The organism is Streptomyces sp. NPDC004031 (genome assembly GCF_053604375.1).
Genome location: NZ_JBSGHL010000019.1, coordinates 1 through 115,343, shown reverse-complemented (window position 1 = coordinate 115,343; position 115,343 = coordinate 1). Strand labels below are relative to the sequence as shown.

General features: G+C 74.2%; 92 protein-coding genes (1 of these 92 running past the window's edge). 35 read left to right on the top strand and 57 right to left on the bottom strand.

Annotation, left to right across the window (positions count from 1 at the left end; translation table 11 throughout):
* On the bottom strand, positions 1-782 hold the 5' portion of the coding sequence (locus ACWERV_RS15095; protein ID WP_452932950.1) for a lactonase family protein. Its footprint begins 370 nt before the window's first position; the window shows 782 of its 1,152 coding nt (coding positions 1-782); the start codon lies at positions 780-782; its stop codon lies beyond the left edge, outside the window.
* 131 nt (positions 783-913) lie between these two features.
* Positions 914-1,498 carry an AAA family ATPase gene (locus ACWERV_RS15090; RefSeq protein WP_452932949.1) on the bottom strand — a complete coding sequence of 195 codons (585 nt, stop codon included), beginning with the start codon at positions 1,496-1,498 and terminating at the stop codon, positions 914-916.
* A 112-nt stretch (positions 1,499-1,610) separates the two neighbouring features.
* On the opposite strand from ACWERV_RS15090, the gene ACWERV_RS15085 reads away from it, so the two are divergent.
* Positions 1,611-2,471 carry a hypothetical protein gene (locus ACWERV_RS15085; protein ID WP_452932947.1) on the top strand — a complete coding sequence of 287 codons (861 nt, stop codon included), beginning with the start codon at positions 1,611-1,613 and terminating at the stop codon, positions 2,469-2,471.
* Between the two features lie 299 nt (positions 2,472-2,770).
* Here ACWERV_RS15085 and ACWERV_RS15080 read toward each other — a convergent pair whose 3' ends face one another.
* On the bottom strand, positions 2,771-3,523 hold the full coding sequence (locus ACWERV_RS15080; RefSeq protein WP_452932945.1) for an SDR family NAD(P)-dependent oxidoreductase: 753 nt from the start codon (positions 3,521-3,523) through the stop codon (positions 2,771-2,773).
* A gap of 102 nt (positions 3,524-3,625) precedes the next feature.
* Here ACWERV_RS15080 and ACWERV_RS15075 point away from each other — a divergent pair, with 102 nt between their 5' ends.
* Positions 3,626-4,051 (top strand): winged helix-turn-helix transcriptional regulator, encoded by a 426-nt coding sequence (locus ACWERV_RS15075; RefSeq protein ID WP_452932943.1) that lies wholly within the window; start codon positions 3,626-3,628, stop codon positions 4,049-4,051.
* Between the two features lie 10 nt (positions 4,052-4,061).
* Here ACWERV_RS15075 and ACWERV_RS15070 read toward each other — a convergent pair whose 3' ends face one another.
* Positions 4,062-5,579, bottom strand: coding sequence for a protein kinase domain-containing protein (locus ACWERV_RS15070; RefSeq protein ID WP_452932941.1), 1,518 nt, complete (start codon positions 5,577-5,579; stop codon positions 4,062-4,064).
* A gap of 147 nt (positions 5,580-5,726) precedes the next feature.
* Positions 5,727-6,674, bottom strand: a complete 948-nt coding sequence (locus ACWERV_RS15065) for an SDR family NAD(P)-dependent oxidoreductase (RefSeq protein ID WP_452932939.1) — start codon at positions 6,672-6,674, stop codon at positions 5,727-5,729.
* Positions 6,675-6,744: 70 nt separating this feature from the next.
* Here ACWERV_RS15065 and ACWERV_RS15060 point away from each other — a divergent pair, with 70 nt between their 5' ends.
* Positions 6,745-7,692: a LysR family transcriptional regulator gene (locus tag ACWERV_RS15060; RefSeq protein WP_452932937.1), complete on the top strand. Its 948-nt coding sequence runs from the start codon at positions 6,745-6,747 to the stop codon at positions 7,690-7,692.
* 62 nt (positions 7,693-7,754) lie between these two features.
* A complete protein-coding gene (locus ACWERV_RS15055; RefSeq protein ID WP_452932935.1) occupies positions 7,755-8,219 on the top strand; it encodes an NUDIX domain-containing protein in 465 nt (154 codons plus the stop codon).
* Between the two features lie 7 nt (positions 8,220-8,226).
* On the opposite strand, the gene ACWERV_RS15050 is transcribed toward ACWERV_RS15055, so the two are convergent.
* Positions 8,227-9,180 carry an alpha/beta hydrolase gene (locus ACWERV_RS15050; RefSeq protein ID WP_452932933.1) on the bottom strand — a complete coding sequence of 318 codons (954 nt, stop codon included), beginning with the start codon at positions 9,178-9,180 and terminating at the stop codon, positions 8,227-8,229.
* A 189-nt stretch (positions 9,181-9,369) separates the two neighbouring features.
* On the opposite strand from ACWERV_RS15050, the gene ACWERV_RS15045 reads away from it, so the two are divergent.
* Positions 9,370-10,026: a TetR/AcrR family transcriptional regulator gene (locus ACWERV_RS15045; protein WP_452932931.1), complete on the top strand. Its 657-nt coding sequence runs from the start codon at positions 9,370-9,372 to the stop codon at positions 10,024-10,026.
* Positions 10,027-10,099: 73 nt separating this feature from the next.
* Here ACWERV_RS15045 and ACWERV_RS15040 read toward each other — a convergent pair whose 3' ends face one another.
* Positions 10,100-14,122: a glycoside hydrolase family 3 C-terminal domain-containing protein gene (locus ACWERV_RS15040; RefSeq protein ID WP_452932929.1), complete on the bottom strand. Its 4,023-nt coding sequence runs from the start codon at positions 14,120-14,122 to the stop codon at positions 10,100-10,102.
* Positions 14,123-14,353: 231 nt separating this feature from the next.
* Positions 14,354-15,295, bottom strand: coding sequence for an NADP-dependent oxidoreductase (locus tag ACWERV_RS15035; RefSeq protein WP_452932984.1), 942 nt, complete (start codon positions 15,293-15,295; stop codon positions 14,354-14,356).
* 125 nt (positions 15,296-15,420) lie between these two features.
* On the opposite strand from ACWERV_RS15035, the gene ACWERV_RS15030 reads away from it, so the two are divergent.
* Positions 15,421-15,834: a winged helix-turn-helix transcriptional regulator gene (locus tag ACWERV_RS15030; protein ID WP_398174141.1), complete on the top strand. Its 414-nt coding sequence runs from the start codon at positions 15,421-15,423 to the stop codon at positions 15,832-15,834.
* A gap of 81 nt (positions 15,835-15,915) precedes the next feature.
* Here the strand turns inward: ACWERV_RS15030 and ACWERV_RS15025 are convergent, their stop codons facing one another.
* The gene (locus ACWERV_RS15025) at positions 15,916-16,398 is read right to left on the bottom strand and encodes a hypothetical protein (RefSeq protein ID WP_452932926.1); all 483 of its coding nucleotides are present in this window, start codon (positions 16,396-16,398) and stop codon (positions 15,916-15,918) included.
* Positions 16,399-16,735: 337 nt separating this feature from the next.
* Here ACWERV_RS15025 and ACWERV_RS15020 point away from each other — a divergent pair, with 337 nt between their 5' ends.
* From ACWERV_RS15020 to ACWERV_RS14995, 6 genes are all read left to right on the top strand, one after another.
* A complete protein-coding gene (locus ACWERV_RS15020) occupies positions 16,736-17,599 on the top strand; it encodes a sterol desaturase family protein (protein WP_452932924.1) in 864 nt (287 codons plus the stop codon).
* Positions 17,600-17,670: 71 nt separating this feature from the next.
* On the top strand, positions 17,671-27,033 hold the full coding sequence (locus ACWERV_RS15015; protein ID WP_452932922.1) for a non-ribosomal peptide synthetase/type I polyketide synthase: 9,363 nt from the start codon (positions 17,671-17,673) through the stop codon (positions 27,031-27,033).
* On the top strand, positions 27,026-28,669 hold the full coding sequence (locus ACWERV_RS15010) for a phytoene desaturase family protein (RefSeq protein WP_452932920.1): 1,644 nt from the start codon (positions 27,026-27,028) through the stop codon (positions 28,667-28,669). The genes ACWERV_RS15015 and ACWERV_RS15010 overlap by 8 nt, the downstream gene beginning before the upstream one ends.
* An 8-nt stretch (positions 28,670-28,677) precedes the next feature.
* Positions 28,678-30,315 carry a phytoene desaturase family protein gene (locus tag ACWERV_RS15005; RefSeq protein ID WP_452932983.1) on the top strand — a complete coding sequence of 546 codons (1,638 nt, stop codon included), beginning with the start codon at positions 28,678-28,680 and terminating at the stop codon, positions 30,313-30,315.
* Between the two features lie 41 nt (positions 30,316-30,356).
* Positions 30,357-31,409, top strand: a complete 1,053-nt coding sequence (locus ACWERV_RS15000; protein ID WP_452932981.1) for an MDR family NADP-dependent oxidoreductase — start codon at positions 30,357-30,359, stop codon at positions 31,407-31,409.
* Positions 31,406-32,479, top strand: coding sequence for a Rieske 2Fe-2S domain-containing protein (locus ACWERV_RS14995; protein ID WP_452932918.1), 1,074 nt, complete (start codon positions 31,406-31,408; stop codon positions 32,477-32,479). Before ACWERV_RS15000 ends, ACWERV_RS14995 begins: the two co-directional genes overlap by 4 nt.
* Before the next feature lie 6 nt (positions 32,480-32,485).
* Here the strand turns inward: ACWERV_RS14995 and ACWERV_RS14990 are convergent, their stop codons facing one another.
* Complete coding sequence (locus ACWERV_RS14990; protein WP_398343138.1) at positions 32,486-33,094, bottom strand: hypothetical protein; 609 nt, start codon at positions 33,092-33,094, stop codon at positions 32,486-32,488.
* Positions 33,095-33,233: 139 nt separating this feature from the next.
* On the bottom strand, positions 33,234-34,037 hold the full coding sequence (locus tag ACWERV_RS14985; protein WP_452932916.1) for a hypothetical protein: 804 nt from the start codon (positions 34,035-34,037) through the stop codon (positions 33,234-33,236).
* A 154-nt stretch (positions 34,038-34,191) separates the two neighbouring features.
* Here ACWERV_RS14985 and ACWERV_RS14980 point away from each other — a divergent pair, with 154 nt between their 5' ends.
* Positions 34,192-34,608 (top strand): hypothetical protein, encoded by a 417-nt coding sequence (locus ACWERV_RS14980; RefSeq protein WP_452932914.1) that lies wholly within the window; start codon positions 34,192-34,194, stop codon positions 34,606-34,608.
* Here ACWERV_RS14980 and ACWERV_RS14975 read toward each other — a convergent pair.
* Positions 34,585-35,247: a class I SAM-dependent methyltransferase gene (locus ACWERV_RS14975; RefSeq protein ID WP_452932912.1), complete on the bottom strand. Its 663-nt coding sequence runs from the start codon at positions 35,245-35,247 to the stop codon at positions 34,585-34,587. The genes ACWERV_RS14980 and ACWERV_RS14975 overlap by 24 nt on opposite strands.
* A gap of 109 nt (positions 35,248-35,356) precedes the next feature.
* On the opposite strand from ACWERV_RS14975, the gene ACWERV_RS14970 reads away from it, so the two are divergent.
* Genes ACWERV_RS14970 through ACWERV_RS14960 form a run of 3 tightly spaced genes read left to right on the top strand, consistent with a single transcriptional unit; the run spans position 35,357 to position 39,416 of the window.
* The gene (locus tag ACWERV_RS14970; RefSeq protein ID WP_452932910.1) at positions 35,357-37,561 is read left to right on the top strand and encodes an MMPL family transporter; all 2,205 of its coding nucleotides are present in this window, start codon (positions 35,357-35,359) and stop codon (positions 37,559-37,561) included.
* 5 nt (positions 37,562-37,566) lie between these two features.
* Complete coding sequence (locus ACWERV_RS14965) at positions 37,567-38,757, top strand: sensor histidine kinase (protein WP_452932908.1); 1,191 nt, start codon at positions 37,567-37,569, stop codon at positions 38,755-38,757.
* A 56-nt stretch (positions 38,758-38,813) separates the two neighbouring features.
* Positions 38,814-39,416 (top strand): response regulator, encoded by a 603-nt coding sequence (locus ACWERV_RS14960; protein WP_452932979.1) that lies wholly within the window; start codon positions 38,814-38,816, stop codon positions 39,414-39,416.
* Positions 39,417-39,501: 85 nt separating this feature from the next.
* Here the strand turns inward: ACWERV_RS14960 and ACWERV_RS14955 are convergent, their stop codons facing one another.
* The 22 genes from ACWERV_RS14955 to ACWERV_RS14850 form a co-directional block, all read right to left on the bottom strand.
* On the bottom strand, positions 39,502-40,098 hold the full coding sequence (locus tag ACWERV_RS14955) for a sugar O-acetyltransferase (protein WP_452932906.1): 597 nt from the start codon (positions 40,096-40,098) through the stop codon (positions 39,502-39,504).
* 36 nt (positions 40,099-40,134) lie between these two features.
* Positions 40,135-41,610: an FAD-dependent oxidoreductase gene (locus tag ACWERV_RS14950; RefSeq protein ID WP_452932904.1), complete on the bottom strand. Its 1,476-nt coding sequence runs from the start codon at positions 41,608-41,610 to the stop codon at positions 40,135-40,137.
* Positions 41,611-41,728: 118 nt separating this feature from the next.
* The gene (gene crcB, locus ACWERV_RS14945) at positions 41,729-42,103 is read right to left on the bottom strand and encodes a fluoride efflux transporter CrcB (RefSeq protein ID WP_398174189.1); all 375 of its coding nucleotides are present in this window, start codon (positions 42,101-42,103) and stop codon (positions 41,729-41,731) included.
* On the bottom strand, positions 42,100-42,666 hold the full coding sequence (gene crcB / locus ACWERV_RS14940; RefSeq protein WP_452932901.1) for a fluoride efflux transporter CrcB: 567 nt from the start codon (positions 42,664-42,666) through the stop codon (positions 42,100-42,102). Before crcB (ACWERV_RS14940) ends, crcB (ACWERV_RS14945) begins: the two co-directional genes overlap by 4 nt.
* Positions 42,667-42,889: 223 nt before the next feature.
* Positions 42,890-43,381: a hypothetical protein gene (locus tag ACWERV_RS14935; protein WP_452932899.1), complete on the bottom strand. Its 492-nt coding sequence runs from the start codon at positions 43,379-43,381 to the stop codon at positions 42,890-42,892.
* The gene (locus tag ACWERV_RS14930; RefSeq protein WP_452932897.1) at positions 43,365-43,871 is read right to left on the bottom strand and encodes an RNA polymerase sigma factor; all 507 of its coding nucleotides are present in this window, start codon (positions 43,869-43,871) and stop codon (positions 43,365-43,367) included. The genes ACWERV_RS14935 and ACWERV_RS14930 overlap by 17 nt, the downstream gene beginning before the upstream one ends.
* A gap of 31 nt (positions 43,872-43,902) precedes the next feature.
* Entirely contained in the window at positions 43,903-44,541 is a 639-nt protein-coding gene (locus ACWERV_RS14925; RefSeq protein ID WP_452932977.1) for a class F sortase, read from the bottom strand.
* Entirely contained in the window at positions 44,538-44,891 is a 354-nt protein-coding gene (locus tag ACWERV_RS14920; protein ID WP_452932895.1) for a sortase-dependent protein, read from the bottom strand. Before ACWERV_RS14920 ends, ACWERV_RS14925 begins: the two co-directional genes overlap by 4 nt.
* A 568-nt stretch (positions 44,892-45,459) precedes the next feature.
* Entirely contained in the window at positions 45,460-46,452 is a 993-nt protein-coding gene (locus ACWERV_RS14915; RefSeq protein WP_452932893.1) for an acyltransferase domain-containing protein, read from the bottom strand.
* A gap of 11 nt (positions 46,453-46,463) precedes the next feature.
* Positions 46,464-47,402: an AfsA-related hotdog domain-containing protein gene (locus ACWERV_RS14910; RefSeq protein WP_452932891.1), complete on the bottom strand. Its 939-nt coding sequence runs from the start codon at positions 47,400-47,402 to the stop codon at positions 46,464-46,466.
* 23 nt (positions 47,403-47,425) lie between these two features.
* A complete protein-coding gene (locus tag ACWERV_RS14905) occupies positions 47,426-49,519 on the bottom strand; it encodes a type I polyketide synthase (protein WP_452932889.1) in 2,094 nt (697 codons plus the stop codon).
* A complete protein-coding gene (locus ACWERV_RS14900) occupies positions 49,501-49,809 on the bottom strand; it encodes a hypothetical protein (protein ID WP_452932887.1) in 309 nt (102 codons plus the stop codon). The genes ACWERV_RS14905 and ACWERV_RS14900 overlap by 19 nt, the downstream gene beginning before the upstream one ends.
* Positions 49,806-63,248, bottom strand: coding sequence for an SDR family NAD(P)-dependent oxidoreductase (locus ACWERV_RS14895; RefSeq protein WP_452932885.1), 13,443 nt, complete (start codon positions 63,246-63,248; stop codon positions 49,806-49,808). Before ACWERV_RS14895 ends, ACWERV_RS14900 begins: the two co-directional genes overlap by 4 nt.
* A 181-nt stretch (positions 63,249-63,429) precedes the next feature.
* Positions 63,430-63,876, bottom strand: a complete 447-nt coding sequence (locus ACWERV_RS14890; RefSeq protein WP_398174210.1) for an ester cyclase — start codon at positions 63,874-63,876, stop codon at positions 63,430-63,432.
* Positions 63,839-64,771 carry an MBL fold metallo-hydrolase gene (locus ACWERV_RS14885; protein ID WP_452932883.1) on the bottom strand — a complete coding sequence of 311 codons (933 nt, stop codon included), beginning with the start codon at positions 64,769-64,771 and terminating at the stop codon, positions 63,839-63,841. The genes ACWERV_RS14890 and ACWERV_RS14885 overlap by 38 nt, the downstream gene beginning before the upstream one ends.
* The gene (locus ACWERV_RS14880) at positions 64,768-65,229 is read right to left on the bottom strand and encodes an ester cyclase (RefSeq protein WP_452932881.1); all 462 of its coding nucleotides are present in this window, start codon (positions 65,227-65,229) and stop codon (positions 64,768-64,770) included. The genes ACWERV_RS14885 and ACWERV_RS14880 overlap by 4 nt, the downstream gene beginning before the upstream one ends.
* Positions 65,226-65,558: an antibiotic biosynthesis monooxygenase family protein gene (locus ACWERV_RS14875; protein ID WP_398174219.1), complete on the bottom strand. Its 333-nt coding sequence runs from the start codon at positions 65,556-65,558 to the stop codon at positions 65,226-65,228. The genes ACWERV_RS14880 and ACWERV_RS14875 overlap by 4 nt, the downstream gene beginning before the upstream one ends.
* On the bottom strand, positions 65,555-66,193 hold the full coding sequence (locus tag ACWERV_RS14870; protein WP_452932880.1) for an antibiotic biosynthesis monooxygenase: 639 nt from the start codon (positions 66,191-66,193) through the stop codon (positions 65,555-65,557). Before ACWERV_RS14870 ends, ACWERV_RS14875 begins: the two co-directional genes overlap by 4 nt.
* A gap of 348 nt (positions 66,194-66,541) precedes the next feature.
* Positions 66,542-67,084, bottom strand: coding sequence for a LuxR C-terminal-related transcriptional regulator (locus tag ACWERV_RS14865; protein WP_452932878.1), 543 nt, complete (start codon positions 67,082-67,084; stop codon positions 66,542-66,544).
* A gap of 328 nt (positions 67,085-67,412) precedes the next feature.
* The gene (locus ACWERV_RS14860; RefSeq protein WP_452932876.1) at positions 67,413-68,669 is read right to left on the bottom strand and encodes a beta-ketoacyl synthase N-terminal-like domain-containing protein; all 1,257 of its coding nucleotides are present in this window, start codon (positions 68,667-68,669) and stop codon (positions 67,413-67,415) included.
* On the bottom strand, positions 68,666-69,982 hold the full coding sequence (locus ACWERV_RS14855) for a beta-ketoacyl-[acyl-carrier-protein] synthase family protein (protein WP_452932874.1): 1,317 nt from the start codon (positions 69,980-69,982) through the stop codon (positions 68,666-68,668). Before ACWERV_RS14855 ends, ACWERV_RS14860 begins: the two co-directional genes overlap by 4 nt.
* The gene (locus ACWERV_RS14850; RefSeq protein WP_159011933.1) at positions 69,979-70,227 is read right to left on the bottom strand and encodes an acyl carrier protein; all 249 of its coding nucleotides are present in this window, start codon (positions 70,225-70,227) and stop codon (positions 69,979-69,981) included. Before ACWERV_RS14850 ends, ACWERV_RS14855 begins: the two co-directional genes overlap by 4 nt.
* A gap of 223 nt (positions 70,228-70,450) precedes the next feature.
* Here ACWERV_RS14850 and ACWERV_RS14845 point away from each other — a divergent pair, with 223 nt between their 5' ends.
* From ACWERV_RS14845 to ACWERV_RS14820, 6 genes are read left to right on the top strand one after another with little or no spacing between them, the layout of a single operon-like run.
* The gene (locus ACWERV_RS14845) at positions 70,451-71,302 is read left to right on the top strand and encodes an SAM-dependent methyltransferase (protein WP_398174235.1); all 852 of its coding nucleotides are present in this window, start codon (positions 70,451-70,453) and stop codon (positions 71,300-71,302) included.
* A 60-nt stretch (positions 71,303-71,362) separates the two neighbouring features.
* On the top strand, positions 71,363-72,064 hold the full coding sequence (locus tag ACWERV_RS14840) for a class I SAM-dependent methyltransferase (RefSeq protein ID WP_452932872.1): 702 nt from the start codon (positions 71,363-71,365) through the stop codon (positions 72,062-72,064).
* Complete coding sequence (locus ACWERV_RS14835) at positions 72,064-72,750, top strand: sensor histidine kinase (RefSeq protein ID WP_452932870.1); 687 nt, start codon at positions 72,064-72,066, stop codon at positions 72,748-72,750. The genes ACWERV_RS14840 and ACWERV_RS14835 overlap by 1 nt, the downstream gene beginning before the upstream one ends.
* The gene (locus ACWERV_RS14830) at positions 72,747-73,394 is read left to right on the top strand and encodes a response regulator (RefSeq protein ID WP_398174244.1); all 648 of its coding nucleotides are present in this window, start codon (positions 72,747-72,749) and stop codon (positions 73,392-73,394) included. Before ACWERV_RS14835 ends, ACWERV_RS14830 begins: the two co-directional genes overlap by 4 nt.
* Positions 73,394-74,242, top strand: a complete 849-nt coding sequence (locus tag ACWERV_RS14825; protein WP_398174247.1) for a class I SAM-dependent methyltransferase — start codon at positions 73,394-73,396, stop codon at positions 74,240-74,242. The genes ACWERV_RS14830 and ACWERV_RS14825 overlap by 1 nt, the downstream gene beginning before the upstream one ends.
* Positions 74,242-75,309, top strand: coding sequence for an FAD-dependent monooxygenase (locus tag ACWERV_RS14820; RefSeq protein WP_452932867.1), 1,068 nt, complete (start codon positions 74,242-74,244; stop codon positions 75,307-75,309). The genes ACWERV_RS14825 and ACWERV_RS14820 overlap by 1 nt, the downstream gene beginning before the upstream one ends.
* A 72-nt stretch (positions 75,310-75,381) precedes the next feature.
* Here ACWERV_RS14820 and ACWERV_RS14815 read toward each other — a convergent pair whose 3' ends face one another.
* The 3 genes from ACWERV_RS14815 to ACWERV_RS14805 all read right to left on the bottom strand — a co-directional run bounded on the left by ACWERV_RS14815 (position 75,382) and on the right by ACWERV_RS14805 (position 79,364).
* Positions 75,382-76,389: a tyrosine-protein phosphatase gene (locus ACWERV_RS14815; RefSeq protein WP_452932865.1), complete on the bottom strand. Its 1,008-nt coding sequence runs from the start codon at positions 76,387-76,389 to the stop codon at positions 75,382-75,384.
* 85 nt (positions 76,390-76,474) lie between these two features.
* Positions 76,475-77,050, bottom strand: a complete 576-nt coding sequence (locus ACWERV_RS14810; protein ID WP_452932863.1) for a PadR family transcriptional regulator — start codon at positions 77,048-77,050, stop codon at positions 76,475-76,477.
* A gap of 292 nt (positions 77,051-77,342) precedes the next feature.
* A complete protein-coding gene (locus tag ACWERV_RS14805; RefSeq protein WP_452932861.1) occupies positions 77,343-79,364 on the bottom strand; it encodes an ATP-binding cassette domain-containing protein in 2,022 nt (673 codons plus the stop codon).
* 356 nt (positions 79,365-79,720) lie between these two features.
* Between ACWERV_RS14805 and ACWERV_RS14800 the strand changes: the two genes are divergently transcribed.
* From ACWERV_RS14800 to ACWERV_RS14785, 4 genes are all read left to right on the top strand, one after another.
* Entirely contained in the window at positions 79,721-80,566 is an 846-nt protein-coding gene (locus ACWERV_RS14800; RefSeq protein ID WP_452932859.1) for a lysozyme, read from the top strand.
* Positions 80,567-80,932: 366 nt separating this feature from the next.
* Positions 80,933-82,219: a phosphatase PAP2 family protein gene (locus ACWERV_RS14795; RefSeq protein ID WP_398176006.1), complete on the top strand. Its 1,287-nt coding sequence runs from the start codon at positions 80,933-80,935 to the stop codon at positions 82,217-82,219.
* 171 nt (positions 82,220-82,390) lie between these two features.
* Positions 82,391-82,915 (top strand): DUF6879 family protein, encoded by a 525-nt coding sequence (locus ACWERV_RS14790; protein WP_452932858.1) that lies wholly within the window; start codon positions 82,391-82,393, stop codon positions 82,913-82,915.
* Positions 82,905-83,309, top strand: coding sequence for a hypothetical protein (locus ACWERV_RS14785; RefSeq protein WP_452932856.1), 405 nt, complete (start codon positions 82,905-82,907; stop codon positions 83,307-83,309). The genes ACWERV_RS14790 and ACWERV_RS14785 overlap by 11 nt, the downstream gene beginning before the upstream one ends.
* Positions 83,310-83,328: 19 nt before the next feature.
* Here ACWERV_RS14785 and ACWERV_RS14780 read toward each other — a convergent pair whose 3' ends face one another.
* Entirely contained in the window at positions 83,329-83,934 is a 606-nt protein-coding gene (locus ACWERV_RS14780; RefSeq protein ID WP_452932854.1) for a TetR/AcrR family transcriptional regulator, read from the bottom strand.
* 64 nt (positions 83,935-83,998) lie between these two features.
* On the opposite strand from ACWERV_RS14780, the gene ACWERV_RS14775 reads away from it, so the two are divergent.
* Positions 83,999-84,193, top strand: a complete 195-nt coding sequence (locus tag ACWERV_RS14775; protein ID WP_452932852.1) for a hypothetical protein — start codon at positions 83,999-84,001, stop codon at positions 84,191-84,193.
* Positions 84,194-84,323: 130 nt separating this feature from the next.
* On the top strand, positions 84,324-85,505 hold the full coding sequence (locus tag ACWERV_RS14770; RefSeq protein WP_452932851.1) for a serine hydrolase domain-containing protein: 1,182 nt from the start codon (positions 84,324-84,326) through the stop codon (positions 85,503-85,505).
* Positions 85,506-85,636: 131 nt separating this feature from the next.
* On the opposite strand, the gene ACWERV_RS14765 is transcribed toward ACWERV_RS14770, so the two are convergent.
* The 4 genes from ACWERV_RS14765 to ACWERV_RS14750 all read right to left on the bottom strand — a co-directional run bounded on the left by ACWERV_RS14765 (position 85,637) and on the right by ACWERV_RS14750 (position 89,758).
* Positions 85,637-85,954, bottom strand: coding sequence for a DUF397 domain-containing protein (locus ACWERV_RS14765; RefSeq protein WP_452932850.1), 318 nt, complete (start codon positions 85,952-85,954; stop codon positions 85,637-85,639).
* The gene (locus ACWERV_RS14760) at positions 85,951-86,676 is read right to left on the bottom strand and encodes a DUF5753 domain-containing protein (RefSeq protein ID WP_452932848.1); all 726 of its coding nucleotides are present in this window, start codon (positions 86,674-86,676) and stop codon (positions 85,951-85,953) included. The genes ACWERV_RS14765 and ACWERV_RS14760 overlap by 4 nt, the downstream gene beginning before the upstream one ends.
* A gap of 301 nt (positions 86,677-86,977) precedes the next feature.
* Positions 86,978-88,318, bottom strand: coding sequence for a cation:proton antiporter domain-containing protein (locus ACWERV_RS14755; RefSeq protein WP_452932846.1), 1,341 nt, complete (start codon positions 88,316-88,318; stop codon positions 86,978-86,980).
* A gap of 429 nt (positions 88,319-88,747) precedes the next feature.
* Positions 88,748-89,758, bottom strand: a complete 1,011-nt coding sequence (locus ACWERV_RS14750) for a tetratricopeptide repeat protein (RefSeq protein WP_452932844.1) — start codon at positions 89,756-89,758, stop codon at positions 88,748-88,750.
* Positions 89,759-90,241: 483 nt separating this feature from the next.
* Between ACWERV_RS14750 and amcB the strand changes: the two genes are divergently transcribed.
* From amcB to ACWERV_RS14730, 4 genes are all read left to right on the top strand, one after another.
* Positions 90,242-91,369: a cyclophane-forming radical SAM peptide maturase AmcB gene (amcB, locus tag ACWERV_RS14745; RefSeq protein WP_452932842.1), complete on the top strand. Its 1,128-nt coding sequence runs from the start codon at positions 90,242-90,244 to the stop codon at positions 91,367-91,369.
* Positions 91,366-91,524 carry a multiple cyclophane-containing RiPP AmcA gene (gene amcA, locus ACWERV_RS14740; RefSeq protein ID WP_452932840.1) on the top strand — a complete coding sequence of 53 codons (159 nt, stop codon included), beginning with the start codon at positions 91,366-91,368 and terminating at the stop codon, positions 91,522-91,524. Before amcB ends, amcA begins: the two co-directional genes overlap by 4 nt.
* A 74-nt stretch (positions 91,525-91,598) precedes the next feature.
* Positions 91,599-92,282, top strand: coding sequence for a pentapeptide repeat-containing protein (locus ACWERV_RS14735; RefSeq protein WP_452932838.1), 684 nt, complete (start codon positions 91,599-91,601; stop codon positions 92,280-92,282).
* Between the two features lie 19 nt (positions 92,283-92,301).
* Positions 92,302-93,012, top strand: coding sequence for a hypothetical protein (locus ACWERV_RS14730; protein ID WP_452932836.1), 711 nt, complete (start codon positions 92,302-92,304; stop codon positions 93,010-93,012).
* Between the two features lie 23 nt (positions 93,013-93,035).
* Here the strand turns inward: ACWERV_RS14730 and ACWERV_RS14725 are convergent, their stop codons facing one another.
* Positions 93,036-93,752: a DUF6215 domain-containing protein gene (locus tag ACWERV_RS14725; protein WP_452932834.1), complete on the bottom strand. Its 717-nt coding sequence runs from the start codon at positions 93,750-93,752 to the stop codon at positions 93,036-93,038.
* 145 nt (positions 93,753-93,897) lie between these two features.
* Between ACWERV_RS14725 and ACWERV_RS14720 the strand changes: the two genes are divergently transcribed.
* Positions 93,898-94,560 carry a phosphotransferase gene (locus tag ACWERV_RS14720; protein WP_452932832.1) on the top strand — a complete coding sequence of 221 codons (663 nt, stop codon included), beginning with the start codon at positions 93,898-93,900 and terminating at the stop codon, positions 94,558-94,560.
* 37 nt (positions 94,561-94,597) lie between these two features.
* Here ACWERV_RS14720 and ACWERV_RS14715 read toward each other — a convergent pair whose 3' ends face one another.
* The gene (locus ACWERV_RS14715; RefSeq protein ID WP_452932830.1) at positions 94,598-95,647 is read right to left on the bottom strand and encodes a hypothetical protein; all 1,050 of its coding nucleotides are present in this window, start codon (positions 95,645-95,647) and stop codon (positions 94,598-94,600) included.
* 228 nt (positions 95,648-95,875) lie between these two features.
* Between ACWERV_RS14715 and ACWERV_RS14710 the strand changes: the two genes are divergently transcribed.
* Positions 95,876-97,555, top strand: coding sequence for an esterase-like activity of phytase family protein (locus ACWERV_RS14710; RefSeq protein WP_452932828.1), 1,680 nt, complete (start codon positions 95,876-95,878; stop codon positions 97,553-97,555).
* A 59-nt stretch (positions 97,556-97,614) separates the two neighbouring features.
* On the opposite strand, the gene ACWERV_RS14705 is transcribed toward ACWERV_RS14710, so the two are convergent.
* The 12 genes from ACWERV_RS14705 to ACWERV_RS14650 form a co-directional block, all read right to left on the bottom strand.
* Entirely contained in the window at positions 97,615-99,822 is a 2,208-nt protein-coding gene (locus tag ACWERV_RS14705; protein WP_452932826.1) for an Ig-like domain repeat protein, read from the bottom strand.
* A gap of 188 nt (positions 99,823-100,010) precedes the next feature.
* Positions 100,011-100,799 (bottom strand): DUF6928 family protein, encoded by a 789-nt coding sequence (locus ACWERV_RS14700; RefSeq protein ID WP_452932824.1) that lies wholly within the window; start codon positions 100,797-100,799, stop codon positions 100,011-100,013.
* A 162-nt stretch (positions 100,800-100,961) separates the two neighbouring features.
* The gene (locus ACWERV_RS14695; RefSeq protein WP_452932822.1) at positions 100,962-102,527 is read right to left on the bottom strand and encodes a Na+/H+ antiporter; all 1,566 of its coding nucleotides are present in this window, start codon (positions 102,525-102,527) and stop codon (positions 100,962-100,964) included.
* A 306-nt stretch (positions 102,528-102,833) separates the two neighbouring features.
* On the bottom strand, positions 102,834-103,796 hold the full coding sequence (locus ACWERV_RS14690) for a bile acid:sodium symporter family protein (protein ID WP_452932975.1): 963 nt from the start codon (positions 103,794-103,796) through the stop codon (positions 102,834-102,836).
* A gap of 316 nt (positions 103,797-104,112) precedes the next feature.
* The gene (locus ACWERV_RS14685; RefSeq protein WP_452932820.1) at positions 104,113-104,565 is read right to left on the bottom strand and encodes a hypothetical protein; all 453 of its coding nucleotides are present in this window, start codon (positions 104,563-104,565) and stop codon (positions 104,113-104,115) included.
* A 14-nt stretch (positions 104,566-104,579) separates the two neighbouring features.
* On the bottom strand, positions 104,580-105,473 hold the full coding sequence (locus ACWERV_RS14680) for an isocitrate lyase/PEP mutase family protein (protein ID WP_452932819.1): 894 nt from the start codon (positions 105,471-105,473) through the stop codon (positions 104,580-104,582).
* Positions 105,474-105,693: 220 nt separating this feature from the next.
* Entirely contained in the window at positions 105,694-106,764 is a 1,071-nt protein-coding gene (locus tag ACWERV_RS14675) for a serine hydrolase domain-containing protein (RefSeq protein WP_452932817.1), read from the bottom strand.
* Positions 106,761-107,690 carry a DUF6895 family protein gene (locus ACWERV_RS14670; protein ID WP_398174352.1) on the bottom strand — a complete coding sequence of 310 codons (930 nt, stop codon included), beginning with the start codon at positions 107,688-107,690 and terminating at the stop codon, positions 106,761-106,763. Before ACWERV_RS14670 ends, ACWERV_RS14675 begins: the two co-directional genes overlap by 4 nt.
* Entirely contained in the window at positions 107,687-108,619 is a 933-nt protein-coding gene (locus tag ACWERV_RS14665; RefSeq protein WP_452932814.1) for a DUF6895 family protein, read from the bottom strand. The genes ACWERV_RS14670 and ACWERV_RS14665 overlap by 4 nt, the downstream gene beginning before the upstream one ends.
* Complete coding sequence (locus tag ACWERV_RS14660) at positions 108,616-109,329, bottom strand: hypothetical protein (RefSeq protein WP_452932812.1); 714 nt, start codon at positions 109,327-109,329, stop codon at positions 108,616-108,618. The genes ACWERV_RS14665 and ACWERV_RS14660 overlap by 4 nt, the downstream gene beginning before the upstream one ends.
* A 16-nt stretch (positions 109,330-109,345) precedes the next feature.
* On the bottom strand, positions 109,346-109,534 hold the full coding sequence (locus tag ACWERV_RS14655) for a hypothetical protein (RefSeq protein ID WP_398174362.1): 189 nt from the start codon (positions 109,532-109,534) through the stop codon (positions 109,346-109,348).
* Positions 109,535-109,685: 151 nt separating this feature from the next.
* Positions 109,686-112,115: an ATP-binding protein gene (locus ACWERV_RS14650; RefSeq protein ID WP_452932810.1), complete on the bottom strand. Its 2,430-nt coding sequence runs from the start codon at positions 112,113-112,115 to the stop codon at positions 109,686-109,688.
* Positions 112,116-112,294: 179 nt separating this feature from the next.
* On the opposite strand from ACWERV_RS14650, the gene ACWERV_RS14645 reads away from it, so the two are divergent.
* Entirely contained in the window at positions 112,295-113,554 is a 1,260-nt protein-coding gene (locus ACWERV_RS14645; protein ID WP_452932808.1) for a methyltransferase, read from the top strand.
* 188 nt (positions 113,555-113,742) lie between these two features.
* Here the strand turns inward: ACWERV_RS14645 and ACWERV_RS14640 are convergent, their stop codons facing one another.
* Complete coding sequence (locus tag ACWERV_RS14640; protein ID WP_452932806.1) at positions 113,743-115,122, bottom strand: MFS transporter; 1,380 nt, start codon at positions 115,120-115,122, stop codon at positions 113,743-113,745.
* Between the last annotated feature and the right edge of the window lie 221 nt (positions 115,123-115,343).

Below are 115,343 nucleotides of genomic sequence, written 5' to 3'. Positions count from 1 at the left end.
TTGCTGCCGGCGTCCGTGACGACCAGCAACCCCCGCTCGTCGAAGGTGAAGCCGAACGGCACCGCCCCGTCCGTCCCGGTGACGGCGGGCCCGCCGACGAGGGCCCCCGAGCCGCGTACCCGGAAGACCTCGATGCTGCTCCCGCCCGCCTTCGTCGTGACGACCAGCCGGGAGCCGTCCGGGGTGAACGCCACCTGCCCGGGGGTGTGCGTGAACTCCGGCGCGGCCGCGGTGTCGAGCCCGAGTTCCCGGTGCCCGCCCACGACGGGCTCCAGCGTCCCGCCGCCGGTGATCCGGTAGCCCTGGACGGAACCGCCGTCACGGGCGTTGAGCACGTAGACCGTGTCCCGGCGGACGGTGACACTGACGGGGAAGTCCCCGCCGGACGGCACGACCTGCTCCCGCTCCAGCCACTCACCGTGCACCGAGAAGACGGTGACGGTGTCGCTTCCGGCGTTCACCGCGAACAGCAGCCGGTGGACACGGTCGTAGGCGAGCGACCCCTGCGAGGCGAGGTGATCGACGACCGAGCCGCCGAGCACGCCGCCCCTGCCGCCGGTGGCGAAGATGCCCCGCCGGTGGAGCGAACCGTCCGGGGCCCGCCGGTAGGCGACCACCGCGTTGGCGTCGGGGGCGTCGGTCTGCACGAAGACGGCGCCGCCGGCACCCCCCGGCCACGGGGCGGGCGTCACCGCGGCGGCAGTGACGGCGGACGGGAGCAGGGCCGCCGCGGCGAGGGCCAGAGCGGCTGCCGCGGTACGGACGGGTGGGCGCAGCTTCATCGTTCTCCTCCGGGCTACGGGCGCCGGGCCCCGCCCGCCACCACCGGCGGCCCCGTCCCGCCACCAGGATCGGTCGCCCCCGCCCCGGCCCCCGCGCCCGACGGGCCCCCTGTCGCCCGTTGGCAGGAGCCCTACTGCCCCGATGGCCCCGTCCGCACGGGCGGATCCGTGTCGCGGGGCGGCCCCGTCAGCCCCGTGTCGCGGAGGATCCGGTCGACCGTCGCGCTCAGCGCGCTGTCGGCGCCGACGACGGTCTCGACACCGGACGGCAGCAGGTCGCGCTCGACGTACCACTCGCGCAGGTGGGCCTCGGTGACATGGGCCAGGTACTCCCGGTCGGGCTTGGACGCGTGCCGGACGAGGGTCTCCTCGAAGGGCACGTCCAGGTAGTAGCAGCGGGTGACCCCGCGATGGTCGTCGACGAGCCGCTGCACCATCACCCCGTAGTGGGGGCCGTACAAGATCCCCTCCACGACCACGTCGAACCCGGCGTCCAGCGCGTGCCGCGCCACGAGCCCGATGAGCCCGACGTTCGCGCCCCCGGCGCGGTCGCGCTCGCGCAGCACGACCCGCCGCAGGTTGTCCTGCCCGACCACGGCAAGCCCGCGCCCCCGCCGCGCCCGTATCCCCGCGGCCACGGAGGACTTCCCCGAGGCGGAATTCCCCCGTACGACGATCAGCCGCGTCGCCGCGCTCCCGGTCTCCACGCCCGGCACGCTACGGTCGCAGGCGCCGTTTCGCCATGCGATTCATCCGTCCCGACTGCCGTCTGTCAACCGTCTGTCAACGGCCGGTCGACGGGTCGGACAGGGTGCTACGGTCACGCCCATGGCGCTTTCCGTGTCCCCGGCCGCCGTGGTCGACCTGCGGCGGGAACCGGCCGACGACGTTCTCGACCATGTCGAGCGTGCTCTCCAGGTCCGCCTGGACCGGGAAACCGTGGTGCGCAAGCGCCGCACCATCGGCGCTCGGACGGACCGCGCCACGTGGGTGCGCATCGAGCGTCGCCCCGTCAGCCGGATCCGCGAGCAGGGATGGAACGGCGCCGAGAGCGCCGCGCTCCTCGAAGGCGTCGTCCAGCCGGCATGGCGCGCGGCGGTGTCGTGGCGCGGCGAGGGCGACGCCGCGATGTGGCGGGCGGACGAGAGCGATCTCCTGCCCTCCGCCCCGGTGAAGCCGGGCGGCGTCCTCACCGAGGAGCCGGTGCTGACGGACGAGTGGTGGGCGGGGCTGAACGGCACGCTGGACGCCCTGGCTGCCCACCGCACAACCAGGATCGCCACGCCGGACACGGTGACGATCACCGAAGCTCACATCGCCGAGCTCGTCCAGACCGCCTTTCCCGGTTCGCCGAACACGACGGTCGAGCGCTGGGCTCCCGCGCACGCGGACCTGAACTGGCACAACGTCACGGCCCCGCGATTCTGCCTGTTCGACTGGGAGGACTGGGGCATGGCGCCGCGGGGCTTGGACTCAGCGGCCTTGTGGGCACAGTCCCTCGGCGTCCCGACTCTCGCGGACCGGGTGCGACAGGAGCGTGCCGCCGATCTGAGCAGCCGGGACGGCAAGGTGATGATGCTGTTCGCGTGCGCCAAGATCGCCGGACCGTACGCACACCCGCAGGACCCGCGCCTTGCGCCCGCTCGGGCGGCCGTGGAGCGTCTTGTGGACGAGCTTCAGGCGGACTGACGGCTGTTGCGGCCGCGCAGCCGCGGATCCCCTTCCTGATGGCATGGAAGTGCCCCTCTCTCGGTGGAGTCGCTCAGGGACACCGTCACGGAAGCCGACGGTTCACTCGGGCCGAGGGAGAACGTCCCATACGGCGCCGGCGCAACCCCAAGGAGCATGCCGCTTGCTGTCCGTCGTGAGCAACAACTTCACGGGGGCGGTCTCTGCGGCCGGGGACCCCGGTGGCGGGGACGGCGCATCGCGGGTTCGAGTCCCGTCACTCGTCGATCCCCCGGCCTCACTGCCCTGCGCGGGAGCGGTCAGCGCAGGCCGCCCGAGGCGAGGATGACGTCGCCGGTGATCCAGCGGGCGTCGTCGGAGGTCAGGAAGGTGACGAGGGGGGCGTAGTCGGCGGGGAGGCCGGTGCGGCCGAGGGGGGTGGCGGCGATGGAGGCGGTTTCCTGGGCGGAGCCGGGGAAGCCGAGGGCGCGGGCGCCCTCGGTGTCGGTCGGGCCGGGGGCTATCGCGTTGACGCGGATGCCGCGCGGGCCCAGTTCCTTGGCGGTGGTGACGGTGAAGGCGTTCACGGCGGCCTTGGAGGCGATGTAGAGGGCGCCGTAGGGCGGCAGGGTGAGGGTTCCGGCGGTCGAGATGTTGACGACGGAGGCGCCGTCGAGGTCGTCCTGCGCGGCCAGGGCCTGGGTGGTGAGGACGGTGCCCAGCAGGTTGGTGTCGAGTTCGCGGCGGAACTGCTCCTCGGTGACGTCCGCGAGGGGGCCGAACGTCGCCACGCCCGCGTTGTTGACCAGGATGCCGACGGGCCGCCCGTAGGCCTCGCGCGCCCGCGCGAACAGCCGCCGTACGTCGGGCCCCGAGGCGACGTCCGCCTGGACGGCGAGGGCCTGGCCGCCCCCGGCGGTGATGTCGGCGGCGACGCGCTCGGCGCCTTCCGCGTCCTCCCGGTAGTTGACGACGACCGACGCGCCGCTCCCGGCCAGCGCCCGCGCCATCGCGGCGCCCAGGCCCTTCGACGCGCCCGTGACGATCGCCGTACGTCCGTTGTTGCTGCTCACCGTGGCTCCTCCGACGGGAAGTGCGGGGGCGTTCCCCGCACCACTCACCGTAGGAAACCCACTCACCCGAGGGAAGTACGTACCTTTTTGTAAGCTGCTCCCATGACCGAAACGTCTGCCGCCACGCTCCAGGACGACGCCACCGCGACGGCCGCCCGGCTGCTCGCCCATGACACCTTCGACGCCAAGTGCCTGCTCCGGCCGGTCATGGACCAGACCACCAGCCGCTGGGCGACGCTCATCATCTCGGCGCTCATCACCGGGCCGCACCGCTTCGCGCAGCTGCACACCCGGGTCGGCGGCATCAGCCAGAAGATGCTCGCCCAGAACCTCAAGGCGCTGGTCCGCACCGGGCTGGTGCACCGCGAGGTCGCCCCGACCACGCCGCCCCAGGTGACGTACAGCCTCACCGCGCTGGGGACGAGCCTGGCCGGGCCGCTCACCGAGCTGATCGGCTGGTACGGGCGGCACGGCGACGAACTCCTCGCCGCCCAGGCGGACTACGACCGGGGGCAGCGGGGCGCCTGAACCGCCGCCGTCAGGACGCGCTGTCCTTGCAGGCGGTGCTCAGGTCGTCCATGTCCGAGGCCATCTCGTTCTTGGCGGCGTCGAAGCTGCCGTTGCCCGAGTCGCGCAGGCTGGCGCCCATCGTCGTGGCGTCGGCGGCGAGGGCGCTGATGGCGGTCTCCACGTCCGGGTCGTCCGCGTCGGAGGCGGCGCTGTCCAGGTGGGTCGCCAGGTCGTCGTAGGTGGCCACGGCCGAGTCGACGTTGTCGTCGGTGACGGGGTTGGGGATCAGGTCGAGGTGGGCCTGGAGCGTGTCGATCGCCGTGTGGCAGGCGGGGTCCGGGGTCGGGTCGGGCTCCTCGGTGTCGGTGTCCTCCACGACCGGGTCGTCCGTGGCCGGGTCGTCCGTGGTGGGGTCCGAGCCGCCCGACACGTCGCCGCCCAGCGGGTCGTAGGTGGTGGAGGAGGACGTCGAGGGCGTGTCGTCGCCCGACGCGTGGTCCTTCTTGGCGGCGTCGACGAGCTTGGGCCCGAAGACGAGCGCGAGGACCACCAGGAGGGCCAGGCCCACCCAGATCCCGCTGCGGTCGGCGGCCTTCTGCCGGGACGGCCCGGGACCGGACGACGACCCGGGACCGGACGACGACCCGGCGCCCCCGCCGGAGGTCCCCGAAGCCCCGCTCCCGCCCGCCATCACCTTCGTCCGGGCCGTCCCGCCCGCTGCCTTCGGCGGGGCGTCGAGGAGTGCGAGCGCCTGCTCGGCGGTGGGCCGCGCGTCGGGGTCCTTCTCCAGCAGCGCGGTGATGAGGGGTTCCAGCGCGCCCGCGCGCCGGGGCGGTTCCGGCTGCTCGATCAGGACGGCGGTGAGCGTTGCGGTCTGGCTGTCCCGGCGGAAGGGGGAGACGCCCTCGACGGCCTGGTAGAGCGTGGCGCCCAGCGAGAACAGGTCGCTGACGGGGCGGTCGTCGATGCCGTTGGCGCGTTCGGGGGCGACGTATTCGAGGGAGCCGACGAAGCCGCCGGTGGTGGTGAGCGAGGTGTCACTGGCGTGGATCGCGATGCCGAAGTCGGTGAGGAGGTAGTCGCCGTTCTCGGCCACCATCACGTTGGCGGGCTTCACGTCCCGGTGGATGACCTCCTCGCGGTGTGCGGCCAGCAGGGCCGCAAGCAGGTTGCGGGCGGCGCGGGTGGCCTCGGCCTCGGAGAGCGGGCCGTGCTCCGCCAGGTGTTCCAGCAGCGAGTGCCCGCTGACCAGGCGCATGATCATCCAGGGCTTGTCGTCGTCGAAGACGACGTCGTGCACGGCGACGATGTTGGGGTGGTCGCGCAGCCTGGCGGCGTTGCGCGGCTCGCGCTCGGCGCGGGCGAGGCGGTCGGCGTGCTCCTTGGGCGAGGTCGCCGGGGGCAGGTACAGCTCCTTGACGGCGACGTCGAGGCCGAGGTGCAGGTCGCGCGCCCGCCACACGATCCCGAACCCGCCCCGGGCGAGCGCCTCGTCGAGCCGGAAGCGGCCCCCGACCACCGTGCCGGGCTGCGTCTCCTGTGCCATGACCCGCCCCACCCCACCCGTCCCGTACGACGCCTGACGCTGCGTCATCACCGTACTGAACGGCGTCGGTGGCCGCCCGGCCCGCGGGGCGGGCTGTGACGGGACTGTTTCCGCACCGGAACACCCGTCACGTACCGGCGGGGGCGGTCACGGGCGGACGATCGCGTCCTGCTCCACCAGCGGGGCGCCCGCGTGCCAGTCCAGCGGCTTGCCGAAGCGGACCAGTTCGCCGTAGTGCGCCGGGTCGACGCCCTCGGCGAGGACGAGGGCGAGGACGGCCTCGGCGGCGGCCGCCGGGGTCTGGGCGTGGCTGTAGTCGGTGAACCACGGGCGCGAGGTCGCGGTGTCGACCATGCCGGGGCACACCGAGGCGACCAGCGTGCCGGTGGCGAGGTCGCGTTCGCGCCGCTCGGCGGCGACCGCCCGGACGGCGGCGACCTGGGCGACCTTCGAGGGGACGTTCAGCCAGACGGGCCAGCCGGCCTCGCGCGCGGTGCCGTCGTGGATCGCGGTGCGCCAGGACTCCACGGCGTATTCGACCTGCTCCAGGGTCGCGCCGTCGAAGAGGTGGTGCAGCCGCGGGTCGAGGTGGCCGAGGGTGCCCAGGCTGCTGGCGACCACGAGCAGCCGGCCGCCGGGGCGCAGGACGGCGCCGAAGGAGCGCAGGACCGCGTGCGTGGCGGTGTTGGAGACGTCGATGACCTCGTCCGCGCGCTCGGCCTGCGAGTCCTCGGGCAGCATGCGGGTGACCGCGTTGGAGAGGACGACGTCCACGCCGCCGTGCTCGGCCCGCAGTTCCTCGGCGAGGCGGGCGATGGCGTCGGCGTCGCTGACGTCCAGGACCCGGCCCTCGACGCGGGCACGGCTGGCGGGCAGCGCGCCGACCTCGCGGGCCGCGGTCTCGACACGGGTGCGGTCGCGGCCGGTGAGGAAGACGAGGTCGCCGGGTGCCCATCCGGCCGCGAGCCCTTCGGCGAGGGCGCGGCCGAGTCCCTGGTTGGCGCCCGTGACGAGGGCGACGCGCGAGGTGCTGGGTGACGTGCTGTCTGAGGTGCCGTGCGAGGTGCCGTGTGAGGTGTTCTCAGGAGTGCTCATGCCTCCACGCTAGGAACCCTGTCGCCATGCGTCCAACGAGACTTCGGCACGGCTAGTATGCGTGATCGTCATGGACTTCAGGGATGTCTCACTCACCGCGCTGCGCGTCCTGCGGGCCGTCGCCGAGCAGGGCACCTTCACCGCGGCCGCGGCCTCGCTCGGCTACACCCAGTCGGCGGTCTCCCGGCAGATCGCCGCGATCGAACGGGCCGCGGGCACCGAGCTGCTGGAGCGGCGGCGCGACGGCGTACGGCTCACCGCCGCCGGGCGGGTCGTGCTGCGCCGCGCCACGACCGTCCTGGACGAGATCGACGCGGCGGCCCGCGAGCTGTCCGGGCTGGACGAACGGGCCGGGACCGTACGGCTGGGCTGGTACCCGAGCGCGGGCGCCGTGCTCGTGCCGCGCGCGCTCGCCGCGCTGCGCCGCACCGATCCCGGGCTGCGCGTCGTCGGCCGGGAGGGCGCCAGCACCCCCGCGCTGGTCCGCGCGCTGCGGGCGGGCAGCCTCGACCTCGCGGTGCTCGCCTCGGCCCCGCCCTTCCGGCCGCCGGACGCGGAATCGCCGCCGCTGGTGCTGCGCACGCTCGCCGAGCGGGCGCTGTGCCTGGCCGTGCCCGCCGTGCACCCGCTGGCCCGTGGCGACTTCGTCGACGTCGCCGATCTGCGCGGGCAGCGCTGGATCGCCGGGTCGTCCGCGGGCGAGGACCACCTGATGGGCGTGTGGCCCGGCCTGGACGAGCGGCCCGACATCGCCCATGTGGCGCGCGACTGGCTCGCCAAGCTGCACCTCGTCGCCGCGGGCTGCGGCCTGACCACGGCGCCGGCCGCGTTCGCCGCCGCCGCGCCCCCCGGTGTGCGGATCCTGCCCGTCCGCGGCGGCCCGCAGGAGCAGCGCCGGGTGCTGCTGGCCCGCCTGCCGCACCCGCCGCCGAGCGCCGCGGTCGCCCGGGTGGGCGCCGCGCTGCGGGCCGCGGCCGTCGAGGACGCGGACCGCCCGCCGCCGGGCACCGCGGGCTGACGGCGGGGCGGCCCCGCCCCGTACACCGCCCGTACACCGCCCCGGGCGGTCACACTGGCCCCATGGCCGACATCAGACGCAGCGCCGGGCTGCTCCTCTTCCGCCGCGCCCCCGCCGGGGTGGAAGTGCTGCTCGGGCACATGGGCGGACCGTTCTGGGCGCGCAGGGACGCCGGGGCGTGGAGCGTGCCGAAGGGCGAGTACGACGGGGGCGAGCAGCCCTGGGACGCCGCCCGGCGCGAGTTCCGGGAGGAGTTGGGGCTGCCCGCCCCGGAGGGGGAGCCGCTGCCGCTGGGCGAGGTGGTGCAGTCGGGCGGCAAGCACGTGACGGTGTGGGCGGTGGAGGGCGACCTCGACCCGGCGGACGTGGTGCCCGGCACCTTCACGATGGAGTGGCCGCGCGGCTCGGGCCGTACCGCGGAATTCCCCGAGCTGGACCGGGTCGCGTGGTTCGCGCTGGACGCGGCCCGGGAGCTGGTCGTCACGGCCCAGGCGGCCTTCCTGGACCGGCTGGCGGAGCGGATCTGAGGGGCGTTCAGGCCGCGAGCGCGGTGCGGAGGTAGCCGGTGATCTCGGCGCGGGCGGTGTACGCCTGGGGGAAGGTGGCGGGGAGCGTCAGGAAGGCGTGGAGTGCGCCGGGGTGTTCGTTGAGGCGGGCGGGGGTGCCGGCGGCGCGCAGGCGGGTGGCGTAGGCGCGGCCGTGGTCGGCGAGCGGGTCGTCGGTGGGGATGACCAGGAGCGCCGGGGGGAGGCCGCCGAGGTCGGCGGTGTGGAGCGGGGAGAGGGTGCGCGGGTCCGCGCCCCGCGGGGTGGCGAGGCGGCGGACGAGGCGCAGCAGGTCGGTGGTCAGGGTCGGGGTGCGGGCGTGCTCGGTGGCCGAGGGGTGGTCGAGCATCGTCGCGCTGACGTCCAGGGCGGGGTTGACCAGCACCTGGGCGGCGAGCGGCAGTCCGGCGTCGCGGGCGCGCAGCGCCACCAGGGCGCTGACGAGGCCGCCGTAGCTCTCGCCGAAGACGGCGGTGCGGGCGGGATCGACGCCCCACCAGGACGCGTCGCCGAGGATGTGCCGCAGGACGTCCCAGGCGTCGTCGACGGCGTGCGCGAGCGGGGTGTCGGACGCGAGCAGGCGGTGTTCGACGGAGACGACGAGCGCGGGCAGCCGGGCCGCCAGGTGGCTGCCGGTCCAGTCGCACTGGACGGCGGTGCCGACGAACCCGCCGCCGTGGACGTGCAGGATCAGCGGCAGCGGGCCGGGCGCCGGGGCGGCCGGGCGGTGGACGCGTACGGGCAGGCTGCGGCCGGGCAGCGCGACGTCCTGCCAGCCGGTCAGCGCGCCGGGGTCCGGCTCGCCGGTCATCGCGCGTGCGGCGGGCGCGGCGCGGAAGCGGTTCTCGGCGGCGGCGTAGTCGCGCAGTTCGGCGTCGGTGACCGTGGTCCAGTCCGGCTCGGCCGGGCGTGACAGGGCGGTGCCGGTGGTGGTCTCGCTCATGGTCGGGTCCCTCTCCCTCGTCCGGAGCGCCGGGCGGCACGCGGGATCGCGGACTCGCAGTCTCACGGCCTCGCCGCAGCCTGGCGCAACAGCAGTGCCCTCATTATGCACGCACCGCGTGCAACGCAAAGTGCAATGGCGGGTGCAACGGCGGACGCACGCTCGCGCGCATGCGTTACGCTGGCCGTCATGACGACAGGCAGACGGCGCTGGTCCACCGACGAGATCCTGGACGCGGCCGCCGAGCTGCTGCGCAGCGGCGACGCCGAGTCGTTCAGCGTCCGCAAGCTCGCCGCGACGCTCGGCACCGACTCCTCCAGCCTCTACCGGCACTTCCGCAGCAAGACCGAGCTGCTGCGGGCGGTCGCCGACCGGGTCCTGCTCGCCGCGATGGACGGCTACCGGCCCGAGGGCGACTGGCGCGCGCGGATCACCGCCGTGGCGCTGCGGCTGCGGGCGGCGTTCGGCGGCCAGGTGCAGCTCGCGGCGGTCTGGGGGCGCTACGCCTCCAGCGGCGAGGGCGCCCGGCTGGTGATGGAGGAGGTGCTGTCCGCGCTGGACGAGGCGGGCCTGCCCGAGGCCGCGGTGCCGGGGCACTACCACCGGCTGGTGGTGCTGGTGGCCGCGCTCGTCTCGTCCGAGGCGGGGATCGGCGGCCTCACCCAGGTCGAGTACGACCAGGGCGTGGAGCTGTTCCGGGTCGCCGTGCTGGGCGCCGACCCGGCCCGCTTCCCGGCGCTGTCCCGGTACGCCCGCGACCTCAGCCCGCTGGGGGCGGACCGCGAGGCCGCGTTCGAGGACATCCTCGCCGCGCATCTGGCGAGCGTCGCCGCCGACCTCCCCTGACAGCGAAGGCCCGAGGCCACCCGGTACGGAACCAGGTGGCCTCGGGTCGTGCGCGAACCGCCTCGCGGTCAGGTCACGCGGTCGCGGGCATCAGCTGCGCCATGTTGAACCCGGCGACGTCCTTGCTCGATCCGATGCCGTCGCCCCACTGCATGTAGCCCTTGCGGACGCCGTTGTCCTTGTCGTTGACGTCCAGCACGAAGGAGAAGACGGTGTTCGCGGCCGGGGTGACGGACGCGAGGTCGCTCCACGGGACGGCGATCCGGTAGAGGGTGGTGTGCGCGGTGTCGTCCCGCGTGATGTGGACGCTCGCGTCCGTGACCTGGCCGCTGCCCTCGGTCGGGGCGATCCAGCGGTAGAGCTGCTCGCCCGCCGACGTGAGCGCGGCGCCGTACTCGTAGTGGCCGTTGACGGACGCGGTGCTCGGGGCGGACGCGCCGCCCGGGGCGCCGGAGGTGGCCGCGAACTGGAGGCTGTCGCCCTGCCAGATGTCGGGGCCGGTGGCGGGCTGGGAGAGGACGTCGTCGGTGAGGTTCGCCGTGAGGTAGAGGTTGGCGTCGTCCCAGTTCAGGTACACCTTGCCGGACAGGTCGGAGGCGCCCCCGTACGGCTGCGAGCCGTCCAGGCTGGACCACGCGGCGGTCTTGCCGAGGTCCACGGCGGGACCGTCCTGCACGTCGGCGAGGGTCCAGTCCTTGCCGAGGCTCTTGCGGACGACCGGCAGGAAGGAGACGTGGCCGGAGAAGTTCTCCGAGGACAGGTCGCCGGAGATCGCCGCGGTCACCGTGAAGGGGTAGGTGGTGCCGAGGTCGATGCCCGTGACGGGCACCTCCACGGTCGCCGACTCCCCGGGCGCGATCGTGGCGCTGACCGCCTGCGTGCCGGTCGTGCCGCCGAGCTTCCAGTGGACGCCGGTCACGGCGGTCGCGGTGTCGGACGGGTTGTGCAGGACGACCTGGAGCTTCCCGGCCGCCGGGTCCGTCCCCGTCACGACCGGGGTGACCTGCTCGGGTGTGGCGCCCGAGGTCACCGTCAGCGGGCTGACGGCGGCCTGGCTGTACGCGCCCGCGCCGCCGCGGAAGGAGGCGCTGGCGGCCAGTTCCGCCTTGGTGCCGGGGCTCGCGGACGCCGGGACGGTCACGCTCCAGGTGGCGGTGACCTTCTGGCCCGGGGCGACCTGCCGCACCGTGACGGGCGAGGTGGCCTTCGCCGTCCAGCCGTCGGGCGCGGTCAGGGCCAGCGTGAGGTCGCGTACGGCCTTGCCGCTGGTGTTGGTGTAGGAGGCGGTGGCGGTCACGGCGGTGTCGGGCTTGACGATGTCCGCCGCCTGGAGGGTGAACGGGTTCTGGACCACGATCGGGGCGGTGCCCGTCACGCCGTCCACCGTCACCTCGACGGAGGCGGCGCCGGGCGCGTGCATGGTGACGACGCCGTCCCGGCTGACGGTGGCGACCTGCGGGTCGGTGGTGCGGTAGGTGACGTGCGCGCGGCCGAGGTCGGCGAACGACTGGTCGTTGTTCGCGGCCTCGACGATGTGGTCCGCGGCGGCGTGCCGCTGCTCCAGCGCGGGGTCGGTGTCGGGGGCGATCCACGGGTTGGTCCTGGTGAGGTCCAGGGTGTCGCCGGCGGAGAAGACGACCTGGCCGGGCTGGACGGTGACCGACCGCACCCGCGGGGTGACGGCGCCGCGCACCGTGACGGTGCCCGAGCCCGCGACGGTCGCGGAGTCGGGGCCGACGCGGAAGGCCCAGGTGCCGTTGTCCACGACCTGCTTGAGCGAGTCCTGGTCCCAGCGGCTGAGGTCGGCGACCTTGACCGAGAGGCTCACGTGCTCGGTCTTCCCGGGCGCGAGGACCTTGGTCTTCTTGAAGCCCGCGAGCTGCTGCTTCGGCAACTCCGTGCCGGCGACGGCGAACTGGCGGGCGGCGTACAGCTGCGCGACCGTGGCGCCCGCGGCCGTACCGGTGTTGGTGACGTCGAAGGTGACCTTCACCGTGCCGTCGGCGGTGGCGGCGGAGGGGCCGACCTTGACATGGGAGTAGCGGAAGTCGGCGTAGGACAGGCCGTATCCGAAGGGGTAGGTCGGCTTGCCGGTGAAGTACATGTAGGTGCGGCCGAGTCCGCCGGTCTCGGACGGGGTGAGGCCGTAGCTGTCCATCGACGGGAGCTGGTCGTCGCCGGAGAACCAGGTGAAGTCCAGGTGGCCGGACGGGTTCTGCTGCCCGAGGAGGACCTGCGCGAGCGCGGTGCCCTGGCTCTCGCCGTTGTAGCCGGAGAAGAGGACCGCCGGGAAGTCCTTCCGCGCGGCGCTGATGTCGTACGGGCCGTCGGCCTGCATCACCACCGCGGTGCGGGGGTTGCCGAGCGCCGCGGTCTGGTCGATCAGGCTGTTCTGGTTGCCGGGCAGGGCGAGCGCGGCGCGGTCGGTGCCCTCGTCGGCGACGCCCATGTCGGAGCCGACCATGACGACGACCAGGTCCGCCGTTTTCGCCGCTGCCTGGGTGGCGGCCGAGCACGCGGCGGGCGTGGTGGCGCCGGTGGAGACGCCGCACGCGTCGTAGGTCACCGTGGCACCGGGGTTGGCGGCCTTGACCGCGTCCGTGATGCCCTGCGCGGGGCTGACGGTGTGCGAGGGGCGGCCCGAGTAGCCGCCCAGCGTGGTGGTGCCGGCGAGGCCGCCGAGGATCACGACGCTGTTCAGCTTCTTCGCGTCCACCGGCAGCAGGGCCTTCGAGGTGCCCTTGACCTTGTCGTTCTGCAGCAGCACCAGGTCCTGCGCGGCGACCTTCGCGGCGAGCGCGTGGTGCGCGGGCGACTCGATCTGGTCCTTGGTGATCTTCGTGTACGCGACCTTGTTCGCCGGGTCGAACTCGCCGGTCTGCATGCGGACGGTGAAGAGCTGGGTCAGCGCGCCGTCGATGACGCCGGTCGAGAGCAGGCCCAGGTCGAGGGACGCGTCGATGTTGGCGGTGGTCAGCTCGCCGCCCGCGCAGTTGAGCTGGGTGCCCGCGCGCAGCGCGAACGCCTGGCCGCCCGCGGCCGCCGGTATCTCCTTGCCGGTCGCGGTCTCGGTCCACGTGGTGCCGTTGGTCGTCCAGCCCGGGGGCGCCCAGTTGTGCGCGCCCGACGAGTAGACGTCGCCGATCGCGCCGCAGTCGGAGGTGGTGTAGCCGCCGAACCCGTAGGTGGCCTGGAGGAGTTCGTTGACGGTGTACGTGCTCGCGGGCGCGGGCGTGCCGTTGATCGCGTTGTACGCCGTCATGACGCCCGAGACATGCGCCTTCTGGACCAGGCTCGCGAACTGCTTGGTGTAGTAGTCGCGGATGTTGGCGTCGGTGGTGTTCGCGCTCTGGGTGTGCCGGTTGTTCTCGTCGTTGTTGAGCGCGTAGTGCTTGGCGGTGGCGGCGACCTTCAGGTACGGGGTCATCTGCTTGCCGTCGATCGTCTGGCCCTGGTAGCCGTTGACGAACGCGCCCGCCATGGTGGAGGCGAGGTAGGTGTCCTCGCCGAAGGACTCGTTGGTGCGTCCCCAGCGCGGGTCGCGGTCCATGTTGACCGTGGGCGCCCAGAAGGTCAGGTCGCCGTAGTCGTCGATGTCCGGGCCGATGTTGTTCTGGCCCTTGCCGAACAGGGACTTGTCGAGGGTGCCGCGCACCTCGTCGGAGATCGCCGTCGTCTCCTGGTAGGTCAGCTCCGGGTCCCAGGACATGGTGGCCGCGAAGTTCACCGGGAAGCTGGTCGCCGTGACGTCCAGCTCGCCCTGGCTGCCGGCCTCGGTGTCGGCGCCGAGCCGGTTGATGCCGTGCTGGCCCTCGCTCCAGTACGTGTACTGCTGGACCCCCAGCCGCGGGATGGCGGGCGCGTTGTTGGTCTGGAGCTGCTTGACCTTCTCCGGCAGCGTCATCCGCGAGACCAGGTCGGCCGCGCGCTGGGCGAAGGTGTAGTGGGTGTCCAGATAGACCGGGGTCGTCGCGGCCGCCCGCGCCGCCCCCTGGGGGCTCGCCTGCGCCACGGCCGGCAGGCCCGCCACGACGGTCGCCGCGAGCGCGGCGGCCACCGTACGGCCGGCCCGTCCTCTGAGTTTTCGGGAGCGCACTGTTGTCTCCTTCACGTCACGCGCCCCACCGGGCGCAGGTCACGCCCAGACACATTCGGCTTGCAATGAGCAGAAGTCAAGGCTTCGTTCAGGGTGCGCGAAGATCCCATGAACTGTCAGATAAGTGCCCTGACAAGGGGATTAGCTCTCCTCGCGGCGCCACCGTGACGCCCCGGTCCGCCGCCGCGGGCGCAGTCTTTTGCCTAATACCGGCGAAAGTCGCCGCCGCGGTCACACGCTGATCGCGAGCTTTCCCCGCACGCCGCCCGCCGCCAGCAGGGCGTGCGCCTCGGAGAGCCTTTCCAGTGGGAAGGCCTGCTGCACATGCACCGCCAGCCGCCCCGCGTCCACCAGCGCCGCCAGCTCCTCCAGCCCCGCCGCGTCCGGCTCCACCCCGACGGCCGCGAACCGCACCCCGGCCTCCGCCGCCAGCCGCGGCAGCGTCGTGCTGAGCCGCTCCACCGCGCTGACCAGGATCCCGCCCGGCCGCAGCACCCCGAACGAGCGCTCGGCGTTGCCCCCGCCCAGCGTCTCCAGCACCACGTCCACCGGCTCGTCCCGCAGCACCCGCGCGTAGTCCTCGGAGCGGTAGTCGATCAGCCGGTCGGCGCCCAGACCGCGCAGGAAGGCGTGCTTGCCCGCACTCGCGGTGCCGACGACCTGCGCGCCGAGGTGCTTGGCGATCTGCACGGCGACATGCCCGAGCCCGCCGCCCGCACCGTGCACCAGCACCCGCTGCCCGGCCCCGACCCGCGCGATCTCGGTCAGCGCGTGCCACGCCGTGAGTCCCACCAGGGGCAGCGCCGCGGCCTCCTCGTGGCTGATCCGCGCGGGCTTGCGGGCGAGCTGGCGCGCGGGCGCCACGACGTACTCGGCGTTGGCACCCGCGGCGGCCGGGAAGTACGGCATCCCGAAGACCTCGTCGCCGACGGCGAAGCGGTGCACCCCCGGATCGGCCTCCTCGACGACCCCGGAGACGTCCCAGCCGAGCACGAACGGCGGCTCGCCGAGCAGCGGGAAGGCCCCGGAGCGGACGAACAGCTCCACCGGGTTGACGCTCGTCGCCCTGACCCTGACCAGCACCTGCGTGGGTCCGGGCACGGGCCGCGGGGCGTTCTCGGTGAGCTCCAGCACCTCGGGGCCGCCGAAGGACTTCTGGGTGATCGCACGCATCGTCATGCACTCCTGCCGGGAGGTCTCGTGGACGTCCCTGCGGGGGCTCCCCGGGGACGCCACCCATCCTCGGGAGAGCCGGTACCCGTTGAACAGAAGGCACTTGAAAGGTATATAGGTACCTCATGGGTACTACCGACGGCCTGCGCTTCCACGGCGGCGCGGACGCCTACCTCGCCGCCTGCCCCTCCCGGCAGATCCTCGACGTCCTCGCCAACAAGTGGACGATGCTGGTCATGGGCGCCCTGTCCGGCGGCCCGCTGCGCTTCGGCGAGCTGCGCCGCAGACTGGACGGCATCACACAGAAGATGCTCACCCAGACCCTGCGCACCCTGGAGCGCGACGGCCTGGTCACCCGCACCGTCTTCCCGACGATCCCGCCGCGCGTCGACTACGCGGCGACCCCGCTCGGCGAGAGCGTCACCGCGCTGCTGCACGCGATCCGCGCCTGGTCCGAGGACAACATCGACGCCGTCCTGGACGCGCGCGACACGTACGACGCCCGCGCCGCCGAGGAGGTCCGGCCGCTCCCGGCCTGACCGGGCGCGTGGACGTGCTCACGCGGAAGCCGCCGTCCCCCCGGGGGAGGCGGCGGCTTCGCGGAACGGGGTGGGGCGGGGTCAGCCGGCGGCCGGGACGAACTGGGCCGTGTAGACGCCGTCGCGGACGGTGGTGATGTGCACGGCGCCGGTGAGGCCGTCGTACTCGCCGGTGCCGCCGGTGACGATGCCGTCGACCGAGGCCGGGGCCTGGCCGTCGCTGACCAGGCCGCCGACCTGGAAGCCGATCGCGCCGCTGCCGGAGATGCTGACCATGCCGGTGCAGTAGATGACGTCGCCGTCCTCACCCGTGACGTCGTTGCAGCTGAGCACCGCGCCGCCGATCGTGTTGCCGTCGGCGTCGAGCACGGCGCCGTGCTCGCCGAAGGACCCGTTGGCGGTGTTGCCGGCGGGCATGTCCTGGCTGAAGTCGAGGGTGACCGTCTGGGCGGCCTCCGCCGGGGTCACCGCAGAAGCGGCGGTCGCCAGGCAGGGGGCGGCGGCGAGGGCGAGAGCTGCCGCGGAGCCGGCGACGGCCCGCTTGAGCAGGACACTACGAAGCATACGTTCCTCCTTGGGGTGTTCCGGGCGGATTCGCCCGGTGCGCGCATAGCTGACCACACCGCCGGGAAGCGGCCCCGCCGCCGGTCGCGGCGCGGGACGAATTCCCCGGTTCGGCGGGCAAACCCGGCGCCGTTCAGTCGAATTCGCCGCACATCCGCAGTCATCCGATTACGCCGGACGTGCCACGGCGATTTCGCATGTACCCCTGGCACATGCTTATGCTCGATTTATCTTCGGCCCGGCCCCGCCACACGGCCGCGTTTCCCCTGGAGGATCGGCATTGAGTCCTGCGCGCCCATTGCATCGTCCCGGAGAATTCGGCGGTCGGGTTTTCGGATTGTCGGCCGCACTGCGGTGGGCCGCCTATCCGCTGCTCCTGCTCGCGGTGGTCTCGGCCGCCGCCGGATCCCTGGCCGAGCACTGGAACGACGGTGACGTCCTGGCGTTCGCGCAGGTCGTCGCCATCGGCTACCTGTGGACGCTGGAACGGCTCATCCCGTACCGGACCGACTGGCACCCCGGCGGGCGGGAAATCCGCTGCTACGGACTCTATTTCGTCCTGACGATGACCGGCGGCGCACTCGGCCAACTGCTGGCGGCCGCGATGGTGGCACGGCTGGCGACACCACGGCCGGTGCTGCCGCTGGGCGTCGAAATCCCGCTCGCGCTGCTCACCGGGTCGCTGGCGAAATACCTTTTCCACCGCTGGTCGCACCGCAACCGGTGGCTGTGGCGGCTGCACGGCGTCCACCACGCGCTGGACAAGGTGAACGTCACGAACAACGGCGTCAACCACCTGCTCGACGTTCTGCTGGGGCAGGTCGCCGTGCAACTGGCGCTCACCGCGGTCGGGTTCTCCCGGCAGTCCGTGCTGTGCGCGACGCTGTTCGTCCTCGCCCAGGGGTATTTCGTGCACGCCAACATCGACGTCCGCCTCGGCTGGCTGAACCATCTGTTCGCGAGCCCCGAACAGCACCGGCTGCACCACAGCACCGTGCTGGACGAGGCCGGGCACTTCGGTGCGGACCTCGCGATCTGGGACCACGCGTTCGGCAGCTTCACCTGGCGGCCCGGACGCGTCCCCACCGGGGTCGGCCTCCAGGACCCGGCCTCCTTCCCGCCCCCCGGCGACGTCCTCGCCAGCCTGCTGCACCCCTGGCGCCCGGCCGCCGCCAGGACCGGCCCCGGTCCCACCGCCTGACCGGGCCCCGCGCAGGCCCCTTCCCCCCGCCCCGCACCGCGCCGGGGCGCCATGACCGCACGGACAGGACCATGACGGACTCGCCCCACTCCCGCAGCCTTCCGCAGGACCGCGACGCCCACGGCACCCCGGAGCGCATCGCGATCATCGGCATCGGCTGCCGCTTCCCCGGCGGCGTCCGCGACCACCGCGGGTTCTGGCGTGCCCTCGTCGAGGGCCGGGACTGCGTCACACCGACCCCCGCCGACCGCTACGACACCGCCACCCTGGGCAGCCGCGACCCGGCCAAGCCCGGACGGCTGACCGGCGGGCGCGGCGGCTACATCGACGGGGTGGCCGAGTTCGACCCGGAGTTCTTCGGCATCAGCCCGCGCGAGGCCGCACACATGGACCCGCAGCAGCGCAAGCTGCTGGAGGTGGCGTGGGAGGCGCTGGAGGACGGCGGGCAGCGCCCCGCCCTGCTGGCGGGGCGCGAGGTCGGCGTCTACGTGGGGGCGTTCACGCTGGACTACAAGATCCTGCAGTTCGCCGACCTCGGCTTCGAGAGCCTGTCCGCGCACACCGCGACCGGCACGATGATGACGATGGTGTCGAACCGCGTCTCGCACTGCTTCGACTTCCGCGGCCCCAGCGTCTCCGTCGACACCGCGTGCAGTTCCTCGCTCGTCGCGCTGCACCTGGCCCGGCAGAGCCTGCTGCGCGGCGAGACCGACCTCGCGCTCGCGGGCGGCACGCTGCTGCACCTGGCGCCGCAGTACACGATCGCCGAGACCAAGGGCGGTTTCCTTTCCCCCGGCGGCCGTTCGCGCGCCTTCGACGCCGCGGCGGACGGCTATGTGCGCGCCGAGGGTGTCGGCGTCGTGGCGCTCAAGCGGCTCTCGGACGCGCTGCGCGACGGCGACCCGGTGCACGCCGTGGTCATCGGCAGCGGGGTGAACCAGGACGGCCGCACCGACGGCATCACCGTGCCCAACCCCGACGCCCAGACCACGCTCATCCGCCGGGTGTGCGCGGAGGCGGGCATCGCCCCGGGCGACCTGCAGTACGTGGAGGCGCACGGCACGTCCACGCCCGTCGGCGACCCGATCGAGGCCGCGGCGCTCGGGCGGGTGCTGGGCGAAGGGCGGGCGCCGGGCGCGCGGGCGTACGTCGGCTCGGTCAAGACCAACATCGGGCACACGGAGGCGGCCGCGGGCGTCGCCGGGCTCGTCAAGACCGTGCTGGCGCTCAAGCACCGCCGCATCCCGCCGCACATCAACCTGGAGCGGCCCACGCCCGCCGTCAACTGGGACGCGCTGCCCTTCGAGGTGCCGACCCGCGCCGTGGACTGGCCGGAGCACGAAGGCCCGGCGCGGGCGGGCGTCAACTCCTTCGGCTTCGGCGGCACGAACGCGCACGTGCTGCTGGAGGAGGCCCCGCAGCCCGCCCCGGCCGCGGCCCCCGCGCGCCTGCCCGCGTACACCGTGCTGCCGCTGAGCGCGCGCTCCCCCGAGCTGCTGGCGGAGCGGGCCGCGGCGATCCGCGCGGAGCTGAACGGGCCCTCCGGCGTGGCGCTTTGCGACCTCGGGCACACCCTCGCGGTGCGCCGCGAGCACCACGAGCACCGGCTCGCGGTCGTCCACGACCCGGCCTCGCGCGCGTCGCTGGACGAGGCGCTGGCGGCGTACGAGCACGGCGAACCGCACCCGCGGGCGGTCAGCGGGCGACGGCTCCCGCCCGGCGGGCGGCGGCTGGCGTGGGTCTTCACCGGGATGGGCCCGCAGTGGTGGGGCATGGGGCGCGGCCTGCTGGCCGCCGAGCCCGTCTACCGCGCGGCCGTCGAGGAGTGCGACGCCGAGATCCGCCGCCAGGCCGGGTGGTCGCTGCTGGAGGAGCTGGGGCGCGGCGAGGACACCTCGCGGATGGCGCAGACCTGGCTCGCGCAGGCCGCCAACTTCGCGGTGCAGGTGGGTCTTTCGGCGCTGTGGCGCAGCCGCGGGATCCGCCCGGACGCGGTCGTCGGGCACTCGACGGGCGAGATCGCCGCCTTCCACGAGGCCGGGGTGTACGACCTGGCGGACGCCGTCACGGTGGTGCTGCACCGCGGGCGGCTCCAGCAGCGCCTCGCGGACACGGGCACGATGCTCGCGGCGGGCCTGACCGAGGCGGAGGCGGCGCGCCGGGCCGGGCGGACCGGCGGACTGGTGTCGCTGGCCGCCGTCAACGGGCCCGGGGACGTCACCTTCTCCGGGGAGCGCGAGGCGCTCGGCCGCCTCGCGGCGGAGCTGGAGCGCGAGCAGGTCTTCGCGCGCTTCCTGCCCGTCGAAGTGCCCTACCACAGCGCGCAGATGGAGCCGATCCGCGACGAGCTGCTGGCGGCGCTGGCGGGCCTGGAGCCGCGTACGGCCCGGCTGCCGCTCTACCCGACCGCCACCGGGGGGCGCGCGGAGGGGCCGGAGCTGGACGCCTCCTACTGGTGGCGCAACGTCCGCGAACCCGTGCGTTTCCGCGCCGCCGTCGATCTGCTCGCGGACGACGGCCACGGGATCTTCCTGGAGGTCGGCCCGCACCCCGTGCTGGGCCACGCGATCCGCGAGTGCCTGGGCGACCGCGGGGCCGAGGGCCGGGTGCTGCCGTCGATCCGGCGGCGGGAGGACGAGCCGGAGGTGCTCACCCGCTCGCTCGCCGCCCTGCACACGCTGGGCGTCGAGCCGGACTGGGCGGCGCTGCACCCGGGCGGGCGGCCGGTGCCGCTGCCGGGCTACCCGTGGAAGCGGGACGTGTACTGGACCGAGCCCGCACCCGTGGCGCAGGTGCGGCTCGGCCGGGTGGACCACCCGCTGCTGGGCCGCCGCACGGCGAGCGCGCAGCCCGCGTGGGAGGCCCGCCTCGACGTCGAGCACCTGCCCTACCTCGCCGACCACCGCATCCAGGAGGCGGCGGTCTTCCCCGCCGCCGGGTATCTGGAGATGGCGACGCAGGCGGTACGGGCGCTGACCGGCTCGCCGCGCGCGGTGCTGGCCGACGTCGAACTGCCCCGGGCGCTGTTCCTGTCCGACGACCGGCCCTCCCTCGTCCAGCTGCACTTCGACCCGGAGACGGCCGCCTTCACGATCGCCTCGGCCGCGACCTCCGCCGAGCGCACGGTCCACGCGACCGGCACCGTCCGCGCGGCCCGCCCCCGTACCGCCGTGCCCGCCCCCGACGTGGAGGCGATCCGCGCGCGGGCCGGGCGGCGGCTGGACCGGGCGGCCTGCTACCGGGAGCTGGCCGCTCTCGGGTACGGCTACGGGCCCGCCTTCCAGCGGGTCGCGGAGGTGTGGATCGGGCCCGGCGAGGCGCTGGCCAGGATCGTGCCGGACGAGCGGCCCCCGGCGGACGCGGCCGCGAGCCACGCCCACCCCACGCTGCTGGACGCCTGCTTCCACGCGCTGCTCGCCCCGCAGCTCCTCGACGGCCCCCCGGCGGGCCCGGCCGCGAGCGGCATCCGGCTGCCGCTGTCGCTGCGCGAGGTGAGCCTCGACGCGCTCGGCGGCGCCCCGTTCTGGGCGCACGCGACCGTGACGGGCGAGGACGGCGGCGAACTCACCGGCGATCTGGTCCTCTTCGCCGACGACGGCGCCCCGCTCGGCCATGTCACCGGCTTCCGCGCCGCGGGCACGGAGCAGGCCGCGACCTCGGTGGGCCTGTCCTCCATCGACGGCTGGCTCGCCGAACCCGTCTGGCACGAGGCCCCGTTGACCGACGAGCCGTCCCCGGCGCACACCGGTCCCGTACCGCTGCCGCGCACCGCGGAGTCCCCCGCGCCGGGCAGCGCCGAACTGCCCGACCGGCTCGTGGTCTTCGCCGACGCGACCGGCCTCGGCGTCGAGATCGCCGACCGGGTACGGGAGAACGGCGGGCGCTGCCACCTCGTCCACCCGGGCGAGCGCTACCGGCACGGCACCGGCGGCTCCACCCTGCGGCCGGACTCCGCCGACGACCTCCGCCAGCTCTTCGCCGACCTCGACGACTCCTACCGCACCGTCGTGCACCTGTGGAATCTGGACCGGCCCGCCCTCGACACCGTCGCCCGCGCGGAGCTCGCGGTGTGCGCGACGCTCGGCGGCTACTCGCTCGTCGCCCTCGCCCAGGTGCTGCCCGAGGCGCGGCCCGCCGGGCGGCTGCACATCGTGACCCGCGGCGCCCAGGCCGTCCTGCCCGGCGAGGAGGTCGAGCCGCTGGGCGCCCCCGCGTGGGGCATCGGCCGAGTGCTGTGGCAGCAGGAACTCGTCGCCCAGCGCGGCACACTGCTCGACCTCGACCGCACCGTGGACCACCCGGCGGAGGCCACCGCGGTACTGCGGGAGATCACCGCGGGCGGCGCCGAGGAGATCGCGCTGCGCGGCGGCCGGCGGCTCGCCTGCGTGCTGGCCCGGCCCGCCGCGCTCACCCGGCCGCTGCCGCTGCGGCTGCGCGCGGACGGCAGCTACCTGGTCACGGGCGCGTTCGGGGCCCTCGGCATGCTGCTGTGCCGCACGCTGGTCCGGCGCGGCGCCCGCCGCCTGGTCCTCGCGGGCCGCACCCCCGTGCCCGCCCGCGAGGAGTGGGCCGGGCTCGACCCGAGCAGCCCCGCGGGCCGCCGGGCCGCCTTCCTGCGCGAGCTGGAGGCGCTGGGCGCGCACGCCGAGACGGCGCCCCTGGACGTCACGGACGAGGCGGCGCTCACCGCGTGGCTCGACGACCGGCGGCGCCGCCAACTGCCGCCCGTACGCGGGGTCTTCCACCTCGCCGGACAGGTGCGGGACGCGCTCGTCGGCGAGCTGGACCGGGACGTCTTCGACACCGCCTACGAACCGAAGGTCGCGGGCGCGTTCCTGCTGCACCGGCTGCTGCGCGACGAACCGCTCGACCACTTCGTCCTCTTCGCCTCCATCGCCTCGCTGCTCACCACCGCGGGCCAGGCCAACTACGCGGCGGGCAACGCCTTCCTGGACGCGCTGGCCCACCACCGGCACGCCCGGGGGCTGCCCGCGCTCAGCATCGACTGGGGCCCGTGGGCGACGGGCATGATCGAGGAGTTGGGCCTGGTCGAGCACTACCGCGCCGCGCGCGGCATGAGTTCGCTGCCGCCCGCCGCGGGGATGGCCGTGCTGGAGCGCGTCATCGGCCAGGACCGGCCACAGCTGCTGGTCGCCACCGTCGTCGACTGGCAGGTCTTCCAGTCCTGGTACGACGTGCCGCCCGCGCTGGTCGCGGGCCTGGTCGCCGCCGCGGCCGAGGAGGCGCCCGCCGCCGACCCGGGCGGCTTCCCCGCGGCCTTCCGGGCGGCCGGGGCGCGCGAGCGGCGCGAGCTGGTGGCCGCGCGCTTCACCGAGATCGTCGCCGGTGTGCTGCGCGTGAAGCCCGAACGCGTGGACCTCGCGGCCGGGCTGAACGCGCTCGGCCTGGACTCGCTGCTCGCGATGGAGCTGCGGGCCCGCTTCCAGGCCGAGCTGGGCGTCGCGCTCCCGGTGGTGGCGCTGCTCAGCGGCGACCCGGCGGGCGAGCTGGCCGAGCGGCTGCACGCGGGCCTGCGGGAGCTGGCCTGCGACGACGGGGCCGCGGCCGGGGCGGCGGTGGAGGTGCACACGGACCCCGCGCGCTACCCGCTCACGTACAACCAGAAGGCGCTGTGGTTCCTCAAGCACCTCGACCCGGACGCCTTCGCCTACAACATCGGCGGCGCGGTGGAGGTCACCGCGGCGCTGGACCCCGCGCTGATGTTCGCGGCCTTCGGGGTGCTGCTGGAGCGGCACCCGTGCCTGCGGGCCAACGTCACGCTCGACGGCGGCACCCCGGTGCAGGTGGTCTCGCCCGACGTCCGCGCCGACACCGCGCTGTTCGACGTCGAGGGCCGGTCGTGGGAGGACGTCCGGCAGCTCATCGTCGCCGAGTACCGCAAGCCGTACGACCTGGAGCGCGACCCGCTGGTGCGCTTCCGGCTCTTCCGCCGGGGGCCCGACCGCTGGGTGCTCATGAAGGCCGTGCACCACATCGTCTCCGACGCGATCTCCACCTTCACCTTCATCGAGGAGCTGTTCACGGCGTACGAGGCGCTGCGGCACGGGCGCCCGGTCCAGCTGCCCGCCCCCACGGGGCAGTACCTGGATTTCGTCAACCACCAGAACCGCTTCCTGGCCGGGCCCGAGGCCCGCGGGATGCTGGACTACTGGCGCGGCGCCCTGCCGTCCGCGATCCCGGTCCTGGCGCTGCCCACCGACCGGCCCCGGCCGCCGGTCATGACGCACAACGGCGCCTCCGAGTTCTTCCGGCTGGACGCCGGGCTGACCGCGGGCGTGCACGCGCTGGCCCGCGCGCACAACGCGACCCCGTTCATGGTGCTGCTGAGCGCCTACTACCTGCTGCTGCACCGCTGGTCGGGCCAGGACGACCTGATCGTGGGCAGCCCGGTGTCCGGGCGCACCCGCGAGGAGGACGCCTCGGTCTACGGCTACTTCGTCAACCCGCTGCCGCTGCACGTGAGCCTCGACGGCGACCCCACGGTGGCCGAACTGCTCGGCCGGGTGCGGGAGACGGTGCTCGGCGGCCTGGACAACCAGGAATACCCGTTCGTGCTGCTGGTGGAGGAACTGGGCCTCCAGCACGACCCGAGCCGCTCCGCGGTCTTCCAGGCGATGTTCATCCTGCTGACCCACAAGGTCGCCGCCGAGCGCTACGGCTACCGCCTGGAGTACATCGAACTCCCGGAGGAAGAAGGCCAGTTCGACGTCACGCTGTCGGCGTACGAGGACCGCACGGACGGCTGCTTCCACTGCGTGTTCAAGTACAACACCGACCTGTTCGACGCGGACACCGTGCGCCGCCTCGCCGACCACTACCGGGCGCTGCTCGCCGGGCTCACCGCCTCGGCCGCCGACCGGCCGGTGAGCGGTATCCCGATGCTGGGCGAGGACGAGAGCACGCGGATCCTCGACCGGTGGAGCGGCGCGGACCGCCCGGCGGGCGACGCGCCGCCGGTCACCGAGCTGTTCGCGAAGGCCGCCGCCGCGCACCCGCGTTCCGTCGCGGTCACCGCCCCCACCGGGTACGGTCCGGCGCGGCGGCTGACCTACCGCGAACTCGACCTGATGTCGGCCCGGATGGCCGGGCGGCTGGCCGAACTGGGCGTGGGGCCGGGCGCGGTGGTGGCGGTGTGCCTGGACAAGTCGCACGAGCTGGTCGCGAGCCTGCTCGCGGTGCTGCGGGCGGGCGCCGCCTACCTGCCGCTCGACCCGGACCACCCGGCCGAACGCCTCGCCGGCCTCGCCGCCGACGTCGGCGCCGCGCTGGTCGTCGCCGACAAGCCGGGGCGGTTCGCCGCCCGGGTCGTGACGCCCGAGGACCTGGCGTCGGGCACGGCTCCCGCGGCCGAAGCGGCGGTGGACCCGGCCGATACGGCCTACGTCATCCACACCTCGGGCTCCACCGGCCGCCCCAAGGCGGTACGGGTGAGCCACCGCAGCCTCGCCGCCGCGTACGCCGGGTGGCGCGACGCCTACCGGCTCACCGGCGGGGAGGTGCACCTGCAGATGGCCGGGGTGCCCTTCGACGTCTTCACCGGGGACCTGGTGCGGGCGCTGTGCTCGGGCGGCACACTCGTGCTCGCCGGGCGCGAACTGGTCCTCGACACCGCACGGCTGCACCGCACGATGCGCGAGGAGGGCGTGGACTGCGCCGAGTTCGTGCCCGCGGTGGCCCGCGGCCTGGTCGCCTACTGCGAACACGAGGGGCTGCGGCTGGACTTCATGCGGCTGCTGGTCGTCGGCTCGGACACCTGGAAGGCGGGCGAGCACCGGCGGCTGCGCGCGCTGTGCGGCCCGGACACCCGGCTGGTCAACTCCTACGGCCTGACCGAGACCACGATCGACAGCACCTATTTCGACGGCCCCGGCGACGGCCTGGAGCCCGGCCGCACCCTGCCGGTCGGGCGGCCCTTCCCCGGCAGCGAGGTCTACATCCTCGACCGGCACGGCCAGCCCGTCCCGCCCGGAGTCCCCGGCGAGCTGTGGATCGGCGGCAGCGGCGTCGCCGACGGCTACGTGGGCGACCCCGCGCGTACCGCCGAGCGCTTCACCACCCGTACGGTCGGCGGCGCCGCGCGGCGCCTGTACCGCACCGGCGACCTCGGCCGCTGGGACGCCTCCGGGGTGATCCACCTGCTGGGGCGGGCCGACAAGCAGGTCAAGCTGCGCGGCCACCGCATCGAGCCCGGCGAGATCGAGGCGCACCTGGTGGCCGTGCCCGAGGTCGCCCAGGCCTGCGCGGTGGTGCGCCCCGGCCCGGCGGGCGAGGACGTGCTGTGCGCCTACTGCGTCCCGGCGCAGGGTGCGGAGCCGGACCCGCGGGCGCTGCGCCGCCGCCTCGCCGAGCGGCTGCCGACCTACCTGGTGCCCGCGCACGTCACGCTGCTGCCCGCGCTGCCGCTCACCGCGAACGGCAAGGTCGACACCGCCGCCCTTCCCGCGCCCGCCCCGCATCCGGAGGCAGACCGGCACGACCCGCCGGTCACCCCGTACGAGGTGCGCACCGCCGAGCGCTGGAAGAGCGTGCTGGGCCTGGAACGGGTGGGCCTGGAGGACGACTTCTTCGAGCGGGGCGGCAGCTCGATCAAGCTCATCGAGCTGATCCACCACCTGCGGACCGACTTCGCGGTGAGCGTGCCCGTCGGGCTGCTCTTCCGCAGCAGCACGCTGCACGGCATGGCGCGTACCGTCGAGGACGTCGCCACCGGGCGGATCGCGGGCACCCTGCCGTACCTGGCCTTCAACGAGGGCGCGGACCCCACCGTCTTCTGCTTCCCGCCCGCGGGCGGCCACGGCCTGGTCTACCGGCACTTCGCCGAGCAACTGCCGCAGCACCGGGTCGTCGCCTTCAACCACATCCCCGGCGACGACAAACCCGCCCGCTACGCCGACCTCGTCCAGCAGCACGCGGACGGACGCCCGTTCACCCTCCTCGGCTACTCCCTCGGCGGCAACCTCGCCTTCGAGACGGCCAAGGAGCTGGAGCGGCGCGGCCTGCGCGTCGGCGCCGTCGTCATCCTCGACTCCTACCGCATCCCCGAGCCCTACACCGTCGGCCCCGAGCACCTGGCCTCCTTCGAGACGGAGCTGGCCGAGCACCTGCACCGGCACACCGGCTCGGCGATCGTGGCCCGCGAGACGATGGAACAGGCCCGGGACTACCTGGAGTTCTGCGCCCGCACCGCCAACCCGGGCACGGTCGCGGCGCCGCTGACCGTCATCGGCAGCCAGGACGCGCTGCCCGGTCACGCCCCCGGCCGCCCCCGCTCCTGGCACGGCGCCTCCACCGCCCGCACCGACGTCCTCCAGGGCTCCGGGCGGCACGCCGAGATGCTGGACGGCGAGCACCTGCGGCGCAACGCCGAACTCGCCCTCGCCGCCCTCGTACGGGGCGGTGACGGCCGTGGCTGAGCGCCCCCCGAAGGTCATCGTCGTCGGCGCCGGCATGGCCGGGCTCGCGGCGGGCTGCTACGCGCAGATGAGCGGCATGGACAGCCGCATCTTCGAAAAGCACGTGCTGCCCGGCGGCTGCTGCACCTCCTGGGCGCGGCAGGGCTACCTCTTCGACTACTGCATCGACTGGCTCATCGGCACCGCCCCGGGCAACGACGCCCACCAGGTGTGGCGCGAACTCGGCGCCCTGGACGGCAAGTCGGTCACCGACTTCGAGATCTTCAACCGGGTCGTCGACGAGAGCGGCCGCGAGGTCCGCTTCTACAACGACCCGGACCGGCTGGAAGCCCATCTGCTGGAGCTGTCCCCCGCCGACGCCAAGCACATCCGGCGCTTCTGCGCCGACCTGCGGCGCTTCACCACGATCGACCTCTACCCCTTCCTGACCCCGCCGCCGCTGCGCAGCGCGCGCGAGAAGCTGGAGCTGCTGCGGAAGGTGCTGCCCGCCTTCCGGCTGTTCTGGCGTACGGGCGCGACGCAGATGGACGCCTTCTGCGCCCGCCTCCAGGACCCGCTGCTGCGGCGGGCCTTCCCGTACGTCTTCTTCCAGGACCACGAGGTCTTCCCGCTGCTGCCGTACCTGTTCAACATGGCCGCCGCGCACCGCGGCAACTGCGGCTTCCCGCAGGGCGGTTCGCTGGGCCTGGCGCGGTCGGTGGAGAAGCGCTACCTGGGGCTCGGCGGGCGCGTCGACTACCGCTCGGCGGTGACACGCGTGCTGGTCGAGGGCGACCGGGCGGTGGGCGTGGAGCTCAAGAACGGCAGGCGGGAGTTCGCCGACCACGTCATCGCCGCGTGCGACGGCCGGACGGTGCTGCGCACCCTGCTGGAGGGGCGCTGGTCCAGCCCCGTCACCCGGGCCCTGTTCGACGAGGCCCTGCACCGCCCGGACACCCTCTACCCGGGCGTCGTCTCCGCCTTCGTCGGCCTCACCGGCGACCTGCCGCCCGGCACCCCGCACAGCACCACGTACCTGCTGTCGCCCGAGGACAGCGCGCGGCTGCCCGCCGTACGCCAGAACAGCCTGGTGGTGCAGGCCCGTTCGCAGTACGCCGACGGCTTCGCGCCGCCGGGCCGCTCGGTCGTGCACTGCACCTACTTCAGCGACTTCGGGTACTGGCAGGAGCTGCGTACCGCCGACCGCAAGCTCTACCGGGCGCGCAAGCGCGAAGTGGCGAACTTCCTGCGGGACTTCCTGGAGCGCACCCACCCGGGCACGGCCGGGCGCACCGAGATCGTCGATGTCGCCACGCCCGTGACGCTGCGCCGCTACACCGGCAACCACGAGGGCAGCATCCTGGCCTGGAAGTCCTTCACCGACACCGAGAAGCTCACCGACCGGCTCGTCGGCCGGGACCGGATGCGGCTGCCGGGCCTCGCGGGCTTCTCCATGACCGGCCAGTGGGTCGCGGGCGGCGGCCTCATCCGCGCCGCCTCCGCGGGCCGCTTCGCGATCCGCTACCTGTGCGACGAGCTGAAGCTGCCCTTCCACGCCTGGCCCAGCGACGACACCACACCCTGGCACCCGTCGCAGTGGGGCGAACTGCCCCAGCTCGACACGGAAGCCACCTACTCGGGAGCGGCCCGCGCATGAGGCAGACGATGATCGTGGTCGGCGGCGGCCTCGGCGGCCTGTCCACCGGCTGCTACGCCCAGATGAACGGCTACCGCAGCACGATCCTGGAGATGCACGAGATCCCCGGCGGCTGCTGCACCGCCTGGGACCGCGGCGCCTTCACCTTCGACCCCACCGCGAGCTGGCTGCTCGGCTCCGGTCCCGGCAACGAGATGCACCGCATCTGGCTCGAACTCGGCGCGCTCCAGGGCAAGTCGATGCGCACCTTCGAGACCTTCAACACCGTGCGGGCGCGCGACGGGCGCGCGGTGCGCTTCTACTCCGACCCCGACCGCCTCCAGGCCCACCTGCTGGAGATCTCCCCGCAGGACGCCCGCCTGATCAAGCGCTTCTGCGCAGGGGTGCGGGCCTTCCGCACCGCCCTGGTCAAGTACCCGTTCCTGACGCCCGTGCCGCTCATGGGCCGCGCCGAACGGCTGCGCATGCTCGCGGGCTTCCTGCCGTACGTCAACGTGATGCGGCGCGCGATGGGCACGCCCATGACGGACTTCGCCGACCGCTTCCGCTCCCCGCTGCTGCGCGACGCCTTCAACCACATCCTCTACGAGAAGCACCCGAGCTTCCCGCTGCTGCCCTTCTGGTTCCAGCTCGCCAGCCACGCCAACGGCTCGGCCGGGGTGCCGGAGGGCGGCTCGCTGGGCCTGGCCCGCTCCGTCGAACGGCGCTACCTGGGGCTCGGCGGCACGATCGCGTACAACGCCAAGGTCACCGAGATCCTGGTGGAGGACGACCGGGCCGTGGGCGTGCGGCTCAGCGACGGCAGTGAGCGCTACGCGGACATCGTCGTCGCCGCGTGCGACGGCCGCACCGCGCTGCTCGACCTGCTCAAGGGCCGCTACCTGGACGAGGGTTACCGGCGCCTGTACACCCGCACGATCGACGAGCCCGGCATGATCTTCCCCGGCTACGTCACCGTCTTCCTGGGCCTGCGCCGCCCGTTCCCCGACGGCGACCCCTGCACCACGTACCTGCTCGGCGAGGAGCAGGCCGCGCGGCTGACCGGCATCCGGCACCCGAGCATCAACGTGCAGTTCCGCAGCCGCCACTACCCCGAGCTGTCGCCGCCCGGCACCGCGGTCGTCTACGCCAGCTACTTCTGCGACATCGCGCCCTGGCGGGAGCTGAGCACCGGCCCCGAGCAGGCGAGCCGGGTGCGCCGCGGAGTGGAGACGCACACCCTCGCGGTCGGCCGCGGCCGCGCCTACCAGCAGGCCAAGCGGCGGGCGCGGGACACGGTCCTGGAGGTGCTGGAGGCGCACTACCCCGGGATCGGGGAGGCCGTCGCCGTCAAGGACGTCTCCACACCCCTCACCCAGGTCCGCTACACCGGCAACTACGACGGCACGGTGCTGGGCTGGCAGCCCTTCCTGCCCAGCGGCGACGCCGTCGAAGCGCAGGTCCGCCGGCACGGGCCGGGGCTGCCGGGCCTGGCGAACTTCTACCTCTCCGGCGTCTGGGCCACCACCGGCGGCCTCATCCGCGCGGCCGCCGCCGGACGGCACGTCCTGCACTACGTCTGCCGCGACGACGGCAGAACCTTCCGCGCCGAGGTCGACGGCAGCGCGCCGCCGCCCACCCACATCCTCGAAGGAGTCACCCTGTGAGCACCGCCCCCGCCGTGGACCCCGGGCAGGCCGTCCGGACCGTGACGGTCGACAAGTGGATCGTCGCCGAGCACGTCGAGGGCGTGCCGGACGTGGACCGCGTGTACCGCAAGGTGACGGAGCAGGTCGACGTCCGCCTCGCCGACGACGAGATGCTGCTGCGCACCCGCTACGTCTCCGTCGACCCCTACCTGCACGGCATCGCCCTGGACACCCCGATCGGCGACCACATGGGCGCCGACTCCGTCATGGAGGTCGTCGCGGCCGGTCCGCGCGCCCGCTTCGCCCCCGGCGAGCTGGTGCAGGGCTTCGGCGGCTGGCGCACCCACCTGGTGAGCGACGGCGCCGCCTGGCAGTGGGGCGGCACCTTCCCGATGGTCTTCCCCGACTTCCGCCGCCTCGACCCCGCCGACTACGACGAGGCGCTGCCGCTGTCCGCCGCGCTCGGCGTGCTCGGCGGCTCCGGCATGACCGCGTGGGGCACGATGACCAAGTTCTTCGACGTCCGCCCCGGCGACACCGTCGTCGTCAGCGGCGCCTCCGGCCAGGTCGGCTCGCTCGTCGGCCAGTTGGCCAAACGCGCCGGGGCCCGCGTCGTCGGCTCGACCGGCACCCCGGAGAAGGCCGCGTACCTCGCCGGGCTCGGCTTCGACGAGGTGATCGGCTACCGGCACGGCGACGACCCGCAAGCGCTCGCCGCCGCCCTCGCGCAGGCCGCCCCCGACGGCGTCGACAAGTACTTCGACAACCTCGGCGGGGACTTCACCGACACCGTCTTCGGCATGCTCAACGTCGGCGCCCAGGTGGCCGTGAGCTGGCAGTGGTCCAGCCAGGTCGGCCAGGAGTGGACGGGCCCGCGGCTGCTCAACCAGATCATGTTCCCGCGCGCCACCGTCCGCGGCATCTTCGCGCCCGAATGGTTCACACCCGACAACTGGACCGCACTGCACGCCGAGTTGGGCGGCGCGATCCGCCGCGGCGAGATCGCCTACCGGCAGACCGTGCACCGCGGCTTCGACGCGATCCCCGCCGCCTACCGCAGCCTGTACGCCGACCGGGCCGCCTCCCGCGGGAAGGTCCTGGTGGAACTGTGACCCCCGTCTCCGGGCACTTCACCCAGGGCCCCTCCCCCGCCTCCTCCCTGGCACCGCAACTGCCCTACCCCGACGGCTGGTTCGGCGTCGCCTTCAGCGCCGAACTGACCCCCGGCACCGTCCTGACCCGGCCGCTCCAGGGCGAGGACGTGGTCCTCTACCGGCTGCGCGACGGACGCCTGCGGGCCGTCCGCCCGCACTGCCCGCACCTGGGTGCGCACCTGGGCCGCGGCACCGTCGAGGGCGACGACCTGGTCTGCCCCTTCCACCGCTTCGCGTTCGGCCCCGACGGCACGTGCGTGCGCACCTCGTACGGCACCCCGCCGCCCGCGGCCACCGTCACGCACTACCCCGTGCGCGAGGTCAACGACACCGTCTTCGTCTGGCGGCACCACGACGGCCGGCCCCCCTTCTGGGACCTCCCCGACTGGCACATGCTCGGCGACCTCCCCTCGCACTGCGACACCTGGGAGATGCCCGGCCACGCCCAGGACGCCATCGAGAACGCGGTGGACTTCGGCCACTTCACCGCACTGCACCGGTGGAGCGCCTCCGAGCAGGCCGTCCCCGTCGTCTTCGACGAGCGCACCTTCCGCCTCACCCTGCGCACCCGCGAACGCGTCCCGCTCTTCGGCGAGGTCACCCTGGAGGTGGACGTCGAGGCGTGCGGCCTCAGCCGCCTGCACGTGTGCACCCGGATGCCCCGGCTGGGCCTGCGCACCTGCGCCATGATCGCCCCCACGATGATCGCGCCCAGCCGCTTCCAGCTCCGCCAGACCATCCGCATCGCCGCCGCCGAACCCGCCCGCCTGCCCGCACCCCTCGCCCGCTGGGTCAGCCGCACCGCGGCCCGGGTGCTGCGCGGCCCCGCGATCCGCACGAACGCGGCCTTCGTCGCCGAGGACTTCCCGATCTGGGACTCCAAGCGCTACGTCTCCCCGCCGCGCCTCGCCCAGGGCGACGGCCCGATCGGCCCCTTCCGCCGCTGGACCCGCCAGTTCTACCCCCCGGACACGGCAGCCGTCCCCGCTCCCGCGCCCGTTCCCGCCGAGAGCGAGGTGACGGCGTAGGTCCCGTCAGGCGGCGGCGGGGGTCCGGCGGCGCTGCTTCTTCGCCGCCACCTCCGCGTCGGTGCGGCGCCGCAGCCCGGCGTACAGCATCAGCGCGCCGGTGGCCACGAAGAGCCCGGCGGTGGTCGCCAGGCCCGTGGTGTCGAGGTCACGGGTGTCGGTGGCCTCGATCCACGGCTTGAGGTTGCCGATCGGGTCCTTGAACAGCACGACGTGCTGGCCGCGGGTGAACTGCGCGTAGCAGTTCTCGGTGTTCCCCAGGTCCCGGACCTTCCCGGCGGTGTCCAGGACCCGGCACACGTCCCGCCCGTGCCCGTCGTGCTCCTTCGCGGTGTCGACCACGACGGCGTCGGCCTTCGTCCCGTACTGCTTGAGGTACGTGTCGTGCGCGACGGGCCCCGCGAACAGCCCCAGCGCGAAGACGCCGATGAACACGAACGTCCCCGCCCCCGCGCGATTCCACCCCGCCCCCGCACAGACCCCCGCCACCGTCCCGGTGAGCAGCAGCCCGACCACGGCGAACCACACCGTGAGATACAGCCCGCCCAGCGCGAACACGACGGCGACGACGGGCACGGCCACGGCCCACAGCACGGAACTGACTCCGACGGGCATCCCCCGCGAAATGGTCGTCCTGTCACCTTTGACCGCTTGCTCGGTCGCCACGTCGGTCCCTCCCCAGCCAGTCACCCGTCCGACCACTGTACGGGGACGCCTCACGGCGGGATGACGGGCCGGCGCCCGGGGGTCCCGCTCAGACGTGGCAGTGGACGTTGACCAGCAGGGCGTCCGGGGGCAGGTTCAGGAGGTAGGCGTCGGCGTGGGCCTGGCCCGGCGGGACGGTCGGGGTGTGGGGGCAGGTGGTGGGGGTGGGGCAGGGGCCGTGGACGCCGGGGGCGCCGTCCTCGTGCCACCAGCCGTCGAGGGTGAGGACGTTGCGGGTGTTCAGGGCGTCGGAGAGGGCGCGGGCGAGGAATTTCTCCAGGGGCAGCGGGCCGATGTCGGCGACCGGGTCGCTGGTGCGGAGGAAGTCCCACCGGTAGCGCTCGGTGGGGAGCGTCTCCAGGTATTCCTCGAAGGTCCGCAGGAGGGGCTGGGCGTGGTAGTCGGCGGCGGCCTGTTCGCGGGAGTAGCCGGGCTCGGTGCGGCGGCGGGTGCGGAAGGCTTCGAGCGGCTGGGGCTCGGGGAGTTCGCGGGCCAGGTCCTGCCAGTGCTGCCATGCCGCCTCGGCCAGTTTCTCCGCCTCCTCGCGGGACGCGGAGAAGTCGAGGAGGCCGCGGGGGCCGCCCGCGCACCAGCCGGGTTCGTTGGGGGTCGGTTCGGCGCCGGGCCGCCACCAGCGGCCGGGTATCTCGTGGATCAGCCGGGGGTCCTGTTCGTGGCCGGGGAGGACGTTGAAGCCGCCGCCGTGGACGGTGCCGCCGCTGATGTACCAGGAGTCCCAGATGTCCCGGTCGTCGCCGGTGGTGTCGTCGATCTCGAAAGGCGCCATTGCCCGCGCCACGGCCTCCTCCACGTCGTCGGCGGCGCTCGCGGGCAGACTTACGGTGATGCTCATCCCGGCCATGAGGGCATCACACCATTCCGCGAGCCGTTCCCGCTGGCGGATGCGCAGAACCGTCCGCCCCCGCCGGAAGCGGAACGGTATCCGCCGGGTCAAGACCTGGGCCGTCCGGGTTGACGGGCACGCGCGGGTCCCTACATTGGGCGTCATGGGGGCCAATACGGACGTATCGCGTCGGCTGAACGCCGTCGGTGTGCTGGTCGCGGTCTACGCCGCGGGGACGGTCGGGACGCTCGTGGCGCTGGGGATCCTCGCCGCGGCCGCGCCCGGACAGGCGACGCAGGAGGCGTGGGGGCACGCGGTGATCGTCACCGTGCTGGCGTTCCTGCTCCTGCTGCGGCTGCGGTCGGCGCGGGCGGGGAGCGTGCGGGCGGTACGGGCGCTCGGGGTCGTCGCCGGGGTGCTGCTGGTCGCCAACGTGGTGGAGGCCTCGCTGCCGGGGACCTTCCCGGGGTGGATGCGGGTGGAGATGGTCGCCGTCGCGCTGCTGATGGCCGCGCTGCTGGGCGTCATGTGGCGGCAGGGCGTCCTCGGCGCGGGATCAGAAGTCGCCGCCGACGTCTGAGCCGCCGGACGGCTGATCCGTCTCCGGGCGGCGCAGCGTCAGGGCCTGGAAGCGGCGGCTGCCGCCGACGTCGCGGGAGCGGAAGTCCACGACCTCGAAGCCCGCGGTGGCGAAGCCGAGCAACTGGCCGTCCGTGCGGAGGGAGAAGAAGCGCGGCGGCACGTGCTCGTCACCGTCGAGCGGGCCCTCGGCGCTCCGGGTGCCGCCGTAGACCCCGAGGAAGAACAGGCCGCCGGGGCGCAGCGCCTCCCGGATGCCGGCGAGGGCGGCGGGCAGGTCGCGGTTGGGGACGTGCAGCAGGCAGTTCATCGTGTACACCGCGTCGAACGAGGCGGCCGGGACGTCCAGGTGCAGCAGGTCGGTGACGCGGGCCTCCACGCCCTTGGCGCGGCAGAGGCCGACCATGGCGGGCGAGAGGTCGGCGGCGAGGACGGCGAAGCCCTCGTCCCGGAACCAGGCGCTGTCCTGCCCGGACCCCGCGCCGATCTCCAGCACGCGGGCGCCCGGCGCGAGCCGGTCCCGGAAGGCCTGCCGCTCGTCGAGTTTCCAGGGTTCCTTGGTGAGCCCGTCGCGCCAGGCCGCGCGCGCGTCGTAGGCCTCCCGCAGCGGGCCGGTCACGTCGTCGTATCGCACGCTCATGCGCCCATTATCGGCGGGCGGGGGCGGCCCGGGGTCCACCGGTCGGTGGACGGGAAGTTCCACCGGGCGATGCTGATGTCCACCGGGGCCCCGCGACCAGCATCGGGGTATGCGAAATCTTCCGGTACACATGGCTCGTTGGAGCGCCCGCCACCCGTGGCGGGCCGTCGTCGGCTGGTTCGTCTTCGTCGTCCTGTGCGTGGGCGGGGGTGCGGCGCTGGGCGGTCACGCGGCCACCGCCGACGACTTCCGGGTGGGCGAGGCGGGACGGGCGGAGGCCATGGCGGCCTCGGGCGGGCTGGAGCAGAAGGCCGTCGAGAAGGTGCTGATCACCGCGCGGGGCGGGACGCTGGACGGTGGCGCCGCCGACGCCGCCGCGCGGGACGTCGTCACGAGGATGCGGGGCCTGGCTGAAGTCGCCGACGTGGCGGACCCGTTGTACAACGCGGGCCGTACGGCGGTCCGGGTGGACGTCACGCTCAAGGGCGCGGAGCTGGACGGCAAGAACCACGTCGATCCGCTGCTCGCGCAGACCGCGCAGGTCGCGAAGGCCTACCCGGCGCTGCGGGTGGAGGAGAGCGGCGGGCCGTCCATCAGCAAGGACGTGCAGGGGCAGCGCGGCGACGACCTCTCGCGCACCGAACTGATCGCGCTGCCGGTCACGTTGCTGACGCTGCTGCTGGTCTTCCGGTCGGTGGCGATGGCGACCGTGCCGCTGCTGATCGCGCTGACCTCGATCGCGGCGGCCGTGGGGCTGTCGATGGGGGCCTCGCACGTCTTCCCCGACGCGGGTGTCGGCACCAACGTCATCCTGCTCATCGGGCTCGCGGTCGGCGTCGACTACACGCTGTTCTATCTGAAGCGCGAACGTGAGGAACGGGCCCGGTCCGGTGGGCGGTTGGGGTCGCGGGAGCTGGTGGAGCTGGCGGCGGCCACGTCCGGGCGGGCCGTGGTGGTCTCCGGGCTCGCCGTGGCCGCGTCCAGCGCGACGCTCTACCTCGCGGACGACGTGATCTTCTCCTCGCTCGCGACCGGGGCGATCGTCGTCGCCGTCGCCGCCGTCGTCAGCTCGATGACGGTGCTGCCCGCGGTGCTGGTCAAGCTGGGCGTACGGGCCGAGCGGCGGGCCGAGCGCCGGGCGGCCAAGGGGCGTCGGGCCAAGGCCCCCGCACGGCAGGGCGGCGGCAGGCTCGTGGGCGCCCTCCTGCGCGGCACCGCGCGGCGCCCCGCGGCCACCCTCGCGGTCGGTGTGCTGGCCCTCCTGGCGCTCGCCGCGCCGCTCGGCGGACTGAAGCTCACCGACATCGGCCGGGAGACGTACAGCCGGGGCCTGCCCGCGATGCAGGCGTGGGACCGCACCAACCAGGCCTTCCCGGAGCAGACGTCCATGAACCAGGTGCTGGTGAAGGCCGCCCCGGACCGGGCGGACGCGGTCGCGGCGGCGCTGCGGGACGTCGCGGCCCGTGCGAAGGCCGACCCCGTCTTCGCCGGCACGTACCGGCTGCGCACCTCCGCCGACCACCGGATCAGCATGCTGGAGCTGGGCGTGCCGGCGTACGTCAGCTCGGACCGGGCGCACACCTCGCTCGCCCATCTGCGCGCGGACTATCTGCCCGCCGCCTTCCGGGAGTTGCCGGACACCGAGGTCGCCGTCACGGGTGACATCGCGCGCTTCGCGGACTACCCCGCGCACGAGAAGTCCAAGATGCCGCTCGTCATCGGGGCACTGCTGCTGGTCACCTTCGCGCTCACGGTGTGGGCGTTCGGATCGCTGGTCGTCGGCCTGCTCGGGGTGCTGCTCAACCTGCTGTCGGCGGGTGCGGCCCTCGGCGTACTGACCCTGGTCTTCCAGGGGAGTTGGGCGGAAGGCGCGCTGGGCTTCACCTCCACCGGGTCGATCGGGTCGCGCGTGCCGCTCTTCCTCTTCGTGATCCTCTTCGGGCTGTCGATGGACTACCAGGTGTTCGTGGTCAGCCGCATCCGGGAGGCGGTGCTGGACGGCGCGACCACCCGGCAGGCGGTGCTGGACGGCATCGGCCGGTCGGCGAGCGTGGTCACGAGCGCGGCCTTCGTGATGGTGACGGTCTTCGCGAGCTTCGTCGGACTGCATCTGATCGAGATGAAGCAGATCGGCTTCAGCCTCGCCGTCGCGGTCCTGCTGGACGCCTTCGTCATCCGCGTCATGGTGCTGCCCGCGGCGCTGCTGCTGCTCGGCGAGCGCACCTGGTACCCCTCGCGGGCCGTCCGCCGGGCACGGGCGGCGGCGGAGGCCGCGGACCCGCAGTCCGCCGCGAGCCCGGTAAACGTAGGCTGAGCTGCATGGTTCCCTGGCTCCGGCCCGCAGGCCGACTGCACCTGTGGTCCCTGCACCGCGGTTACGTCCTCGGCTGGCTGCTCCTCGGGCTGCTGCCCCTGGTGCTCGCCGGCCGGGACGACCCGCTCCCGGCCCGCTGGGCGGCGGTCGGCCTGCCGGTCGCGGTGGGCGCGTACTACCTGCTCACCCTCGCCCTCCCGGGGCGTGCCGTGTCGCACCCGCGCACGGTGGTGTGGGTGCTCGTCGCCGGGCTCGGCGGCATGGCGTACCTGCGGGAGGGCGGGGCGTCGGTGTACGTCGCGACGCTGCCGCACTTCTGGTACCTGGCCGGGGCGCCGGGCCCGGCCGTCTACTACAGCGGGGTCGCCGCCGCCGTCACCGTCCTCGGCGGCGACGCCCCGCAGGGGCTCAGCCCGCACCTGTTCACCGGCAACGCGGTCGCGACGCTCGCGGCCTTCGCGGTGAGCGTCGCGACCGGGCTCGCCGCCGTCCGGCTGATCGAGCAGAACGACGAGCGGGTGCGGCAGCTGAACGCCGAACTGGAGGGTGCGCGGGCCCGGTTGGTCGAGGCCTACCAGCGGCAGGGCGCCACCGAGGAGCGCGAGCGGCTCGCCCGCGAGATCCACGACACCCTCGCGCAGGGCTTCGCCTCGATCGTCGCGCTGGCGGAGGCGGCCCGCTCGGGCATCGCCGACGAACCCGCCCGCTCGGCCCAGCAGTTGCGGTCGATCGAGCGGACCGCGCGGGACAACCTCGCCGAGGCGCGCGCCCTGGTACGCGCCGCCCCCAGCGGCGGGGACGGGCAGGGGCCGGTGACGGCGACGCTGCGCCGCGTCCTGGAGCGCTTCGCGGAGGACACCGGCCTGGCCACGGACGCCGAACTGGCCGAGGTGGAGTGCGACCAGCAGACCCGTATCGCGCTGCTGCGCTGCACGCAGGAATCCCTCGCCAACGTCCGCAAGCACGCCGCCGCTTCGACGGTCGGCCTGGTCCTCACCGCGTACGGGGACCGGGTGGAGCTGGAGATCACCGACGACGGGCACGGCTTCGTCGTCGGCACCTCGCAGGGCTACGGCCTGGACGGGATGCGCCGCCGGATGGCCGAGCTGGGCGGCGAGTTGAACGTGACCAGCTCGGTCGGCGACGGCACCCGCGTCCTCGCGGTCATCCCCACCGGAAGGAAGGGCGAGCAGTGAACGAGCAGCGGCAGGAGGGCCGGCTGCGGGTCGTCCTCGCGGACGACCACGTGGTGATGCGCGCGGGGGTGGCCGCGCTGGTGTCCGGCGACGCGACGATCGACGTCGTCGGGGAGGCGGGCGACGGGCGCGAGGCCGTCGCGCTCGTCGCGGACCTGGCACCCGACCTCGCGCTGCTGGACCTGCGCATGCCGGTGCTGGACGGGGTGGCCGCGACCGCCGAGATCGTGTCCCGTTACCCCGGCACCCGGGTGCTGATCCTCACCACCTACGACACGGACGAGGAGATCGAGCGGGCGGTGGAGGCGGGGGCGATCGGCTACCTGCTCAAGGACGCCACGCGCGAGCAGCTCGTCGCCGCGATCCACGCCGCCGCGCGCGGCGAGACCGTCCTCGCGCCGCGCGTCGCGGAGAAGCTGGTCTCGCGCATGCGCCGCCCCGCGCCCGTCGTGCTGACCGCGCGCGAGCAGCAGGTGCTGGACGCGGTCGCGGACGGGCTGTCGAACGTGGAGATCGGGCGCCGCCTCGTCATCGCGGAGGCGACCGTCAAGACCCACCTGCTGCGGGTGTTCGCGAAGCTGGACGTCAGCGACCGCACGCACGCCGTGGTGACGGCGATCGAGCGCGGCCTCATCACCCGGCGGCCGGAAGGCCGTTGACCGGTGCGGGACCGTCATCCGGCAGGCGGTCGGCCGTTGACCGGGCGCGGACTCATCGCCCGGCGGCCGGGGCGCCGTTGACCGATTACGCGCTGCGGGTCGTGAGGTCGGCGTCGGTGATCTCGCGCAGCACCCGGCAGGGGGTGCCGACCGCGACGGTCATCGGCGGGATGTCGCGGCTGACGACGCTGCCCGCGCCGATGACCGAGCCGTAGCCGATGCGGACGCCCGGCAGGACGACGGCGTTGCTGCCGATCCACACCTTGTCCTCGATCACGATGGGCTCGGAGAACCGGCCGAAGTCCGCCCGGCGGGCGGGGTGGACGGGGTGGCCGGTCGTCGTCAGGGTCACGCTCGGGGCGATCATGACGTCGTTGCCGATGCGGATCTCGACGTCGTCCACGCACGTGAGGTTCACGTTGCCGAAGAAGTCGTCGCCTATGTGCACGTTGCTGCCGAAGGCCGCGTGGAAGGGCGCGAGCAGCACCGTGCGTTCGCCGACCGAGCCGAGGATCGCGGTGAGCAGTTCGCGGCGGCGCGCCTCGTCGGAGGGCGGGGTGTGGTTGTAGGCGAAGATCTCGTCCGCGCGGCGCCGGTTCGCCTGGAAGGACGCCTCCGACTCGGTGTAGACGAGCCCCTTCGCGATCTTGGCCAGGACGTCCTCTGCACGGGCTTGCGTCACGGCGTACCGCTCCTCCCTCGGGTCCTGCCGAGGAGCCTACGGGGAAGGCGCGGGACGCGGGGCCCGGCGGGAACGGCCCGCCGCCCGTACGGCCACCCGCGGGGCGAGCAGCGACTCGGGGCGGCGGTCCAGCGCGAGGACGCCGAAGAACGCGGACGCCACCAGCGGATCGGTGTTGGAGGCGGCCACCACCCGTGCCATGTAGGCGTGTTGAAGCCGCCCGAGCGGGCCGGGGGCCGGGCCGTCGGTGTCCGGGTAGCGGCAGTCCTCGCCCGTCGCGATCGACCACGCCCCGCGCACGCAGCGCGCCACCGACCGCTGCACCTCCCGGGTACGGGCGGCGAACGCGGCACCGCCCGCGCCCTCGGCGTACTCCGCGACCACCCGGGCCTGGAGCGCGGCCACCGACATGCCGTGGCCGTAGACCGGGTTGAAGCGGCACAGCGCGTCGCCGACCACCAGGAGATTGGCCGGGAGGTCGGCCGAACGCTCGAAGCGCGTCCACTCGTTGGCCGTCGCGCGGAAGGCGACCGGGGCGGACAGCGGCTCGGCGTGCGTGAGGGCCTCGGCCAGCTCCGGGGAGCGCAGCGAGGCGGCGAAGCCGAGCCAGGCCTCCTCCTCGACGGGCGGCCGGTGCTCGCCCTGCCCGATGAGGGTGACGAGCCAGCGGTCGCCGTCGATGGGCACGATGACGCCGCTGCGCGGCACCTCCTCGTTGCCCTGCACGTACATGGCCTTCCAGTCGCGGACCACCCCGGGGGACGCCGGGCGACGGTAGTAGCGGGAGGCGTAGCCGAGGTGCGCGTCGATCCGGTCGGTCGGGGGCGCCGGGCAGCCGAGCGGGGTCAGCCACTCCGCGACGCGCGCGCCGCGGCCGGTGGCGACGACGACGAGCCCGGCGGTCAGCGCGAACTGCCGCCCTGCGGGGCCTCGTTCGCGCAGCGTCACCCCCGCGGCCGTCCGCCCGTCGGGCCCGGCGACCAGACCCGTGGCCTCGTGGCGGTCCAGGACGGTGACCGCGCCGTCCGCCAGGACCCGGCGCCGTACGACCGACTCCAGCACCTCGCGGGAGACGGACAGATAGCGGGCGCCGCGCACGCCCGTGAACCAGTCGGCGGACGACAGCCAGCGGGTCTCCTCGGGCGCGTGCACCATCTCCCCGCCCGCCGCCTCCAGTTCGGCGACGACACCGGGGAGCAGCGCGTCCAGCTCGGTCAGCCCGCGGTTCCACAGGACGTGGACGTGCCGCGACTGCGGGACACCGGCCCGGAACGCGGGCTCGCCGAGCGGCAGTTCGTCCCGTTCGACGAGCGTGACGCGGGCGAAGCCGCGTGCGAGGGCACGGGCGGTGAGCAGCCCGGACAGCCCGGCGCCCACGACCACGGCGTGGTCGTCGTCCGCGGTGGGCTGCGGGGCGGGCCCGGTCGCCGCTGTCGCATCTTGCGCCGTTGCGTCGTCCGCCGTCGCTTCGTCCGCCGTCGCTTCGTCCGCCGCTGCTTCGTCTGCCGCCACCCGCGGGTCTCCTCTGCTACGGCGACGGCTCGCTCCGGCGCCTCGCCGTATCGTCCCGCGCACCGAGCGTGAGCGGCAGGGCGCACGGGGGCGCGGCGGGGCGCCCGGGGGGGTGGTGTTACGCCCAGAGGGCCTGGGCCAGGGCGGCGCCCATGAAGGCCGCGCCGAGTCCCGCCGCGACGCTCGCCACCGCGTTGGCGGCGGCCAGGAAGCGGGCGCCGTCGTGCGTGAGCCGCAGCGTCTCGTAGGAGAACGTCGAATACGTGGTGAGCGCCCCGCACAGGCCCGTACCGACGAGCAGCTGCACGGAATGCGACGCGGCGCCGTAGCTCACCGCGCCGGTCAGCACGCCCAGGACGAGGCAGCCGAAGACGTTGACGGCGAAGGTGCCCCATGGGAAGACGGTGTCGTGCCGGGCCTGCACGGCACGGTCGGTCAGATAGCGCAGCGGGGCACCCACCACCGCGCCCGCCACCACGAGCAGCCAGTTCACCGCGTCCTCCTCGCCATGAGCCCGCGGGTCGCCGCGGCCGCCAGCCACACCGCGAAGAGCGCGGCGAACAGCGTCGAGACCATGTAGGCCAGCGCGGTACGGGCCTGGCCGTGCTGGACGAGCTGCTGGACGTCCACGGCGTAGGTGGAGAAGGTCGTGAATCCGCCGAGCACCCCCGTGCCGAAGAAGGGGCGTACGAGGCGGTGGGCCGTCCACACCTCGGTGATCAGCACCATGAACACGCCGATGACGGCGCAGCCGACGGCGTTGACCGTCAGCGTCGTCCACGGGAAGTCACCGGCGGCCGTGGGCCACAGCAGCCCCGCCCCGTAGCGGGCCGAGGCGCCGATCGCACCGCCCGCGGCGACGACGGCGACGACGGACGCCTGGCCGCTGCCTCTGCCCGGTGGGCGCGGGGGCACGGGGGTGTCCGGACTGCGCGGCTCCCCCGCCGGTCCGGGCACGGACTCGGGTACGGACTCGGGTACGGGGAGGGATTCCGGCGCCGGGCGGGGGTCCGGTCCGGGCTCGTGCGCGGTGGTCTGCTCGCGGGGGGCGGTCATCGCGGATCGCGTCTCCTACTCGTGCGGCGCCCGAGCGTGCGGGCGCGCGTCGTCACAAGTAGGGACTGTTGGCGGCGTACGTGCCGCGGTTCGGGTACGGCGAGCCCCACCGCCGCGCGGCAGCCGTACGGGCCCGCCGCTCCCGGCCAGTTTACCGGGCCGCGGGGCGGGATCACCTCCGGGGGCTGGTCGGGCTTGCGGCGGCTCGTGCCGGGCGCGGGTCTCAGCGGCGGGTCTGGGGCACGGGGGACCCGCCCGTGGACGGGGTGATCCGGCGGGCGGTGCCCGGGGCCGGGTCCGTGAGGCCCTGGCGGCTCTGCGGCGTCTGGTCGGAGACGGCACCGACGCCGGACGAGTCGCGCGCCGGGGACGCCGTCGGGCGCGGGCGCGAGGGATCCGGCTGCGGGGTGGGCGTCGTCCGGGCGGGGCGCGTGGGCGTCGGGCCCGGCGCCGGGGTCGAGGTGGCCGCGGGCGGGGCGAGCGGCACGGTGGGGGCGCCCTGGTCCGGGGCGGGCCAGAGCGTGGCGGCCGCGCCGATGACCGCGGCCGTCACACCGCCCGCCGCCGCGGCCCGCGCCCAGCGGCGCCGCGCGGCACGGCGCCGGATACGGCGGAAGGCGCCGGGCGGCGGGGCCAGCTCGGCCGGGCCCTCGCGCAGCAGCGCGGCCAGCTCGGCGTCGTAGGGCTCCTCCCACGGCTCAACGGGTGTGATCAAGGCGTTCTCCCAGTCCGGCGCGCAGATACTCCCGGGCGGCGTGCAGGTCCGCCCGGATCGTGCCTTCCTTGCGCTTCGTCAGCAGGGCGATCTCCCGGACCGGAAGGTCGGCGTAGTAGTACAGCAGGACGGCGGTGCGCAGCCGCTCCGGCAGCGACTGCACGAGCAGCCGCACCGGGACGGCCGAATCCGCCCCCGCCTGCGCGCGCCGCTGCCCGTCCAGCGCGGCCTCCGTCCCCGCCCGCCGCACCGCCTTGCGCTCGCGCTCCAGTCTGCGCCAGTGGTCGCGGACGAGATTGGCCGCGGTCACGTAGACGAAGCCGCGCGGCTCCGTCACCGACGACCAGTGCGCCCACAGGCGCGCGAACGCCTCGGACGCGATCTCGTGGGCGGTGCCGTCGTCGTCGACGAGACGGCGGCACCACCCGGCGAGACCCGGATACAGATCGGCGAACAGCTCGGCGGCTGCCCGGTCCTTGGACGGGGTCAACGTGCTCCAGGGTCAGGGACGGTCGGCGCGGTCACGCTGCGCCGGCTCCGTCGAAGGACGCGAAAACGACCACGTTGTCGCGGTATCCACTCCCCGTCCGCGGGCCGCCGCACGTTATCAGCCGCAGCTCCGGGCGGGCCGTGTCGCCGTAGACGTCCCCGGTGGGGAAACGGTCCTTGGCGACCGTGCGCACCGCGTACACGGTGAAGACGGCGTCCGCGCCGTCCGCCCGCCGCACGGTCACCCGCGCGCCCGGCCTCAGCTCCGAGAGCCGCAGGAACACGCCGTCGCCGAACGCCCCCACCGTCACGTGCCCGAGGATCACCGCGGGACCGAGCTGCCCGGGAGTGGGCGAACCCCGGTACCACCCGGCGGGCGCGTGCGCCGCCACGGGCGGCACCTCGACCGTGCCGTCGGCCTGGAGGCCGAGCCCGGTGAGGGGCGTGTCCACGCCGATGGAGGGGATCGTGAGGTGGGTGGGGGTGGAGCGGGGGAGCTGCGCCGCTGCTTTTGGGGCTGCCGTGGGGGGTGCCGTGGTTCCGGCCGGGCGGGCCGCCGCGGTGGGGTTCGCGGCGGGTTCCGTGCCCGGTGCCGTGCCGTTGGCGCAGCCTGCGAGGAGCAGGGCCGCGAGCAGCAGGGCGGCTGCCGGCCGTACCGCGGACAAGGTCAGCCCCGGGCCGCGGACCGGCGGCGGACGACGAACGCGCCCGCGCCCGCGCACGCGATCAGCGCGGCGCCGGCGATCTCCGCGGTCGTCGTCGCGGTCGTCTGCGCGGACGGCTTGGTGGCGACGGGCGGCACGCCGGTGTCCGCGGCGCCCCGCGGAACGGCGTGCACCTGGCCCTCGTCGCCCGGGGCCTGCGAGGGAACCGGGGCCGGGGCCGCGGTGGGCCGGGCGACCGTGCCGGTCGACGGCCGCGGGGTGGGCTTCGCCCCGGTGTCGGCCGAAGCCGTGCCCATCCCGGCGAGAGCGAGCGCCGCGGCGCAACCGAGGGCGGCGAGGACGGACCGTGCACGCATGAGGTGTCTCCTGTCGGTTCGGCCCGGCACCCCCGGGGCGGGGGGCGGGCTGCTGCTTCCTGGCCGGAAGCGAACGGAGAGACGTGGGGGGTGGGGGGGCTGCTGTAAAGAGCTGGCAAAGTCCTTCGCTTGGGGGCTCGGCGGGGGGCGCCCCGGGGGTGCTGGTTGCGGTTCGTCGCGCGACCTTCCCTTTGCGGGGGCTGAGCGCGCAGTTCCCCGCGCCCCTTGCGCGGCGCGCCGGTGGGCGGGTCGGGGGCCGCCACGGGGCACCTCCTCGGAATGCGCCTTCACCCTCTTACGTAGGGGCTGAGCCCCTCCCAGCGCATTCCTGCGGGGGCACCCCGCACCGTCCCCCTCCAGGCCGGTTCAGCGGCTGCCTGCCGGGAGAGAGTTCCCGTTTCCAGGGGCGCGGCTGCGCGCGACAGCACCCGTTTTTCCGGGGCCCGGGGCACAGCCGCGTGGGAGAGTTCCCGTTTTTAGGGGCGCGGGGAACTGCGCGCTCAGCCCACCACCGGCGGACGGTCGCGAACGCCACCGCAACAGGCACCCCCTTGCGCATGCGTGAAGCTCACGTGCACAGGGTGAGGGCGGTGGAGAGGGTGGATTCGAAGGTGGGGGGTGCGGGGTGGTGGGGGGTGGGGGGGAGGAGGGGGAGGACGGTGTGGGGGCCGGATTGGATGGTGGGGGCGAGGCGGAGGGGGGCGGCGCAGCTGCCTCGGGGGCCTGCTTCGAGGAAGACGCGGGGTGGGGTGGGGGTGAGGAGGGGGGCGAGGGCGGGCCAGAAGAGGACGGGGCGGGCCATCTGGGCGGCCCAGAAGGAGGGGGTCGCCGCTTGCGCGGGGGTCACCTCGCGGGTGGTGGAGGTGGAGCGGATGGGGATGCGGGGCGCGGACAGGCGCAGGGTGGCGAGCTGGGCCGCGAAGTGCTGGGCGGCGTCCTCGCACAGGGGGCTGTGGAAGGGCTGGCGGGCGCGGACGGGGCGGCAGGCCACCACGGCGGTGGTGAGCGCCTTCTCGGCGAGGCGGAGTTCGGCGGTGGCTCCGGAGAGCACCGTCTGGTAGGGGCTGTTGACCGCGGCGATCGCGATGCCCTGCGCGGCGAGGTCGGCGCCGAGGACGTCACGGATGCGGTCCTCTCCGGCGGCGACGGCGAGCATGCCGCCGGGTTCCGTCGTGGCCATCGCGGCGGTGCGGGCGGCCATGACGCGGCCGCCGTCGGTGATGCTGAAGACCCCGGCGACGGCGGCGGCGGCGAGTTCGCCGACGCTGTGGCCGACGAGGACGGTGGGGCGCAGGCCGCGGGCGAGGACGGCCGTGCCCAGTGCCGCTCCGACGGCGAAGAGCAGGGGTTGTGCGCGGCGGCAGTCGTCGAAGTCGGGGCCGGGCTGCTCGGCGAGCCAGTCGGCGCGCAGCGCGGGGCCGTCCTCGCCGACGGCGGCGAAGAACGCGTCCATGGCGGCGGTGAAGACGGGCTCGGCGCCGTACAGGTCGGCGCCCATGCGGGGTTGTTGCGCGCCCTGGCCGGGGAAGAGGAGCACGGCCTCGTGCGGGGTGGGTGACATGGTTCGCCGTCTCAACGGGGCTGTGTGAGCTGGAGTGTGCCGCTCGCGACGCGGACGCCGCCCTGGTCGATGCCGACGGCGGCGGTGATCGCGCCGGGTTCGCCGGTCACGGAGACCACGCATTCGGCGGGGACGTCGATCTCGACGAAGATGCCGAAGTCGAGTTCGGCGCCGGTGAGTACGGCCTCGCCGTCGCGCAGGCCCGCTTCGGCGGCGGTGTGCAGGGCCGCTTGGCGCATGCCCTCGATGAGCAGGGACGCGGGGATGTGGTCGTAGTCGCGGTCGAAGAAGGAGGGGTGGGTGCGGTCGACGAGCAGGGGGAAGCGGCCGGGGCGGTCGGGGGACGCGGGGGCGATGACGACGTTGGCGGGGTCGCGGCGGCCGACCGCCTCGGGCGGGAAGGGCTTGGCATCGGGGGCGGCGGGTACGCCGGAGGCGTCGGCGAAGCGGCGGGTGCGCTGGTAGGCGCGGATCTCGCGGTAGGACTCGCGGGGGAAGAGGACGCTGTCGAAGGAGAGCGTCATGGCGGGGGCCCCGGCGACGGCGAAGGTGCCCGCGATGTCGTAGGCGGAGTCGCGGGGCGTGACGCGTACGGTCACGACGCCCTGGAGGGGGGTGCCGCCGTCGGCGTGGAAGGATGCCGACTCCGGTACGTCCAGGGTGAGGTGCTGGACGGCGGAGGGGGTGCCGCGCAGGACGTCGAGGTAGCCGTGCCGGACGACGACGAAGGCCTGGCGGAAGGCCTCGATGATCGCGACGGGGTCGTGCCAGGGCGCGGCCTGGTCCGACCACAGCGGGTGGCCGGGTGCGACGCGTACGGCGATCGCGTACTCCTCCGGCCCGACTTGGGTGTGGTCGGTGACGAACACCTCGATCGGGGAGCGGCGGTTGACGGTCGCGGGCGGGACGAAGGTGTCGAAGCTCAGGGCGGCGGCGGGGTCGTGGGGCATCGGAACCTCCGGGGGCGGGGCGCTCAGTGCGCGTCGAGGAAGCGGGCCAGGGTGCGGATGGTCGGGTGGTCGAAGATGTCGCCCAGGCTGATCCGCGCGTCGGTCAGGGCCTGGAGGCGGCCGCGCAGCTCCACCGCGGAGAGGGAGGTGAGCCCGTGGGCGGTGATGTCGTCGTCGAGGCCGAGGGTGTTGTGCTCGCCGAGGACGTCGCCGAGCGCGGCCCGTACCGTCTCGACGCTGTCGCCGGGCGAGGGTGAGGGCGGGGGCGGGGGCGGCGAAGTGGGCTGCGACCGGGCCGTGGTGGGCGCGGGCCAGTGGCGCTGCCGGGCGAAGGGGTACGGGGGCAGGGTGATCCGGCGGGCGCCCGTACCGGCGAAGAGCGGGGCCCAGTCGACGGTGCCGCCCGCGGCGAAGCGTTCGGCCTGCTCGCGCAGGGGGGTGCCGCCGACGACCGTGCCGGGTTCGGGTGAGGCGGCCAACGTGCGCAAGGAGGCGAGGAGTTCGGTGGCGTCGGTGCCGAGGACGACGGCCCGGTGGGTGAAGCGGGCGCGGTGCAGGAGGGTGAAGCCGACGTCCACCGGGTCGGCGCCGGCGCCGTCGAGGGCGGCGAGCAGCCGCCGGGCGTGCGCGGCGAGGGCCTGCGGGGTCTTCGCCGAGAGCACCCACGGCACGGCGGGCGGCGCCTGGCGCGTCGTCTCCGGTGCGGGCGGGGCCTGTTCGAGGATGACGTGGGCGTTCGTGCCGGAGATGCCGAAGGCCGAGACCGCCGCGCGGCGCGGGCGGCCCGTGACCGGCCAGCCCTGCGCGCCGGACGCGAGACGTACCGCGCCGGCCGTCCAGTCGACGTGCGGGCTGGGGGCGTCCACGTGCAAGGTGGCGGGCACGACGCCGTACCGCAGCGCGGCGACCGTCTTGACGACGCCCGCGACACCCGCGGCGGCCTGCGTGTGGCCGATGTTGGACTTGACCGAGCCGAGCACGAGCGGCCGGTCGGCGGGCCGGTCCTGCCCGTAGGTCGCGAGCAGCGCCTGTGCCTCGATGGGGTCGCCGAGGGCGGTGCCGGTGCCGTGCGCCTCGACCACGTCGATGTCGCCGGGCGCCAGGCCCGCGTCGGCGAGGGCGGCGCGGATCACCCGTTGCTGGGCCGGGCCGTTGGGGGCGGTGAGGCCGTTGGAGGCGCCGTCCTGGTTGACGGCGCTGCCGCGGACGAGGGCGAGGACGCGGTGGCCGTGGCGGCGGGCGTCCGCGAGGCGTTCCAGGACGAGGACGCCGACGCCCTCCGCCCACGCGGTGCCGTCCGCCGCGGCCGCGAAGGACTTGCAGCGGCCGTCGGCGGCCAGGCCGTGCTGCCGGGCCATGTCCACGAAGCCGCGCGGGGTGGCCATGACGGTGGCGCCGCCCGCGAGGACGAGATCGGTCTCGCCCGCGCGCAGCGACCGGCACGCCAGGTGGACGGCGACGAGCGAGGACGAGCAGGCCGTGTCGAGGGTGAGGGCCGGGCCTTCGAGGCCGAGCGCGTACGCCACCCGGCCAGAGACCAGGCTGCCCGCCGTACCCGTCAACCGGTAGCCGCCGGTGCCGACTTCGACGAGGTCCTGGCCGTACTCCTGGGCCATGTGGCCGACGAGGACGCCGGTCGCGGTGCCCGCGAGGCTGTGCGGGTCGATACCTGCGTCCTCCAAGGCCTCCCACGCGACTTCGAGCAGCAGCCGCTGCTGCGGGTCCATCGCGACCGCCTCGGCGCGGCTGATGCCGAAGAAGGCCGCGTCGAAGTCCGCGGCCCCGGGCAGGAATCCGCCCGCGCGGACGTACGTCGTGCCGGGGCGGTCCGGGTCGGGGTGGTAGAGGGCGTCGAGGTCCCAGCCGCGGTCGTCCGGGAAGCCGGAGATCGCGTCGCGGCCGTTCACGACGACGTCCCACAGCCCGGCGGCCGAGTCGGCGCCGGGGAAGCGGCAGCCGATGCCGACGATCGCGATCCGGTCGTCACCGACACCGCCACCGCCGTCGCCACCGACACCGCGGGCCTGGCCGCGCAGCCACTCGATCTCCTTGAGCGATTCGCGCAGCGCCCTGACGAGCCGGGCCTCGGTGTACTCGCTCATCGCGGGTCTCCCCACCCGGAGTCGTAGGGGAGGTAGGGGTCGAACCACTCGTCGAACCAGTCGTCCGGCCAGTCGAGCGGCTCGAACGTCTCGTCCTGGACAGGCAGTTGCGGGACGAAGGCGGCGCCCATCGACACCAGGATGTGCCACAGGGCGAAGGCCCAGTCCCGGCGGTAGAGGGCGGGATCGACGCGGGGCCGGTCCGCTCCTCGCGCGGACGTGCGGCGGGTGGCGGCGGGCTTGCGCGGGCCGGAGGCCCACGGGTCGGGCGTGCCCGCAGCCCCGGGCGTACGGCGGCCGCTCATCGCGCACCGCCCTCGCCGAGCGCGTCGGCGATGAGGGCTTCGACGTCCATGGTCTCGATCAACTCCCTACGGCTCGGGTGGGCGTGCGGCTGCGCTGCCGGATCGGCGGTCGGATCTGCGGCCGGATCTGCGGTGGGGTCCGCGGTGGGGTCCGCGTGGGGTACGGGTTCGGGCTCCGGTGCGACGAGGATGCGGTGGAGGTGGTCGGTGAGGGCCGCGGGCGTCGGGTGGTCGAAGACCGCGGTCGCGGAGAGCGGTGTGCCCGTCAACGGCGTGAGGGCGTTGCGGAGTTCGACGGCTTGCAGCGAATCGACGCCCAGGTCGCGGAAGTTGCGGTCCAGGTCGAGCGGCTGGCCCTCGGCGTGGCCGAGGACGGCGGCGAGCCTGCGGCCGACCAGTTCCAGCAGCCGCTGTCGGCCGTCGTCCGGGGCGAGCGCCGCGAGTTCGCGGCGGAGGCGGGCCGCGTCGTCGCCCCCGTCCCCTGCGCGGGGAGCGGCGGGTGCGGTGAGGGCCACGGCGGTGACCTGGGCGTGCGGCGCGGTCAGAGCCGCGTCGAACATCGCGAGCCCGGCGGCCTCGGAGATCGGCGCGAGGCCGCGGGCGCGCAGCCGAGCGAGGTCGGCGTCGCCCAAGTGCGCGGTCATGCCGCCGTGTTCACCCGCCCACAGCCCCCACGCGACGGACACCGCGGGCAGCCCCGCGGCCCGGCGCCGTGCGGCCAGACCGTCGAGGAAGGCGTTCGCGGCCGCGTAGTTGGCCTGGCCGGGCGCACCGAGCGTGCCGGCGACGGAGGAGAAGAGCACGAAGGCGGTCAGGCCCGGGAGGTCGCGGGTCGCCTCGTGCAGATGCCATGCGGCGTCCGCCTTGGCGGCGAGCACCGCGGCCAGCCGCTGCGGGGTGAGCGATCCGAGCACGCCGTCGTCCACAACGCCCGCCGCGTGCACGACGCCCGTCAGGCCGGGCGTGACGAGCGCGGCCACCTCCGCCGGGTCGGACAGGTCACAGGCCACGATCTCCACCTCGGCGCCCATGTGGCCCAGCTCCGCGCGGAGTTCCGCAGCGCCCGGCGCCGCGGGGCCGCGCCGCCCGGCCAGCACCAGCCGCCGGACGCCGTACGCCGTGACCAGATGCCGCGCGAAGAGCGAGCCCAGGCGGCCGGTGCCGCCGGTCACGAGGACGGTCGAGGCGGGGCCGAAAGGGGGCTCCGGCGCGGGCGCAGCCGTGGGCTCCGCCGGGTCGGTGGGAAGCGCGGTGAGGCGCGGCACGAAGGCCGTACCGGCGCGGATCGCCACCTCGGCCTCGTCGAGGGCGAGTACGGCACGGGGATCGACGTCCCCGGTGACGTCGGTGTCCAGGAGGACGAACCGGCCCGGCTGCTCCGCCTGCGCGGCCCGCACCATCCCCCACACCGCCGCCCCGGCCGGATCCGCGACCCCGCCCCCGTCCACCGCGACGGCCCCCCGCGTGACGACCACGATCCGCTGCCCCTCGGGCGCGGTGAGCGCGGCCAGCACACCGCGGGTGAGGGCGTGCAGCGAGCTGACGGGGTCCGCGCCGGGCGCGGACACGGCCCGCACGACGGCGAGGTCACGGCCGAAGGGGGTGAGGGTGACCGCCGCCGGGGCGGCCTGCGCGCCGTGCGGCGGTGCGGCGACGAGGGCGGCGCCGAAGCCGGAGATCCGCGCGGGGGCGGGGGCGGGGGCGGCTGCCCTGCCGCGTACGGGGTGGGTCTCCCCGCCTGCGGGCCTCGGCGTCCGCACCGCCCCCGCGCCGAAGCCGGACAGCCGCGCGGGGGCGGGGGTCACGACGCCGGCCGGGGCGCGTCCGGACGCCCGCGCCGGGGCCGGGGTCGCCCCTGCCGGGACGGTGCGGGGGCCGCCGGGACGGACCGCGGGGAGCGTCGCCACGAGTGCCGCGCCGAAGCCCGACGCGAGGGCGGGGGCCGGGGCGGGCCCGGTCAGCAGGCCGGGTACGGGCGGCAGCGGCTCCCACGCCAGCGCGCGCAGCAGCGGCGCGGCCGGTGCCGGTGCCGGTGCCGGTGCCGCCGGGCGCAGCCGTACCGCGGCGGCCGTCAGGACGGGGCGGCCCTCGGAGTCGTACGCCGTGAGGGCCATGGCGTCGGGCCCGGACGGGGTCAGGCGGACCCGGAGCGCGGCGGCCCCCGGGCGGTGCAGGGTCACCCGCTCCCACGCGAAGGGGACGTCCGTGCCGCCCCGCGCCGTACCGGCGAGCCAGGCGTGCAGGGCGGCGTCCAGCAGCGCGGGGTGGAGGCCGTAGCCCGCGGTGTCGAGGTCCGGTGCGGTGCCGGTGCCGGACGCGGTCCCGGTTCGGGGCGCGGTGCCGGTGCCGCCTTCCGCCCCCGTGCGGGTCGCGGTGCCGGTGCCGGTGCCCGTCGCGGACCCGGACCCGGTTCGGGTCGCTGCGTCGGCGGCCGATCCGGTGCCTGCCCCGGTCCCGGTTCCGATCTCCGCGAGGACGTCGTCGCCGTCCCGCCACAGCGCGCGCACGCCGCGGAAGGCCGGGCCGTAGCCGTAGCCCTGCTCGGCGAGGCGCTCGTACGCCGCCTCGGGGTCGATCGCCGCGGCGCCCGGGGGCGGCCAGGCGGCCAGGGGCGGCGGCGCGGTGTCCGGGGTGCCGAGCGCGGCCCGCGCGTGGACGGTCCAGGGGGCGCCCGGCGACTCCTCGCGGGCGGAGAGCACGACCTCGCCGGAGGGGCGGGCCACCGCCTGGAGCGTCACCCGTCCTTGCGCCGGGAGGGTCAGCGGGGTCTGCGCGAGCAGCTCTCGCAGGGCGGGCGGGGCGCCCACGGCCGTGGCCGCGTGCAGGGCGAGTTCCGCGAACAGGGCGGCGGGGGCCAGGACTTCGCCGCCCACCGCGTGGTCGCCGAGCCAGCCGGGCGCGGTGCGGGACACCGTGCCGGTGAGGACGGCGGTGCCGTCCGCGGGCAGGTCCATACGGGCGGTCAGCACGGGGTGCCCGGCCGCGGTGAACCCCGGCCCGGAGGAGGACGCGGGTTCGGCCCGCAGCCAGTAGCGCCGCCGGTCGAAGGCGTAGGTGGGCAGCTCGGGCAGCGGCCCGGCGGGCGGCGCGCCCAGCACGGCCCGCCAGTCCACCGGCAGCCCGAGCCCGGTGAGTTCGCCGAGCGCGGGCAGCAGCGTGGCGAGTTCGGGCAGGTCGCGGCGCAGCAGCGAGACGCCCGTCACGGGGGTCGGGGCGCTCTGCGCGGTGAGCGTGGTGAGCGCCCGGCCGGGCCCGATCTCGACGAAGGTGCGTGCGCCGGTTTCCGCGAGCGCGGTGACGCACGGCAGGAACCGTACGGCGCCGCGCGCATGCCGCATCCAGTAGTCGGCGGACCGCAGGTCGTCCTCCCGCGCGGGCGCGCCCGTGACGTTCGACATCAGGGGGATCGTCGGCGGGTGGTACGTGATGTCCGCCGCGACGGCGGCGTACTCGCCGAGCCGGCCGTCGAGTTCGGCGGAGTGGAAGGCGTGCCGGTTGCGCAGCTTGATGGAGCGCCTGCCGCGCTCCCGCCACACCGCGACGACCCGCTCCACGGCCTCCGGGGTGCCCGAGACGACCGTGGCGGTCGGCGCGTTGAGCGCCGCGATCGACACGCCGGGCACCAGCGTGGGCTCGATCTCGTCGGCGCCCGCCTGGATCTGCACCATCACACCGGGCGGCAGCGCCGCCATCGACCGCCCCCGCGCGGTGATCAGCCGCGCGGCGTCCGGCAGCGTCAGGATGCCCGCGACGTGCGCCGCCGCCAACTCGCCGAAGGAGTGGCCGAGAAGGTAGTCCGGGCGCAGCCCGAAGGACTCGACGAGCCGGAAGAGCGCGACCTCGACCGCGAAGAGCGCGGGCTGCGTGAATTCCGTCCGGTCCTGGAGCATGCCCGCCTCGGGCGTGCCCTTCGCGGCGAACAGCAACTCGGCGAGGGGGCGTTCGAGGTTGGCGTCGAGAGCCGCCACGACCTCGTCCAACGCGGCGGCGAACACCGGGAACTCGGCGTGCAGGCTCGCCCCCATCCCGGCGTACTGGCTGCCGTGCCCCGGGAAGAGGAAGACCAGCGGTCCACTGGCGCGCTGCCGCTCGGACGGCTCGCTCTCACCGAACGCGGCCAGCTTGAGGAGGAGTTCCTCGCGGTCGGCACCCGTGAGGACGGCCCGGTACGGGAGGCGCGCCCGGGTCGCGACGAGCGAGGCGGCCACGCCCGCGGGGTCGAGCCCCTCGCGCTCCCCCACGTGCTCCAGCAGCCGCGCCGCCTGCCCGCGCAGGGCCCGCTCACTGCGGGCGGACAGCACCCACGGAACGACCGGCCACCCGGCCCGCTGGGCTCCCACCCCGGGGGCCCGGACGGCGGAAGGCGGCACGTCACCGCTGGCCGCGGAGGCTCCAGGCTGCCGCCCGGACTCGGCCTGCACGGGCGCCAGCCCGGCGGCACCACCCGCCGAGGGCTCCGCCTCCGCAGGCGCTTGGGCGCGCGCCGACGCGTGCGAGGTGCCGACGCCGGCCGCCGAGGAGTCCGCCTGCTCGGAACCGGCACCCGGCGCCCCGGATGCCGCCTCACGCGGCACGTCGGCGCCACCACCCGCCGAGGGCTCCGCCCCGGCCGCCGCGACGGCCCGGGGGGCAACGGACGGCCCGACACCACTCGCCGCCGAGGCTCCAGGCCGCCAGGACTCGGCCTGCACGGACGCCAGCCCGGCGGCACCACCCGCCGAGGGCTCCGCCCCGGAAACCGCCGGGAACGGCTCGGCAGCCGACGGCGTCGGCTCGGCACCCACCGGGACAGCCCCGGAAGCCGCCGGGATCGTCCCGGCGCCCAGCGGCACCGGCTCGGCCCCCGACGGCACCGCCTCCGCCCCCGCCGGGGCCTGTTCCAGGATCACGTGGGCGTTCGTGCCGGAGATGCCGAAGGCGGAGACGGCGGCGCGGCGGGGGTGGGGGGTCGGGGGCCAGGGGGTGCGGGTTGTGGTGAGGGTCACCGCGCCCGTGGACCAGTCGACGGCGGAGGTCGGGGGGTCGGCGTGCAGGGTGGGGGGGAGGACGCCGTGGCGCAGGGCCGCGATCATCTTGATGACGCCTGCCATGCCCGCCGCGGCCTGCGTGTGGCCGAGGTTGGACTTCACCGAGCCGAGGTGCAGCGGCCGGTGGGCGGGGCGGTCCTGGCCGTACGTCGCGAGGAGCGCTTCCGCCTCGATCGGGTCGCCGAGCACCGTGCCGGTGCCGTGCGCCTCGACGGCGTCCACGTCGGCTGCCGCGAGGCCCGCGTCGGCGAGGGCGGCGCGGATGACGCGTTGCTGGGAGGGGCCGTTGGGGGCGGTCAGGCCGTTGGACGCGCCGTCCTGGTTGACCGCGCTGCCGCGCAGCACCGCCAGCACGCGGTGGCCGGACTCCCGTGCGCGGGAGGCGCGTTCGAGGACGAGGACGCCCGCGCCCTCGCTCCACCCGGTGCCGTCCGCGGCTTCGCCGAAGGATTTGCAGCGGCCGTCCGCGCCGAGCCCGCCCTGCTTGGCGAAGTCCAGGAAGACGCGGGGGGTGGCCATCACGGTCACGGCCCCGGCGAGCGCGAGGTCGCACTCCCCCGACGTGAGCGAGCGGGCCGCGAGGTGCAGCGCGACCAGCGACGACGAGCACGCCGTGTCCACGGTGACGGCGGGTCCCTCCAGGCCGAGCGCGTACGCGACCCGGCCGGAGGCGACGCTGCCCTGGCTGCCGATGAGGCGGTAGCCCTCGACGCCCGCGGCCGCGTCGTCCGCGCCCGCGCCGTACTCCTGGGCCATGATCCCGGCGAAGACGCCGGTGCGGCTGCCCGCGAGGGTGTCCGGTGCGATGCCCGCGCGTTCGACGGCCTCCCAGCTCACTTCCAGCAGCAGGCGCTGCTGCGGGTCCATCGCGGCGGCCTCGTGCGCGTTGATGCCGAAGAAGTCGGCGTCGAAGGCGCTCGCGTCGGCGAGGAAGCCGCCCTGGGTGGCGGGGAGTTGTGCGGTGTCCCAGCCGCGGTCGGCGGGGAGGGGGCCGATGACGTCGCGGCCGGCGGCGACGGCCTCCCACAGCTGTTCCGGTGAGTCGATGCCGCCGGGGAAGCGGCAGCTCATGCCGACGACGACGATCGGGTCGGCCTCGGCGTCGGCGTCCGTGCGCCTGACCGGCGCGGACCCTGGCGCGGACCCGGGCGCGGGCGCGGACCGCCCGGTGGTGCGGTCGCGCAGGTAGTCCGCGAGCGCGGACGGTGTGGGGTGGTCGAAGACCACCCCTGCGGGCAGCGGGATGCCGGTGGCGGCCTTGAGCCGGTTGCGCAGTTCGACGGAGAGCAGCGAATCGAAGCCGAGGTCGCGGAAGTTGCGGTCCGGGTCGATCTGCCCGGCCCCGCCGTCCCGGCCGAGCAGCCGGGCCGCCTCGGTGCGGGTGAGGGCGAGCAGGTCGGTGGCGGGCCCGGCGGGCGGGGCCGCGGAGACGGGACGGGCGGGCGCGATGTCCCGCAGGACGGCGGGGAGTTCGCCTCCCGCGGCGGATTCCTGGAGGGCGGTCCGGTCGGCGACGAGACCGGCGACGTAGGGGCGGTGCTGCGCGAGCGCGGCGTCGAAGAGCGACAGGCCCGCCTCGACGGGGAGTTCGACGAGTCCGCGGCGGCGGAGCCGGGCGATGTCCGCGTCCCGCAGTTGCTCGGTCATCCCGGCGGCGCGGTCCCACGGCCCCCATCCGATCGCGAGCGTGGGCAGTCCGCTGCTGTGCCGGAGGGCGGCGAGGGCGTCCAGGAAGGCGTTGGCGGCGGCGTAGTTGGCCTGGCCGGGGCCGCCGGTGAGGCCGAGCACGGAGGAGAAGAGGACGAGGGCCGCGCCGGTGCGGGCGGTGGCCTCGTGCAGGTGCCAGGCGGCGTCCGCCTTGGGGCGCAGCACGGCGTCCAGCCGCGCGGGCGTCATGGCGTCCAGTACGCCGTCGTCCAGCACGCCCGCGGTGTGCACGACCGTCCCGATGTCGGGCGTCACGACGGCGGCGACGGCGTCGGCGTCCGTGACGTCGCACCGCACGATGCGGACCGTCGCGCCCATCTCGTCGAGTTCGGCGGCGAGTTCGACCGCGCCGGGCGCCTCCGCCCCGCGCCGGGACGCGAGGACGAGCCGCCGCACACCGTGCCGCTGCACGAGATGCCGGGCGAGCGCGGACCCGAGTCCGCCGGTCCCCCCGGTGATGAGGACGGCGCCACCGAGGTCGGGGCCGGCCGCGTCGGTCGTCGCCGCGGCAGGTTCGCGTACGGGTGCCAGGCGCGGCACCCGCAGCGTCCCCGCCCGGACGGCCACTTCCGGTTCGCCCGTGGCCAGCAGGGATGCGACGTCCAGGTCGGCGGAGGGTTCGGCGGAGACCAGGACGATACGGCCGGGGGCCTCCGCCTGGGCCGCCCGGACCAGGCCGTGGACGGCGGCGGAAGCCGGGTCGGCCGGGTCGGCGGACCGGGCCGTGGTGCGGGTGGTGACCAGCAGGGTGCAGGCGGCCGTGCGCGCGTCGGCGAGCCAGTCCTGGAGGGCGGCGAGGACGCGGTGGGTGGCGGTGTGCGCGGCGGCGACGACGCCGGGACCGGGGGCGTACGGCTCGGGCGTGGCGTCGAGGACCACCACGTCCGGGAGGGGCGCCGCGCGGTCCACGTCCTCCCACGCGGCGACCGTCACGAGCACGGCGCTCGGCCGCTCCCGCTCCGGCCAGGTCAGTTCCAGGAGGCGGTGCGCGGCGCGGCGCCCGGCGCGCGTGACGGCGGACCGCTGCTCGGGCGTGAGGCGGCGCAGGACGAGGGAGCCGGCGGTGAGGACGGGGTGCCCGGCGGGGTCGTACGCCGCGAGCGCGATCTCGTCCGGGCCCGCGCCCGGCGTGACGACGACCCGCAGCGCGCTCGCGCCCGACGCGTGCAGCCGCACACCGCCCCATGAGAAGGGCAGCGCGAGACCCTCGTCCGCGACGGTGAGCAGCACGGCGTGCAGCGCGGCGTCCAGCAGCGCGGGGTGCAGCCCGAAACGGTCGGCGTCGGTCCCGTCGGGCAGCGCGACCTCCGCGAGGACCTGCTCGCCGTGCCGCCACAGCCCGCGCAGGCCGCGGAAGACGGGCCCGTAGCCGTAGCCGCGGGCGGCGAGCCGCTCGTACGCGTCCGCGAGGTCGAGAGGCTCCGCCCCGGCGGGGGGCCAGGCGGCGGGGGGCGGCGGGGGCTCCGACGCGGCGCCCTCGGCGGTCAGTTCACCGTGCGCGTGCGTCACCCACCCGCTGTCGTCAGCGTCCTCCGCGCGGGAGTGCACCGTCAGCGTGCCGTCGTCCTCCGCCGTCACGCGGACGGCGACCGCGCCCTCGGCCGGGAGGACGAGCGGGGCCTGCACCACCAGGTCGGCGACGCCCGGACGGCCGGTCTGCGCGGCGGCGCGCAGCGCCAGGTCGAGGAAGGCGGTCGCCGGGAGGAGCGGGGCGCCGGACACCGCGTGGTCGGCGAGCCAGGAGTGCGTGGCCAGGGCGATCCGTCCGGTCAGCAACACGGCACCGGAGGCGGGCACTTCGGCGACGGCGGCGACCAACGGGTGTTCGGCCGGGGTCAGTCCGAGGCCGGCCGCGTCGAGGGGCGGGCGCGGTTCCAGCCAGTACCGCTTGTGCGTGAAGGCGTACGTCGGGAGCGGGACGCGGCGGGCCGCCGGCCCGAACACCGGCTCCCACGCCACCGCGCCGCCGCGCACGTACCGTTCGGCGGCGGAGGCCAGGAAGCGCGCGGGGCCGCCCTCGCGGCGGCGCAGCGAGCCGGTCACCGTGACCGTGCGGGAGGCCTGTTCGGCGGTCTGCTCGATGTGCATCGCCAGCGACGGGTGCGGCGAGCACTCCACGAAGTGCGTGAAGCCGTCGGCGAGCAGCGCCTCGACGGCGGCCTGGAAGGCCACCGGTTCGCGGCAGTTGCGGTACCAGTACGCGGCCGTCAGCTCCTCGCCCGCCGCGACCACGCCCGTCACCGACGAATACAGCGGCACCGTGCCGCGGTGAGGTCGTACGAAGTCCAGCAGCTCGGCGAAGCGCGGCTCCAGCGGGGCGACGAGCGGCGAGTGCGAGGCGATCGAGGCGACCGCCCGCGCGGGCACACCCGCCGCCCGCAGCTCCGCGACGAACGCCTCCAGCGCGTCCTCGGGCCCGGCGACGGTCGTGCCGTTCGGGCCGTTGACGCCCGCGATGGTGAGCCCGGGGGCGAGCCGCCGGGCGACCTCGGCCGCCGGGGCGCCGACCGAGGCGATGGCCCCGGTGAGCCCCTCGGCGAGCAGCCGCGAGCGGGTCACGACGAGCCGCCCCGCGTCCTCCAGCGTCAGCGCGCCGGCGACGTACGCGGCGGCGATCTCCCCCTGCGACGACCCGACGACGGCGTCCGGCAGCACACCGAGCGAGCGCCACAGCTCGGCCAGCGACACCATCACCGCGAACAGCGCGGGCGGTACGACGTCGGCCCGCTCCAGCCACCCGCCGTCCGCGCCGTCCCGGACGGTGTCCAGCAGCGACCAGTCCACGAGCGGGTCGATCACGGCCGCGCACCGCGCCATGTGCGCGGCGAAGACCGGTGCGGAGTCGAGGAGTTCGGCCGCCATCGCGAGCCACTGCCCGCCCTGGCCGGGAAAGACGAAGGCGGTCCGTCCCGGCTCCTCGTCCGCCTCCCCGCGGACGACGTTCCCGGCCGGGAGCCCGGCGGCGAGCGCGCCGAGCCCCGCGGCCAGCTCGGCGGAGCTGTCCCCGACGACGACCGCGCGGTGCGCGAAGCGGGAGCGCGTGGCGAGGAGGGAGCGCCCGATGTCGGCGGCGCCGCCCCCCGCGACGGAGCCGGTGCCGGTGCCACCTGCGGCCCCGGCACCGGGCGCCCCGGCAGCAGCCCCGGTGTCCGCCGCGGCCGAACCCCGGTCGCCGTCCCCCGCGGCCCCGGTTCCATCGGCCGACACATGCGCCAGCAGGCGGGACGCCTGGGCCCGCAGGGCTTCCGGGGTCTTCGCCGAGAGGACCCACGGGAGTGCGGGCCACGGGGTCGCCCCCGCCTCTCCGCCCGGCTGCAACGCAGCCACCGCAGGGGCCTGTTCGAGGATGACGTGGGCGTTCGTGCCGGAGATGCCGAAGGAGGAGACCGCGGCGCGGCGGGGGCGGGCGGTGGCAGGCCAGGGTTCGGTGCGGGTGGCGAGGCGGACCGCGCCGGAGGACCAGTCGATGTGGGGGCTGGGGGCGTCGACGTGGAGGGTGGGCGGCACCACGCCCTCCCGCAGCGCCGCGACCATCTTGATCACGCCCGCCAGGCCCGCGGCGGCCTGCGCGTGGCCGATGTTGGACTTCAGGGAGCCGAGCAGCAGCGCCCTGCCGCGCGGGCGGTCCCTGCCGTACGTGGCGAGCAGGGCGTGCGCCTCGATGGGGTCGCCGAGGGCGGTGCCCGTGCCGTGGGCCTCGACGACGTCCACGTCCGCCGGGGACAGTTCGGCGTCGGCCAGGGCGGCGCGGATGACGCGTTGCTGGGAGGGGCCGTTGGGGGCGGTCAGGCCGTTGGAGGCGCCGTCCTGGTTCATCGCTGTGCCGCGGACGAGGGCGAGCACCGGGTGGCCGTTGCGCCGCGCGTCGGCCAGGCGTTCCAGGACGACGACGCCGACGCCCTCCGCCCAGGCCGTGCCGTCCGCGGCGGCCGCGAAGGACTTGCAGCGGGCGTCCGGCGACAGGCCGCGCTGGCGGGCGAATTCGAGGAAGACCCGGGGGGTGGACATCACGGTCGCACCGCCCGCGAGGACGAGGTCGGTCTCGCCCGCGCGCAGCGAGCGGCACGCCAGGTGCAGGGCGACGAGCGAGGACGAGCACGCGGTGTCGAGGGTCACCGCGGGGCCCTCCAGCCCGAGCGCGTACGCGAGCCGGCCGGAGGCGACGGCCGAGAGGCCGCCGGTGATGCGGTAGCCCTCGACGGATTCGGCGGAGTCCCAGCCGTACATCCCGACGAAGGCGCCGGTACGGGTCCCGGCGAGCGCGTTCGGGTCCAGGCCCGCGTTCTCCAGCGCCTCCCACGTGACTTCGAGCAGCAGCCGCTGCTGCGGGTCCATCGCGAGGGCCTCGCTCGGGCTGATCCCGAAGAAGCCCGCGTCGAACCCGGCGACGTCGTCGAGGAAGCCGCCCTCGCGGACGTACGTGGTCCCGGTACGGTCCGGGTCCGGGTCGTACAGCCGCGCCAGGTCCCAGCCGCGGTCGGTGGGGAAGCCCGAGATGACGTCCCGGCCGCCCGCAGCGACCTCCCACAGGTCGGCGGCGGACGTGATCCCGCCCGGGTAGCGGCATCCGATCCCGACGATGGCGACGGCGTCGCCGTCCTCCGACCCGGGCGCGGGGCCGTCCCCGGCGGAGGCGGCGCGAACGCCCGGCCCCGAACCGGCCTCTGGCGTACGGGTGTCGGCCCGCCCGCCGCCCGCGCCGTCCGCTGCCTCCTCCGCCGCCGTCTCCGCCAGGCGTGCCGCGAGCGCGGCGGGCGTCGGGTGGTCGAAGGGCTCCGTCGCGTCCACCTGGCGGCCGAGCGCGTCGGTGAGCCGCTCGGTGAGTTCGACGAGGGCGAGCGAGCCAAAGCCGAGGTCCTTGAAACTCCGGTCGCGCGGCACCGCGTTGGCGTCCGCGTGCCCCAACTGCGCCGCGACCTCGGCCCGTACGACGCCGAGCAGGCCGTCGCCGGCCGCGGGCGCCAGGTCACGCCGTGACGGATCGGCGCCGTCCGCCGTGGGCCCCGAGGCATCGCGGGCCCCCTCCCCCGCCGACCCGGCGGACGGCACCCCGTACGCCCCGCGCTCGAACGCGTACGTCGGCAGCTCCACCGCTCGCGCGCCCGTGTCCGCGAAGACGGCGGCCCAGTCCGTGTCCTCACCGGCGACGAAGGCAGCGGCGGCGTACGGACCTTCGCCGTAGACCCCGGCCGGGTCCTGCGACGTGGCCAACCGCTCCAGCCCTACCGCCAGTTCGGCGGTGTCGTGGCCGAGCACCACCGCCCGGACGGGGAAGAGCGTGCGGGTGGTGGCGAGGGAGTGGCCGGTGTCCAGGGGGTCGTGCGTCTGGGCGTGGGCGAGCAGGCGGCGGGCCTGGGCGCGCAGGGCGCCCGGGGTCTTGGCCGAGAGCACCCACGGGATCACCTCGGGGCGCGCGGTGGGGCGTGGGGCGGGGCGTGCGGGGGCCGGCTGCGGCGGTGCCTCGGTGAGGACGACGTGGCAGTTCGTGCCGCCGAGGCCGAAGGAGCTGACGCCCGCGAGGGCGGGGCCGCCGGACGGCCAGGGGCGGGGGGCGGCGTTGACGCGCAGGTTGAGGCCGTCGAGGTCGATCGCGGGGTTGGGCTCGGTGAAGTGCAGGCTCGCGGGCAGTTCGCGGTGCTGGAGGCTGAGGACGGTCTTGAGCAGGCCCGCGATGCCGGCGGCGGTGTCGAGGTGGCCGATGTTGGTCTTGACCGAGCCGACGAGCAGCGGCGCGGTGCGGGTCGGGGCGGTGCCGAGGGCGCCGCCGAGGGCGGTGGCCTCGACGGGGTCGCCCACCGCGGTTCCGGTGCCGTGGAGTTCGACGTAGTGGACGGCGCCGGGGTCGATCCCGGCCTGCCGGTAGGCGCGGGTGAGGAGTTCCTGCTGGGCGGCCGCGCTGGGGGCCGTAAGTCCGTTCGTGCGGCCGTCGTTGTTGACGGCGCTGCCCGCGACGACGGCGGCGATGCGGTCGCCGTCCGCGAGCGCGTCGGCGAGGCGTTTGAGGACGACGAGGCCGCCGCCCTCGCCACGGACGAAGCCGTTGGCACGGCGGTCGAAGACGTGGCAGCGGGCGTCGGGCGACAGCACGCCCATCTCGGCGAGGCCCACGTGCGCGTCGGGCGCGAGCATGAGCGCGGCGCCGCCCGCGATCGCGAGGTCGCACTCGCCGCTGCGCAGCGACTGCACCGCCAGGTGCACGGCGACGAGCGACGAGGACTGCCCGGTGTCGACGGTGAGGCTGGGTCCGTGCAGACCGAGCGCGTACGAGAGCCGGTTGGCGATCATGCTGCGCTGGCGGCCGGTGAAGGTGTAGTGGTCGGGCGCGGTGGGGGGCGCGGCCTCGGCCGGTGCGGACACGAACACGCCGGTGTGGGTGCCGGCGAGGCGTTCGGCGGTGAGCCCGGCGCGCTCCAGCGCCTCCCAGCCCAGCTCCAGGACGAGCCGCTGATGCGGGTCCATGGCCGCGGCCTCGCGCGGGAAGATCCCGAAGAAGCCCGGGTCGAAGGCGTGGACGGCCGGAACCGGAGGAGCGCCCGCCTCCCCCGGGACGTCGTCGAGGAACGCGCCCCGCCGGGTGGCCGTACGCCCCGGTGGCGGGTCGGTGACCGCGTCGCCGCCCGAGCGCAGCAGCCGCCACAGCCCGGCCGGATCGTCCGCCCGGGGCAGCCGTGCGGCCAGTCCGATGATCGCGAACCCGTCAGTCATGATGCATCTCCTCGACGAAGTCCCGGAGGGGGACGCGGGGGCCGGTCGGAAACCGGGACCGGTCGGGAGCCCGAGCCGGTCAGGAGCCCGAGCCGGTCGGGCAGCCGCAGCGGCCCGGCGTCCGACACGGCCCGGAGTCCGACACGGCCCGGAGTCCGACGCGGCCCGGGGCCCGGACGGGTCAGGCGCCGGCGTTCTCCCGGCGGAAGGCGGAGGTGTCCGGCGGGGCGATCTGGCCCAGCTGGATCATCAGGACGTGCAGGTCGTTGCAGGCCCAGTGGTCGCTGACCCTGCCGTCGCGGACCTTCGCGATGTGGATCTCGTTCCAGCTGATGACCCGGCCGGTCGGCTCGGCGCCGAAGACCAGGCCCTTGTGGGTGCCGGTGAGCTTGACGTGCTGGATGACGTACTCGCCGTCCTCGAAGTCGCGGATGATCTCGGCCTTGAGGTCGGGGAAGCCCTGCCGCTCGATCTTGATGACGGACTTCACGCCCTCGCGGCTGGTGTCCATTCCGGGAGGCGCGTTGTGGTTGACGAAGTCCTCGGTCATCAGCTCGTCCAGGACCTCGGTGTCGCCCTTCGAGAACGCCTCAGTGAGAATGCGGCGAATGTTGACCTTGTCGGACACGGTGTTCTCCTTCGAATGGCTTGCCGGTCATCTCGGCAAGGGCTACCTGGATGTTCACGAGGGTTCGTTCGGGTTCGAGCCAGCCCGCCGCGGGGCCCGGGTCGAAGGACGACCAGACCTCCTCCGCGGGCAGTTCTGCGGCGTGTGCCAGCCGCGCGGCGGCCAGCACCCGGTCGAAGTAGTCGGCGAGGTCGTGCAGGACGCCGATCCCGGCGGGGCTGCCGTGCCCGGGGACGACGACCGTGGGCTCCAGCGCGACGAGCCGGTCCAGGGCCGTACGCCAGCGGCTCACGCGGCCGTGCACCGCGAGCGGGGTGACCCCGGAGAAGCACAGGTCACCGCTGACCAGGACCTTCTGCGCGGGCAGCCACACCGCGAGGTCGGCCGCCGAGTGGGTGTCGGTGAACTCCAGCACCTTCGCCCCCGAGGGCAGGGCGCGTTCGATGCCGTCGGGCGGTACGGGCTCGGCGGCGACGCTGTCCCAGTCGGCGAGCCGGGTCGCGAAACCGGGCATGACCTTCGCGAGCAGCGCGGGCAGGCCGCGTTCGCCGATCATCTTGCGCATGCCGGCCACCGTGCGCGGGTGGGCGACGATCGGCACGTCGTCGAAGAGCAGGTTGCCGCCGATGTGGTCGGTGTGGATGTGGGTGTTGACGACGAGCCCGGCGCGGCGGCCGCGGCGCTCCAGCGCGGCGGGGATGGCGGCGGCCATCTCCGGCAGCAGCATGGTGTCGACGACGGTGACGGGCTCGCCGAGCAGCAGCACGCTGTTGGACTGGCCCGCGCCGCCGTCACCGTTGACGAGGGCGACCACGCCGTCGGCGACCTCGACCTCCCGGACCTGCGGGATGGCCTCCAGCGCGGCCCCCGGTGTCCCGGCCGGCACCGCGGTCACGCCTTCCAGGACGCGCCGGACCCGCCGCTCTTCCCGGCCTCACCGGCGTTACCGGCCTTGGCCGCGTGCAGCTGCTGGATCTGCTGGATGAGTCCGGTGCGGTCGAGCATCGCGTGCCAGGACACGATGCGGCCCGCGTCGGCGCGGATGATCTCCATGACGTTCCAGGTCAGCCGGGTGTCGGTGCCCTTGGGGATGCCGGTGAGGGTCAGCTCGACGGCGAGCGCGGTGCCGTCGCCGGACTCCACGAGGCTGTCGACCTTGTGCTCCAGCTCCTCGTAGAGGCCGCGCTGCTGGGCGAACATGTCGCCGAGCCGCTTGGCGCCCTTGGTCTCCTGGCTGGCGGTGCGGATCTCCACCTCGCCGTCGCACAGCTCGTACAGCAGGAAGCCGTTGACCTCCTCGACCGCCCGGTAGACGGCCTCCCACAGCTCGCGGGCGGTTTTCATGGTCGTCATTTCCCTTCGCCGGACATGATCCAGTCGACCTGGTAGACGTGGACGTCCACGTTGTCGGCGTACTTGTGCAGCTCGGTGATGAGGGCGCGGCCGGCCTCGCTGCGGATGTGCTCCTGGAAGGCGGCCAGGGTGCTCCACTGGGCGTAGTTGGTGACGCGGGTGCCGTCCACGGAGCAGTGCAGGTTCGCGGAGACGAAGCCGGGCATGTGCCGGACGATGTCCTCGGTCTCCCGGCGGATCGCGGCGGACAGCTCCTGCTGCTTGTCCGGCGTGCAGTGGAAGACGTTGATGTACGTCATGAGCCGGTCCTCGGCGGAGATGGTGCTCACGGCCGCACCCCCGCCCCCGTCGCCGCGCCCGTCGTGCCCAGCGTCTCGGCGACGACGGTGTAGCTGTGGAACTCCGGGTCGGAGTAGCAGGCGCGCATCGGCCGGACCAGCTCCTTGTGCTCCTCGGACTTCTCCCAGGCGAAGAAGTCGGCCAGCGACGTCCACTCGCTCACGATGAGCCAGCGCGACGGGTCGTCCGGCGCCTGGCAGATCTGGTCGCGCAGGTGGCCCCGGGTCGCGGCGACGCTGAAGCGGACCTTCTCGTAGGCGGCGAGGAAGTCCTCGCGGCGGTCCTCGGCGACCTTCATGCCGAACAGCACGCGGGCGGTGCCCGCGGCGGCGTCGTCCGTCCCGGACTCCTCCGCGCCCAGCACCTCGGTGTCGATGTGGGCGAGCGACGGGTCCGGGGCGAGCGGGCCGATGTGGTAGACGGTCAGCGACTCGGTGCTGCCGACGTTCCGCAGCCGGTGCCGCTTCCCGATGGGGACGTAGATTCCCTCGCCGGGGCCGACGGCCCATTTCTCGCCCTCGACCTCCAGCTGGAGATCGCCGGTGATGTTGTAGAGGAACTCCTCGCCGTAGGGGTGGAAATGCTCCACCACATGCTCGCCGGGACGGAGGATCGCAGTTCCCATGTAACCGGACCTGCTTCCCACCGAACCCGGGTGGAGCACCATGCGCAACTGGCCGCCGCGCGCCCGATAGGGCTCTATTTCCTCGGCGCGGATCCGGCCTACCCGTGAATCACTCATGAGGAAATCGTCGCCGTCGGGCCGCGCTTTCCGCATCGGAATTCTGCCGCGAAGATCCTGCGGGAATTCCGCCGTACGGATGCGGGAAACCCGCGAGCCGGGCGGCGGACACGGGTCCGCCCCGGCGGCCGGCGCACGGGGCACCGGCCGCCGGGGCGGCCCGGGTGGGACGGGGTGGAGCGGTGGGACGGTGGAGACGGTGGTGCGGTGGTGGGACGGCGGGCGGGCCGGTCAGGACACCGCCGCGTGCGCCCGGAATCCGTGCGTGCAGGCGTACACCGCCAGTTGCGTACGGTCGCGCAGGTCCAGCGCGCGCAGCAGCGAGGAGATGTGCGTCTTCACGGTGGGTCTGCCCAGCTGGAGCTGGTCGGCGATCTCGACGTTGGTCAGTCCGTGGCCGATCAGGCCGAGGATCTGCCGCTGCCGCGGGGTGAGTTTGACGGTTTCGCCCGGTCCTGCCGGGGTCTCGTTGGGGACGTTGTAGCGCAGGGTGCTGACCAGTTCGCCGGCCACCTGCGGGTCGAGGGCGACGCCGCCGCGGTCGACGGCGCGTATCGCGTCGACCAGGACCTGCACGGGGGTGTCCTTGTGCAGGAAGCCCTGGGCGCCGCCCAGCAGGACCTTGATCGCGGTGCCCGCGTCCAGGCTCGCGGACAGGGCGAGGACCTTGACGCCCAGCCCGTCGGTCTGGCTGACCAGTTGCCGGGCGAGCAGGTCCTCGGTGTCGAAGCCGTCCAGGTCCATCAGCAGGACGCGTGGCCGATGCTCGCGCAACAGCCTGGGATTGTAACTCTCGGTGTCGAATTCGACCACGACGTCGATGCCCGGGATACCGCACAGGACCGCCATCATTCCTGCCCGGTACACGCCAGGACCACCACAAACTGCCACAGGCAACAAATCGTCTAAACCACGTACAATGTCCATCGAGACCCCCGCAGAGTGATAAACCATCTGTGGATTTGTGGGACAGACAGCTCTGCCATCCGCAGGTGGCTCCCCTTCGGCGCGTGCACGTAATCAGTGTGGGCGGTCTGCTCCGTACCAAAGCACACCTGCACCGAATATCGGTACCGTCCGTCCCGGGTCCGACGGTGTCGGCTCAACTCCCCCCGGTGGCAGGGGAGTCCGCGCCGCGCGGCGGGATGCCGCGCAGTACCACCGCGCTGTTGAAGCCGCCCTGGCCGCGCGCGGTGACCAGCACCGTGCGCAGCGGGCGTTCGCGCGGTGCGCGGACGAGGTCGAGGCCGTACGCCGGGTCCGGGTCGTCGAGGTTGCCGACCGGCGGGATCACCCCGGCCCGCATCGCCAGCAGCGCGGTGGCGACGTTGAGCGCGGAGCCGCCCGCGAGCAGCCGCCCCGCCAGGCCCTGCGGGGCGGTGACGGGGACGCCGTGCGGGCCGAACACCGCGCGCAGCGCGTGCGCCTCGGCGGCGTCGGCGTCCGGGCGGCCCGCCCCGTCGGCGAGCACCATGTCGATGTCGGCCGGGACCGATCCGGCGCGCGCGAGGGCGAGTTCGATCGCGCGGGCGTACTGCCGGCCGTCCGGCGCGGTGTCCCGGTAGTGGTGGGCGTCGTGGGTGGCGGCGTATCCGGCGAGGGTGCCGTATCCGGCCGGGCCGGACCTGGCCCGTACCGCCTCTTCGTCCTCGACCAGCAGCACCGCGCCGCCCTCGCCGGGGACGTGGCCGCCCGCGGCGCGGTCGAAGGGCTTGTAACCGGCCCTGGGGTCGGTCGCGGTGGACATCTTGCCGCCCGCCATCTGGGCGGTCAGCGCGTACGGGGCGAGCGGCGCCTCGGTGCCCCCCGCGAGCACGGCGCCGGTGCCGCGGCGGATGGCGCGGGCCGCCCAGCCGAGGCTGTCGATGCCGGACGCGGCGTCCGCGACCAGCACCCCGCAGGGGCCCTTGGTGCCGTGGTGGATGGCGAGTTGGCCGGTGCTGGCGGCGTAGAACCAGGCGATGGACTGGTAGACGCCGACCGCCTTGCGGCCCCGGCTCCACAAAGCCTGGATCTCGCGCTGCCCGAACTCGTTGCCGCCCGAACCGCTGCCGAGGATCACGGAGGTGGCGTACGGGTCGTGCGCGGCCGGGTCGTAGCCCGCGTCGGCGAGGGCCATCCCGGTCGCGGCGAAGGCGAGCCACGTCCAGCGGTCGGTCTGGATCGCCAGCCGTCCCGGTACGTACGCGTCCACGTCGAAGTCCGGTATCTGTCCGGCGAGTCGGGTGGCGTAGCCGCTCGCGTCGAAGGATTCGAGCGGGCGCACCGCCAGTTCGCCCGCGAGCGTCGCGCGCCAGTGCGCGTCCGCTCCGACGCCGGTCGGCGCCACCACGCCGAGCCCGGTGATCACGGCGGTCATCGGGGCACCGCCGTGAGGACGATGGCCGACTGGAAGCCGCCGAAGCCGCTGCCGACCGACAGCGCCGCGTCCACCCGGTGGTCGCGCGCGGTGTTGGGCACGTAGTCGAGGTCGCACTGCGGGTCGGCCTCGGCGTAGTTGGCGGTGGGCGGCACGACGTCGTGCTCGATCGCCAGCGCGGTCGCGGCCACCTCGATGGAGCCGATCGCGCCGAGCGAGTGCCCGACCATGGACTTGATGGAGCTGACCGGCACCCGGTAGGCGTGCGCGCCCAGGCTCGCCTTGAAGGCGGCGGTCTCGTGCCGGTCGTTCTGCTTGGTGCCCGAGCCGTGCGCGTTGACGTAGTCCAGCGCGGTGGGGTCGAGCCGGGCCTGGTCCAGCGCGCTGCGGATGGCGACGGCCATCTCGGCGCCGTCCGGGCGCAGTCCGGTCATGTGGAAGGCGTTGCAGCGGTTGGCGTAGCCGCGGATCTCGGCGTAGATGTGGGCGTCCCGCCGCCGGGCGTGCGTGTACTCCTCCAGGACGAGCACCGCGGAGCCCTCGCCCATCACGAAGCCGTCGCGCGTGGCGTCGAAGGGGCGGGAGGCGTGCTCAGGGTCGTCGTTGCGGGTGCTGGTGGCGCCGATCGCGTCGAAGCAGGCGATGGAGATGGGGGTGATGGGCGCGTCGCTCGCGCCCGCGAGGACGATGTCGGCCATGTCGTCCTGGATGAGCTGGTAGGCCTGGCCGAGCGCGTCGATGCCCGAGGTGCAGCCGGTGGAGATCACCGAGGCCGGGCCGTGCGCCCCGAAGCGGAAGGCGACCTCGGCCGCGAGGGTGCTGGGGACCCACGCCTGGTAGAGGAAGTCGGAGGCGAACCGCGGGTCGACGAGCCAGTTGCGGCCGCCGTCGCTCGCCACCACGTACTCGTCCTCCAGGCGGGTGCTCGCGCCGACCGCGCTGCCCAGGCACACCGCCATCCGGTCGTGGTCCACGCCGCCGGGTCCGGCGGCGTCCAGTTCCAGGCCGGAGTCGGCGACCGCCTCGTCGGCGGCGACCAGCGCGAACTGCACGGAGCGGTCGTTGCGGAAGACCTCCTGCCGGGTCAGACCGGCGGCCAGCGGGTCGAAGTCGACCTCCGCCGCCAGTTGGGAGCGGAACTGCGCGGGGTTGAACAGCGAGATCCGCCGGGTGGCGGTACGCCCGTCGGTGAGCATCTGCCAGAAGGCCTTGCGGGTGGCCCCGCCGGGGGCGACCACCCCGATTCCGGTCACCACGATCCGCCGTCCCCCGGCCGCTGACGTGCCGGCGGGGCCGCTCAGCGGGCCGCTCATCGTGCCCGCTCGCTCAGTCCCTCGTTGACCAGCGCCACCAGCTCGCCGAAGGTCGCGTGGGCGTGCTCGTCCTCCAGCGCGATCCCGTAGCGGTCCTCGATCTCCGCCCTGACCTGGAGCTGCGCCAGCGAGTCGAGATCGACGTCGCTGAGCGTGGCGCCGGGGTCTGCGGTCACCGCGGAGCGGGGCAGTCCGGTTTTGACGACCAGGATCTCCATCAGCTCGTTAATTGTGAATGTCGGCACAGCGAATCCCCTTTCACATTTCCAGCAACGAACCCGGCGACTCAGGTTACGCAATATCCAGCCGGAATATCTTCAGCCCAGAGAACTAAATCGGCTCATACCCGCGAACGAGGCGCGCCCATCCTCGGGGACGAAGCCTTGCCGACCGGGGGAATTATTGACGCAATTTCCGGGCCGGTGCTTCACTGGCGTCAATTGATTTCCCGATTGCGAGGAGACGGTAATGGACTCGTCAGCAGCGGCCTCCGTATCCACGGCGCCGGCCGGCGCCGGGGTCACCTCGGTCGCGGTCGCGATGGCCCGCGCGCTGGAATCCGCCCGCCCCGACCGGATGTTCCACGACCCCTACGCGCAGGGGTTCGTGGACGCGGCCAAGGACGTGCTGGAGCCGGACGAGTGGCCCTCGCTGGAGGCGTGGGTCGACCTGTTCTACTCCCGCGGGGTCGTCCGCACCCGCTTCATCGACGACTACGTGTGCGAGGCGGTGGCCGCCGGCTGCCGCCAGGTCGTCATCCTCGGCGCCGGGCTCGACGCGCGCGCCTTCCGGCTGCCGGTGCCGGACGCCGACGTGTACGAGGTCGACACCCCGTCCGTCTTCGGCTTCAAGGACGCGGTGCTCGCCGCCGCGGGCGCGAAGCCGACCGCCCGCTCACGCACCGCCGTGCACGCCGACCTGCGCGAGGACTTCGCCGCCCGGCTCGCCGGGCAGGCCTTCGACCCCGCCCGGCCGACCGCGTGGGTCGCCGAGGGCGTGCTGCCGTACCTCACCGGCGAGCAGGCGCGGAAGGTCGTCGGGGACGTCGGGCGGCTGTCCGCGCCGGGCAGCAGGCTGGTCTTCGAGCACTCCGACAAGGCCGGCCCCGACCCGCGGGCGAAGAACGCCGCCCTCAGCACGCCGGGCGCGGACCGGATCAGCGCGATGGTCCGCGGCGGCCTCGGCCCGGAGGGGCGGGACTGGGTCGCGGGGCAGGGCTGGAGCCTGCACGTGACCGACCGCGGCGAGCTGGGCGCGCGCTACGGGCGGCCCGACGGGCGGCTGCCGGGCGGCCAGTTCGTCACCGCGACCCGCGTCTGACACGTCCGGGCCGAGGACGCCGCACAGGATGCCGACGAGGACGCCGAGGGATTGACTGCCATGGAATCGAACCACGCGCAGACCGAACTTTCCGAACCGACGCAGGAGCGCATTCGGGCGGGGGCCGAGTCCTATCGGCGTCCCATGCTCGCCGCGTACGACCTCTTCGTGCTCGGCATGATGAGCCGCTTCATGTGGCGCTGCCCGCGCGGCAGAATGCTGGCACACTACAACCGCCACACCGGGGCCGCGCATCTCGATATCGGGCCGGGCACCGGATGGTTCATGGACAAATGCAGATTTCCGGTGGATTCCCCGTCGATCACCCTGCTCGACCTCAACGAGGTGGTCCTCGCCACGGCCGCGCACCGCATCCGGCGCTACCGGCCCGAGGTCCGCACCGGTGACGCGTTCCACCCGTTCGACACCCTGGGCGGCGCGCGCTACGACTCGGTCGGCATGAACTTCCTGCTGCACTGCCTGCCGGGCACGATGGCGCAGAAGGCGGTGGTCTTCGACCACGTCACACCCCATCTGCGGCCCGGCGCGCGGGTGTTCGGCGCCACTGTGCTGGGCCTGGGCCCGCACCACAGCAAGCGCTCCGGCAAGCTGCTGGCCAAGCTCAACCGCAGCGAGGTCTTCAGCAACCTCGACGACCGGATGGACGACCTCACCGAGCAGCTCGGCGCGCGCTTCACCGACGTCGAGACGGTCCGCTCCGGGACGGTCTGCCTGTTCGCCGCGCGCCACCCGGGGGCGTGATGGGCGCCGAACCGTCCGTCCCCGCCCAGGTGCTGCACGACGGTGTGCTCCAGGGCCTGGCCGTGGCCCGGATCCGGCTGGGCCGGGCGCTCGCCGCGCCCGGCCCGCTCCCCCGCGACGTCGGCGAGGCCCTGCGCGAGCTGTTGGACGGCGAGATCGCGGGCCTGCGGCGGCTCGTCGCGGACGCCCAGCACACGGACGACCGACACGAGGAGGCGCCGGGGTCCGCGGACCTCACGGACGCGCCCGACGCCCCGCCCCACGAGGACCTGCCCACCGCGCTCGCCGCGACCGCCGCGCACCTGGAGTCCACGACCGGCGTGCGGATCCGCGTCGACAACCACACCACCGCGTCCGGCAGTTGGGCGGGCAACGACCTGGTCGCGTACCGGATCGTGCGGGAGGCCCTGCACAACACCGCCCGGCACAGCGGCGCCGCGCACGCGTGGGTGTCGCTGGCGTCCTCGCGCAGCCGCCTGGTGTGCGTCGTCTCGGACGACGGCCACGGCTTCCAGGCCGCCCAAGAAGCCGCCTCCCGCGGCCACTTCGGGCTCGGCGCGAGCTATGCGCGGGCGCGGGCCGCGGGCGGCTACCTGGCCGTGCGGTCCGGCGGCGACGGCACCTCCCTGACGCTCTCGCTGCCCAGGGAGCCGCGCCCCGCCCCCGACGGGAGGTCCCGGCGATGAACCGCCCCGGGCCCGCCCCGAGCATCCTCATCTGCGACGACCACCCGGTCGTCCGGTACGGCATCCGCACCCTGCTGGACGGCGAGCGCTACCGCATCGCGGGCGAGGCCGCCGACCTGCCCGGCACCGTCGCGCAGGTCCGCCGGCACCGCCCCGACGTGCTGCTGCTCGACCTGAACTTCCCCGGCACCCTCAGCCTCCCCGTGCTGCCGACCGTACGGGCGCTGTCCCCGGCCACCCGGGTGCTCGTCCTGACCATGCGCAACGACCTGGACTGCGCGCGCGACGCGCTCGCCGCCGGGGCCCACGGCTTCCTCACCAAGGACGCCGCCGCCGAGGAGCTGGTCGCCGCCGTCGACGCGCTCGCGGCCGGCGGCCGTTACCTCCAACCCGCCCTCGGCGCGGCCCTGCTGGACCGCCCCGGGGGCTGCGACGGGCCGCTCAGCCGCCGCGAACGCGAGGTGCTGGGCCTGATCGCCGACGGCCTCACCCACCCGCAGATCGCCGACGAACTGGGCCTGTCCGTCCGCACCGTCGAGGCCCAGCGGGCCTCGATCAAGGTCAAGCTCGGCGTCAGCCGCCGGGCCGAACTGATCAGCCACGCACGGCGGTTGCGGCTGACCACGACAGGAGGAGAGCGCTGATGCCCACCGGCCGCCCCAGCCGCACCGCGATGAGTTCGGCGCACGCCCGCGCCGCGCACCAGACGGCGGACTCCGCGCGGGTCTTCGCCGACCCGCTGGCGGCGCGCATCCTGCCCGCCGCCACGGGGCCGGGCAGACCCGCCGCGGGTGTGCCGCACGGCATGCCCGCCGAGGTACGGCTGTTCATGGCGCTGCGCCACCGGGTCGCGGAGGACGCTTTGCTGGCCGCGACCCGCACCCGGCAGGTGGTCATCCTCGGGGCGGGCCTGGACACCTTCGCGTACCGCAACCGCAATCCCGCGCTGCGGGTCTTCGAGGTCGATCTGCCCGCCACGCAGGCGTGGAAGCGCGAGCGGCTGGCCGCGGCGGGCATCGACGTGCCCGACACGGTCGTCTTCTGCCCCGCCGACTTCGCCGAGCAGACCGCCGAATCGGCCCTGCTGTCCGCCGGGTTCGACCGGACGTCACCGGCGTTCTTCCTGCTGCTCGGGGTGGCGCCGTACCTGGAGCGGGAGGCGCTGCTGGAGACCGCGCGCTTCGTCGCGGGACTGCCCGCGCCCGCCGAGCTGGTCTTCGACTACAACCAGCCCGCCGCCGCGCTGCCCGCGCACCGCAGGCCCGCGCTCGCCGCGCAGGCCGAGGCGATGGCGCGGATGGGCGAGCCGTGGCGGTCCTTCTTCACCCCGCCGGAGATCGCCGCGGAGCTGGCCGACGCGGGCTTCGGCAGCATCGTCGACGTCGGCTGGCGGGACTGCGTGACGCGCTACGACCTCGATCCGGCGCTGCCCGACCTGTTCGGCGGCCGCATCGTGCACGCCCGTACCCCCCACGACGAGAGGAGCCAGTGATGCACGCCCTGGTCATCGGCGGCGGGGTGGCCGGTCCGGCCACCGCTGTCGCGCTGCGTGCGATCGGCGCGGAGGTCACCGTCTGCGAGGCCCGCCCGGCCGAGGACAAGGACGCCGGGCTGTGGGTCATGGTCGCCCCCAACGGCCTGGCCGCCCTGGACGTGCTGGGCCTGAAGGAGGCGGTGCTGCGCGAGTCGCTGGCGGGCGCCGCGGGCCCCTCCGGCTTCGCGCCGATCCGCCGGGCGGGCCTCTACCGGGTGCTGCGGGAGGCCGCGGTGGCGGCCGGCGCCCGGATCGTGCACGACCGCAAGCTGGTCGGCGCGGACACCTTCGCGGACGGCGTGGTCGCGCGCTTCGCCGAGGGCCCCGCGCTCTCCGGCGACCTGCTCGTCGGCTGCGACGGCATCCACTCGCGCACCCGGACCCTCATCGACCCGGACGCGCCCGGCACCCGCTACATCCCCCTGCTCAACCTCGGCGGTTTCGCCTCCGGCGTGGACGCCCCGGGCGATCCGGCCCAGCTCCAGTTCGTCCCCACCCGCAAGGGCTTCTTCGGCTACACCGTCTCCGGCAGCCGCGAGGTGTGGTGGTTCGCGAACCTGCCGTGGGGCGCCGAGCCGTCCCGCGCCGAGCTGGCCGCGATGGACCGCGCCGCCCTCACCGCCCGCCTCCTGGACACCTTCGCCGCCGCCCCGCCCTTCGTCGCCGACGTGATCCGCGCGACCTACACCGACCTGTACGCGCTCGCCACCCACGACCTGCCCACCGTCCCCGTCTGGCACCGCGACCGCCTGGTGCTGCTCGGCGACGCCGCCCACGCCACGACGCCCACCTCCGGCCAGGGCTCGTCCATGGCCCTGGAGGACGCCGTGGTCCTCGCCCAGTGCCTGCGCGACCTGCCGTGGGGCCAGGCCCCCGCGCGCTACGAGGAGTTGCGGCGCGGCCGTGTCGAGGCCGTCGTCGCGCTCGGCGCCCGCGCGTCGGCCGCCAAGCTCGACGCGGGCCTGCCCGACAACTCCCTGGACTGGGTGCTGGACCATCGCATCGACTGGCCCTCCCGCGTCTGAGCGGGCCGGACACACCGAAGGGGCGCGGCGCACCTGCCGCGCCCCTTCGGCGTCCGCGTCGCACCCACCGCCTCACACCACCAGCCGCTCGCGCAGCGCGGCCAGCGTCCCGGCGGTCACCCCGCAGCGGTCGGTCAGATAGCCCGCGACCGAGCCGTGGCGGTCGCGCAGCGCGGCCAGCGTGTGCTCCATCGCGGAGCGCGGGGCGCCGAAGACGGCATGGTAGCGGGATTCGTCGAGGCCGAGGCGGCGCAGCCGCGGCAGCATCGCGGTCAGCCGCCGCTCGCTGTAGTGGCGGCGGCTGAGCGTGTAGTCGTCCAGCACCGCGGCCGTCGGGACGCCGAGGGCCGACAGCAGGAGGGCGGCCGCCATGCCGGTGCGGTCCTTGCCCGCGGTGCAGTGCACGAGGGCGGGGGCCCCGTCCGGGGCGGCGAGGCCGGTGAGGACACGGCCGAAGGTCGCGGCGTCCTGGTCGGCCATGTCGAGGTAGACGCGGTGCAGGAAGTCGTCGGGCAGGGCGTCGAGCCGTCCGGCCCGGAAGAGGTCGCCGAGCAGCGAGGTGCGGGACGCGTCGCCGCCGATGTCGTACGGCTCGTGCCGGACGGCCGCCGGGAGCGCCGAGGGGGCCTTGGCGCGCTCCTCGGGGGTGCGCAGGTCGTAGGCCACCCGCAGGCCGAGGGGGGTGAGGGCGGCGAGGTCGGCGGGGGTGAGGCGGTCGGGGGCGTCGGCCCGGAAGACCAGGCCCCAGCGGGTGCGGCCGCCGTCCAGCGTGGGATAGCCGCCGAGGTCGCGGAAGTTGGTCGCGCCCTCCAGCGGCAGGACGCGTTCGGCGCCGAGCACGGCGGGCCCGCCGCCCGCGGGGCCGACACGTACGTAGTGGCGCCCGGGGCCGAGGCCGTCGAGGGCGACCCGGCGGGCGGCGCCGTCCGCGACGCGGGCGACGGGCGGGCCGCTGCCGGCCGCCTCGGGCGTCGCCCCGACCGCGACCTCCACGGCGCCCGGTCCCGCCGCCTCCCACGTCACGTCGAGCCCGCCCGTGGCGCCGCGCACCACGTCGACCGCCAACACGACCGTTCCCATGTGCTCCTCCGCTCGTCGGTGCGTTTCGCCGGTGCGTCTCGCCGGTGCGTTCGTCGTGCGCGGTGCGGTGCGGTGCGGTTCGGGGCTACGTACGGCCTTCCGGCCAGGGCAGGTCACCCGCCTCGATCGCGGCGGCGGTGCGGTCCAGCCAGGCCAGCTCGGCGACCCGCAGCGCCTGGGCGTAGTCGGCCTCCAGCGTCACGACCTGCGGCAGGTCCGCGGTGTCGGCGGCGAGCTGGGCGGCGACGCGGTCGTGCTCGGCCCGGATCGCGCCGCGCCGCTCGCGCAGCAGGGCGGCGGCGGTCGCGGGGTCGAGGTCGAGGACGTGGGCGAGGCCGGTGACGAAGACGGGGAAGTCCTGCGCGGGTGTGCGCAGGTAGTCCCGTACGAGGGCGTCGGCGACGGCGACGCCCTCGTCGGTGATCGCGTACACCGTCCGCTCCGGCCGCGCGCCCGCCCGCTCCGACGTCACGCTCGTGACGAGCCCGGCCTCGGCGAGCCGCCGGATGGCGTCGTAGAGCGACCCGCCGCGCATCTTCACGACCTGGTCCACATGCCGCTCGCGCACGAGTGCCTGGATCTCGTACGGATGCCGCGGCCGCTCCCTGAGCAGGCTCAGCACCGCGAGCGTGAGCGGACTGCGCACCGCGCGCGCCGCCATCCCGCCCCCCCTCTCCCCGGTGACCGATGTCGATTACCCGACTTCGACTATACCCTTCGCGCCCCCGCCCGCGCTGCCCCTCGTCCGGAATGCCGCCCGCGCGCACGTGTGCGACGGTGAGGAAGGAGAGTGGGAGGAGGGCGGTGCGATGAGGGCGCTGGAGACGATCGGTTTCTCGCTGGCGGTGATCGCGATCTGCGTCGGCACGCTGCTCGTGCTCATCGGCGGCACGAAGTACCAGCACAGCGACCGCAAGGACTGAGCCCGGGGGTCGCCCGGGGTCGCCCCGGGGTCACCGTGCGGTCGGCGCGGGCTCGGTCTCGCGGTCGTTCTGGAGTATCCACAGGTCGTGGAAAAGTCCGGGCCGGTCGCGCAGCTCGGCGAAGGTGCCGTACTGGACGAGGCGGCCGCGGTCGAGGACGGCGATCTTGTCGGCGACGGTGACGTTGGTCAGCCGGTGCGTGACGAGGACGACCGCGCGGTCGGCGGCCAGGGTGCGCAGGCCGGTGAAGATCCGGTGCTCGGCGCGCGGGTCGAGGGCGGCGGTGGGCTCGTCGAGGACGAGCAGGCCCGCGTCCCGGTGGAAGGCGCGGGCCAGCGCCACGCGCTGCCACTGCCCGCCGGACAGCTCCTGGCCGCCCCACCACTCGCGGGCCAGCAGGGTGTCGAGGCCCGAGCGGAGCGAGTCCATGACGTCGTCGGCGCCGGAGGCCAGCGCCGCGGCGCGCACGGCGTCGTCCGCGGCCGGGAGGGGCTGGCCGAGGGTGATGTTCTCGCGGGCCGTCAGCGGCCACCGCGCGTACTCCTGCGGGACGACCGCGACCCGCCGCCAGGCCGCCTGCGCGTCGAGCGTGCGGGTGTCGGCGCCGTCCCACGTCACGCTGCCCGCGCCGGGCAGGTAGAGCGCGGCCAGCAGCTTGCTCAGCGTGGTCTTGCCCGAGCCGTTCTCGCCGACCAGCGCGAGGACCTCGCCGCGCCGCACCTCCAGGCTGACCCCGTCGAGCGCGGGCCGCTCGGCGTGCGGGTAGGTGTAGCCGAGGGCGTCGGTGCGGACGACGGCCGGGCCGTGCGGGACGGTGTCGCCGCGGACGACGCGGTGGCCGCCGGCCTCGTCCAGGAAGTCCGACCAGTCGTCGAGGTACATGCCGGTACGGAAGATGATCGCCCCGTAGCCGACGACCCCGCGCAGCCCCGACCCCACCGAGCGCAGCGCGAACGTCGCCGTCCCGGCCGCCGCGACCGACACCCGTCCCGTCGCGATGAGCCACAGCAGCGTCGCCCACACCGCGCCCGAGGCCGCACCGCCCGCCAGGCTCCCGGCGAACGCCATCTTCGCCGCCCGCCACGCCGCCCGGTCGGTCGCCGCGTCCACCCGCGCCCCGGCCGCGCGGTACTTGCCCAGCAGGAAGCCCGCCATCGTGCCCGAGCGGATCTGGTCGGCGTTCTGCTTGTCGACCAGGTACCAGCGCAGGATGCCCAGCAGCCGCCGGTCCTTCATCGTGTCCAGCGACGTCAGGTACGTCAGCCGGGCCGCCCGCACGCCCGCGACCGCCTGCGGGGCCGAGGCGAGCACCAGCAGCGGCAGCAGCACCGGGTGGACGGTCGTCAGCACCGCGGCCGCCGCGACCAGCGACGCCGCGGCCGCCAGCACGCTCTGCGACTGGTTGAGCATCTCCTGCGAGACCTCCACCCCGCGGTCGGCCGCGTCCCAGCGGTCGTTGTAGCCGGGGTGGTCGTACGCCGCCAGCTCCGCGTGCGTCGCCGCGTCCAGCAGCCGCAGCTCCGCCTCACGGGAGATCCGCGGCGCCAGCCGGGTGGACAGCGCGGTGACCGCGATGGCCAGCACCGCGCGCAGCCCCGCCGCCGAGGCCAGCAGGACGAGCGAGGGCGCGGCCTGGTGCAGGCGGGCGGCGACATGGCCCGACGCGATGACGGCGGTGATCGTGCCCGTCATCGCCAGCAGGCCCAGCGCCTCCAGCACCCCGGACACCACCTGGCACACCAGCAGCGCGACGACCGCGGCGCGGTCCACCTGCCACGCCATGCCCAGCGCGCGGGCGATCAGCTGCGGCAGGCGGCGGGCCATCGCCCCGAGCGTGATCGACTTCCCGGCCTCCAGCCGCCGGTCGGCGGGAAGGTCCAGCCGCAACTCCTCGGTGACGGCCTTCACGGCGCCGGGCGCCCCGGCCGCCGCCCCCTCGACCCGGGAAGCCCCCTCGGCCCGGGAAGCCCCCTCGGCCGACCCGGGCGCCCCCGCCGCCTCCCCGACACCGGCCGCACCCTGCTTCGGTAAGCCCGACGTCCGCTTCGTCATGACCCGCCCCTTGTGTTCGGCCGCGGGCACGGCAGCCGCGATCCGGCCCACCAGTGTGCTCCCGCCGCCCGCCCCGGCAGGGCCCCCGCCGCAAACCCCGTCCGGCGCGCGGACGCATGCCCCCCGCATATGGCGTACGCCGGTACGTCCCGGAGGGGCGCGGGGACCGCCCTGTGCGGAGGGCGACCCCTTGCCGAGCGCTCCGCGCGGCACCCGCACGCCGCCACCCCGCGCCCGGCGCGTGGAAGTTTTTTTTCATGCGCCTTGTGCGGGACGAAAGTTACCTTCACTCTTGGCTTGGACGATGCCGTCCCCACACCCCCCACCCGGAACTCCCTTCCTGTCCGGAGGAATCCATGATTTGGCATGCCCCTGTCAGTTCCCGCGGGTTCGCCGCCTGCGCGGTCCTGGCCTGTGCCGCCCTCGGTGCCACCGCAATACCGGCCGCGGCCGCCCCCTCGCACGCCGCCAAGAACCCGATCACCCACCCCGAGCTGGACTGGGCCGGGTCGCAGACCGCCAAGCACCAGTCCGCCTCCGCGGACACGAGCCACCTCACCCTCACCCCGAACGTCGCGGGCACGCCCGGCCTCGACGTCAGCGGCTACCAGGGCAACGTCAACTGGGCCTCGGTCGCGGCGAACGGGGCGCGCTTCGCGTACGTCAAGGCGACGGAGTCCACGTCGTACACGAACCCGTACTTCACCCAGCAGTACAACGGTTCGTACAACGCGGGCCTCATCCGCGGCTCGTACCACTTCGCGACCCCGAACACGTCCTCGGGCGCCACGCAGGCGGACTACTTCGTCGCCCACGGCGGCGGCTGGTCGAAGGACGGCAAGACGCTGCCCGGCATGCTCGACATCGAGTGGAATCCGTACGGCGCGAGCTGCTACGGCCTGTCGGCGGCCGGAATGGTCAACTGGATCCTGTCCTTCAGCAACGAATACCACGCGAAGACCAGCCGCTGGCCGGTGATCTACACGGCGACGAGCTGGTGGAGCCAGTGCACCGGCAACACGGGCGACTTCTCCTCCACCAACCCGCTGGCGCTGGCCAATTACAACGGCAGCCCCGGCACCATGCCGTACAAGTGGCCCTACCAGACGATCTGGCAGTACGCCGACAGCGGCGTCTTCCCGGGCGACCAGGACGCCTTCAACGGCGACTTCAGCCGGGTGCAGGCCCTGGCCAACGGCTGACCCCGCCCCGGCGGCAGCACGCCGCCGGAGCAGACCGGAGCCCCCGTCCGCTACGCGCGTAGCGGACGGGGGCTCCGTCATACCCGGGCAGCGGCACCCGCTCGTCGTGTTCCGTTAACATGTTCGAGCCCATGACGATTCTCCTTCGCCGCCCGTTCACCGGAAAGCACCGCATTACGGCATGAAAAACGCGATATCCAGTCCCACCATGACAAACAGGCCAGTCCGTTGACGCGGATACCCTCGCGAATACGGGCCCGAATACCCCGGCAGACCCGGTCACCCCGGCACCCGGACCGTTCCACCGAAGCGACGCCCGCCGCGAACTCCGCGCACGCGGTGCAGGCGGCCGCGCCGGTGAAACCGATCCGGGTGCCGGGATGGCTGTGGGGCGTCGCCGGGGTGGTGACCGCGCTCTTCATGGCCGGGATGGAGATCGCCGCCCGGCACTACGACCTGCCGGGGCCGGTCACCAACCAGGTGCGCGAGGTCGTCTTCGCGCCGAAGTCCGGCTTCCTGCTCTACGCGAGCATGGCGCTGATGATGGTCGTGCTCACCTGGCGGGAGCGGGCGGTCGCGCTCGGCGCGGCGGTCGGCATCGACGCCGTCCTCCTGCTGGTGCGCTGGGCGGTGGGCGCGAAGCCGGCGTTCGGCAACGGGGCGCTGTGGGTGATCATCGGCGTCGTCGTGATCGCGCTGACCCGGCGCACCGGGCGGGAACGCGAGCTGCTGCTCAAGGGCGTCGGGCTGGGACTGCTGCTGGTGACCGGCCGCAAGGTCGGCGACACGTGGCTGCTCATCACGTCGAAGGCCCGCCCGTCGGTGCTCGACCCGTACGCCGAGACCGCCGACCGCGCGCTCGGCAACCCGTCGTGGCTGGTCGGCCGGATGGTGCACGCCACCGGGCCGGTCGGCGAGCACCTGCTGGACTACGTCTACATCCAGCTCGCGGTCGCCGCGGTCGCCGTCGCCTTCTACCAGCTGCGGCACGTCGCGACCGACCGCCGCTTCCCGCGCCACCACCTGGTGCGCACCTTCCTGGTCATCGGCCTGCTCGGGCCGGGCATCTACATGCTCTTCCCGACCGTCGGCCCGGTCTTCGCGTACGGCGGCGACGGCGGCCACTGGGCCCTCGCCAACCTGTGGCCGCACACCCCGCCCGCGCTCACCACCCCGCACCCGATGCCCTTCGACGAGGTCACCCCGCGCAACTGCATGCCCAGCCTGCACACCGCGTGGGCCACCGCGATCTTCATCCACTCCCGCCGCGGCCCCCGCGCCCTGCGCTGGGCCGGCGCCTTCTGGCTCGTCGCGACCCTGCTGGCCACCCTCGGCTTCGGCTACCACTACGGCGTGGACCTCGTCGCGGGCGCTGTCTTCTCCCTCACGATCGAGGCCGCCCTGCGCACCCTCGACCGCGGCCTCGACCCCCGCGGCCTCGCCCTCGTCGCCTACGGCACGACCGTCTTCACCGCCCTGCTGCTCGCCTACCGCTACCTCCCGATGCAGATGGCCCACCACGCCTGGCTCTTCGGCCCCCTGCTGATCCTGGCGCTGCTCTCGGTGATCACCGCCTACATCCGCACCACCCGCCCCTGGACCCCCTCCCCGACCCCCCACCCCCACCCGGAGCCGACCCCCGTCCTGGTCTGACCGTGCCCCCTCCCGGCCCGCACGGGCCATGAGGACGCGGTGACGCCACTTTCGGGGTCTCCGCATGGACGCCCCCGGTGCTCCGCCCGTAGCGTCTGCCACACGCCTTCACGGCACCCGGCCGGGAAGCTCCCGTGGACATCGCGGTGGAGATCTTGAGGGAGGCCTTTCGTGCTCTTGGCCGGTGAGGAATGGGCAGCCCGCTTCCAGGGATTCCGGCGGGAGGCCTGGCGCCTGGAGACGCTTCCGCAATACCTCATGCCGCAGGAAAAAGAGGAGTTCGCGGCGTTCCGCGCCGGGGCCCGCATCGACCCCCGGGCAGTCTCGAACGAGTACACGGACCGGCTCCGCCGACAGGTCGCAGAAGGACGCTCGCAAGGGCGCGTCCACATCCTCAGCCGACCGCTCTCGCCGTACCTGCGCTTCGAGTTCTCCCAGTACTACGCGCCCCATGCGCTGGCCGGTGAAGAGATTCGCATTCTGGACGTGACGGACCGGACGAATCCCCTGGACGGCGTCCAGGACTTCTGGATCTTCGACGGCGCGGAAGTGGTGCTGATGAACTACGCGCCGGACGGGCGCCAGATCAACCGCGAGGTCCACGACGGCGACCCGGCGCCCTTCGCCGAGTACCAGCGCATCGCGGTGGCCGCGTCGGTGCCGTTCGAGGAGTACGTGAAGGGCTTTGACGCTTGATCCCGGGACCCTGGAGGACTGGCTCCTGCCGATGCTGACCGTCCTGGCCGACGTCCGCTTCCGGGCTGCGGTGGCCCCGGATCTGCGGGAGAGCCTGCGCGCCTCGGGTCCCGAGCTGGCCGAGCGCTCGCAACGGGCCGCCTGGGTCGGGCAGCTCGCCTCCGTCCTCGACGACGAGCCGCTGACCGTTCTCGACCCCGCCTCCGGGAACGGCTACGCACTGACCATGAGCGGCATCGGGGACAACGGCCTGTTCGGCATGGCCAACGGCCGTGTCTTCCGCCACATGCCCCCGTCGCTCACCCTCGACCGCGTCCTCCCCCGCGAGGAGGCGGCGGCTCTGCTCGCCCGCGTCCGACCGGCGGTGGAGGACGACCTCATGGCCGACCGCTGAGCCCCGGCCCCCCCGGGGCTCAGCCCAGCGCGTGGCCCAGGTCCGCGAGGTGGGCGGCCAGGAGGGCGCGGGCGGTGGGTGGGGTGAGGCGTGGGGGGTGGGCGAGGAGCTGGAGGACCAGGCCGTCGAGAAGGGCGTGCAGGCGGGCCGCCTCGGCGGCGCGGTCGCGGCCCGCGCCGAGTCTGCCCAGCTCCGCGAGCGCGGCGACCGCGCTCTCCACGGAGGCGCGGATGAGGTCGTCCACCTCGGCGCGGCGCTCGGCCGCCGCCGCGTCGCGGTGCGCGAGGACGACGAGGGCGAACCACGCCTCGGACTCCAGCCGCCGTTCGTCGTCCAGCGGCAGCAGCTGTTCCAGGTGTGCCTGGACGAATTCCGGTGAGAGCCCGCCGGCGGCGGCGTTGGCCGCGGCGACCCGTTCGCGTACGGCGGCCACGGCGTGGTCGACGGCGAAGAGCACCATGGCCGTCTTGTCCGGGAAGTAGTGCCGCAGCGCCCCCGCCGACCAGCCGGACTCCTTCGCGACGGAGCGGACGCTCACCGCGTCGAAGCCGTCCCGCAGCGCGATGCGCCACAGCGCGACGGCGAGTTCCGCGCGCCGTTCCTCGTGGTCGACGACCTTCGGCATCCGGCCATTGTCACACACCCGTGTTATCTTGGACGTGACACAGCCGTGCTAAAAAGGGGGCAGCATGCGCCGTTTCGACAAGACCTCGTGGCGGACGTTCGCCGCCGTCGCGGTCGTCCTCAACATCGCCCGCCAGGCGGCCTTCCCACCCTCCGAGGTCGGCTTCGCCGCCACCCTCGGCCTGGCCGTCGCGGTCGTGGCGCTCGCCTTCGCCCTCACCGCCGCGTTCGGAACGCTCTTCCGGTCGGACGACGACTAGGTTTCCGTCCCTTCGGTCGGCGCCGGGTCCGCGGCGGGGAGGGTGACGGTCCGCGGCGGGGGGTATCCCCCGTGCCGACGGTGGGGTGTGCCGGATCGCACCCGGCGGGGGCCGGAACTAGCGTCCGGTCATGACCTCCACCGCGCGAAAGTACCTGGGCGTGGCGCTCGGCGTCGCCACGCTGCTCGCCGCCGGGGCGATCCCCGCCGCCGCCCGGTCCGCCGATCCCTCCGCCGCCGGGCAGCTGCGGCGGGACGTCGAGACGATCCGCGCCCTCGGCATCAGCGGCGTGCAGGCGCGCGTGATCGCGCCGGACGGCAGGCAGTCGGTCGCGACCAGCGGCACCGCCGACCTGGACACCGGCCGCCCGGTCCCGGCGGACGGCTACTTCCGCATGGCCAGCACGTCCAAGACGCTGGTCGCCACCGTGGTCCTCCAACTGGAGGCCGAGGGACGGCTGTCGCTGGACGACACGGTGGACCACTGGCTGCCCGGAGTGGTCGAGGGCAACGGCAACGACGGACGCCGGATCACCGTCCGCCAGTTGCTCCAGCAGACCAGCGGCCTCCACGACGACCTGCCCGGCTACACCACGCCGGAGGAGTACTACGAGCAGCGCTACGACGTCCACAGCACCGCGGAGCTGGTCGCCCGCGCCATGACCCACGCCCCGGACTTCCCGCCCGGCCAGGGCTGGGCGTACTCCAACACCGGCTACGTCCTGCTCGACATGATCGTCCAGAAGGTCACCGGCCGCCCCGCCCACCAGGAGATCGAGGACCGCGTCCTGCGCCCCCTCGGCCTCACCCACACCCGGTGGGGCGGCACTTCGGCCACCCTCCCCCGACCCCACGCCCAGGCCTACCAGTTGTACGGCCCCGGCTCCGTGCTGGACGTCACCGAGCAGATACCGGTGGAGCACGAGAGCCTCGCCTTCGCCACGACCACGCAGGACGAGAACCGCTTCTTCCGCGCGCTGCTCGGCGGCCGCCTGCTGCCGGCCCGCCAACTGGCGGAAATGCAGCGGACCGTCCCCGTGAGCGGGGACCTCGGCCAGTTCTGGCCCGGCGGCCGGTACGGGCTCGGCCTCGTCCAACGCCCCCTGCCCTGCGGCGGAACCTACTGGAGCCACGAGGGCGGCGACGGCGGCTACATCACCCTCAACGGCGTCACCGGCGACGGCAGGCGCAGCGCCGTCGTCTCCATGTCCGAGGCGCTCGGCGACACCCCGGAACACATCCTGGCGCAGGAGAACGCGGGCAGCGCCCTGATCGCCCACGCACTGTGCGCCGGGCACCCCTCCCGACCGTGACGTCGGAGCCCCGCCACGGATGAGGCGGCGGCGCACGGGGTACGGGCGGGGGCCGCTTTCCGCCCCGACGCGTCGGCCCCCGCTTCCCTGAACGGGAGGCGGGGGCCGAGAGCCGGACGGCGGGCGTGTCCCTACGCGCTCGCGACGTCCTGCGCGGCAGCGAACGCGGCGAACGCCGCCCACGCGGCGGGGCTGAACGTGAGGGCGGGGCCCTCGGGGTCCTTCGAGTCCCGTACGTGGATCGCACCGGGGTGAGCGGCGACCTCGACGCAGTTGCCGCCGTCGTTGCTGCTGTGGCTCGACTTGCGCCAGTGGTAAGCAACCTCGACGCAGGCGCCGCCCTCGTTGCTGCTGTAGCTGGACTTCCGCCAGTCGTGGGCGATCTCCACGCAGTTGCCGCCCTCATTGCTGCTGTAACTCGACTTGAACCACTTCAGGGACTCGGTCATGCCTCTCCTAGCAGCTGCTCCAACAGGTCCTTCGTTTCCTCGGGGCTGAGGGCCTGTGAGCGCAGCATCGCATATCTCGCGGCCAGGATGCTGATCTCGTCGGGGTCATGGATGAGTTGGCTGCCGCGTTGCGTCTCGGTGTAGGCGAGTAGCACGTGGTCCGGGGTCTCCAGCAGGACAAAGGGCCCGGAGAGCCCCGCGTGGCCTGCCAGTCCGAGCGGCAGAACCTGGATCGTGATACCTGGTACGTCAGCGCACGCGCGCAGGTGGCGGAGCTGCTCCCGGTAGACCTCGGGACCGCCGAGTCGGTCTCGCAGCAAGGCCTCGGACAGGATGAAGCTCGTCGTGGGCGGCACCTTACGTTGCAGGATCTCCTGCCGTTGGAGCCTGGCGGCGATCTGGACGGCGGCTTCCTCGGGGTTCAGGATCGGCACGCGGTATTCGTACATCGCGCGCATGTATGCCTCGGTCTGGAGCAGGCCCGGCACGACCTGGTTCTCGAACGAGGAGATCGTGATCGCCCGCTGTTCCTGGTCGACGAAAGCCACCGCCCAGGCGGAAATCGCGTCACCCGGATCCGGAAGGTTCAGCACCCCCTCCTCCAACGTTCCCCCTGTGTCGAGCAGTTCGTCGAACTGCTGGGCCAGTTCCAGCGTCAGCGGACGCCGGCCCTGCTCGATGGACTCCAGCGTGCTGAGGCTGATCACGGTGGCCGCGGCCAACTGGGGCTGGGTGTAGCCCCGCGCAGCGCGAACTCGCCCTAATTGGGCACCCAGAGCCTCGAACGGAGTCGGGTATTTCTTCCTCGGCCCTCGCCGAAACCGTGGGTTCGCCATGACTCTGGATTACCCCACCGCGACCCTCCGTGTCTGCCCAACGAACTCGTACAAACGCGATGTACGGATAAGGAATTCGCCCGCGCCCCCGAATACGCCCCGCAAGCGCCCCCGGCGTGCGCGTCAACGCAGCGCGCCGGTACGGGGGTCGGAACCCTCGTACCGGCGCGCGGGGAAGAGACGGAGGTCAGCCGCGGGGGCCTGGCTCGGCGGTCTCGGAGACCGGCTTCGCCGGGGACGCGGGCGGCGGGACCTCGACGCTCGCGCTCGCCAGGTCGCTCGCTCGCGGGAGGAGGGGGCCCGCGAGGGCGGTGGTGACGAGGGCCATGATCACCATCATCGTGAACATCTGGCCGTCGAGGACATGGAGTTGGACGGCGACGTTGAGGATGATCAGCTCGGTCAGGCCGCGGGTGTTCATCAGCAGGCCGAGTGCGCGCGACTCCGTCCAGGACAGGCCGAAGACGCGGGCCGGGCCGATGGCGCCGAGGAGTTTGCCGACACAGGCGACGGTGACGATGGCGAGCAGTTCGACGTACTGGCGGCCGCCGAGGCCGTTGATGTCGACGCCGAGGCCCGTGATGATGAAGAAGACCGGCAGCAGCACCGTGCTGACGTTCTCCAGCGGCTTGCGCAGGTGCTCGGCCAGTTCGCGGGCGGGCTCGCGCGGCATGACGAAGCCGAAGAGGAACGCGCCGAAGATCGCGTGGATGCCGATCCAGGTGGTGGCGTAGGCGGAGAGGAAGGCGCCCGCGGAGAGCATCACCATCAGCTCGCGCCATTTGCGGCGGGCGGCGAAGAAGCTCACCAGGCGGGCCATGCCGGGCTTGACGACGAGGAACATCAGGGCGACGTAGAGGGCGCTCAGCGACAGGACCTGGGCGAGGTCACGCGAACTGCCCGAGGTCACCAGCGCGGAGACGTACGCGAGCATGCACCAGGCGAGGATGTCGTCCACGGCGGCGCTCGCGAGCGCCAGGGTGCCGACGCGGGTGTGGCCGAGGTTGCGGTCGGTGATGATGCGGGCGAGCACCGGGAAGGCCGTCACGGACATCGCGGCGCCCATGAAGGTGGAGAAGGTCGTGAAGGAGATGTGGTGCCCGGCCACCGTCTTGTGGTGCGGGTAGAGGAAGACGGCGACGAGCACGCCGAGCCCGAAGGCACACGCGATCGACGACATCGACACGGCGGCGGCGAGCCCGCGGTGCGGGCGCAGGATGCGCTTCTCGAACTCCCACCCCACCATGAACATGAACAGGGCGAGACCCACATTCGACACCGCGGAAAGCATCGGTCTCGAATCGGCGGGGAAGAGTTTGTGCGTCAGATCGCCGGGGAACTGCCCCAGCACACTGGGCCCGAGCACGATACCGGCGAGCACCTCGGCCATGACCACCGGCTGGCGAAAGCGCGGGGCGATACTGCCCAGGGCGAGTCCGACCAGCAGCACGAAGGCGATACCGGCCATCATGATGGCGATCTGTAAATCGGCGTGCGGGGCGAGCGAATGCAGCGCAATGGTCGTCATGTGAGCGGATCTCCTCGGGAGGCCGCCGTACCGCGCGGGCCGCACGGATCCGGCGGGAGCGGTCACAGCGGTCGTAGTGGTCAACGGGCGGTGCGGTGGAGCCGGTTGAGCACACGCAAGAGACGGGCGCGGCGACGCGCCGACACGCGCCGGGCCGAAATGTGGCGCGACGGAGACGGAACGGGGCGACTGCCTCCGGACGTCTCCGGAGGCAGCGAGTGTAATTTGCCGGGGGCACGGCCGTCTACGATTATCGGACGACGGCGGATTCCCGCCAGAGCGGAGACCGCAGGCCGGAACGGGTGCGTGTGAGCGGTTATCCCGCGATTCATGAATTCCTCACACGGAGATGTGAATTCATCACATCAAACCGATGAATCCACCCGGTTGCACGCAGCGTACGGTGCACCCGGCCCCGGACCGTCCGCGTCAGGCCGGCGAGGCTGCCCGCCGAGCCAGCTCCTGCGCGGCGGGGATGTGCCCGAGCCGGTGGAGACGGGCCCGCATGGCGGCGACGGCCTCGGTGACCTTGACCGAGCGGATGCCCTCGGCGGAGTCGAGGAACTCGCTCCATGTGGCCAGGGCGGCGTCGGTGTCGTCGCGGCGCAGGTGCACCTGCCCGAGGTCGGCAAGGACGATGGCGCGGGTCCGCCGACGGTCCAGGCCGTGGATGGCCAGCGCGTGGTGCAGATGGTCCTCTGCGGCGCCCAGGTCCCCGAGCTGGGCGAGGATCATGCCCGTCTCGTGCGCCCACCGACCGGCCGAGTAGTGGGCAGCCCAGGATTCCCCGGGTGACTTCGGTGCGTCCTCGATCGCGGATTGCGAGGCCGTCAGCGCGGCCGTCGCCGTCCTCCGGTCCCCGTCGAGGGCAGCAGCGTTGGCCAGGGTCGCCTGGTAGTAGGCCACGGCTCGCGGATCCTGCACCGTGCGCCCGTGGTGCACGCATTCCTCCGCGAGACGCACTGCGGCAGCCGGGTTCCCCAGATCGATCGCCTGCACCGCCATTCCCCGCAACGCTGTCGCGGACAGCTCTGGATCACCGGCCTCGGCAGCCAGCCGGAAGGAGTGCGCGTAATACCGCTGAGCCAGGCCCTGGTTGCCCTCGTCTCCCGCCATCCAGCCCGCCAGGTGCACGAGTTGGGCGGCCGCGGCGAACAGCTCACGCCCGGTTGCTTCGGTGTAGTTCCCGTTCAGCCACGGTGCGACATCGTGCACGAGATAGCGGACGGCCAGATGGCGGGCGTGTCCGCCGCCGAGTTCGGACGCCGCGTCCCCGAGGACGGTGGACATCCGGCGAACGGCCAGAACGTCCCCGTGCCCCACCCGCACACCACCGGTCGTGGCGGTCCGGCTGCGGCGGGTGATCACCTCCAGATCCGGCAGGGCGAGGGAAGCCAGGGCATACGAGGTGGTCGCGGCGAACAGCTGTCGACGCTCCAAGTCCAACCCTCCCAACCGGATCACTGAGGCCACGCTATCGCCGGACGGGCCGGGACCGACGCCGTCCTCGGGGGCCTGCGCACCGGTGGCCTGCCGGTCGGCCAGTTCGAGAACCCTCACCAGCCATGGCATCCAGTATTCGGGGATGCGGGTTCCGCGCTCCCACCGATACACCGAGCCGCGGTCGAGCCCGGTGGGGCCTCGGCCCTCGGCAATGCCCAGCTCGCGGGCCAGCTTCTGCTGGCTCCATCCCCGCGCGATCCGCGCGGCCTGAATCTGCCCGCCTAACGTCGGCTCCAGTGGTACGACACCCCGCTCTCGGGCCTACACGGGCCTACATCCGGCCTACAGCCGGGCAGCTCCCGTCGGACGGCTTGCGCCGTTACACCTGACTATCAGGCCCGCGAAGCCTCCCGGGAGGCGCACTTACGTCAACTTGTGCACGGGCTTCACGTAACGGCACACGACCGTCAGGGAGTTCAGATGACGCCTACCAGGTTCAGTCGGCGTATCTCGCGGCGGCCTCGGACGTGGATCGCCCAATGCGGGTCGTGGTGCGGCCTGAACTGCGACTACTGCTACCTCGCCGATCGTCTTGAGCACCACCGTATGAGTCCCGCCGTCGCGGTCGCCCTGGCCGCCGCGGCCGCCGACTTCAGCGCCGACGGCCCCCGCATCGACCTCGTCTGGCACGCGGGCGAGCCGCTCGGCACCGGACTTGCGCGCTTCACCGACCTCCTCGCGCCCTTCGAGCAGTTGCGGCGGCAGGGGCGTCTGGCGCACCACGTGCAGACCAACGCGACGATGGTCACCGACAGCTGGTGCGACTTCTTCGCCCGCCACGCCTTCACGGTCGGTGTCAGCATCGACGGTCCGGCCTGGCTGAACGGCCACCGCGTCGACTGGCACGGCAAGCCGTCCTTCGACCGCGCCCTGCGTGGCATTGCCACCCTGCGCAGGAACGGCATCCGCTTCTCGGTCATCGCCGTCGTCACGTGCGACAGCATCGGCCACCCGCAGGAGCTGCTGGACTTCCTCTCCGGACTCGGTCCGACCTCGATCGGGCTGAACATCGAGGAGAAGGAGGGCATCAACACCACCCGCCGCACCCCGACGGTCGCGCAAGCCCGCAGCTTCTGGTATCAGGTCATCCGATGGAGCCGACACCACCCGGAGGTGCAGATCCGGGAGACGGCGCGGCTCGGGGCCGATCTGCGCGTCCTGCGTGAACAGCCCGACGCTCCGGCTCCGCTGATCGATCCGATCCCGACCGTCTCCTGGGACGGCTACGTCACGCTGCTCTCTCCGGAACTCGCCGGAGTCCCGGCCCCCCGCTACGGCGGCTTCCGCGCCGGGAACATCCTCGACCAGTCCATGCGGGACATCATCGACCGCGCCGATCGGCTCGGCTACGTGGACGAGTTCCTGGACGCTCTGGACCTCTGCGAGTCGTCCTGCGCGTACTGGGCCTTCTGCCACGGTGCCCAGGCGGGCAACCGCTTCTTCGAACACGGCCGTCTCGACGTCGCCGAAACCCACTACTGCCGCACCACCAAACAAGCGCTCGTCCAGGCGCTGTCGGCTACCGTCCGGAAGGAAACCGCCTCATGAACCTGCTCGAACTGCTCGCGACCACGAAGGCCCCCGTCGTCGCGGACCTCACCGCCGCGGCCCCGGCCACGGATGCGTGGAACAACCAGCCAACCTGGGACAACACCGGTACCACCTTCGACAACCGGCCCACCTGGGACAACTGGACCAAGTAGCAGCACAGCACAGGGGCGGTCGCCGGGCCCGAGGCCCGACGACCGCCCGGAACGAGACCCCCGAGGAGCACGTCGTGGACAGCCGCCGTTTCGGCGACATCATCGTCACCCCGCCGAACCTGGACTCCCCCGGTTCCCGCCTGAGCACCGTCTCCTTCCTCGACACCTCCCGCGGCGCGATCGAGGACTTCCAGTACGTCGGCGAGCGCCTGCGCGATCTCGACCTGACCTCGACACGCCTTCTCTGCGGCCGCCTGGCCGGCGTCGAAGCCGACCGCGGGCAACTGGAGGACACCCAGCTCCACTCGGTCGAACTCACCGGCTGCACGGTCACGGCGCTGCGGTGCACCGGCAGCAGGTTCAGCCGGGTGGTCTTCCGCGACTGCACCTTCACGGGTGCCACCTTCGAGGACTGCACGTTCGACAACGTGCTCTTCGACGGCTGCCGCCTCGACTACGCCACCTTCGCCGGGGTCCGTGCGATCGGCCCCCTGGTGTTCACCGCGTGCTCCCTCGTCGAAGCCGAACTGACCGGCAGCGACCTCGCCGAGGAGACCGCCCTCGCCCACTGCACCCTGCGCAGGACCGCCTTCGGCGCGGGCGACTACCGCGGCACGGACCTGCGGGGCAGCGACCTGACCACGCTGGTCGGCGTCGGCAACCTCACCGGCGCGGTCGTCAGCTCCGGCCAGGAGCACCAGCTCGCCCAGGCGTTTCTGGCCGCCATGGACCTCACCGTCTCGGACGAGGAACGATGAACTGGAATCGCCTGTGGACGTGAGAATCGCTCACACCGACCCCGGCCTGCTGGGGGAACGCTGCTGGGTCACCACCCTGCGCCCCGCCGGCGCCGACGAGCCCTACGAGACCGGGGCCGTCGTCCCCGAAGACCGCTGGGAACCTCTGCCCTCCCACTACGCGACAGCCCTCCAGCCGTCGGACGCCACCGACCACAGATCCCTCGTCGAGTTGGTCGCCCTCCCGCCCGGCGCGCCGCCGACCTCCTTCGCCGGACTGGCGGACGCGCTCGACGACCCGCACGCACGCTATCTCGGGCACCACACCAGTCCTCCGGGACTGCCCACCACCACGCCCAACCCCGCCAACGGCTGCCTGATCGGCATCCATGTCGACAACCACGACCGCTTGCCCTTCGGCATGCGCCATCTCGGCCGACGCCGCCTCTGCTTCAACCTCGGCCCCGCGCCCCGCTACCTCCTCCTCGGCGACCGCGACATCCGCACCATCAGCCGGACCGTCCGCTCCGACCACCGGCTCCGCCACCCGCACACCGACGACCTACGGACGTACGTGGCCGAGGAGCGTCCGATCAACGTCCTGCGCATACGGCTGGAGCCCGGCGAGGGCTACATCGCCCCCACCGAACTGCTGCCGCACGACGGTTCCACCCAGGACTCCGCGCAGCCCTCCACGGCCGCGTTCTGGCTCGGGGACTGGCAGGTCCGCGCACTGCCGTGGCTGGTCTAGTCGGACGCCTGGGGCCCGGTGTGTCACGTCGTCGGGGTCCAGCCGGGGAGGGTGGGGAGGAGGGTTTCGGCCACGTGGAGGAGGGTGGAGTCGTCCGGGGGGAGGGTGCCGTCGGTGTGCCAGAGGGTGATCTCGAAGGATGTGCCGGAGCCCTTCGGGTCCATCGCCACCGACAGGACGGTGGCCGGGGCGCCGGTCGCGTTGCTGCCGACGGCGCCGCTGGAACGGGGCAGCAGGCTGATCTTCATGGCGTGGTCGGCGTAGGAGAACGCGGGGTGGCCGAGGACGGTGCGCTGGTGCGCGTCGGCGCCGAAGATCTTCACCTCCTGGGCCATCGGGAGGTTGCGGTAGGTCGCGGCCAGGTTGACCGTCCACGTCGGGAACGAGACCTGGGCGTACGGGCCGGACAGGCCGCCGCCGTCGGTGGGCGGGGTGCTGCCGCTGGTCGTGGTGGACCGCGCCTTCTCCCCCGGGATGCCCAGCAGGTCGTCCAGGTCGGGGACGAACAGCAGCTCGCACAACTGCGCCCCGGACAGGTACGGGGACGTCTTCCCCGCCGCGGGCTTGCTGCACGTCGCGGCCGGGGCGCCGGACGCGCTCTCCTTGTCGGAGCGGGTGTGCTGGTAGAAGAGCAGCGCGCCGCCCAGGCCCCCGATCAGCGCCACCGCCGTGACGACCTGGCCCCACGCACCCGCGCTCTTCCGCCCCGCGCGGCCGTCGTTCTCGTTACCCTCGGACATGTCCCCCCACCTGCGCCGATCCGCGACATGCGGCACCGGGAACGTAACCCGTGGCCTGCGGGCGCACAAGCGGGATCCGTATCCCCGGCCGGGAAAACGGGACGGGAGTTACCGGCGGGGCACGGGAGTTGGCAGACTCCTCGTCATGGACCTGATCGCGACGGGCCGCGAGGCGGACGTGTACGCCGTGAGCGAGGGGTGGGTGCTGCGCCGTTTCCGCGACGCGGGCCGCTCCTCCACGCAGGAGGCGCGGACCCTGCGGTGGCTGACCGCCGCGGGCTACCCCGTACCCGCCGTGCACGCCACGGACGGGACCGACCTCGTCATGGAGCGGCTGCACGGCCCCACCATGTCCGAGGCGCTGCACCGGCAGCCGTGGCGGGCCACGGAGTTCGGGGAGGTGCTCGGGCGGCTGCACCGCGAACTGCACGAGCTGCGCGCCCCCGACTGGCTGCCGCCGATGGACGGGGAGGGGGGCGGGGGCGGGGACGCCCGGATCCTGCACCTCGACCTGCACCCGGAGAACGTGCTGCTCACCGCGGACGGCCCGCGTGTCATCGACTGGTCCAACGCGCGGGCCGGGGCGCCCGAGGTGGACGTCGCCATGACGTCGGTCATCCTGCGCTGCCTCGAACTCCCCCTGTCCGCACGGCTCGTGCTGCGCGCCCTGCTGCGCGCGACGAACCGCGCCGCCGGTGCCGACGTCCACGCCGGTATGCCCGCCGCGACCCGCCACCGCCTCGCCGACCCGACCCTCAGCCCCGCGGAGATCCGCCTCGTGGAGGAGCTGCGGCAGCGCTACGGGTGAGGGTGCGGCGGGAGCCGGGCGCGAGCGCCCTACGCGCTCAGGCCCGCCCGTCCCCGTCCTCCTCCCCCTCCCCCTCCTCGTCGTCCTCGTCGCCGTCCTCCGCCGCGTACGGGTGGACGAAGCCGTCGGCGGACAGCGGGGTGAACCAGTCGGCGACGGGGGCCGGGTCCGCGGTGGCGTCCAGGCCCGCCGCGAAGTCACCGAAGGCGGTGCGGACTTCGGCGTCCAGCAGGCCGTAGAGGTCCGCCGTCGCCTCCGCCCGGTCCAGCAGCAGCCGCATGAGCAGCCGCTCGGCCGGGCACGCCGGGGGCGCCGGAGGGGCGGGCAGCGGCTGGGCGAGACGGCCCGTCATCGTCACCGCGGTCGTGACCAGGCGGCGGACGAACAGCACGTCGTAGTGGCCGGTGTACTCCGCCGGGAGGTCGTCCAGGACGAGGAAGGGCTCCCCGCGCCCGGGACAGCACCCCGGACCCGCGGGCTCCAGCCGCCCCAGATCCGCGAACAGCTCGTCGACGAGCAGGTGGACGCCGTAGACGAGGGCGCCCGCGGCGATCTCCGCGGCGCCGCCCGCGGTGTGCGGGAAGGCCCGCAGCTGCGGGGCCATCGCGCGCAGCCTGCGCCGCATCGCGTCCGCCTCCGCGCTGCCCAGCCCGTCCGCGCCACCCGCGCCGCCCGCCTGGTGGGTGTGGGCCGCGTACCGGCGGGCCCGCTCCGCGGGGTCGGACGGCGGGGCGTCCGGGCCGTCCGCCGCGTCCAGGCTCTCCTGGGCGATGCCGTCGTGCAGCTGCACCTCGCACCGGGTGACCACCCAGTGCGCGAGCAGCCCGCTGCGGGCGAGCAGCGCCGTCATGACGGCATGCACGCCGTCCTCCGCGGGCTCCAGCCCCGGGGCGTCCACGACGACTCTGAGCAGCGCGCCGCGCGGGTGCCCGGCGATCACCCGGTCGAGGAGCGTGACGTCGGAGCAGTCGGGGTCCAGCGCGTCGAAATGCCGCTCCAGCAGGCTCACCGCGCCCTCGCACTGCAGCGCGTCCAGGGCGGGTGCACTCGCGGGAATCGCCGCGTCGACCGTCACCGCGTACGTCATGAGGCCGCATCGTTCCCTATGCGCCTGCCCCGGCGGGCCGGAACGTCTCAACTGGTGGACGCCCGTGGGGGACTCTGGTAATGCGGCACGCGCTGCCGCGCCGGGCTGCCCCTGACAACGCGCCCCCGGCACGGCAGCGTCGGGCGGCGCCAAGAACGGTGCTGGTTTCAACCGGGGGTTCACCGGTGGGCGGCGCGGAGTTCACCGGGGACCGCCACCTTCGGGGGCATGACTTCACGATCCCTCCTCATGCGCCGGCGTACGCGCGTCGCCCTGGCGATCGGCGTGGCCGTCGCCGTCGCGGGCGCGGGCACCGCGGCGGCCCAGGGCGCCGGGTGGCTCTCCCCGTCGCACGACTTCCGCGCGAACGCGGACGCGTACTCCACGCACGGCGGCCGCACCCTCACCGGTGACGTGCTGCGCAACGACTCCGGCGCGACCGCGGTCGTCCGGCACACCACCCCCTCGCACGGCGCGCTGACGATCGGCGCGGACGGCGGCTTCAGCTACCAGCCGCAGGCGGGCTTCAAGGGCACCGACACCTTCACGTACACCACCACCGACGCGGTGGAGCTGTTCAAGGACACGAGCGCGAAGGGCACCCCGCTGGCGCCGCTCGCGCAGGTCAAGGGGCCGAACGGCACCACCACGCAGCTGTCGGGCGAGGGCTACGGCTCGTCGCTGACGCCCGTCCCTCACAAGAACGGCTACTTCTACGGTCTGACCGACCGCGGCCCGAACGCGGACGCCCCCGACGGCAACAAGTCCGAGATGCTGCTGGGCTTCACCCCGCAGATCGGCGAGTTCCGGCTCGTCGGCGGCAAGGCGGAGCTGGTCAAGCAGGTCCTGCTCAAGGGCCCGAAGAACCTGGGCGGGGTGAAGTACAGCGGGCTGCCGCCGCACGACACCGCCGAGGTCATCGACGACGTCGCCAGGACCAACGCCAACGGCGGCACCCCCGTGCCCGTCGCGCGTGACGCGTACGGCTACGACTCCGAGGGCCTGGTCGCGCTGCCCGACGGCACCTTCTGGGTGTCGGACGAGTACGGCCCGTACCTCACGCACTTCGACGCCAACGGCTACGAGCTGGGCCGCCTCACGCCCTACCGCGACAGCGTGGACAACGCCAAGCACAAGATCCTCGGCTACCTGCCCGCCGAGCTGGCCAACCGCGCCACCAACAAGGGCATGGAGGGCCTGACCGTCAGCCCCGACGGCCGGACCCTCGTCGGCATCATGCAGTCCGCGCTCCAGCAGCCGGACCTCGGCAGCACCAAGGCGAAGAACGTCGCGCCGACCCGTATCGTCACGGTCGACCTGCGCACCTTCGCCACCAAGCAGTATCTGTACCTGCTGGACGACCCGGACGAGACGGGCAACGCCAACAGCGAGATCACCGCGCTGTCCGGCACGAAATTCCTGGTCGACGAACGGGACGGCAACTACCAGCCGTTCGCGAAGAAGACGCTCTACACCGTGGACGTCAACGGCGCGACCGACGTCACGGGCCTGACCATCGGCGGCAAGTCGCCGGAGGCCTTCGTCGGCAAGGACGGCACGAACGACGCGCTCGCCGCGCTGACCGCCGCGGGCGTCAACGTCGCCCAGAAGCAGCAGACGCTGGACGTCGGCACGCTGGTCAGCCAGCTCGACCCGACCGGCGGCTTCTTCGCGCACGACAAGGTCGAGGGCGTCGCGACGACGGACGGCGGCCGGACGCTGTACCTGTCGAACGACGACGACTTCGGCATCGACACCATCGCCGTCGACCCCGACGGCACGTGGACGGTCCACCAGAAGGTGCTGCCCTCGACGGGCGCCGAGGACAGCGGCGAGATCCTCAAGGTCGACACGACCAAGCTGCCGGCCGTGCTGAAGACCGTCACCGTCACCATCACCGTGCGCTGAGGACGGCACGACGAGGGCCCGGCCGTCGTGACGGCCGGGCCCTCGCGGTTGTCAGAGCCTCACTTCGTGAAGTACAGGTACCGCCACGAGGTGTAGGTCGTCGAGTTCACGCTGTCGCCCGACTGCGTGTCGATGTACGCCGACCTGATGCGCGCCTTGAGCCCGGCCTGGCCCGGTGCGCCGAGGTCGACGGTCACCTTCCCGGAGGTGCTGAGCCTGAAGTACTCCGACTCCGGGTACCACTTCCCGGCGTAGTACACCTCCAGGTCCAGGCGGACGGAGCGACCGGGGTAGTACGTCATGGACGTCGTGGCGTACGGGGCCGTGGACTTGTGGAACCAGTAGTACGTCGTCGAGCCGATCTTGCCCGTCTTGTACTGCCTGGAGATGGCGGTCGAGACCGCGACCCGGGTGTACGCCTTCGCCGTCACCGAGTGCGGAGAGGTGAGGGCGTCTCCCTGGTAGACGACGGTGAAGGTCGTGTCCCGCACCAGCTGGAGGGACGCGGACAGGTCTCCGTGCGAGTTGACCGTGCCCGACTTCAGCAGCTTCTTGCCCATGTCCGTGCCGTACGGATCGTCCCAGATCTCGACGACGCGGTTGCGGTACGTCGGACCGAGGTGCGCGGTGAAGGTGACCGTGGAGTGGTAGTTGTACGTCTTGCCGGTGTTGCTCAGGGTCAGCGTCGTCGCGTTGCGCGGGACCAGGACGCTGCGGGACGCGCTGACCGCCAGGTGCCCGGCGTCACCCAGGTAGGTGACCTTGTACGTGACCGTGCCGCCGACCGGCGGGACGTCGGTGAAGGCGTACGTCCCGTCCGCCTTGAGGGTGGCCGCGACCAGCCCCCTGCCGTTGGGGCTCGCCATGTCGGTACGGACGACCTGGAGCTTGGTGCCCGCGGCCACCGGTACGGTCGTGGACAGCTTGCCCGTCACCGTCAGGGGCTTGGCGCGGGTGGCCGTCGCCGGGGCGCTCACCGTCAGGGTCGGGACGTTCTTCGTCGGGTCGGTGAGCGGCTTGAGGGTGTAGCTGCTGCCGCTTCCCACGAGCGCGAAGACACGCGAGGAGTCCGGGGCCCACGCCAGGTCGCCGACCGACCCGCCGACCGCGTACGTGCGGAGCGGCTTGGTGGCGTTCGGCCGGTAGACCGCCACGTTGGTCCCCGACCCCTGGGCGACCAGCCCGTCGGCGGCGACGTCGGCGAGCTGACCCCCGGGGTAGGCGCTGCCGGCGCTGAACTTCCCGTCCGCGTAGTTGTCCAGCTGTGTGCCGTTGACCAGCACCTGCGAGGAGCCGGGCACCAGGTCGATGTCGTAGATGCCGGAGTTCAGCGTGTAGTCGCCCGCGTACCAGGCGGTGCGCTGCGGGACGCCGCTGGAGACGTCCACGACGGCCATCGAGTCCGTGGAGATACCGGTCTGGCCGATGACGAGGACGCCCGGGGCCGACGGGTTGGTGTCGAGGATGCCCGGACCCCAGATCCCCGGGAACTGCCCGAGCGTCACCGGATCCACCGGAGTCGGCGTCGGGTCGGTCGTCGGAGCCGTCGGCTCCGGCGAGGCGCTCTCCGTCGGCTCGGGCGCCCCGGTGTCGCTCGGCTCGGGCGTCGCGGACTGCGTCGGCTCCGGCGTCGGGGAGTCGCTCGGGTCGGGCGTCGGCGGCTCCGTCGGCTCCGCGGTCGCCGTGCCGGTCGGCTCGGGCGTCGCGGACTGCGTCGGGTCCGCGGTCGGCTCGGCGGTCGGGTCGGCCGCCGGAGGCTCCGACGGGTCCGCGGTGAGCGACCGGGCCGACGCGGGGGCGGCGGCCGTCACGGACGGGTCCACCGACCCCAGGTTGCCGTTCCCCTGGTCGCCGTACGTGAACCAGACCTTGCCCGCGGAGAACTCCACGTAGCGCGGGCCCTTGTTGGTGGCGACGGAGTAGCGGGTCTTGACGTCGAGGGTGGCCGCGTCCAGGGCCACGATCTGGTGGGCGCCCTCGGAAGCCGCGTAGAGGACGGTCCCGTCGTCGGACAGCGTCAGGTCGGAGACCCCGCTGATACCGCTCACCGAGTCGACCACCGTGCCGTTGTAGTCGGTGGCCACGATCTTCCCCGACGAACGGTCGCCGACGAAGACTTTCTGCAGTGCACCGTCGACGGCGATGCCGCCGGGTGAGGTGACGACTGCCGACGCCGCGGCGGCGGAACCCGCCACCGCGACGGTCAGCGCCACCGAACTGAACGTGACCGCGAGCGCTGTCGCGGTCGAGATGCTGCGCCTACGCACAGTGTTTCCCCCCACAGGAAAATCCGGTGAACCCGCCGGAGTCGAGAGCGCCTCGGAACCCTCGCGCCATCCTCGGGAAACCGGTCAGATGTGCGATGCGCGGCTGCTGTGCGCAGCATACGACACGGCTGTGACCATGCACACCGGGTATCCCCCCGTCCGGGCGGACGGGTGCCTGCCGGGCAGGCTCAGGGCCTGTCGTTCGCGAACGGCGGGGCGACCTCCGCGAGCGTGCCGTCCGGCTGGAGACCGTAGAAGCGCGCCGGGGGCATCGACTCGACCAGCCGCCGGATCTCCGCCGCCCGCTCCTCCGGCGTCGGGCCCGCCGGGTCGCGCAGCGCGAACCCGCGCAGCGGCACCGCCCCCGGGGCGACGTCCGCCCGGCCGGGAGAGCCCTCCAGGGTGAAGCCGAAGAGGGCGCGCAGCGCGTCGGCGCCGAACTCCAGCGGGTGGAAGGGCAGCGCGTACGGCTCCTCCTCCTCGTCCTCGTCGGGCCACGGCACGATGTCCGCGGGGCGGTCACCGGCCCAGTAGGGGCGCTCGAAGGGCAGCGGCTCACCGATGTCCTCGGTGATCCCGCCCTCCGGGGAGACGCTCAGCGAACGCACGAGCACACCGTCCTCCCACACCGCGAAGGCCAGCCAGTCGACGACACTGTGCATGGCGTGCAGCACCAGCCGCCGCCCCCGGCTCGCCTCGACCAGCCGGGCGGGCAGCTGGGAAGGGAAGTCCAGCATCACGCCCTTGTCGCACACCAGGTCCAGACCGGGCCAACTCCCGGCGAACGCCGTGCCGTTGGCGGGATAGGTGTCGTCGAGGGTGCCGTCCGGGGCGGGGGTGAGCACCCACCCCGGGTACAGCCGCCGCATGAGCGCGTACGTCCGCTCCCGGTCCGGCTCCCCCGCCGCCGCCACCTGCCGCAGCGCGTCCGGTACGGCGCCGTCGGCGTACCCGAGCAATCCGGTCTTGGCTCCCACGGTCTCTTCCCCCTGTGCTGTGTGCTCGTGCGGTGTGCTGATGATGTGCGCGTGCGGTGTGTGCCGGGCGTGCGCGTCCCGCGTGTTCGGTCCCGGCCCCGCACCGTATCCGGCCGCACTGTCAGTGCCCGAATCCGCCGGTGGGGAGGGGTGAGGGGAGCCCTAGACGCCGCCGAGAGCGGCTTCCTCGCGGTCGAGGTCGAGTTGGAGTCGGCGCCGGGTGGTGTCGCTGATGCGGTGGCCGTCGTAGAGGCGGAGCAATTCTTCGCGTTGCACGATGATGGCCTCCTGGCGGAGCTGGCGGTAGGCCTCGTCCACAGTGTTTCCGTGGCCGTTACCGTCACCGCCCCCGTCCGTACGCTCCAGGCGGTCGGCGAAGGCACGCCGGGCGCGCTCCACCGCCGTGCCCGGCACGGCCTCCAGCTCGGCGAGCACATCCACATGGGCCAGGGCGGCACGGCTCAGCGCCTCCCGCGCGACGGCCTCCTCACGGGCGGTGTGCTCGGGCTCCAGCGCCAGACCGGAGCGGCCCACCACCCCGGCGAGGGTCAGCCCCTGCACGACGAGGGTGAGGACGACGACGGCCGTGGTGAGCACCAGGACCAGCGGCCGCCCGTCCAGCGGCGTCCCGTCGTCCGCGGTCAGCGGGATCGACAGCGCGGCGGCGAGCGGCATCACCCCGCGCGTCCCGGCCCACGTCACGACCCCGGCGGCCCGCCACGACAACCGCCCCGCCGCCCCGGCCGGCCGCACCCCCCGCGTCAGCGGCAGCGCCCACAGCACCCGTACGGCCAGCAGCACCGCGGCCAGCCCCAGCGCCTGCACCGGCCACCACTGACTGCCCGCGGGAAGATCCTCCACCAGCGCGGGCAGCTCCAGCCCGATGACGCCGAAGACGACGCTCTCCAGCAGGAACACCACCACCGCGTAGACCGCGTGCACCTGGAGCCGTATGTGCGCGTCGCTCAGCTTCTGCCCCGTACGCCCCAGCAGCACCCCCGCGACGACGACCGCGGTCACCCCCGAGGTGTGCGCCGACTCGCCCAGCACATAAGCCGCGTACGGGGTGACCAGCGCGATCACCGTGTCCAGCACCGGATCGGTGGTACGCCGCCGGATCAGCCACACCACCCCGGCGACCGCCCCGCCGACCGCGGCCCCGCCACCGCCCAGCAGCAGGAACTCCCCACCCGCGGCAGGCACGCTCACCGCGCCGCCCACCGCCACCGCCAGGCCCACCGCGACCTTGAACAGCACCAGCGACGTCGCGTCGTTGAACAGGCTCTCCGCCTGCACCAGCACCTGCACCCGGCCCGGCAGCGCGAGCCGCCGCCCCAGCGCCGTCACCGCCACCGGATCGGTACTGGCCAGCACCGCCCCCAGCACGAACGCCATCTCCGGGGGCAGCCCCGTCACCGCCACGGCCACGAACCCGATCGCCGCCGCCGACGCGAAGACCAGCCCCAGCGCGAGCACCGTCACCGGCCGCCACACCATCCGCAGATCCCGCAGCGACAACTCCTCCGCGGACGCGTACAGCAGCGGTGGCAGCACCACCAGCGCGATGGCCTCCGGCGGCAGGTCGAGCGCCGGCACCCCCGGCACGAGCGCCACCCCGACCCCGGCCAGCACCAGCACGGACGGCGCGGGCAACTGCCACCGGCGCGCGAACGTCGCCACCACAGTGCCCAGAACGACCAGCAGAAGAACGACCCCTACAGCGTGCACCTTGCGTACGACCCCATCACGGCGGAGGGCCGACCGCCGCACTTGCGCGACCGCCGCACCCTCGCCGACCAGGCTTCCCGGCACACCGGGGCTCATTTTATCGGAATCTTTACGCCCCCCGGCGCCCGAGCCTTTGCGCTACCGCGCCGGGCCCCCGTTTTTAGGGGCGCGGGGAACTGCGCGACCAGCCCACCACCGGCCGGTGGTCCGGCACGGACCGAACTGCCCCTTCGGGTCGGTGACGACCCGCGCCACGTGGGTGGCTGAGCGCGCAGTTCCCCGCGCCCCTAAAAAACGGATGCCGCCCTACGCGAGGGCGGGCTGCTCCGGCGCGGCCGGGGAGGGTGCGGGGCGGCGCGACCAGTGGGTCGCGATCACCGCGCACACCGCGAGCTGCATCTGATGGAAAAGCATCAGCGGCAGAATCGCCAGCCCGGCCCGCGGGCCGAAAAGCGCCGCGGCCATGGGCAAGCCCGTGGCCAGACTCTTCTTCGAGCCGCAGAAGACGATCGCGATGCGATCCTCCTCCGGGAAGCCGAGGCGCCGCGCGGCGAGCGACGTCGCTCCGAGGGCGACCGCGAGCATCACCGCCTCCAGGAGGAGGAGCGCGGCCAGGCGCGGCAGGGTCACCTGGTGCCAGATGCCCTCGGACACGCCTTTGCTGAAGGCCGTGTAGACGACCAGCAGGATGGACACGCGGTCGAGGCGTCCGAGGACGCGCTTGTGGCGGGTGACGAAGCCGCTCGTCCAGCGGCGCAGGAGCTGGCCCGCGAGGAAGGGTGCGACGAGCTGGAGGCCGAGCGCGGCGAGGCCGTCCGCGGAGAAGCGGACGGTGGAGCCGATGAGCCAGGCCGCGAGCAGCGGGGTGAGCAGCATGCCGAGCAGGCTGCTGTACGTGCCCGCGCAGATCGCCGCGGCGACGTTGCCGCGGGCGGTGGAGGTGAAGGCGATCGACGACTGCACGGTGGACGGCACCACGCACAGGAAGAGCAGTCCCGTCGCGAGCTGCGGGCTGAGCAGCGCGGGGGTGGCGGCCGCGCCGACCGCGAGGCCGAGCAGCGGGAAGAGCACGAACGTCGCCGCGACGACGACGGAGTGCAGCCGCCAGCCGCGCAGCCCCTCGACCGCCTCGCGGGCGGAGAGCCTGCTGCCGTAGAGGAAGAAGAGCAGCCCGATCGCGAGGTCCGCCGCATCCCCGGCGGCGACGTCCGCGCCGCCCTCGGCGGGCAGCACCGCGGCGAGGGCGACCGTACCGGCGAGGGCGGCCATGTACGGATCGGCCACCCGCCGCAGCACGCCGACCCGCCGCCCGCCGGAGGCACCGGAACCCCCCGACGTGCCGGAGCCGGAACCCGCCGCTCCCTGCGCGGAGGAGCCGCCACCCCCGAACGTGGCGGAGCCGCCGCCCCCGGGCGTGCCGGACCCCGCGACCCCCGCCCCCCGGCGGGAGGAGCCCCGGCCGCCGGGCGCGCGGGAGGCCGGGGCCCGCCCTGTCGGGCGGGAGTCCGGGCTGTGCGGACCCGCGTGCGGTGAGCCGGAGCCGGGGTCGGGGCTCGGCTTCGGCGGCCGGGGCGGTACGGGCACCTCAGTCGTCTCCTTCCGGTTCCTCCGGTGCGGACGCGGGCTGCGGGCCCGTGCCGTCGGAGGGTTCGTGGGTGACGTCGATGTCGCCGCCGTCCCCGTCGTGGTCGCTGCCGGCCGTGCCCTTGCTGTGCAGCATCGTGTTGAGGGTCCGGTCGACCTCCAGCCAGGAGTCGGCGTTGGAGTTGTCGATGACCAGGAGCCCGTTGTTGTCGCCGTGCGTCTGCTCGGGCTGCTCGGGCTCGTCGTCGTCACGGCAGCAAGGGGGCGCGGCGGGCGCGGGGTTCGTCCCGCCCGCCGCCGTACCGGCCGCCGTACCCGTCGTCGTACCGCCGCCCTCGGCGGCGAACGCCGGGGTCCATCCGGCGCCCGCCGCCAGCAGGCCCGCCGCCAGCAGGGAGGCGACGCCCGCCCGGCGTGCGGCCGTTCGGCCGGGACCGGCGTGCCTGCCGCTCATCGCGCGCGCCCCGCTCAGACGCCGACGGGCGCGCCGACCGGCGTGCGGTCGTGCGGGACGCCCGAAGTGCCGTGGTGGCGGCTGATGTTGCGCTCCAGCAGCTGGGTGGATCCGGCGACGCCGACCGCGCCCGCGCCGCGTACCTCGGGCAGCCGCCCGTCCGCCTCCTTCAGGCCGGTGAGCGCGTTCTCGATCGCGGTGTGCGCGGCGAACAGGCACGGTGTGCTGTAGATCGCGACGTCCACGCCGAGGTCGGTGAGTTCGCCCAGCGACAGCCGCGGGGACTTGCCGCCGCCGATCTGGTTGAAGAGCAGCGGCTTGTCGCCGATCACCTCGCGGATGCGGTGGATCCACTCGACGCTGCGCACCCCGTCGACGAGCACGACGTCCGCGTCCGTCTCGGCGAGCGCGGCGGCCCGGCGCAGGATGTCGGACTCCTCGGTGGCATCGGTACGGGCGACGACCAGCAGGTCGGTCCGGCTGGCGAGGACCAGCTCCAGCTTCTCCAGGTATTCCTCCAGCGGCAGCGTGAGCTTGCCGTCGGCGTGCCCGCAGCGGCGCGGCCGCTTCTGGTCCTCCAGGATGACGCCGGACGCGCCCGCCCGCTCCAGCCGCTGCACGACGTGGCAGGCGACCTCCGGGTCCACGTAGCCGTCGTCGATGTCCACGAGCAGGTGGTGCGTGGGGAACGCGAGCCGCAGCCGTTCGGCGAAGGCGACCATGTCCGGCCAGGCGATGAAGCCGATGTCGGGGAGGCCGTAGTAGGAGGCGGCGAAACCGAATCCGGAGACGAAGAAACCGTTGTAGTGCTGGGCTGCGATAGAGGCGGAATACATGTCGTAGACCCCGATGAGCGGGGTGGTCCCGGCGGAGGCGATCTCGTTCCGCAGGACGGTTCCGTACTGCACGCGTTCTCCCTGGCTGGCTGTGGTGGTGGCAGGCACCGGGCATGCGGGGACGTGCCGCGCGCACGCACGAGGGCATGCGCAGGGCATGGACGCACGGCATATGCACATGCCGAAAACTTTGCCCAGCTTTGCCGAACTTTGGGACCCGTGCCAAGCTCTGATGGTTTTTGCGGCTCTATCGGGCTATTTCTCGGTGTACCGGGTGGACCGATTCCGATGATCACAACGCCGTGAGGGCGTGCAGCAGCCCGTACGACGCGCCGACGATCGCGGTCAGCCGGTCGTGCCGGGTCGCGAAGCCAGCGACCGCGGTGCGGGTCGCCGGGTGGAAACCGAGGAAGCACTGCTGGCCGAAGGTCGCGCCCGCGTGGAAGAGCAGCGGGCCGCCGGGCGCCGGGTGCTGGTACCACGTCAGCGTGTGCACCTCGCCGCGGTGCCGGGGCGTGCGGCGGCGCAGTTGCGGCACCTGCACGTCGCGCAGCGCCCCCGCCCGCGGGTCGAGCAGGGCCTCGGCGTACGTGAGCAGGTCCGCGGGGGTGGCGAGCAGGCCGCCCGCGGGGGCGAAGGCCGCCATGTCGACGGCGGGCACGGGGGTGCGGCCGTTCCCCAGGTACCCGGTGGCCGGGGCCGCCGCGGTGGCCGCGTCCGGGCCGACCCCCGCACCGGTCAGGCCGAGCGGGCGCAGCACGCGGCGGGCCAGCAGCTCCGGGTAGGGGGCGCCGCCCGCGCGCTCCAGGACCGGGCCGAGCAGGGCGATGCCGAGGTTGGAGTAGTGCCAGCGGGTGCCGGGCGCGTGCCGCGGACGGGTGGCGGCGAGGGCGGCGAGCAGGCGCTCGCGGGTGTACCCGGCGTAGCCGTTGGTCTGCGGGTGCAGGACCGCCGGGGCCAGCAGGTCGCGCGGCACGCGGGGCAGGCCCGAGGTGTGGGTGGCCAGGTGGCGCAGGGTGATGCGGTCGGCGGCGGCGCGGTACGGGCCCGCGCCGCTGTCCGGGAGGTGGGCGGTGAGCGGGTCGTCGAGGGTGAGGGCGCCCGCGCGGGCGAGGTCGGCCAGCAGCAGTACCGTGAACGTCTTGGTGAGCGAGCCGAGCCCGTACGCGAGCTGCTCGCGCCCGCCGCCGCCCGTATCCGTACCGCCCGTACCCGTACCGCCCGTCGTGTACGTGCGGCGGCCCGCGCGGCTGACGGCGAGGACGACGTCGGGGGCGCGGACGCGTGCCAGGGCGGCCTGCGCCAGCGGGACTTCGGGGGCCGTGGCGGAGGCGGTGGTGGGCGGCGGGAGGGTCGCCGTCACGCCGCCACGTCCGCGGACAGCGCGCGCGAGGTGGCCATCGCGGACGCGAACGCCGCGACCAGCGTGGGGTGGTGGACCTCGTCGAAGACGGTGGCCGGGTCGCCCTCGGGCAGCGCGCCGCGCACCGGCATGGCGCCGTCGGGGCCCTGCACGGCGGCGTACCGCTCCCACAGCGAGGGGTCCAGCGCGGGGCGCGGCAGGCACGCGTCGACCACCAGCAACTCGCCGACCAGGTCCCAGTGTTCGAGTTCGGCCCAGTCCTCCAGCCAGGCGGGCAGGTAGCGCGCGAGGTAGTCGGCGACAGCGGGCGGGATGCCGTCCGGGTCCGCACCCCAGTCGGTGAGATGGAAGACGGTGTGCGTGATGTGGTAGGCGATGTGCAGCTGCACGGTCCACGGTTCGGGCGTGCGGCCGAGCCAGGTCGCCGCGAGGGCCTGCTCCCGGTCGCCGCTGGGCATCAGCCCGATCTTGCGCTCGGCGTTGAGCACCCCGAGCCGCCGGTTCGGCATCATCTCCAGCGCCTGCCAGCTCACCGTCGTGCGGGCGAGGTTGATGGCCGCCTCCAGGCCGGGGTGGCGGTGGCCCAGCTCGTGCAGGCTCGCGTAGATCTCCAGCGGGACCGGCGACATCGGCTCCTGGCGCTGGAGTTCGGCCAGCAGGTTGCCGCCGTCGAGCAGGTCGCGCCACGCGAAGTCCAGCAGCCGTGTGGAGGCCTCGTGCTGCCGCGAGCCCGCGACACCCTCGCGCGCGAGCACCCGCATGTTGACCGCCAGCTCGCCGACCGGCTTGAGCCGTTCGACGATCCCGCGGCCCGTGGCGCGGTCGTCGTCGGTGAGCCGGAAGTGCTCGCGGTTGGCGTCCAGCCAGGCCAGCGCCCGGTCGCCGACGGCGTGCAGCAGCGCGGGAGATGCGGCGCTCGCGGTCACGGTGTGGCCTCGCTTTCCATGGATGCTCGGGCGAGCGTGGCCGCGAAGACGGCCACGAGGGTGGAGTGGTAGCAGGCGAGGAAGGTCTCGTGCTCCGTCGCGCCCGGCGGCGGCGGGTCGCCGCTCTCCGGCACGGCGCCGTCGGGGGTGCGGGCGGCGGCGAAGCGGGCCCACATCCGCGGGTCCGGCGGGCACCCCGGCAGGCACGCGGCCACCGCCAGGAACTCGCCCGTCAGGTCCCACAGCCGCTCCTCGGACCAGACCTGCGTCCAGGCGGGCAGCCACAGCCGCAGGTAGGCCGCGAGGTCCGCGGGCAGCCGCTCGGGCGCCCGGCCCCAGTCGGTGGTGTGGAAGACGTCGTGCGTGATCCCGTACGCGCCCGTGCGGTCCAGCGCCCACGGCTCCGGGCGCAGCCCCAGGCCGGTACGGGCGAGGACGTCGGCGAAGTCGGCGTGCGGCGGCAGGCCGATACGGGACTCCGCGTTGAGCACGCCGAGGGTGCGGGTGTGGTCGTCGCGGGCGACCCGCCACCGGCGCAGCCCCGTCGTCGCGCCGATCAGCTCCTCGGCCCCCGGATGCCGCAGGCCCGCGCCCGCGAAGACCCCGTACAGCTCCACCGGATACGTCGCCGCGGGCTCGCCGTGCACCAGCTCGGCGAACAGCTCGCCGCCGCGCGCCTCCTTCCACGCGAAGGCGAACAGCTCGGCGGCCGCGTCCCGGACGGCGGACAGCGGATGCAGGGCGACGACGACCCGCATCAGCTCGGCCAGCTCCCCGAGCGGCTTGAGGGTGAGGTTGGGATCGGCGTCGGTCGTGACGTCGGCGGGCAGCCGGAAGCACGGGCGCATGGCGTCGAGCCGGCGCAGCGCCCCGGCGGCGACGTCGTCGAGGAGGTGGCCGAGCCCGTCGGCCCCCTCCGCCGGGCTCACCGGGGGCCGCCGCCGGGGAAGCGGCGGGCGGCCGTGGTGTGCAGGGCCACCCGGGGGTCGCCGCCGCTCATCCGGTGGACGTACACCAGGCCCGCGTCGAGCCCGAGCGAGCCGGGGACGTCCGGGGCGCGCACCAGCCAGCGCCCGATCCCGGAGGCCTGGAGCCAGTCGCGCCGCCGCACCGCCCGCACGAAGCCGCGCGCGAGGTCGTCCGTCCGCGCGGCCAGGCCCGACGCGAGCGCGGGGGCCAGGCCCGGCAGCGAGAGGGCGGCGAGCTGGGCGGCGCGGTGCGCGAGCTTGGGCCACGGGTCGGTGCGCACCCACACGTCGTCCCCGCCGCCCGCCGCGTCGGTCAGCACGTCCGCGGCCGCGGGCAGATAGGCGCGGGACGCCTCGGCGAGCCCGCGGTAGCTCCACCACGACACGTCGGAGGCGTCGGCCCCCGGCGGGTAGGCGGCCAGCGCCTCCCGTACGAGCCGTGCGTCGGGCGCGTCCCCGCCGCCCCGCGCGGGGTCCGGCCCCAGCGCGTAGGGCGCGAGCACATCCGCGCCCAGTACCCGGATCGCGGCGAGCGCCACCCGGTCGTCCTGTGCGAGAAGGGCCGACAGCGCGTAGGAGCCGCCCTCGCCGTCAAGGGCGAGGGCGACTCCGTTGGCGACATCGGCCACCGCAGCGCTCAGGGGAGAGTTCTCCTGCGCCTGCTCGGCCAATGGTCTCCCCTTGCCGTCAGCGGTCGTCCGTCTTCACGGGCCGGGGGGTCGGGGGCGACACGAGCAGCAGTCCTGCGAGGAGCAGGCCGCCGAAGCACTCGCGGCTGTCGCGGTAGATGCCTTCCGGTTCTGCGGAATCCAGCAGTCCTTCGACCTCAGCGGCGAGCGCCGCCGTCTCGACCGGGGCTGTCAGCTCCGTAGCCATGGGACCATCTCCTTCTTTCCGGTTGGATCTCCAGGCTGACATCGCTGGCATATGCCCGCAAATCGGACAGCGGGGCCCAGTGCTCCCACGGGATTCGCCCTGCTGTCCCGGCGGCCCGGAGCCCGGTCCGGTCAGATGTGGTCAGGTCCGGTCAGGTCCGGACGACGGAGAAGCACATGATCCCGGACGGCGTCGGGATCAGCGGGGTGCCCGCGTCGGGGTGGTCGGACAGCAGGCGGTCCACGCGGTCGGCCTCGGGCAGGCGCCACTGGACGCGGTAGGACTCGGCGGCCTGCCGCCAGGCCGCGCGGGCGGCGGCGGCGCGGCCCAGATGCGCCTGGGCGTAACCGAGTTGTTCGAGGACGTCGGCCTCGAAGTAGACATTGCGGCGGGTGCGGTGGATGCGCACCGCGTGCTCGTAGTGCGCCAGAGCGGAGGCCGGGTCGCCGGTGCGCTGGGCGATGAAGCCGAGGTTGACGGAGGCCTCGGCCTCCGCGTCGGTCTGCTCGTGCGCGCGCGCCAGGACGTACGCGGCCTGCGCGTGGGCGTGCGCCTCGCGGTAGGCGCCGACGTGGGTGGCGGCGCGGGCCGCCGCGTTCAGGGACAGCCCGATCCAGACCGGGTCGCCGAGCGTACGGAAGAGGGCGAGCGCCTGCGTGGCGTCGGCCAGCGACTGGCGGCCCTCGCCCGCGTAGTGGTCGGCGGCGGCCAGGTGGAAATGCGCCTCGGCCAGGCAGAAGACGTCTCCGGCCGCCTCCGCCAGCGCCCTGGCCCGCCGCAGGTGCGGCAGCCCCTCCGTGTGCCGGCCCGCCCGCACGCTGGCGCCGCCGTAGCCGCAGCGCACCATGTACGCCGCCTCGGGCTGCCCGGCCAGGTGCGGCAGCGCCGCCAGCGCGTCCCGCCACGACACCAGGTCGTCCCGCATCCTGCCGCGCCGGATGCGGTACGTCATCAGGGCCCACGCCGTCTTCCAGACCACCTCGTGACGGCCGCGCGCGACAGCGTCCTCACGCAGCACCGCGAGGTTGACGTACTCGGTGTCGAGCCAGGCCAGCGCCTCCGTGAGCCCCGTGAAACGCATCGGCCCGGCCCCCTCGACCGGCTCGGGCAGCGCGATGGCCGCCCGCTGCGGGTAGAGCCGGCGCTCGGCCCGGAAGAGGGAGTGCAGGTAGAAGTCGTCGAGCCGGGCACACGCCGCCTCCACCTGCGCGCGCGGCTGCGCCCGGCCCCGCTCGGCCGCGTACAGCCGCACCAGGGCGTGCGTGCGGTAGCGGCCCGGGACCGGCTGCGCCACCAGATGCGCGTCGTCCAGCTCACGCAGCAGCGCCGCGGTCCGCTGCGGCGGCTGACCCGTCAGACCGGCCGCCGCCTCCGTGCTGACCTCCGCGTACGGCACCGACCCCAGCAGCGCGAACAGCGCCGCCGCCGGTTCGGACAGCGCCCGGTACGACGACTCCAGCGCCGCCCGCAGGCCCACGAGCGAGCCCTCGACCTCCAGCGCGTCCAACCGGGCGCTCTCGTCGCGCAGTTCGGCGGCCAGGTCGGCGAGCGGGAAGCCGTCCCGGGCGCCCCAGCGCGCCGCCGCGATCGTCAGCGCGAGCGGCAGGCCGCCGCAGCGGTCGAGGATCTCCTCGGCCGCCGCGGGCTCCGCGGCCACCCGCTCCAGCCCCAGGCGCCGGCTGAGCAGCTCGCGCGCGTCGTCGGCGGGCAGCGCGTCGAGCCGGATGCGGCGCGCGTCGTGCGTGGTGGCCAGCCCGTCCAGCCGCCGCCGGCTCGTGACCAGCACGGGGGCCGAGCCGCTGCCCGGCAGCAGCGGCACCACCTGCCGGGTGTCGGCCGCGTCGTCCAGCACCACCAGCATCCGCCGCCCGGCGACCATGCTGCGGTAGAGCGCCGCCTGCGCGTCGAGCGCGGGCGGGATCGCCTCCTGCGGCATCCCCAGCGCCTGGAGGAAGCCCTGCAGGGCGGTGGCCGGATCGACGGGCGGGCCGCCGGAGTCGAATCCGCGCAGGTTGACGTAGAGCTGGCCGTCGGGGAAGGCGGCCGCGTGCCGCCGGGCCCACTCCAGGACGAGGCTCGTCTTGCCCATCCCGCCGCCGCCGCAGACGGTGGTGACGACGGCGGCCTGGCCGTGCGGGGCCGCGCCTTCGGTGTCGCGCGTCAGCAACTGGGCGGAGATCCGCCGCAGTTCCTCGTCACGGCCGGTGAAGTGCCGGGTGCCCGCCGGGAGCTGGCGGGGCGTGGGCACGTCGGGCGGCGGGCTCTTGACCCGCGGCACCGGCACCGGGGACGGCACCGGGCGGGCGGCCCCGCGGCGCGTACCCGACACCACGTTGCGCCACTGCTCGCGCCACGCGGCCTGATCCCCGCCGCACGCCTCGACGTAGGCGAGGGCGACGTCCAGGGTCGGCAGGGCGCTGCCGCCGGCGGCGCGGGCGAGGGTGGACGCGGAGTAGTGTGCCGCGCGGGCCATCGTCCGGTAGGACGGCGCTCCGGCGGACTGCCGCAAGGCACGTAACTGCGCGGCGAATTCGGCCACCGGCCCGGCCCCGGGATCGACGGCTCGTTCGGGGCGTCCCACCAGCCTCCCCCAGACCACTAGCCCGTCTTTGTCTCGTCTCCCGCGACAATTCTGCCTGACAACTCAGGGGACGGACACGCTGGGACGAGAACCCGCCACCCAGGTGTCGCCGACACGACCGGTCCGCGACGCGCGAAACCGCAGGGTGCCGACGGGGCTACGTACCGTAGGGAGTTGCGATGCCGGGGAACCCGCCGGGAAGCAGGACCCAGGACCAGAAGGTGTCGGACATCAGCAAGGCGCGCGAGGACCGGGAGGCGCGCGAGGACCGGCCGGAGGCGGAGGCGGCGCGGGCCCCGCAGTCCTTACCGTCCCCCGAAGCGCACCGGGCGGCGAGGAGCCGGCCCGTGCCCGGCGGTCAGAAGATGCCGCCGCCCCGGCTCGTGCGGATCGTCGAACGGCTCCGGGAGAGCGTCTTCCGGCTGCACCAGAAGATGATGCCGCCCCCCGTCACCATGCTGGAGATGATCACCGCGGGGATGGTGAGCCAGGCCCTCCAGGTCGCCGCCACCCTCGGCATCGCCGACGCGCTCGCCGACGGCCCGCACACCCCGAAGGAGATCGCCCGGACGGTCGGCGCCGACCCGGACGGCGTCCACCGGCTGCTGCGGGCGCTGGCGAGCTACGGCGTCTTCCGCGCCGACCGCTCCGGCCGCTACGCGCTGACCTCGCTCGCGAGCACGCTGCGCTCGGACGCGCAGATGTCGCTGCGCTCGATCGCGATGTTCACCAACGCGCCCGAGCAGCGCGAGCACTGGTCCTATCTGCTGGACGCCGTACGCACCGGCGAACCCGTCATGGAGAAGGTCCGCGGTGTCGACGTCTGGACGTTCTTCGAGAAGAACGAGGAACTGGCCGACGTCTTCAACGACGCCATGAGCGACTTCTCGCACTTCACCCTCGCGCCCGTCACCGCCGCCTACGACTTCACCCCCTTCACCTCCGTCGTGGACGTCGGCGGCGGCCAGGGCGCGATGCTCACCGCGATCCTGGCGCGGGCCCCGCACACCACCGGCACCGTCTTCGACCTGTCCTCGGCGGTCGCGGGCGCGGAGGACACCCTGCGCGAGGCGGGCCTCACCGGCCGCGGCTGCGTCGAGGCCGGCTCCTTCCTGGAGCACGTGCCGGAGGGCGGCGACTGCTACCTGCTCAAGAACGTCCTCCACAACTGGCCCGACGAGGAGGTGGCGCTGATCCTGCGCAACGTGCGCCGCGCCATCGCCCCCGGCGGCCGCCTGCTGATCATCGAACTCATCATCCCCGAGGGCAACGGCGCCCACCCCGGCAAGCTCTCCGACCTCGACATGCTCCTCCTGGTCGGCGGCCGCGAACGCACCGAGGCCGAATTCCGCACCCTCCTGACCACCGCCGGCTTCCAGCTGGCCCGCACGGTCCCGACGGCGTCCCCGCTGTCGATCCTGGAGGCGACACCGGCCTGACCCCCGCCGGGCCGCACGGCCGCGCACGCGGCCTCCGAGGCCGCCCCGACCGACACCCACGGGGGGTGTCGGCCGTCGGCGGACAGTACGACGGGCCGCCCGCCCGGGGGAGTGGGGGGGCGGCGCCGCGATCCTCGCCTACGGCCAGGACGGTGTGCGCGGGCTGCGCGCGGACCCCGCCGTGAGCGTCACGCCACGGCCCGCGCGCCCGGCGCCCGGCCGCCCGCCGGGCGCAGGATCGTCAGGGCGAGGGCCACCGCCGCGAGGGCCAGGGCCGCGCCGAGGATGAGGGCGAGGGCGTAGCCGGAGGTGAGGGCGGCGGGGGTGGGGGTGGCGCCGGTGCGGTGCTGGGCCGCCGTGCCGAGGGCGGCCAGGCCGAGGGACGCGCCGATCTGGCGGGAGCTGTTGAGCAGGCCCGAGGCCGTGCCCGCCTCCCCCGGGGCGACACCGGTGGTGGCCGTCGAGACGACGGGGCCCAGGCACAGGCCGAAGCCGGTGCCCGCGACGAGGGAGGGGCCGAGCACGTCCCGTACGAAGGTGCCGCCCGCGTCGATCTGCCCGAACCAGGCCAGGCCCGCGGCCGTCACGAGGCCGCCGGTCACCAGCAGGGTGCGCGGGGCCGCGCGGTAGCCGAGCTTCACCGCGAGGACGGAGCCGAGCACGAGCGCGAAGGTGAAGGGCAGGAACATCGCGCCGGTGAGCGCCGGGCCCTCCCCCACGACCCCCTGGAGGTACAGGGACAGGAAATAGAAAGCCGGGGTCATGGCCGCCCCGACCAGCAGGTTGAAGGCGTTCGCCGCGGTGACGTTGCGGTTGCCGAACAGGCCCGGCCGGACCAGGGGTTCGCGGGTCGTCCGCCGCTCGACCACCACGAAGGACACCAGCAGCACCACGGCCGCCGCGAGCGTGCCGAGCGTCGCGCCGGACGCCCAGCCGCGCCCGTCGGTGCGGACGATGCCGAAGACCAGCAGCGTCATCCCGCCCGTGGCCAAGGCCGCGCCGAGGACGTCCGGGCGCCCGCCGCGCGCCCCCCGCGGACCGGACGCGACACCGCGCCAGGCGAGGACCAGCGCGGTGGCCGCCATGGGGACGTTCACGAACATCACCCAGCGCCAGCTCGCGTACTGCGTGAGCAGCCCGCCGATGACGACGCCGAGCGCGCCGCCCGCCGCGTTCATCGCGCTCCACACCCCGAACGCCCGCACCCGCGCCCGCCCTTGCGGATACGCCGCGGTGAGCAGCGCGAGCGCGGCGGGCGCGAGCACCGCCGCCCCGACGCCCTGCACCGCGCGGGCGGCGACGAGTTGCCCCGGCTGCTGCGCCAGCCCCCCGGCGAGCGACGCCAGTCCGAACAGTGCGAGCCCGAGGGTGAGGACGCGCTTGCGCCCGTACCGGTCGGCCGCCTTCCCGCCGAGCAGCAGCAGACCCCCGAAGGTCAGCGCGTAGGCATGGATGACCCACGTCAGCCCGCTGGCCCCGAAGCCGAGCCCGCGGGCGATCCGGGGAAGTCCGAGATTCACGACGGAGACGTCGAGCGACACCATGAACTGCACGACGGCGACCACCACGAGCGTCGCCCCGGCCCGCGGCCGCGCCCCGTCGCCGGTCTGATCCCGGCCGGACGGCCCGACCCGGCCGTGGGGCGCCGTGCGGGACGGGGGCGCCGAGGCGGGCGCGTCCCGCGCCGCCGGGCCCGGCGGCGCGGGGGGGCGGTCGGGAGGGGACCCCGGAGATCACCAATAAACCCAAGACCAAAGAGGTGTTGCGTGTTGTTGTTGTTGAAGTGTGG

What these genes read in the sequence shown, in the direction of transcription:
- ACWERV_RS14715 (WP_452932830.1), bottom strand. Translation starts at nt 95,647, where the DNA reads ATGACGTACGCGGTGACGGTCGACGCGGCGATTCCCGCGAGTGCACCC.
- ACWERV_RS14855 (WP_452932874.1), bottom strand. Translation starts at nt 69,982, where the DNA reads ATGAGCGGCCCGCTGAGCGGCCCCGCCGGCACGTCAGCGGCCGGGGGA.
- ACWERV_RS14965 (WP_452932908.1), top strand. Translation starts at nt 37,567, where the DNA reads ATGGTTCCCTGGCTCCGGCCCGCAGGCCGACTGCACCTGTGGTCCCTG.
- ACWERV_RS14655 (WP_398174362.1), bottom strand. Translation starts at nt 109,534, where the DNA reads ATGGCTACGGAGCTGACAGCCCCGGTCGAGACGGCGGCGCTCGCCGCT.
- ACWERV_RS14970 (WP_452932910.1), top strand. Translation starts at nt 35,357, where the DNA reads ATGCGAAATCTTCCGGTACACATGGCTCGTTGGAGCGCCCGCCACCCG.
- ACWERV_RS14910 (WP_452932891.1), bottom strand. Translation starts at nt 47,402, where the DNA reads ATGCCCCACGACCCCGCCGCCGCCCTGAGCTTCGACACCTTCGTCCCG.
- ACWERV_RS14835 (WP_452932870.1), top strand. Translation starts at nt 72,064, where the DNA reads ATGGGCGCCGAACCGTCCGTCCCCGCCCAGGTGCTGCACGACGGTGTG.
- ACWERV_RS14980 (WP_452932914.1), top strand. Translation starts at nt 34,192, where the DNA reads ATGGGGGCCAATACGGACGTATCGCGTCGGCTGAACGCCGTCGGTGTG.
- ACWERV_RS14720 (WP_452932832.1), top strand. Translation starts at nt 93,898, where the DNA reads ATGGACCTGATCGCGACGGGCCGCGAGGCGGACGTGTACGCCGTGAGC.
- ACWERV_RS15035 (WP_452932984.1), bottom strand. Translation starts at nt 15,295, where the DNA reads ATGCGTGCGATCACCCAGAAGTCCTTCGGCGGCCCCGAGGTGCTGGAG.
- ACWERV_RS14915 (WP_452932893.1), bottom strand. Translation starts at nt 46,452, where the DNA reads ATGTCACCCACCCCGCACGAGGCCGTGCTCCTCTTCCCCGGCCAGGGC.
- ACWERV_RS15075 (WP_452932943.1), top strand. Translation starts at nt 3,626, where the DNA reads ATGACCGAAACGTCTGCCGCCACGCTCCAGGACGACGCCACCGCGACG.
- ACWERV_RS15025 (WP_452932926.1), bottom strand. Translation starts at nt 16,398, where the DNA reads ATGCTTCGTAGTGTCCTGCTCAAGCGGGCCGTCGCCGGCTCCGCGGCA.
- ACWERV_RS14815 (WP_452932865.1), bottom strand. Translation starts at nt 76,389, where the DNA reads ATGGGAACGGTCGTGTTGGCGGTCGACGTGGTGCGCGGCGCCACGGGC.
- ACWERV_RS15055 (WP_452932935.1), top strand. Translation starts at nt 7,755, where the DNA reads ATGGCCGACATCAGACGCAGCGCCGGGCTGCTCCTCTTCCGCCGCGCC.
- ACWERV_RS14710 (WP_452932828.1), top strand. Translation starts at nt 95,876, where the DNA reads ATGACTTCACGATCCCTCCTCATGCGCCGGCGTACGCGCGTCGCCCTG.
- ACWERV_RS14685 (WP_452932820.1), bottom strand. Translation starts at nt 104,565, where the DNA reads ATGAGCGGCAGGCACGCCGGTCCCGGCCGAACGGCCGCACGCCGGGCG.
- ACWERV_RS15085 (WP_452932947.1), top strand. Translation starts at nt 1,611, where the DNA reads ATGGCGCTTTCCGTGTCCCCGGCCGCCGTGGTCGACCTGCGGCGGGAA.
- crcB (WP_452932901.1), bottom strand. Translation starts at nt 42,666, where the DNA reads ATGACCGCCCCCCGCGAGCAGACCACCGCGCACGAGCCCGGACCGGAC.
- ACWERV_RS15060 (WP_452932937.1), top strand. Translation starts at nt 6,745, where the DNA reads ATGGACTTCAGGGATGTCTCACTCACCGCGCTGCGCGTCCTGCGGGCC.
- ACWERV_RS14895 (WP_452932885.1), bottom strand. Translation starts at nt 63,248, where the DNA reads ATGACTGACGGGTTCGCGATCATCGGACTGGCCGCACGGCTGCCCCGG.
- ACWERV_RS15045 (WP_452932931.1), top strand. Translation starts at nt 9,370, where the DNA reads ATGACGACAGGCAGACGGCGCTGGTCCACCGACGAGATCCTGGACGCG.
- ACWERV_RS14825 (WP_398174247.1), top strand. Translation starts at nt 73,394, where the DNA reads ATGCCCACCGGCCGCCCCAGCCGCACCGCGATGAGTTCGGCGCACGCC.
- ACWERV_RS15015 (WP_452932922.1), top strand. Translation starts at nt 17,671, where the DNA reads ATGACGGACTCGCCCCACTCCCGCAGCCTTCCGCAGGACCGCGACGCC.
- ACWERV_RS14805 (WP_452932861.1), bottom strand. Translation starts at nt 79,364, where the DNA reads ATGACGAAGCGGACGTCGGGCTTACCGAAGCAGGGTGCGGCCGGTGTC.
- ACWERV_RS14990 (WP_398343138.1), bottom strand. Translation starts at nt 33,094, where the DNA reads ATGCCCGTCGGAGTCAGTTCCGTGCTGTGGGCCGTGGCCGTGCCCGTC.
- ACWERV_RS14725 (WP_452932834.1), bottom strand. Translation starts at nt 93,752, where the DNA reads ATGTCCGAGGGTAACGAGAACGACGGCCGCGCGGGGCGGAAGAGCGCG.
- ACWERV_RS14645 (WP_452932808.1), top strand. Translation starts at nt 112,295, where the DNA reads ATGCCGGGGAACCCGCCGGGAAGCAGGACCCAGGACCAGAAGGTGTCG.
- ACWERV_RS14810 (WP_452932863.1), bottom strand. Translation starts at nt 77,050, where the DNA reads ATGGCGGCGCGCGCGGTGCGCAGTCCGCTCACGCTCGCGGTGCTGAGC.
- ACWERV_RS14830 (WP_398174244.1), top strand. Translation starts at nt 72,747, where the DNA reads ATGAACCGCCCCGGGCCCGCCCCGAGCATCCTCATCTGCGACGACCAC.
- ACWERV_RS14975 (WP_452932912.1), bottom strand. Translation starts at nt 35,247, where the DNA reads ATGAGCGTGCGATACGACGACGTGACCGGCCCGCTGCGGGAGGCCTAC.
- ACWERV_RS14900 (WP_452932887.1), bottom strand. Translation starts at nt 49,809, where the DNA reads ATGAGCGGCCGCCGTACGCCCGGGGCTGCGGGCACGCCCGACCCGTGG.
- ACWERV_RS14765 (WP_452932850.1), bottom strand. Translation starts at nt 85,954, where the DNA reads ATGACCGAGTCCCTGAAGTGGTTCAAGTCGAGTTACAGCAGCAATGAG.
- ACWERV_RS14920 (WP_452932895.1), bottom strand. Translation starts at nt 44,891, where the DNA reads ATGCGTGCACGGTCCGTCCTCGCCGCCCTCGGTTGCGCCGCGGCGCTC.
- ACWERV_RS15070 (WP_452932941.1), bottom strand. Translation starts at nt 5,579, where the DNA reads ATGGCACAGGAGACGCAGCCCGGCACGGTGGTCGGGGGCCGCTTCCGG.
- ACWERV_RS14960 (WP_452932979.1), top strand. Translation starts at nt 38,814, where the DNA reads ATGCGCGCGGGGGTGGCCGCGCTGGTGTCCGGCGACGCGACGATCGAC.
- ACWERV_RS14870 (WP_452932880.1), bottom strand. Translation starts at nt 66,193, where the DNA reads ATGGGAACTGCGATCCTCCGTCCCGGCGAGCATGTGGTGGAGCATTTC.
- ACWERV_RS15005 (WP_452932983.1), top strand. Translation starts at nt 28,678, where the DNA reads ATGATCGTGGTCGGCGGCGGCCTCGGCGGCCTGTCCACCGGCTGCTAC.
- ACWERV_RS14770 (WP_452932851.1), top strand. Translation starts at nt 84,324, where the DNA reads ATGACCTCCACCGCGCGAAAGTACCTGGGCGTGGCGCTCGGCGTCGCC.
- amcB (WP_452932842.1), top strand. Translation starts at nt 90,242, where the DNA reads ATGACGCCTACCAGGTTCAGTCGGCGTATCTCGCGGCGGCCTCGGACG.
- ACWERV_RS14820 (WP_452932867.1), top strand. Translation starts at nt 74,242, where the DNA reads ATGCACGCCCTGGTCATCGGCGGCGGGGTGGCCGGTCCGGCCACCGCT.
- ACWERV_RS14800 (WP_452932859.1), top strand. Translation starts at nt 79,721, where the DNA reads ATGATTTGGCATGCCCCTGTCAGTTCCCGCGGGTTCGCCGCCTGCGCG.
- ACWERV_RS14860 (WP_452932876.1), bottom strand. Translation starts at nt 68,669, where the DNA reads ATGACCGCCGTGATCACCGGGCTCGGCGTGGTGGCGCCGACCGGCGTC.
- ACWERV_RS14690 (WP_452932975.1), bottom strand. Translation starts at nt 103,796, where the DNA reads ATGGCCGCCCTCGCCGGTACGGTCGCCCTCGCCGCGGTGCTGCCCGCC.
- ACWERV_RS14985 (WP_452932916.1), bottom strand. Translation starts at nt 34,037, where the DNA reads ATGAGCATCACCGTAAGTCTGCCCGCGAGCGCCGCCGACGACGTGGAG.
- ACWERV_RS15030 (WP_398174141.1), top strand. Translation starts at nt 15,421, where the DNA reads ATGGGTACTACCGACGGCCTGCGCTTCCACGGCGGCGCGGACGCCTAC.
- ACWERV_RS15050 (WP_452932933.1), bottom strand. Translation starts at nt 9,180, where the DNA reads ATGAGCGAGACCACCACCGGCACCGCCCTGTCACGCCCGGCCGAGCCG.
- ACWERV_RS14755 (WP_452932846.1), bottom strand. Translation starts at nt 88,318, where the DNA reads ATGACGACCATTGCGCTGCATTCGCTCGCCCCGCACGCCGATTTACAG.
- amcA (WP_452932840.1), top strand. Translation starts at nt 91,366, where the DNA reads ATGAACCTGCTCGAACTGCTCGCGACCACGAAGGCCCCCGTCGTCGCG.
- ACWERV_RS14845 (WP_398174235.1), top strand. Translation starts at nt 70,451, where the DNA reads ATGGACTCGTCAGCAGCGGCCTCCGTATCCACGGCGCCGGCCGGCGCC.
- ACWERV_RS14840 (WP_452932872.1), top strand. Translation starts at nt 71,363, where the DNA reads ATGGAATCGAACCACGCGCAGACCGAACTTTCCGAACCGACGCAGGAG.
- ACWERV_RS15065 (WP_452932939.1), bottom strand. Translation starts at nt 6,674, where the DNA reads ATGAGCACTCCTGAGAACACCTCACACGGCACCTCGCACGGCACCTCA.
- ACWERV_RS14775 (WP_452932852.1), top strand. Translation starts at nt 83,999, where the DNA reads ATGCGCCGTTTCGACAAGACCTCGTGGCGGACGTTCGCCGCCGTCGCG.
- ACWERV_RS14780 (WP_452932854.1), bottom strand. Translation starts at nt 83,934, where the DNA reads ATGCCGAAGGTCGTCGACCACGAGGAACGGCGCGCGGAACTCGCCGTC.
- ACWERV_RS14880 (WP_452932881.1), bottom strand. Translation starts at nt 65,229, where the DNA reads ATGACGACCATGAAAACCGCCCGCGAGCTGTGGGAGGCCGTCTACCGG.